Genomic DNA, 114,443 nt, shown 5'->3' on the forward strand with positions numbered 1-114,443 from the left:
TGTATCGACTTTTTTTCGAGTGGAGTCCGCCGTGTCACTTTCGCTTTGGCAGCAATGTCTTGCCCGATTGCAGGATGAGTTACCAGCCACAGAATTCAGCATGTGGATCCGCCCGTTGCAGGCGGAACTGAGCGATAACACGCTGGCTTTGTATGCGCCAAACCGGTTTGTGCTTGATTGGGTGAGAGATAAATACCTCAATAACATCAACGGCCTGTTGAATGATTTCTGCGGCGCAGACGCCCCGCAGCTGCGTTTTGAGGTGGGAACTAAACCGGTCACTCATACCTTAAGAGAAACGGCGAGCGTTAGCGCCCCGGCGCAAATGACGCAGGTGCACACGCCACGAGCAGTACCAGCGCCGCGCGCCGGTTGGGATAACGTCCCAGCCCCTGCGGAACCGTCTTACCGTTCCAACGTCAATGTTAAGCATACCTTTGATAACTTCGTTGAAGGTAAATCGAACCAACTGGCTCGCGCTGCGGCACGCCAGGTGGCGGATAACCCAGGCGGTGCGTATAACCCGCTGTTCCTGTATGGCGGTACAGGTTTGGGTAAAACGCACCTGTTGCATGCGGTGGGTAATGGAATTATTGCCCGTAAACCGAACGCGAAAGTGGTGTATATGCACTCCGAGCGCTTTGTGCAGGACATGGTTAAAGCCTTGCAAAACAATGCGATCGAAGAGTTTAAACGCTACTACCGCTCCGTTGATGCGCTGCTTATCGATGACATTCAATTCTTTGCTAATAAAGAGCGATCTCAGGAAGAGTTCTTCCACACCTTTAACGCCCTGCTGGAAGGTAATCAGCAAATTATTCTCACCTCGGATCGTTATCCGAAAGAGATTAACGGCGTAGAAGATCGCCTTAAGTCCCGCTTTGGCTGGGGCCTGACGGTGGCGATTGAACCACCAGAGCTTGAGACTCGCGTCGCTATCCTGATGAAAAAAGCGGACGAAAATGACATTCGTCTGCCTGGCGAGGTGGCGTTCTTCATCGCTAAGCGTCTACGCTCTAACGTGCGTGAACTTGAAGGGGCGCTGAACCGCGTTATCGCCAATGCCAACTTTACTGGCCGGGCTATCACCATCGATTTCGTACGCGAAGCGCTGCGCGACCTTTTGGCGTTGCAGGAAAAGCTGGTTACCATCGACAACATCCAGAAGACGGTGGCGGAGTATTACAAAATTAAAGTGGCGGACTTACTCTCCAAGCGACGTTCTCGCTCGGTAGCGCGTCCGCGCCAGATGGCGATGGCGTTGGCGAAAGAACTCACCAACCATAGTCTGCCGGAAATTGGCGACGCATTCGGTGGCCGTGACCATACCACCGTGCTTCACGCCTGCCGTAAGATTGAGCAACTGCGTGAAGAAAGCCACGATATCAAAGAAGACTTTTCCAATTTAATCAGAACATTGTCGTCGTGATCCTATGAAATTTACCGTAGAACGTGAACATTTATTAAAACCGTTACAACAGGTGAGTGGCCCGTTAGGCGGGCGTCCGACATTGCCGATTCTGGGTAACCTGTTGTTGCAGGTGGCAGACGGCACACTGTCGCTGACCGGTACCGATTTGGAAATGGAAATGGTAGCGCGCGTGGCGCTGCTACAGGCACATGAGCCGGGTGCGACTACCGTTCCGGCACGTAAATTCTTCGACATTTGTCGTGGGCTGCCGGAAGGCGCGGAAATCGCCGTTCAACTGGAAGGCGACCGGATGCTGGTGCGCTCTGGTCGTAGCCGCTTCTCGCTGTCTACGCTGCCTGCCGCTGACTTCCCGAACCTCGACGACTGGCAGAGTGACGTGGAATTCACGTTGCCACAGGCGACGATGAAACGCCTGATTGAAGCCACCCAATTCTCGATGGCGCATCAGGACGTACGTTATTATTTAAACGGCATGTTGTTTGAAACCGAAGGTGAAGAACTGCGTACCGTTGCCACCGATGGTCACCGCCTGGCGGTATGTTCCATGCCGGTAGGCCAATCTCTGCCGAGCCACTCGGTTATCGTCCCGCGTAAAGGGGTGATTGAGCTGATGCGTATGCTCGACGGGGGGGATACGCCACTGCGCGTGCAGATTGGCAGCAACAACATTCGCGCTCACGTGGGTGATTTTATCTTCACTTCCAAGCTGGTTGATGGCCGTTTCCCGGATTATCGCCGCGTATTGCCGAAGAACCCGGATAAACACCTCGAAGCGGGCTGCGATATTCTCAAGCAGGCGTTTGCCCGTGCGGCGATTCTCTCGAACGAGAAATTCCGTGGTGTGCGTCTGTTTGTGCATGAAAATCAGCTGAAAATCACTGCGAACAACCCAGAGCAGGAAGAAGCGGAAGAGATTCTTGATGTCACCTACGGTGGCACCGAGATGGAAATCGGCTTTAACGTCAGTTACGTGCTGGATGTGTTGAACGCGCTGAAGTGCGAAACCGTGCGTATTCTGCTGACCGACTCGGTTTCCAGCGTACAAATTGAAGATGCGGCGAGCCAAAGTGCGGCGTATGTTGTCATGCCAATGCGTCTGTAGAAAAATATCGGGCTATCTTACTTGTTATTCTGGCTCCGGGCAGTGCTCGTACAAAATACGAAGTATTCTGGACGTACACCAGTACGCTCCGGTTGCTGTGCGCTGGCCGTAACCAGACTAATTGCGACGATAACGCCCTGGATATGAGCTGATCATGTCGCTATCCCGACTGCTTATTAAAGATTTCCGCAACATTGAAAGCGCGGATCTTGCCTTATCTCCCGGCTTTAACTTCCTGGTTGGCGCAAACGGCAGCGGCAAAACCAGCGTGCTGGAAGCCATCTATACGCTCGGTCATGGCCGGGCGTTTCGCAGTTTGCAGATTGGTCGCGTTATTCGTCACGAGCAGGAGTCGTTTGTTCTGCACGGGCGTTTGCAGGGCGAAGAGCGGGAAACCGCAATTGGCCTGACTAAGGATAAGCTGGGTGACAGCAAGGTGCGCATTGACGGCACTGACGGCCACAAGGTCGCTGAACTGGCGCTCCTGATGCCGATGCAGTTGATTACGCCGGAAGGCTTTACTTTACTCAACGGCGGCCCCAAATACAGGAGAGCGTTCCTTGATTGGGGATGCTTTCACAATGAAGCCGGGTTTTTTACCGCCTGGAGCAACCTCAAGCGTTTGCTGAAACAACGCAACGCCGCGCTACGTCAGGTAAGCCGCTATGAACAGCTACGCCCGTGGGATAAAGAACTGATCCCGCTCGCCGAGCAAATTAGCCGCTGGCGAGCCGAATATAGCACCGGTATCGCTGAAGATATGGCGGATACCTGCAAACAATTTCTTCCAGAGTTCTCTCTCACCTTCTCTTTCCAGCGCGGCTGGGAAAAAGAGACTGATTATGCCGAGGTGCTAGAGCGGAACTTCGAACGCGACCGTATGTTGACCTACACCGCACATGGCCCGCACAAGGCAGATTTCCGCATTCGCGCCGACGGTGCGCCGGTGGAAGATACTTTGTCGCGCGGGCAGCTTAAGCTGCTGATGTGCGCGCTACGCCTGGCACAGGGTGAGTTTCTAACCCGCGAAAGTGGGCGACGCTGCCTGTACCTGATAGATGATTTTGCCTCGGAACTTGATGACGCGCGGCGCGGCCTGTTGGCCAGTCGTTTAAAAGCCACGCAATCACAGGTTTTCGTCAGCGCCATTAGCGCTGAACACGTTCTAGACATGTCGGACGAAAATTCGAAGATGTTTACCGTGGAAAAGGGTAAAATAACCGATTAACCCAAGTTTAAATGAGCGAGAAACGTTGATGTCGAATTCTTATGACTCCTCCAGTATCAAAGTCCTGAAAGGACTGGATGCGGTGCGTAAGCGCCCGGGTATGTATATCGGCGACACGGATGACGGCACCGGTCTGCACCACATGGTATTCGAGGTTGTGGATAACGCTATCGACGAAGCGCTCGCAGGTTACTGTAAAGACATCGTTGTCACCATCCATAGCGATAACTCCGTCTCCGTACAGGATGACGGCCGTGGTATCCCAACCGGTATTCACCCGGAAGAGGGCGTCTCTGCGGCGGAAGTTATCATGACCGTTCTGCACGCAGGCGGTAAATTTGATGATAACTCGTATAAAGTGTCCGGTGGTCTGCACGGCGTAGGCGTTTCCGTAGTTAACGCCCTGTCGCAGAAGCTGGAGCTGGTTATCCAGCGTGATAACAAAGTACACCGTCAGATTTATGCGCACGGCGTACCGCAGGCTCCTCTGGCGGTGACGGGCGACACTGAAAAAACCGGTACGATGGTACGTTTCTGGCCAAGCCATGAAACCTTCACCAACGTCACTGAGTTTGAATACGATATTCTGGCAAAACGCCTGCGTGAGCTGTCATTCCTGAACTCCGGCGTTTCCATTCGTCTGCGCGACAAGCGTGACGGCAAAGAAGACCATTTCCATTACGAAGGCGGCATCAAAGCGTTTGTTGAGTACCTCAACAAAAACAAAACGCCAATCCACCCGAATATCTTCTATTTCTCTACCGAAAAAGACGGTATCGGCGTTGAAGTTGCGCTGCAATGGAACGATGGCTTCCAGGAAAATATCTACTGCTTCACCAACAATATTCCACAGCGTGATGGCGGTACTCACCTTGCAGGCTTCCGTGCGGCGATGACCCGTACCCTGAACGCCTACATGGACAAAGAAGGCTACAGCAAAAAAGCGAAAGTCAGCGCTACCGGTGACGATGCGCGTGAAGGCCTGATTGCTGTTGTCTCTGTTAAAGTGCCAGACCCGAAATTCTCCTCACAGACCAAAGACAAACTGGTTTCTTCCGAGGTGAAAACGGCGGTAGAACAGCAGATGAACGAACTGCTGAGCGAATACCTGCTGGAAAACCCGTCTGACGCCAAAATCGTTGTGGGCAAAATTATCGATGCCGCACGTGCGCGTGAAGCTGCACGTCGCGCCCGCGAAATGACCCGTCGTAAAGGCGCGCTGGACTTAGCTGGCCTGCCGGGCAAACTGGCTGACTGCCAGGAGCGCGATCCGGCTCACTCCGAACTTTACCTCGTGGAAGGGGACTCTGCGGGCGGCTCTGCAAAACAGGGGCGTAACCGTAAGAACCAGGCGATTCTACCGCTGAAAGGTAAAATCCTTAACGTTGAGAAGGCGCGCTTCGACAAGATGCTCTCCTCTCAGGAAGTGGCAACGCTGATTACCGCGCTGGGCTGTGGTATCGGCCGCGATGAGTACAACCCGGACAAACTGCGCTATCACAGCATCATCATCATGACCGATGCGGACGTCGATGGTTCACACATCCGTACGCTGCTGTTGACCTTCTTCTACCGTCAAATGCCGGAAATCGTTGAGCGTGGCCACGTCTACATTGCACAGCCACCGCTGTACAAAGTGAAGAAAGGCAAGCAGGAACAGTACATCAAAGATGATGAAGCGATGGATCAGTATCAAATCTCCATCGCCCTTGATGGCGCAACGCTGCACACCAACGCTCATGCACCAGCGCTGGCTGGCGAACCGTTAGAAAAACTGGTCGCCGAATTTAACGCAACGCAGAAAATGATTGGCCGCATGGAGCGTCGCTTCCCGAAAGCGCTGCTGAAAGAGCTTATCTACCAACCGACGCTGGTGGAAGAAGACCTGTCCGATGAGCAGAAAGTAACTCGCTGGGTTAATGCGCTGGTGACAGAGCTGAACGAGAACGAACAGCACGGTAGCCTGTGGAAGTTTGATGTTCGCGAAAACAGCGAACTGAACATTTTCGAGCCGATTATCCGTGTGCGTACGCACGGTGTGGATACCGACTACCCGCTGGATCAAGAGTTTGTTGTCGGTGGCGAATATCGCCGTATCTGCACGCTGGGCGAGAAACTGCGCGGCCTGATGGAAGAAGACGCGTTCATTGAACGTGGCGAACGCCGTCAACCGGTGGCGAGCTTCGAGCAAGCGCTGGACTGGCTGGTGAAAGAGTCCCGTCGTGGCCTCTCCATTCAGCGTTATAAAGGTCTGGGCGAAATGAACCCAGAGCAGTTGTGGGAAACCACCATGGATCCAAACAGCCGTCGTATGCTGCGCGTTACCGTGAAAGACGCGATTGCCGCAGACCAGTTGTTCACCACGCTGATGGGCGACGCCGTTGAACCTCGTCGTGCCTTTATCGAAGAAAACGCCCTGAAAGCGGCGAACATCGATATCTAACCCTGTAGGCCGGATAAGGCGTTTACGCCTCTATCCGGCCATCTGCCTGATGGCGCTACGCTTATCAGGCCTACGGTTTCGCAATATCTGTAGGCCGGATAAGGCATCGCCGCCATCCGGCAACTCTGCACTGCGCCGCTTGATGGCGCTGTGCTTATCTGGTCTACAGATTAAAAACGCCTGATTTTTTTCAGGTGTTTTTTTATGCCTGTCACCCACGAACTATACTTCTCTACATCTTCTGTTAACCGTCATTCCGAGGTGGAAAAATGGGACTTTTTGATGATGTAGTGGGCTCGCTGCTTAGCGGCGATGCGGGAAAATATCAGGCTATCTTGAGCTGGGTAAACGAACAGGGCGGTATTCAGGCGTTGCTGGAGAAACTGCAAAGCGGCGGGCTGGGTGATATCGTGTCATCCTGGATTAGCAACCAACAAAGTAATCAATCAATTAGCAGCGAGCAGGTCGTCTCGGCGCTCGGCACACCGGCCGTTGCGGATCTGGGTGAAAGACTTGGAACCGATGCCAGCTCTGCTTCTACCATGCTGGCGGAATACCTGCCGAAAATCATCGATGCGCTGTCACCAAAGGGTGAAGTAGACTCACAGGCACACAACGATTTGCTGTCTGCGGGCATGGATCTTCTGAAGAACGGTAAGCTGTTCGGCTAACCGCGGACTAAAAGGGGAGCGCGCAATGTGCGTTGCATCCCCGTTTTAAGCCTTTATCGCTGCTGTTTTTTGAGCGGAATCGCGTTAGCATGAGTCAGGGCTCATTTAACCTGGGGATCTCATGGCTATTAAACTGATTGCAATCGACATGGACGGAACATTGCTGTTGCCGGACCACACTATTTCTCCTGCGGTAAAAAGCGCGCTTGCCGCCGCGCGTGCAAAAGGAGTTAACGTGGTTTTGACCACTGGCCGTCCTTACGCGGGGGTGCATAGCTACCTGAAAGAGCTGGGCATGAATCAGCCTGGAGATTACTGCATTACCTATAACGGTGCGCTGGTGCAGAAAGCGGGCGACGGCAGTACGGTTGCACAAACTGCCTTGAGCTACGATGACTACCGCTTCCTGGAGCAACTCTCCCGCGAAGTTGGCTCCCACTTCCACGCGCTCGACCGCCATACGCTGTACACCGCCAACCGAGATATCAGCTATTACACAGTGCATGAGTCCTTTATTGCGACCATCCCGCTGGTGTTCTGCGAAGCAGAGAAAATGGACCCGTCCATTGAGTTTCTGAAAGTGATGATGATCGACGACCCGGAAGTTCTCGATAAAGCGATCGAGCGTATTCCTGACGAAGTGAGAGAGAAATACACCTTACTGAAAAGCTCACCATACTTCCTGGAGATTCTCGACAAGCGCGTCAACAAAGGCACGGGCGTGAAATCGCTGGCCGATGTGCTGGGTATCAAACAAGAAGAAATTATGGCGATTGGTGACCAGGAAAACGACATCGCGATGATTGAGTTCGCGGGCGTTGGCGTGGCAATGGATAACGCCATTCCAAAGGTCAAAGAAGCCGCTAACTTTGTCACTAAGTCTAATCTCGAAGATGGCGTTGCCTATGCCATCGAGAAATTTGTGCTGAACTAAGCGCCGTCGTTTCCAGGCCAAACGCACAAAAACCCGCACCTGTTGCGGGTTTTTTTATCCAACACATAAAGCCTGAAACCCCCGTTTTTGTGCAGTATGATGGCGGGTATCTCAGCGCTCAGAGTCCCTTTATGAAACAGCTCACTTTCGCCCCTCGAAATCATCAACTGACCAACACCAATACCTGGACGGCAGACAGCCAGTGGCTGGCGTTTGACGTGCGTCCTTCCGGCGCGTCGTTTACCGGCGAGACAATCGAACGTGTGAACGTGCAAACCGGTGAGGTTGAGGTTATTTATCGTGCGCCTGAAGGGGCGCATGTCGGCGTGGTTACGGTGCATCCGACGCAAGACCAGTACGTTTTTATTCATGGCCCGGAAAAGCCAGATGCGCAGTGGCAGTATGACTTCCATCATCGCCGTGGCGTCGTCGTCGCGCAAGGCGAAGCACATAATCTTGATGCGATGGATATCACGGCGCCTTATACGGCTGGCGCACTGCGTGGCGGTAGCCATGTTCACGTCTACAGCCCGTGCGGGCAGTTTGTCAGCTTTACCTACAACGACCATGTGATGCATGAATATGACCCCGCGCGGGATCAACGTAACGTGGGTGTTGCCGTGCCATATGGCCCCGTTGCTCCACGCGGGCAGCATCCGCGTGCCTACGGCGGCAGCCACTGGTGTGTGCTGGTGAGCCACACGACAGTGCAGCCACAGCCTGGCAGCGATGAAATTAATCGAGCTTATGAAGAGGGGTGGGTTGGCTCGCAGGCGCTGGCCTTTATTGGCGATACCGTTTCGCTTGCCGGTGAGAAAGTGCCGGAGCTGTTTTTGGTCGAACTACCGCATGACGCGCAGGGCTGGAAGCAGCCAGGCGATGCACCGCTACAAGGCACGGAAACCACACTCCCCGCACCGCCCGCAGGCGTGCGCCAGCGGCGGTTAACCTTTACGCATCAGCGCGCGTATCCAGGGTTGGTAAACGTGCCGCGCCATTGGGCGCGCTGTAACCCACAAGGCACTCAGATTGCCGTATTGATGCGCGACGATAACGGGGTTGTGCAGCTCTGGCTGGTGTCGCCACAGGGCGGCGAGCCACGGCAACTCACCCATAATGCCTCGGATATTCAATCGGCGTTTAACTGGCATCCGTCAGGAAACTGGCTAGGTTTTGTGCTGGAAGGGCGCATTGCGCTGTGTGATGCGTTGACGGGGGCGGTGATATTTTTGACCACCGATCACGGAAATCCACCGTCGGCAGATGCGGTGGTCTTTTCACCCGATGGCCATTCTATTGCCTGGATGGAAGACGTTGCTGGCTTCCGCCAGCTATGGATAACCGAAACCGAGCGTTAATTTAAGGCGCAGGCATCGGCGCTGGCGGGATAACGGAATTAGTCGCCAGCGTCTCTTGCTCGCTTTTTTCAACGCGAGAGCGCACGGAGCTGTCCTTGCGGAAGAAATCCCACGGCAACAGCACTGTATCCATCACGGCGGTAAACGGCATATCGAGGGCGACAAATGATTTTGTCGCCCAGCCGTTGTCATCATCACCCAGCATGGCAGCGCTGGCGCGCGTACCTGGGTAAGTTCCCTCTTTGCCACCGGTGTGCGACATGACACTGGAACATCCTCCCGATAAGAATATTCCCCCAACCAGTGCCGCTTTAAGCAGAACATTTTTCATAATGAGTTCTTCATCGTCATGGGACCAAAAAGCCCGTCCTTTGGGTTATAGCTAGGCGCAGCCAAAATAGAAAGCTCCGGCTTACCGCTCTGTGGCGATGGTCGCACTTTGACCTTTTGTGCTCTTACCCAGTTTAAGCTTTCTCAGAGAAAGTGCAAAAAAAGTCGATTCAGGGACTTGAAATATACACTTTTCACCTCATTTTTTAGGTGTAGCCAAGAAGAGCACGCCTGCGGGGTGTTCGGGGTTATTTAGCCTGTCCATGATGGAAGGTTTTACATTTCTCGCTGATATTCAGGAGCCAGTAACTATGCGTAATTTTGATTTATCTCCGTTATACCGTTCTGCCATTGGTTTTGACCGTCTGTTCAACCTGTTAGAAAACAATCAAACGCAAAGCAACGGTGGCTATCCTCCGTACAACGTTGAACTGGTTGACGAAAACCACTATCGCATCGCGATCGCTGTGGCTGGCTTTGCCGAAAGCGAGCTGGAAATTACCGCCCAGGACAACATGCTGGTAGTGAAAGGCGCTCATGCCGCTGAGCAAAAAGAACGTACCTATCTCTATCAAGGTATTGCCGAGCGCAACTTTGAACGCAAATTCCAGTTAGCGGAAAACATCCACGTGCGTGGTGCTAACCTGGTGAACGGCCTGTTGTATATCGAACTGGAACGCGTGATTCCAGAAGCGAATAAACCGCGCCGTATCGAAATTAATTAATTTTGCTGGGCCGTTCGCGGCCCTGTAAATCAACGGGCTTGCCGTCAGGGAGCCTATGCGGATAACCGTCCGCAGGACATCACTCGCTTCTTAGAAGGAGAAACACAATGCGTAACTACGATTTATCCCCACTGCTGCGTCAATGGATCGGTTTCGACAAACTGGCAAACGCGCTGCAAAGCACCAGCGAAGGCCAAACCTTCCCACCGTATAACATCGAAAAAAGCGACGATAACCACTACCGCATTACGCTGGCGTTAGCGGGGTTCCGTCAGGAAGATTTGGACATTCAGCTTGAAGGCACACGCCTGACTGTGAAAGGCACGCCTCAGCCGCAGGAAAAAGAGACAAAATGGCTGCATCAGGGGCTGGTGACTCAGGCTTTTAGCCTCAGCTTTACACTGGCTGAGAATATGGAAGTCTCCGGTGCAACCTTCACTAACGGGTTGTTGCATATCGATTTAACCCGCAACGAACCGGAAGCCATCGCCCCGCAGCGTATCGCCATTAGCGAACGCCCAGCGTTAGATAGCTAATCGATTTTTCTTCACTAAGCCCCGCGAGTCGGGGCTTTTTTGTGCCCGTTGATTAATGTGCGGCGCGCGACATACAGCCGTCAGTGGTTCGGTCATAATCCGCAGTGTTCATAATGTTATTCACAGGGAAAAAAAGATGAGTGAGATAGCATTGACGGTAAGCGTACTGGCGCTGGTTGCGGTTGTCGGGCTGTGGATTGGTAATATTAAAATCCGTGGTATTGGCTTTGGCATTGGCGGTGTTCTGTTTGGCGGCATTATTGTGGGCCACTTTGTCGAACAGGCCGGTATTACGCTAAGCAGCCCGATGCTGCACTTTATTCAGGAATTTGGCCTGATTCTGTTCGTGTACACCATCGGCATCCAGGTTGGGCCGGGGTTTTTTGCCTCGCTGCGGGTATCTGGCCTGCGGCTAAATTTATTCGCCATTCTGATTGTTATCCTCGGTGGCCTGGTCACCACGCTGTTGCATAAAATCTTTGCGATTCCACTTCCCGTAGTGCTGGGGATTTTTTCTGGTGCGGTGACCAATACCCCGGCGCTGGGGGCTGGGCAGCAGATACTGCGCGATCTCGGAGAACCGTTCAGCGTGGTGGATCAAATGGGGATGAGCTACGCGATGGCTTATCCTTTTGGTATCTGCGGTATTTTGCTCACCATGTGGCTGATTCGCCTGTTCTTTCGCGTGAATGTGGACAAGGAGGCGCAGCAGTTTGATGAGCAGACGGGGAGCAACCACTCGCACCTCAAGACTATCAACATTCGGGTTGAAAACCCGAACCTGAACCGGATGGCGATTCAGGACATACCGGTTATCAATAGCGACAAAATCATCTGTTCGCGCCTGAAACGGGGCGAAACGCTGATGGTTCCGTCTCCGACAACCCTTATTGAAACCGGTGACCTGTTGCATTTAGTGGGCGAGGCGGCGGATTTACACAACGCCCAGTTGGTGATTGGTAAAGAGGTGGAAACCTCGCTATCAACGCGAGGCACGGATCTGAAAGTCGAAAGGGTGGTGGTAACGAACGAGAAGGTATTAGGCAAGAAAATCCGCGATCTGCACTATAAACAGCGCTATGACGTGGTTATCTCTCGCTTAAATCGCGCGGGTGTTGAGTTGGTTGCCAGCAGCAATGCCAGCCTCCAGTTTGGCGATATTCTCAATCTTGTTGGTCGTCCGGCTGCCATTGAGGCCGTGGCTTCTGATCTGGGGAACGCCCAGCAAAAGCTACAGCAGGTACAGATGCTACCGGTGTTTATTGGTATTGGGCTTGGCGTCTTACTGGGATCTATCCCGCTGTTTATCCCCGGTTTCCCCGTGGCGTTAAAGCTGGGGCTGGCCGGAGGGCCGCTGATTATGGCGCTGATTCTGGGGCGTATCGGCAGCATCGGTAAGCTGTACTGGTTTATGCCACCCAGCGCCAACCTGGCGCTGCGTGAGCTGGGAATCGTGCTGTTTTTGTCGGTGGTTGGGCTGAAATCTGGTGGTGATTTTGTCGATACATTGCTGCATGGTGAAGGGCTAAGCTGGATTGGCTACGGTATTTTTATCACCGGTATTCCACTGCTCACGGTCGGTATTCTGGCGCGTATTTTTGCCAAAATGAATTACCTGACCCTGTGCGGGATGCTCGCCGGTTCCATGACTGACCCGCCAGCGCTGGCGTTTGCCAATAACCTTCACGCAACCAGCGGCGCCGCTGCGCTCTCATATGCCACCGTCTACCCGCTGGTGATGTTCCTGCGCATTATCACTCCCCAGCTTCTGGCGGTGCTGTTCTGGGGGATTGGATAACATCTGTTTTGATGATCTCATCAAAGCGAATAAAGACTACTGGCCTGAACTGCACTAACCCCCCCCAGACCGGCATCATCAAGGTGCCGGTCATCTGGAATCCGTTTGCTTTAAGCCCTGTTTTCGCGCAATGCGCCTCACAGAACAATGCCGCAAAACCGTCCATGATGTGGCATCATAACGCGCAGATAACGCAGAAATCAGGGTGATAAATGTGAAACCGGTAACGCTATACGATGTCGCAGACTATGCAGGTGTCTCTTACCAGACCGTCTCCCGCGTTGTGAATCAGGCGAACCACGTTTCCGAGAAGACCCGTCAAAAAGTTGAGGCCGCCATGGCGGAGCTCAATTACATTCCCAACCGCGTTGCCCAGCAGCTAGCCGGTAAGCAAACGCCGCTTATCGGCGTGGTGACCGCTAACCTTGCCCTACATGCCCCCTCGCAAATTGTTGCCGCGATTAAATCTCGCGCCGATCAGTCCGGAGCCAGCGTGGTCATTGCGATGGTTGAGCGCAGCGGTGTGCAGGCGTGTAAAGCGGCGGTACATAACCTGCTTTCACAGCGTGTGACTGGGCTTATCATCAACTATCCGCTTGATGAAGAAGAAGCGATTGCCGTTGCCGACGCCTGCGGCGCCGTGCCGGTGCTGTTTCTGGATGTTTGTGATAAGACGCCGGTGAACAGCGTGATTTTCTCCCATGACGATGGCGCGCGCCTGGGCGTAGAACACCTGGTTCAGCATGGGCATCAACATATCGCCCTGTTAGCGGGGCCGCACACTTCGGTTTCTGCAAGACTTCGACGCGCGGGTTGGCATAAATATCTGGCGCACTACCAGCTACAACCCACGGCGGAAATGGAAGGCGACTGGAGCGCGATGTCCGGCTTCAACCAAACGATGCAGATGCTGAACGACGGTAATATCCCAGGCGCGATACTGGTCGCCAACGATCAGATGGCGCTGGGCGCGATGCGGGCTATCACCGAATTTGGCCTGCGGGTTGCGGCCGACATCTCGGTCATTGGTTATGATGACACCGAAGACAGCGCCTGTTTTATCCCGCCGCTGACGACAATAAAGCAGAATTTCCCGCTGCTGGGGCAAACCAGCGTCGATAAGCTATTACAGCTTTCTCAGGGCGAGGCCTCCCTCGGCAATCTGCTTTTACCAGTTACGCTGGTCGAGCGAAAAACGGTTCTCCCGCCGAACACCCAGCCGGCCACTGCTCAGGCGCTGGCCGAGTCGCTGATGCAGTTGGCGCGCCAGGTTTCTCGCCTTTAGAGCCTGGTGGAATAGGCTCCTGGTCAAAGGGCTACCTAAAAATGCGTACGCCTGAATTTCTGTGAGTCGGTTCACTGATTATCCATCCTCGCCTTTACAAGAGAATCGCCTCCCCCGTATGTTTATTTGAATTGTGAGCGGATAACAAATTCAAATAGGATACAGCCATGACCCTGAACACGGATTCACTCGCCGCCGTACTGAAACGCCGCGACTGGGAAAATCCCGGCGTAACGCAGCTCAATCGTCTGGAGGCTCACCCGCCATTTTATAGCTGGCGCTCAGCGGATGATGCCCGTAAAAACTGCCGCTCAGCGCAATTACGCTCGCTGAACGGTGAGTGGAAGTTTGCCTGGTTTTCCTCGCCGGAAGCCGTACCTGAAAGCTGGCTTGTGAGTGATTTAGCGCAGGCTGATACCCTCTCTGTGCCGTCTAACTGGCAATTAAGCGGTTATGATGCGCCAATCTACTCGAATATCACCTACCCGTTCCCGGTTAACCCTCCGAGTGTTCCGGCTGAGAATCCCACTGGATGTTACTCGCTCACATTTAATGTGGATAACGACTGGCTACAAGAGGGGCAGACGCGCATTATTTTTGATGGCGTAAATTCTGCCTTTCATCTGTGGTGCAATGGACGCTGGGTCGGCTACGGCCAGGACAGCCGCCTGCCTTCGGAGTTTGACCTCAGCGATTTTCTGACCAGCGGTGAAAACCGGCTGGCGGTAATGGTACTGCGCTGGAGCGACGGCAGCTATCTGGAAGATCAGGACATGTGGCGCATGAGCGGTATTTTCCGCGACGTTTCACTGCTGCATAAACCCGTGACGCAAATCCGCGATCTGCGCATCAACACCCGTTTTAATGACGATTTCAGCCGTGCCGTGCTGGAGGCCGAAGTCAGAATTGCAGGCGAACCGCGCGATGATTTACGCGTCAGCCTGCAATTGTGGCAGGGCGAAACGCTGACCGGCGACGCAACTGCCCCGTTAGGCAGCGAGATTATTGATGAGCGCGGCAAATACGCTGATCGCACCACGCTGCGTTTGCATGTTGAGAATCCGGCGCTGTGGAGCGCCGAAACGCCGAATCTGTACCGTGCCGTCGTGCAGTTACATACCGCCGATGGTACGTTGATTGAAGCCGAAGCCTGCGACGTGGGTTTCCGCCAGGTCAGCATTGAAAATGGCCTGCTGTTACTCAATGGCAAACCGTTGCTGATACGCGGCACTAACCGCCATGAACATCACCCGGAAAAAGGGCAGGTGATGGATGAAAAGACGATGGTGCAGGACATTCTGCTGATGAAGCAGAATAACTTTAACGCCGTGCGCTGCTCGCATTATCCAAACCATCCGCTGTGGTACACCCTGTGCGATCGCTATGGCTTGTATGTTGTGGATGAGGCCAATATCGAAACCCACGGCATGGTGCCGATGAATCGCCTGACCGATGACCCTGACTGGCTGCCCGCCATGAGCCAGCGCGTAACACGCATGGTGCAACGCGATCGTAATCATCCGAGCATTATCATCTGGTCACTGGGTAATGAATCCGGTCACGGTGCGAACCACGACACGCTGTATCAGTGGTTGAAATCTGAAGATCCCTCTCGTCCGGTGCAGTACGAAGGCGGCGGCGCGGATACGGCGGCCACTGACATTATTTGCCCGATGTATGCGCGTGTTGACCAGGATCAGCCGTTCCCGGCCGTACCCAAATGGTCAATTAAGAAGTGGCTTTCTTTACCGGGCGAGCAGCGCCCGCTCATTCTTTGTGAATACGCCCATGCGATGGGCAACAGCCTCGGCGGCTTCGCCAAATACTGGCAAGCGTTCCGTCAATATCCCCGCTTGCAGGGCGGTTTCGTCTGGGATTGGGTCGATCAATCGCTGACAAAATATGATGAGCATGGCAATCCGTGGTCTGCCTACGGCGGTGACTTTGGCGACACACCGAACGATCGCCAGTTCTGCATGAATGGGCTGGTATTTGCCGATCGCACGCCCCATCCGTCGCTGTATGAAGCGAAACACGCGCAGCAGTTTTTCCAGTTTACGCTGCTGCCGGGCAGCGAGCGCAGGATTGAAATCACCAGTGAATATCTGTTCCGCCGCAGTGATAACGAAATTCTGCACTGGTCTATCGCCCTGGAGGGCAACTTGCTGGCGAGCGGAGAGGTGGCGTTGGATATTGCCCCGCAGGGTCGCCAGATAATCACGCTGCCGGAATGCCCAATGCCGGAAACCGCCGGTCAGCTCTGGCTGACGGTACGCGTCGAGCAACCTCAGGCCACCGAGTGGTCAGAAGCCGGACATATCAGCGCCTGGCAGCAGTGGAAGCTGGAGGAGAAACTCAGCCTGACGCCCGCACCTCGCGCCAGCGCAACGCCACAGCTCGCCGTTAGCGAGAGCGCATTCACGGCGATAGTGAACGATAAACGTTGGGAGTTCAGCCGTCAGTCAGGCCTGCTCACCCAATACTGGATTCATGATAAAGCACAGTTGCTAACCCCGTTAACCGATCGGTTCACCCGCGCGCCGCTGGATAACGATATTGGCGTCAGTGAAGTCACACGTATTGATCCTAACGCCTGGGTTGAACGCTGGAAAGCCGCTGGCCACTACCGCGCCGAGCCACAACGGCTGGTTTGTGAAGCTGAAGCGCTGTCCGATGGGGTGCTGATTACTACCGCACACGCCTGGCAGTACGAAGGGCAAACGCTGTTTATCAGCCGTAAAACCTACCGCATCGATGGGCGCGGTGAAATGCGGATAACGGTGGATGTCGATATTGCCCACGGAACGCCACATCCCGCGCGTATTGGCCTGAGCTGCCAGTTGGCGCAGATAGCCGAGCGGGTGAACTGGTTAGGGCTTGGCCCGCATGAGAACTACCCGGATCGCCTGAGCGCGGCCTGCTTTGCCAGATGGGATCTTCCGCTTGATGAGATGTACACCCCCTACGTCTTCCCGAGTGAAAACGGCCTGCGCTGTGGAACACGCGAGCTACGCTACGGTGCGCATCAGTGGCGTGGTGACTTCCAGTTCAATATCAGCCGCTACAGCCAGGAACAGTTGATGGAAACCAGCCATCGCCATCTGCTGCAACCAGAGGCGGGAACCTGGCTTAATCTTGATGGTTTCCACATGGGCGTGGGCGGGGATGACTCGTGGAGCCCTTCCGTTTCGCCGGAATATCTGTTGAGCGCCGGACAATATCACTACCAGATCATCTGGGGTTAAAAATAATCGGGCAGGCTGTGTCCTGCCCTTATTTTTCGTAAGGAAGTCGATTATGTATTATTTAAAAAACACTAACTTTTGGATGTTCGGCTTTTTCTTCTTCTTTTACTTTTTTATTATGGGGGCGTATTTTCCCTTCTTCCCTATCTGGTTACACGATATAAACCATATCAGTAAAGGGGATACTGGCGTTATCTTTGCCTGCATCTCTTTCTTCTCGCTGCTTTTCCAGCCCGTCTTTGGCCTGCTTTCCGATAAACTTGGCCTGCGTAAACATCTGCTATGGGTGATTACGGGGATGCTGGTTATGTTTGCCCCGTTCTTTATTTACGTTTTTGGCCCGTTGTTACAGTTCAATATTTTACTCGGCTCTATTGTCGGCGGTGTTTATCTGGGCTTTATTTACAACGCCGGGGCGCCCGCCATTGAAGCCTATATTGAAAAAGCCAGCCGCCGAAGCCATTTTGAATTTGGTCGCGCGCGTATGTTCGGCTGCGTTGGTTGGGCGCTGTGCGCCTCCATTGCCGGAATTATGTTCACCATCAACAACCAATTTGTTTTCTGGCTGGGATCGGGCTGTGCGGTCATTCTGGCTATGCTGCTGTTCTTTTCTAAAGCTGAAGCCCCGTCTTCTGCAAAGGTAGCGGATGCCGTCGGAGCCAATCATTCCGCCTTCAGCCTGAAACTGGCGCTGGAGTTATTTAAACAGCCTAAACTCTGGTTCCTCTCGCTGTATGTTGTCGGTGTTTCCTGTACTTACGATGTATTTGACCAACAGTTTGCCAACTTTTTTACCTCATTTTTTGCCTCAGGTGAGCAAGGCACGCGAGTATTTGGCTACGTCACCACGATGGGGGAATTACTTAACGCTTGCATCATGTTCTTTGCACCGTTGATTGTGAACCGCATCGGCGGCAAAAACGCTCTGCTACTGGCGGGCGCTATTATGTCAGTGAGAATTATCGGCTCCTCTTTTGCCACTTCTGCGCTGGAAGTGGTGATCCTCAAAACGTTACATATGTTTGAAATACCTTTCCTGATTGTGGGCTGTTTCAAATACATTACTAGCCAGTTTGAGGTGCGTTTCTCTGCCACAATTTATCTGGTGTGCTTCTGTTTCTTCAAACAGTTAGCCATGATGTTCATGTCCGTTCTGGCCGGTAATATGTACGAAAGTATCGGTTTTCAGGGCGCTTATCTGGTGCTGGGGATTATTGCTCTGAGCTTTACGCTAATTTCTGTCTTTACCCTTAGCGGTGCGAAACCCTTTTCTCGTCATTCCGCACAAATCGGTGAGCAAGCCTGAATTTAAAAAATAGATAACGCGCTCGGTATTTCCGCCGTTAGTCGGCGGATTTCGGGAAATAATGCGAGTGTAAACGGAGGTTTTCACCCCTACCGCGCTAAATTATTGGGAGAACGCGAGTGGTCAGGTAGAATCAGCGGGGTTTTGAACTAAGGAGCAAAGATGAAGATTTCCCGCCTTGGGGAAGCACCTGACTACCGTTTCTCGCTGGCCAACGAGCGTACATTCTTAGCCTGGATTCGCACCTCGCTGGGTTTTCTGGCGGCAGGCGTAGGGCTTGACCAGTTAGCACCAGACTTCGCGACACCGGTTATTCGCGAAGCGTTAGCGCTGATGCTGTGCCTGTTTGCAGGCGGCCTGGCGATTTACGGTTATCTGCGCTGGCTGCGAAATGAAAAGGCGATGCGCCTGAAAGAGGATTTGCCTTACACCCGCAGTTTGCTGGTGATAAGCGTGGTGTTGACCTTTGTTGCCGCGATTGTGATGGCGCTGGTTTTGTATGCTGGATAGTCGCAAAGCCCGGCGTCAGGCTGACCCTGGGCTTCAGCCAGAGCGCACATCGCTGGCCTGGTTTCGTACCTTGCTTGGCTATGGCGCGCTGATGGCGCTGGCGCTCAAACACAACTGGCATCAGGCCGGAATGCTGTTCTGGATCTCTATCGGCGTGCTGGCTATCGTGGCGTTTATCCTCTGGCAATATACCCGCAATCGTAATCTGATGGACGTCACGCAAAGCGATTTTGCCCAACCGAGCGTGGTGCGCGATAAATTTCTTATCGCTCTTGCGGTGCTATCTCTCGCCATACTGTTTGCCGTCACTCATATTCGCCAACTGATGCTCTTTTTCTGGAATATGACGTAGGCCGGATAAGCGTAGCGCCATCCGGCACTGTCACCGCAACGCCTGATGGCGGCTGGCGCCTTATCAGGCCGACAACCCGTCCGTAGGCCGGATAAGCGCAGCGCCATCCGGCACTGTCACCGCAACGCCTGATGGCGGCTTACGCCTTATCAGGCCTACAACCCGCCCGTAGGCTGGATAAGCGAAGCGCCATCCGGCACTGTCACCGCAACGCCTGATGGCGGCTTACGCCTTATCAGGCCGACAACCCGCCCGTAGGCTGGATAAGCGAAGCGCCATCCGGCAATTTTAACGTCCTTTTGCCAGGTACTGCGCCATCTCATCTTCTGGCACCATACCGCCGCCGGTCGCCCACACCAGATGCGTGGCGTTGTTGCGCTGCGCCTCGCTGAAATGATGCATTTGCTGATACGCCTCTGAACCGCAAACGCGCGGTGCGCCCGCCATTCCGGCTAATGCCGATGGTTCCAGGCGAATGCCTTCTTCCTGCGCCAGCCAGCCCAGCATGTCGTACATTGTCTGGTCATCCAGCGTATACAGACCGTCGAGCAGGCGTTCCATTGCGCGCCCCACAAAACCAGATGCCCGCCCAACCGCCAGTCCATCTGCCGCCGTCAGGTTATCGATACCGAGATCCTGCACCGAAATGGCGTCGTGCAGGCCGGTGTAAACGCCCAGCAACATGCACGGAGAGTGGGTTGGCTCGGCGAAGAAACAGTGAACGTTATCACCGAACGCCAGCTTCAGGCCAAAGGCCACGCCGCCAGGACCGCCGCCGACGCCGCACGGCAGATAAACAAACAGCGGGTGTTCGGCATCAACCACTCGGCCTTGCTCGGCAAACTGTGCCTTCAGGCGCTGCCCGGCGACGGCATAGCCGAGGAATAACGTGCGGGAATTTTCATCATCGATAAAGAAGCAGTTCGGGTCGGACTCGGCGGCTTTACGGCCTTGCTCAACCGCGACGCCGTAATCTTCTTCATATTCCACCACCGTTACGCCGTGGCTGCGTAGCTTGGCTTTTTTCCATGCGCGAGCGTCGGCAGACATATGCACCGTCACTTTAAAGCCGATACAGGCACTCATGATACCAATCGACAGCCCCAGGTTACCGGTAGAACCCACCGCGATACTGTACTGGCTGAAAAACTGTTTAAATTCCGGCGAGAGCAGCACGCTGTAGTCATCTTCGGTAGTGAGCAGTCCGGCGTTCAGCGCCAGTTTTTCGGCATGGGTGAGCACTTCATAAATGCCGCCACGGGCTTTAATAGAGCCGGAAATGGGCAGATGGCTGTCTTTTTTCAGCAGGATCTCACCGTCGATTTTCTGCTTAAATTCTTGCTCCAGGCGTTTTTGCATTGCCGGAATCGCCACCACGTCGGACTCAATAATTCCGCCGGTGGCTGCCGTTTCCGGGAAGGCTTTCGCCAGATACGGCGCAAAGCGCGCCAGGCGGTCGTGTGCTGCGCTAACGTCTTGTTCCGTCAGGCCAACATACGGTAAACCTTCCGCAAGAGAAGTGGTGGCAGGGTTAAACCAGGTGGTTTCTTTAAGAGCAACCAGACCCTCAACTAAAGGATACTGAGCGATGAGTTTTTGAATGTTTTCCATAGTACGTCTCTTTGCGCTTAGATGATAAAGGAAAGCAAGAATGTAGCCGCGAGTGCAACGACAGATGCGATAAATGTTGCCGTTGTATAGTATTTGAACGTTTCATTCAGCGTAGCGCCGCAGTACTGCTTCACTAACCAGAACAGGGAATCGGTAACAATCGTGCAGCCAATTGCGCCGGAACCGATAGCAATAGCGATGATCTCCGGGCTTACGTTGGGATAAAGCGGCAGCATCGGGGCGACAATCGCCGTTGCGCCCATCATCGCGACCGTAGCAGAACCCACCGCCGCATGAAGAATAAGTGCAACCAGCCAGGCCAACAGAATCGGGTGCATATGCATATTGGAGAGAATCAGCGCCAGCGTGTCGGCCAGACCGCTGCTCTTGAGAATGGCGTTGAATGCACTGCCTGCACCGATAATCAGCAAAATATTCGCAATAGAGCCAAACCCGTTTTCAGTGTGCGTGAGCATTTCGCCCATGCTCAAATGCTGGCGCACCCCAAGCACGTAATAGGCCACGAAAACGGCGATAAACATGGCGGTTATCGGGTTGCCGATAAACTCCAGCAGGGTATACAGCGTGCCGCCTTTCGCCATGTTCAGTTCGGCCACGGTTTTGACCAGCATCAGCGCGATAGGCAGCAGCACGGTAAACAGCGTGGCGGCGAGCGAAGGCAGCGTTTTTTCATCACGAACTTCAAGGTCAGAAAACTCTGCGGGTACGGCCTTAAAAGGCAGGCGTTTGCCAATAAATTTCAGGTACAGCGGCCCGCCGATTAACGACGCCGTTAACCCAACCAGCAACCCGTAGACGATAACCGTACCAATATCCGCCCCCAGTTTATTCGCCACGAACAGCGCTGCCGGATGGGGCGGCACGACGCAATGCACCGCCATCAGTGCGGTACACAGAGGGATCGCCAGCTTTAACAATGAGGTGTGGGTTTTCTTGGCAATCGAAAATGCCAGCGGGATAAGTAGTACTACACCTACTTCCACAAACAGGGTGATGCCGCAAATCAGGCCGACCAGCACCATAATGACGTCGGCAGAAAGCCAGCGGCAGCGCTGAAGCGTCAGCCCGATACGCTCCGCCGCGCCCGACACTTCCATCATTTTGCCCAGAATCGTCCCCAGACCGATAACGGCAGCGAGGAAGCCTAACGTGCCGCCGATGCCACTCTCAACGGCGTTGACCATTTCCAGCGGCCCCATACCCATCATGGCGCCCACAAAGAAGCTGGCTAACAGCAGCGCCAGAAATGGGTGGAATTTAAACTTTACGATGGTCAGAACGATTAACACGATGCTGATTAGCAGCGTGCTCACTACCCAAATTTGAGCGTGCATATCTCACCTGGCTCTGTGGTTAACATGGGCTTTATTGGACAAAAAAACGGCGTCGGCTGACAAACGATATAATTACGCGCTCACATGAGCCAGATTGAATCAACAAGGTGATTTGAATCGAAAAATGGCGCAAAATTGCGATGTGGTTCACTCTGGTTCATCTTTTTGCTGGTTTTTGCGGCCTGTTTTTTTACACTTCAGGCTGCTGATTAAAGTCAATGAGGCCGTTATGGATACCCCTCGTGAGGTCAGAAACCGTTTACTCAACGGCTGGCAACTCTCAAAACTGCACACCTTTGAAGTCGCGGCAAGACACCAGTCATTTGCGCTGGCAGCGGAAGAACTCTCGCTCAGCCCAAGTGCGGTGAGCCATCGAATGAACCAGCTTGAAGACGAATTGGGGATTCAGCTTTTCGTGCGCTCGCATCGCAAAGTGGAGCTAACGCATGAGGGAAAGCGCGTGTTCTGGGCGCTGAAATCGTCGCTGGATACCCTGAACCAGGAAATTCTCGATATTAAAAATCAGGAGCTATCTGGCACGCTAACCGTGTACTCGCGGCCTTCCATCGCCCAGTGTTGGCTGGTTCCCGCACTGGGGGATTTCACCCGCCGTTATCCGTCTATCTCGCTGACGATTCTCACCGGCAACGACAATGTGAATTTGCAACGCGCGGGGATTGATTTAGCGCTCTATTTTGACGACGCGCCGTCGGCGCAACTGACGCACCATTTTCTGATGGATGAGGCGATTCTTCCCGTATGCAGCCCTGAATATGCCCGCCGCTTTGGCTTAACGGCGGCTCGCATCAATTTATCTCACTGCACTTTGCTGCACGACAGGCAGGCGTGGAGTAATGATTCCGGCACGGATGAATGGCACAGTTGGTCGCAACATTTTGGGGTTAATTTGCCGACATCGTCTGGGATTGGCTTCGATCGTTCGGATTTAGCGGTGATTGCCGCCATGAACCATATTGGTGTTGCGATGGGGCGTAAACGGCTGGTGCAAAAACGCCTCGATAGCGGGGAGCTGGTTGCTCCCTTTGGTGAGATGGCACTGAAATGCCATCAGCACTATTACATAACGACCCTGCCAGGGCGGCAGTGGCCGAAAATCGAGGCGTTTATTGGCTGGCTGCACACACTGGCGCAGCCTCAAAACGATGATTAGACGACCTGCTGGTGGTGAGCGAAGCGCGAGGCCAGCGGCAGCCAGCAGAGGAAAATCAGCAGCCCCATCAGCGTCATCAACAGGCCAATACTGCTTTGCCCGGTTTGCGGCATCATCGCCGACAGCCACGCCAGCGCGCCAGAGCCGGTATTTTGCAGGCCGCCGATCAACGCCCCAGCCGTACCTGCGAGGAACGGGAACGGCTCCATCGCGCCGCTGGTCGCCAGCGGGAACAGCATCCCCGCGCCGAAGAAGAACAGCGCGGCGGGCACTAACAGCGTCCAGATATTCATAATGCCCAACAGGCCTGGGATCCACATCAGCAGCCCCGCCAACAGGCAGCAAATGACCGCCTGCCACATCATGGTCGGGAAGCGTTTATTTGGCCGTCCGGCAAACCATGCGCCAAAAAACGCCGCCGGAATCGGCAGAATAAACAGGACGCTGACCATCATACTGCTCAGCCCCAGCACGCCGCCCATCAACACGCCTGAACAGGCCTCAAACACCGCAATACCGGCTAAACCGCCGATCAACATCAGCAAATAGCAGGTAAAACCGCTGTTACCGAACAGCGTTTTATAGTTGGTGATTAGCCGCGTTTTCGGTGCTCCGGTTGGGCGTGTTTCCGGCATCCAGCGTGCCATGCTAAAGGTGACGCCAGCGCACAGCACCAGCAGGAAACCATAGCAAGCGCGCCAGTTCCAGGTGGTTTCCAGCACGCCGCCAATCAGCGGAGCGAGCAGGGGGCTAACCAGAATACCCATATTTAACAAACTGTTGGCGTGGCGAAGTTGGCTGCCTTCATACAGGTCGCGCGGTAGCGTTCGCGCCATCACCCCGCCGACGCCCGTCCCCATGCCCTGTAAGGCGCTGGCGATAATCAGCACCGTCAGGCTGTGGGTGGTGATCGCCACCACCGTGGCCAGCATAAAAATCGACATCCCGGTAAGGATCACCGGGCGACGGCCTACACGGTCAGACAATGGGCCGTAAAATAGCTGCGAAACGCCGTAGGTCAGCAGGTAGGCCGCCATCACGCTTTGCACTGCCCCTTCACGGACGTTGAGATCGCTCGCCATCTTCGCAATAGCGGGAATATAAATGGTTTGTGCCATCTGTCCGACAGCCACAAGCAACACCAGCATCAATAAAATATTGACGTTTCTCTGCCTTTTCATCTCGCCGATAACTTTATAAAAAATGGGTTTATAAGAATAAATGTCTAGGTAATGCGCTAAATGCGAGAGGAATCTACCACACCGAAGCGGTTATTTAACTATCAAACATGTAAATGAAATGTAGTTAGCAGGCAGGATTTATACACGTCTAACGGCAACAATTGTTGCCACTGACGTAGAACAGGCGTAGGAAAATGGCCGCCGTTGCCCTGGGCTGCAATTCTCATCCCGACGTGACCGCAAAAGCGTTTTCTGCCGACATGCAAATGTGACCGGTGACGCATTTTTGCGCAGATGAAAATATTTCCATTGTCAGCCTAAAAAAGCTGTGTTTGTATGAATTCACTTAACGAATTGAGAGACAGACCCTGAATGACTCCTTCCATGCTGACTTCGACCCTACTAAAAACCGCGCTACCCGCCGCGGTGGTCGTCGTGCGTGTGGTGGTGGTCGTCGGCAATGCGCCGTAGGGTCAGGAACACACACGATTCCAAACCCCGCCGGCGCAAACCGAGCGGGGTTTTTAGTTTCTAGCCCCCTCGGATACGCGAGTGCTTCAAGTTGCAGCTCACGCATCTGCAACTTGCAGTACGACACGTAAAGCTGGCCCAGAATAAAAGGACTGGAGCATGGCAAGTTCGGGCACAACATCAAACACGACACGCTTTACCGGCGCGCAATTAATCGTTCATTTACTGGAACGTCAGGGGATCACTATGGTGACCGGCATCCCCGGCGGCACGGTACTTCCGCTGTACGACGCCTTAAGCCAAAGCACGCAAATTCGCCATATTCTGGCGCGACACGAGCAGGGCGCTGGGTTTATTGCACAAGGCATGGCGCGTACCCACGGCAAACCAGCGGTCTGTATGGCCTGTAGCGGCCCTGGCGCAACCAACCTGGTCACCGCGATTGCCGATGCGCGCCTCGATTCCATCCCACTGGTATGTATCACCGGTCAGGTGGCCTCCTCGTTAATCGGCACCGACGCATTCCAGGAAGTTGACACCTACGGCATCTCTATCCCCATCACTAAACACAACTACTTAGTCCGCAATATCAATGAATTACCTCAGGTTATCGCCGATGCCTTCCGCATTGCGCAGTCGGGCCGCCCTGGGCCGGTGTGGATAGACATTCCGAAGGATGTACAAACGGCGGAAATTGACATCAGCGAACTGCCTGAACCAGGAGGCCGCGCCGCCACACCGGAATTTAGCGCTGAGCGCGTGAGTGAAGCCGCCGCGATGATCAACGCCGCCCAGCGCCCGGTGCTCTATCTGGGGGGCGGGGTGATTAACACCCCGCAGCGCGTGCGCGAACTGGCTGAGAAAGCCAACCTGCCAACCACCATGACGCTGATGGCGCTGGGGATGCTGCCTAAAGCGCACCCGTTGTCGTTAGGAATGCTCGGTATGCACGGTGCGCGCAGTACCAACTTTATTCTGCAACAGTCTGATTTATTAATTGTTTTAGGCGCTCGTTTTGATGACCGGGCGACAGGTAAAGTCGCCGAGTTTTGCCCGAACGCGAAAATTATCCACGTTGATATCGACCGCGCTGAGCTGGGTAAAATCAAACAGGCACATGTGGCAATTCAGGCCGATGTTGATGACGTGCTGGCGCAACTGTTGCCGCAAATCGACGCGCAGCCACGCAATGAATGGCGCGGTAAAGTGGCGGAATTGCAGCAAGAATTCCCCTGCGCGATCCCGCCGGCGAGCGACCCGCTCAGCCATTATGGGCTGATTAACGCCGTTGCCGCGTGCGTTGACGATAACGCCATCATCACCACCGATGTGGGCCAGCATCAGATGTGGACGGCACAAGCCTACCCACTGAACCGCCCGCGTCAGTGGCTGACTTCCGGCGGCCTGGGCACGATGGGCTTCGGTCTGCCTGCGGCTATCGGCGCGGCGCTGGCAAACCCGGATAAAAAAGTGCTGTGCTTCTCCGGCGACGGCAGCCTGATGATGAACATTCAAGAGATGGCGACAGCCGCAGAAAACCAACTGGACGTTAAAATTATCCTGCTGAACAACCAGGCGCTGGGGTTGGTGCATCAACAACAAAGCCTGTTCTACCAGCAAGGGGTGTTTGCCGCCACCTATCCGGGCATGATTAACTTCATGCAAATTGCCGCCGGTTTCGGTCTGGAAACCTGTGATTTAAATAGTGAAACTGACCCACAGGCAGCATTACAGGCGATGATTAATCGCCCTGGCCCTGCGCTTATCCACGTGCGTATCGACGCCGACGAAAAAGTGTATCCGATGGTTCCGCCGGGTGCGGCAAATACAGAAATGGTGGGGGAATAAGCCATGCAACAGCAGACTCATGACAACGTAATTCTCGAACTCACCGTGCGCAACCATCCCGGCGTGATGACCCACGTTTGCGGCCTGTTTGCCCGCCGAGCCTTTAACGTCGAAGGCATTCTGTGCCTACCGATTCAGGGCAGCGACCACAGCCGCATTTGGCTATTGGTCAACGACGACCAGCGTCTGGAGCAGATGATGAGCCAAATCGACAAGCTGGAAGATGTCGTGAAAGTGGCGCGCAACCAGTCCGACCCGTCAATGTTTAACAAGATCACCGTCTTTTTTGAGTAACCCGCTCAAGGCTTGAACAGCAGGGCGCTTATCGTTAAGGTAAGCGCTTTTGCCGGATGGCGGCATAAATGCCTTATCCGGCCTACAACAGCACCCGCCCGTAGGCCTGATAAGCGCAGCGCCATCAGGCCTACCTTAGCGCCAGGATGAACTCATGATCACCGTTGCCCTTATCGACGACCACACTATCGTCCGCTCCGGCTTTGCCCAGTTGCTGGGGCTGGAACCTGATTTGCAGGTTGTGGCTGAGTTCGGCTCAGGCAGTGAGGCGCTGGCGGGATTACCGGGACGTGGTGTGCAGGTGTGTATCTGCGATATCTCGATGCCGGATATCTCAGGGCTGGAGCTACTGCACCAACTGCCGAAAGGCATGGCGACGATTATGTTATCCGTCCACGACAGCCCCGCGCTGGTGGAGCAGGCGCTCAACGCTGGCGCGCGTGGTTTCCTTTCTAAACGCTGTAGCCCTGATGAGCTGATCGCGGCGGTGCATACCGTGGCGACCGGCGGCTGTTATTTAACGCCAGATATTGCCGTGAAGCTGGCGGCTGGGCGTCAGGATCCGCTAACCAAACGCGAACGCCAGGTCGCGGAGAAGCTGGCGCAGGGCATGGCGGTGAAAGAGATTGCCGCCGAGTTAGGGTTGTCGCCAAAAACCGTGCACGTACACCGCGCTAACCTGATGGAAAAACTGGGCGTCAACAATGACGTCGAGCTGGCTCGACGGATGTTTGACGGCTGGCAATGAAAACCCTTTTCTCACGGCTAATCACCGTTCTCGCCTGCTTTTTTATCTTCTCCGCCGCATGGTTTTGCCTGTGGAGCATTAGCCTGCATCTGGTCGAGCGCCCGGATCTGGCGGTGCTGCTGTTCCCGTTTGGCCTGCGTCTGGGGCTAATGCTGCAATGCCCGCGCGGTTACTGGCCAGTACTGCTGGGCGCGGAATGGCTGCTGGTTTACTGGCTGGCGCAGGAAGTAGCGCTGGCGCATCTGCCACTTTTGATGATCGGCAGTTTTCTGACGCTGCTTCCGGTGACGCTGATTTCTCGCTATCGTCACCAGCGCGACTGGCGCACGCTGCTGTTGCAGGGCGCGGCGTTGACGGCGGCGGCGCTGCTGCAATCACTGCCGTGGCTGGGGCAAGGCGAAGAGGGATGGAATGCGCTGCTGCTTACCTTAACCGGCGGCTTGACGCTTGCGCCTGTTTGCCTGGTGTTCTGGCATTACCTCACCAGCACCACCTGGCTGCCGCTCGGCCCGGCGCTGGTTTCCCAACCGGTCAACTGGCGCGGTCGGCATCTGATTTGGTATCTGCTGCTGTTCTCCGTGAGCCTGTGGCTGCAACTGGGCTTGCCGGATGAACTCTCGCGCTTCACGCCATTTTGCCTGGCGCTGCCGATTATCGCCCTCGCCTGGCATTACGGCTGGCAGGGGGCGCTGATTGCCACCCTGATGAACGCCATCGCACTGATTGCCAGCCAAACCTGGCACGATCACCCCGTTGATTTACTGCTCTCATTGTTAGCGCAAAGCCTCACCGGGTTGCTACTGGGCGCGGGGATCCAACGCCTGCGCGAGCTTAACCAGTCGCTGCAAAGCGAGCTGGCGCGCAACCATCGCCTGGCAGAACGTTTGTTAGAAACCGAAGAGAGCGTGCGCCGCGATGTGGCGCGCGAGTTGCACGATGACATCGGTCAAACCATCACCGCCATTCGTACTCAGGCCGGAATTGTGCAGCGTCTGGCGGCTGATAACGGCGGCGTGAAGCAAAGCGGGCAGCTTATTGAACACCTGTCACTGGGCGTTTATGACTCCGTGCGCCGTCTGTTGGGCCGTTTACGTCCGCGCCAGTTAGACGACCTTTCGCTGGAGCAAGCCATTCGCTCGCTGATGCGCGAAATGGAGCTGGAAAGCCGTGGCATTATTAGCCATCTCGACTGGCAGATAGAGGAATCTGCGCTGAGCGAAAGTCAGCGTGTGACCCTGTTCCGCGTCTGCCAGGAAGGGCTGAACAACATTGTGAAACACGCCAATGCCAGCGCGGTCACCCTTCAGGGCTGGCAGCAGGATGAACGGCTGATGCTGGTGATGGAAGATGACGGCAGCGGCCTGCCGCCTGGGTCGAATCAACAAGGGTTTGGCCTCACCGGTATGCGTGAGCGCGTGACGGCGCTGGGCGGTTCGCTCACGATTTCCTGTATGCGTGGTACGCGCGTCAGTGTCTCTTTGCCTCTGCGTTACGCGTAAGGAACGGCGATGTTTGCATTTTTAAAAGCCCCGGCCAACGCGCCGCTTATCACTGATAAAAACGAGGTGGACGCCCGCTATCGCTACTGGCGGCGGCATATCCTGCTCACCATCTGGCTTGGCTATGCGCTGTTTTATTTCACCCGCAAAAGTTTCAACGCCGCCGTACCGGAAATCCTCGCCAGCGGCGTATTGAGCCTCAACGATATTGGCCTGCTGGCAACGCTGTTTTACATCACTTACGGCCTGTCGAAATTTGTCTCTGGCATCGTCAGCGACCGTTCCAACGCCCGCTATTTCATGGGTTTTGGCCTGATTGCCACAGGGCTTGTGAACATTTTGTTCGGCTTTTCAAATTCGCTCTGGGCGTTTGCGGTGCTGTGGGCGTTGAACGCTTTCTTCCAGGGCTGGGGCGCGCCGGTGTGCGCCCGCCTGCTCACCGCCTGGTATTCGCGTAATGAGCGCGGCGGCTGGTGGGCTATCTGGAATACCGCGCACAACGTCGGCGGGGCGCTTATCCCGATAGTGATGGCGGCGGCAGCGCTGCATTACGGCTGGCGCGCGGGGATGATGATCGCTGGTCTGCTGGCTATCGTGGTCGGGCTTTTCCTCTGCTGGCGGCTGCGCGACCGCCCGCAGGCCGTGGGATTACCGCCGGTAGGCGACTGGCAGCACGACGCGCTGGAAATCGCCCAACAGCAGGAAGGCGCGGGGCTAACGCGCCAAGAAATCCTCACCAAATACGTGCTGCTAAACCCGTATATCTGGCTGCTGTCGCTGTGTTATGTGCTGGTCTACGTAGTGCGCGCGGCCATTAACGATTGGGGCAATCTGTATATGTCCGAGACGCTCGGTGTGGATTTGGTGACTGCCAACACCGCCGTCACCATGTTCGAGCTGGGCGGGTTTATCGGCGCGCTGGTGGCGGGCTGGGGTTCCGACAAACTGTTCAACGGCAACCGTGGGCCGATGAACCTGATTTTTGCCGCCGGAATTTTGCTCTCCGTCGGCTCGCTGTGGCTGATGCCGTTCGCCAGCTACGTGATGCAGGCGGCGTGCTTCTTCACCACCGGTTTCTTCGTCTTTGGCCCACAAATGCTGATAGGCATGGCGGCGGCAGAGTGTTCGCACAAAGAGGCGGCGGGCGCGGCAACCGGCTTTGTCGGGCTGTTTGCTTATCTGGGGGCATCGCTTTCCGGATGGCCGCTGGCGAAGGTGATGGAAGTGTGGCACTGGACGGGGTTCTTTGTGGTGATCGCCATTGCCGCTGGGGTTTCCGCGCTACTGCTATTGCCGTTTTTAAACGCCCAGGCGCCGCGCGAAGCGTGACCCGCTTCACCTTTCTAAGCCGAATGGGCGAAAACTAGGAAATTTTCCCGGTTTCACCTGGACACTGTCTCAGGCCAGGCGGGCTGCTGATTTTTACAATACCGGCTATCACGCAGGTATAACAAATCAGGAGATACCCATGCTGGCCTTTCTAAACCAGGTGCGCAAGCCGACCCTGGACTTGCCGCTCGAAGAACGGCGCAAAATGTGGTTCAAACCGTTCATGCAGTCTTATCTGGTGGTCTTTATTGGCTACCTGACCATGTACTTGATCCGCAAGAACTTTAACATCGCGCAGAACGACATGATCTCCACCTACGGGTTGAGCATGACGCAGCTCGGGATGATTGGCCTGGGCTTCTCCATCACCTACGGTGTGGGTAAAACGCTGGTTTCCTACTACGCCGACGGCAAAAATACCAAGCAGTTCCTGCCGTTTATGCTGATCCTCTCCGCGATTTGTATGCTCGGCTTTAGCGCCAGCATGGGCGCGGGTTCAACCAGCCTGTTCCTGATGATTGCTTTCTACGCGCTGAGCGGTTTCTTCCAGAGTACCGGCGGCTCGTGCAGCTACTCCACCATCACCAAATGGACGCCGCGCCGTAAGCGTGGCTCGTACCTCGGCATGTGGAATATCTCCCACAACCTCGGCGGTGCGGGTGCGGCAGGCGTGGCGCTGTTTGGCGCAAACGTCCTGTTCGACGGTCACGTGATTGGCATGTTTATCTTCCCGTCGATTATCGCCCTGATTGTCGGTTTTATCGGCCTGCGTTTCGGCAGCGACTCCCCGGAATCCTACGGCCTGGGTAAAGCGGAAGAGCTGTTCGGCGAGGAGATCAGCGAAGAAGATAAAGAAACCGAAGAAAACGAGATGACCAAATGGCAAATCTTTGTTGAGTACGTACTGAAAAACAAAGTGATTTGGCTGCTGTGCTTCTCCAACATCTTCCTGTACGTGGTGCGCATTGGTATCGACCAGTGGTCTACCGTGTACGCTTTCCAGGAGCTGAAACTCTCTAAAGAGGTGGCGATTCAAGGGTTTACCCTATTTGAAGTGGGCGCGCTGGTGGGCACTCTGCTATGGGGCTGGCTCTCTGACCTCGCCAATGGCCGTCGTGCGCTGGTGGCGTGTGTCGCTTTGGCACTGATTATTGCTACGCTCGGTGTTTATCAACACGCCAGCAACCAGTACGTTTATCTGGCCTCGCTGTTCGCGCTTGGCTTCCTGGTGTTTGGCCCGCAGTTGTTAATCGGCGTGGCGGCAGTCGGTTTTGTTCCGAAAAAAGCGATCGGTGCAGCCGATGGTATCAAAGGCACGTTTGCTTATCTGATTGGCGACAGCTTCGCTAAGCTGGGTCTGGGGATGATTGCCGACGGTACGCCAATCTTCGGCCTCACCGGCTGGGCGGGAACCTTCGCCGCGCTGGACACCGCTGCTATCGGCTGTATCTGCCTGATGGCTATCGTGGCGGTATTTGAAGAACGTAAAATTCGCCGTGAGAAGAAACTGCAACAGTTAAAAATGGTGTAGGTGGGTTTGGTAACTTTGCCCGGCTCATGCCGGGCTTTTTTATGTCCGGCGAAAGCGTAGGTATCTGGAAGAATGCTCTACGTTTGAGTCACTTAACGGCAATTTGTGGATTTCATTAATCCCCGTGATGGAGCTAACGCACAGAATAGTGTCTCCGGTTATCGACAGCGCGTAAATTCCCATTATGATGTCGGGGTTTAGCAAAGATGAGAGCGTGCATGATCTGGTTGATTCTGGCCACCCTGGCGGTGGTATTTGTTGTCGGATTTCGGATCCTCACCTCGGGTTCTCGTCGGGCCATTCGTCGCCTGAGCGAGCGGCTGGCGATTACGCCAGAGCCGGTGGAGTCGATGATTGACCAGTTGGGAAAATCACAGGGCGAAGAGTATTTACGCTACCTGGAGCGCCCCAACGAAGCGCATTTGCAAAACGCGGCGCAAATCCTGCTTATCTGGCAGGTCTGCATTGTGGATGGCAGTGAAGCGAACATGCAACGCTGGCATCGGCTGTTGCAAAAAGCGCGCCTCGCCGCACCGATAACAGATGCGCAAATCCGCCTGGCGCTCAGTTTCCTGCGCGAACTGGAGCCGGATCCCAACGAGCTGAATGCCTTCCAGTATCGCTATAACGCCCTGTTTCATGACGAAAACGGCGTCCACTGGCTGCACTGAGTACTCTGTTTTACGGTGGAGATAGTTGCCAAAACGTTAAATACGTCACAATTAAAGTGCTACACTGCGCGACCTTTCCGCAAAACATCACGCAGGTAGCTAAATGAGTGAACATATCGAAGAAAAAACCCGCGCTGAGCCTGTTGCACGGCCTAACTGGTCGGCGGTTTTTGCCGTCGCATTCTGCGTCGCTTGCCTGATCACCGTCGAGTTTTTACCGGTCAGCCTACTGACACCGATGGCACAAGAGTTGGGCATTTCAGAAGGCGTTGCCGGACAATCGGTGACAGTCACCGCATTTGTTGCCATGTTCTCCAGCCTGTTTATTACCCAGGTTATCCGCGCCACCGATCGCCGCTATGTGGTGATTTTGTTTGCCGTGCTGCTGACGCTCTCCTGTCTGTTGGTTTCGTTTGCCCATTCGTTTGCTCTGCTGCTGGTGGGGCGCGCCTGTCTGGGGCTGGCGCTGGGCGGCTTCTGGGCAATGTCGGCGTCGTTAACAATGCGACTCGTCCCGGCGCGCACCGTGCCGAAAGCGCTGTCGGTGATTTTTGGTGCCGTGTCGATAGCCCTGGTGATAGCCGCACCGTTGGGCAGTTTTTTAGGCGGGATTATTGGCTGGCGTAACGTCTTTAATGCCGCTGCGGTGATGGGCGTGCTGTGTATCCTGTGGGTGATTAAGGCGCTGCCTTCGCTGCCCGGTGAACCCGCGCACCAGAAGCAAAACATGTTTAGCCTGTTGCAACGCCCTGGCGTTATGGCGGGGATGACGGCCATTTTTATGTCCTTTGCCGGGCAATTTGCGTTCTTCACTTACATTCGCCCAGTGTATATGAACCTCGCCGGTTTTGATGTCGATGGCCTAACGCTGGTTCTGCTGAGCTTTGGTATTGCCAGCTTTGTCGGCACGTCACTTTCTTCGGTTATCCTCAAACGCTCGGTCAAACTGGCGCTGGCCGGTGCGCCGTTGGTGCTGGCGTTAAGCGCGCTGGTGCTGGTGCTGTGGGGGAGCGACAAAATCGTGGCGTCAGGTATTGCGATTATCTGGGGGCTGGCGTTTGCGCTAGTGCCGGTGGGTTGGTCAACGTGGATAACTCGTTCACTGGCCGATCAGGCTGAAAAAGCCGGGTCGATTCAGGTCGCTGTTATTCAGCTTGCCAATACCTGCGGCGCAGCGATAGGCGGCCTGGCGTTAGACCGTTTAGGGCTGACCTCGCCGGTAATGCTGTCGGGAACGCTGATGTTACTGACGGCGTTGCTGGTGGCAACGAAAGTGAAAATAAGCCGCTAAACACCTTCTCCGGCCTATAAGGAACCTCCTGTAGGCCGGATAAGCGGGCAGATTTACGGGCGCTCGCCCTTCGCCAGACGCTGATTAATCTCAGCAATCACCTTCGGCAAGTCTGCCAGTGAATCCACTACATAATGCGCTCCGGCGGCATACAGCTTGCGGCTGGCATGTTCGCGACGAGTGGCTATTTCTTCTGCCGACATCGCCAGGTACTCGTCCCACGTCGCGCCAAATTCATTGCCAGACACCGCCAGCCCCACGCTCCACATACCGGCGTTAATGCCTTCCTCAATGCCTGGCGCGGAATCATCCACTTTCACGCAATGCGCGACGGAATCGATACCCAGCGCGATAACGTTTTGCAGCGCCATCCACGGCCCCGGACGCCCGCCTGCGGCAAGAAAATCGGTGGCAACCCAATTATCCGGCGCGTAGCCGTGGTCAGCGGCGGCGGGCGCAAGCCGTTCCATCACCGCGCGTGGGTAGCCAGAGCAAGAACCAATTTTGATGTTATCAGCGCGAAGTGCGGCGATTGTGTCGATAACACCGGCAATCGGTGCGGAAAAATCGACAACTTTGGCAATTTGCAGAGGCATAAACGCGGCGTAAATCGCGTCGATATCTGCGCTATTCATCGCCCGGCCAAATCGGGCCTGCCAGCGGGCGTCCACCGAGGGTAATTTCCCTAATGCTTCAATGTGTTGCCACTTGCCAAGCCCCATTGGGACGCGCGCTTCCGCTAGGGTGATTTCGACGTCAAATGCCTGGCGAAATGCTTCGACGAAAATCTGCGTCGGTGCGAAGGAACCAAAATCGACGGTTGTTCCGGCCCAGTCGAGGATGACAGCGTTAATACGGTTCATGGTGGCTCCTTATTTTGTCCAGTACATAGCATGGTTGATGGCGGTGAGCAGGGCGGTAATGTCGGCGTCGTACACCTCGCCAATGTTGCCAATGCGGAAGCAATCGCTCTGCGACACTTTGCCCGGATAGATAACAAACCCTTGTTCTTTCAGCAGGCTATAAAACTCTTTGAAGCGGTACTGCGGGTTTTTCGGTGAGTAGAATGCGGTAATGATCGGTGAATGCAGCGTATCGTCCAGCAGGGTGTCAAAGCCCAGCGCCCGCATACCGGCGACCAGTTTGCGCTGGTTTTGCTGGTAGCGCTGATGACGCGCCGCCACGCCGCCTTCTTCGGCGAGTTCTTTCAGCGCCTGCGCAAACGCCAGCACAGTGTGGGTTGGCGAAGTAAAGCGCCATTTGCCGTGGCTATCTTCCATGCAACGCCATTGAGCGTAGAGATCCAGCGACAGCGAGCGGGAGCGGCCCGCGCAGGCTGCCAGCTTTTCTTCACGGGCAATCACAAAGGCAAAGCCCGGTACGCCCTGAATGCATTTGTTGGCGGAGCTTATCAGGTAATCTATTCCCAGTTCGTTGATATCCATAGGGATACCGCCAAAACTGCTCATCGCATCGACAATGTACGTTTTACCGTAACGACGTGCCAGCGCGCCCACTTCGTCAATCGGGTTGAGCATTCCGGTGGTGGTTTCGCTGTGCACCATGGCAATATGGCTGATCGCCGCGTCGGCTTTGAGGATCGCTTCGATCTCATCGGCATCGGGGCGCGAGACTTCGCCGCAATCGTAGGCGTGATGGGCGATGCTCATCATCTGCGCCATCTCGACCATCCGCGCGCCGTAAGCGCCGTTGCTGATAATCAGCACTTTGTCCTGTGGGCCAATGACGCTGCCCAGCACCGCCTCAACGGCGTAGCTGCCGCTGCCTTGCAGCAGCACGGAGGTGTAGCCGCCAGCGGCAGTGGCCAGCGCGGTAAGCTGGCGGCGAATCTCCTCGACCACGCCAAGGTTGTAGTCATCATCCCAGGTACAGCTATCGAAAAGCATCGCTTCTTTCACGGTGCGTGAGGTGGTTAGTGGGCCTGGAGTCAGCAGCAGATAGTTACGCGAAGTCATGTTGTTTACCTTTGGTCTATACCAGATTTGTAATTATCATGACGATCTTTCCTGCAATGGGTCAAAGGGAAAATGAGGCTGCAACAAAAAATTCATCTGGATCTGTATAATGGCGACAGGAAAAACGGAAGCGAATGAGAATGAAATCTACCCCAGGCGATATCCCGCAATATTTGTTGATCAAGGCGCAACTTCAGGCGCGTATTCACAGCGGCGCATTGAAAAGCGGCGATAAGCTACCGTCTGAACGGGAACTGTGCGCTATTTTCAACACCACGCGTATCACCATTCGTGAAAGCCTGGCGCAGCTTGAGGCCAGCGGGCTTATCTGGCGCGCCGATCGTCGCGGCTGGTTTGTCACGCCCGAACGCCTGTGGCTCGATCCCACTCAAAACACCAACTTCCACAAGCTGTGCCGTGAACAAGGCCGCGAGCCAAAAACCACGCTGCTGAAAGGCGCGCTGACCACCGTACCGGTGGAGGTGATGGAGCCGCTGCAATTGCAGCCGTTTGATCAAATCTATCTGCTGACTCGCCTGCGCTACGCCGATGGTCGTGCGGTGTGTTACTGCGAAAACCACTGCCTGCCTGCACGAGTGCCGGAACTGCTGCAATACGATCTCAACGGCAGCCTGACCGAGGTTTATGAATCGCATTACAACCTTGTCTATACCAGTATGCATTTGTCGTTTTATCCTACTGCGATGCCCGCGCAAGCCGCACAGGCATTGGGGGTGATGGAAGGGCGTCCGGCGCTACTGCTACGCCGTCTTAACTACGATCAGCATGGGCGAGTGTTAGATTTGGATATTGAATACTGGCGTCACGACAGCCTGCGGATCGAGGTCGATACGCACTGAATCATGCTGTGCCGATCCGGCAATTATTCACCAGCGTCATTGTTTTGTCATAAAAGCCGTTTAGCGTAAAAAGCAAATCTGGTATAGGCCAGAAAACGCAACCTTCGCTATGAGGCAAATACGATGAAACTCTCCCGACTTGCTCTGCTGTCTGTTTTCGCTCTCGCCAGCGCCCCATCATGGGCGGAATCGGTGGTGACGGTTTACTCCATCGACGGCTTACACGACGGCGATAACAGTTGGTATCAGACGCAGTTTGATGCCTTCACCAAAGCAACGGGGATAACCGTGCGCTATGTGGAAGGCGGTGGCGGCGTAGTGGTCGAGCGTTTGGCAAAAGAGCGTACCAACCCGCAGGCCGATGTCTTAGTAACCGCGCCACCGTTCATTCAACGTGCCGCCGCCGAGAAACTGCTGGCGAACTTTACAAGCGATGCCGCCGCACAAATTCCAGACGCCAACGACGCTTATTCACCGCTGGTGAAGAACTATCTGAGCTTTATCTATAACGGCAAACTGCTGAAAACCGCCCCCGCAAGCTGGCAGGATTTGCTCGACGCGAAATTCAAAAACAAGCTGCAATACTCCACCCCAGGCCAGGCCGCTGACGGCACGGCGGTAATGCTGCAAGCCTTTCATAGTTTCGGTGACAAAGAGGCTGGTTTTGCTTATCTCGGCAAGCTACAGGCCAATAACGTCGGGCCTTCCGCCTCAACCGGCAAGCTGACCGCCCTGGTCAATAAAGGCGAACTGTACGTGGCTAACGGCGACCTGCAAATGAACCTCGCGCAAATGGAACGCAACCCGAACGTCAAAATCTTCTGGCCAGCGAACGCCCAGGGCGAACGCAGCGCGCTGGCGATCCCGTACGTGATTGGCTTAGTCCAGGGCGCACCGGAAAGCGAAAACGGCAAAAAACTGATTAACTTCCTGCTGAGTAAAGAGGCGCAAACCCGCGTCAGTGAACTCTCCTGGGGGATGCCAGTACGTAGTGACGTGACGCCGACGGATGCCCACTATCAGGCGGCGAAAACCGCGCTGGAAGGGGTAAAAAGCTGGCAGCCGAACTGGGATGACGTCGCCGTTTCTCTGTCGGCAGATATCGCCCGCTGGCACAACGTGACCGACAGCGAGTAAGCGCGATGCTGATGAAAACAACCCCCGTTCACGCCCCGGCTGCGCTTGGCGCATCGGGGATTGTCCTCGACTCGCTGCGCGTGGCCTATCACGGCAACGTGGTGCTTAAACCGCTGTCGTTAACCATTGAACCTGGCGAAGTGTTGGCGTTAATTGGCCCGTCTGGTTCCGGGAAAACGACGGTGCTGCGCGCGGTTGCTGGCTTTGTACAGCCTGCGGGCGGGCGCATTTTGATGGGCGATACCGACGTTACCCATCTGCCACCTTACAAACGCGGGCTGGCGATGGTCGTGCAGAACTACGCGCTGTTCCCGCATATGAAAGTGGAAGATAACGTCGCCTTTGGCCTGCGCGCGCAAAAACAGCCAAAAGCGTTAATCAAAGAACGGGTTACACAAGCGCTGAAAACGGTTGGTATGAGCGATTACGCCACCCGTTACCCGCATCAGCTTTCCGGTGGTCAGCAGCAGCGCGTGGCGATTGCCCGCGCGATTGCGGTGCGCCCACGCGTGCTGTTGCTCGACGAACCGCTCTCCGCGCTGGACGCGCAAATCCGCCATAACATGGTGGAGGAAATTGCCCGCCTGCACCGCGAAATGCCGGAATTAACCATTCTGTACGTCACGCATGATCAAACCGAAGCGCTCACGCTTGCCGACAAAATCGGCATTATGAAAGACGGCTCGATGATTGCCCACGGCGAAACCCGGGAGCTGTATCAGCACCCGCCAAATCGTTTTGCGGCGGAGTTTTTAGGGCGCGCCAATATCCTCTCAGCCACCGCGCTGGGCACGGCGAAAGCGCCGGGCTTTGTCGATGTAAGCTGCGGCGGTTCGGTTATCTGCGCGTTCAGCCAGGGCGGCCATCATAGCCATAATGCCCTGCTGTGCATTCGCCCGCAGCACCTGAGCCTGACGCCGCGCACCGCAGGCAGCAACCGCTTCAACGCCACGCTGCAATCGCTGCACTGGCAGGGGGATTTAACCCATCTGGTGTGTGATGTTGCGGGGGAGTCGGTGCGTATCGTGCTGACCCATCTCAACCCGCTGCCACGGCCTGGCGACAAACTGGCGCTGTGGTTTGAGCCTGATGACGCCGTTTTAATCGAGGTATAACGATGCCGCGCTCTCTGACGCTGGAAACTCCCGCGCCCTCTCTGCGCCCGCTGCTATGGCTGGCGCTACCGCTGTTGGTATTGGCGACGCTGTTTTTCTGGCCGCTATCGCTGATTATCGAACAAGCGCTGCGCAACGCGAGCGGCGAGATGGGGCTTGATACCTTTTGGCAGGTTATTGAGTCAAAACGCTTTGTTGGCGCACTGCTGAATACGTTGCACATCGCGCTGCTGGCAACGGCAGGCTGCCTGCTGTTGGGCAGCGTGCTGTCGCTGATTTTGGTGTTTATTCCCTTTCCGGGCAGTGGCTTGATTAGCCGCGTGGTGGATACCTTTATCGCCCTGCCTACCTTCCTGATTACCCTGGCATTTACCTTTATTTATGGCTCTGCGGGGTTGCTCAACGGCACGCTGATGAGCCTGTTCGCCTTTGACCTGCCGCCGGTGGATTTTCTCTACTCCATTAATGGCGTGATTCTGGCGGAAATTACCGTATTCACACCGCTGGTGATGCGCCCACTGATGGCGGCGCTGCGGCAAATCGACAAAAGCCAGCTTGAAGCGGCCAGCATTCTTGGCGCGCACCCCCTGCGGGTGATTGCTCAAGTCATTTTCCCGGCGGCGCTCCCGGCGCTGCTGGCGGGCGGCAGCCTCTGTTTACTGCTGACCACTAACGAGTTTGGCATTGTGCTGTTTATCGGGGCGAAAGGGGTAAACACGCTGCCGATGATGGTATACAGCAAGGCGATTTTGGAATCTGACTACAGCGTCGCCTGCATGATTGCGTTAATAAACATTGTGTTGTCGCTGGCGCTGTTCTCGCTGTATCGGCTGGCGGCGTCGCGCACAGGCGTAAGGAGATAACCATGCTGATTTGGTCACGCAAAGGGCGTATCGCCGCAGGCGCGGTTGCCACCACGCTATTTACGCTGTTCTTCCTCCTGCCGCTGGTGGTGATTTTGATGTCCAGCCTCAGCCAGCAGTGGAACGGTATTTTGCCGAGCGGCTTCACGCTGATGCACTTTGTGAATGCGCTGCGCGGAGCAGCATGGGACGCGCTCTTTTCAAGCCTGGTGATTGGTTTCTGTGCCAGCCTGTTTGCCCTGCTGTGCGGCGTATGGGCGGCGCTGGCGCTGCGCCAGTACAGCGCAAAGGCGCAAAAATGGCTGAGTATGGTGTTTTATCTGCCCAGCGCGATCCCGTCGGTGTCCGTGGGGTTGGGCATTTTAGTGGCGTTCAGCCAGGGGCCATTGCAAATGAACGGCACGCTGTGGATTGTGCTCACGGCGCACTTTGTGTTGATTTCGGCGTTCACCTTCAGCAACGTTTCAACCGGGCTGGCGCGGGTTTCTGCCGATATCGAAAATGTCGCCTCAAGCCTTGGCGCATCGCCGTGGTATCGCCTGCGTCACGTCACCTTACCGCTGCTAATGCCGTGGATGATGTCGGCGCTGGCGCTGAGTTTATCGCTGTCGATGGGCGAGCTGGGCGCGACGATGATGATTTACCCGCCGGGCTGGACGACGCTGCCGGTGGCTATCTTTAGCCTGACCGATCGCGGGAATATTGCCGACGGCGCGGCGCTTACCATCGTGCTGGTGGCGATTACGCTACTGCTGATGATGAAGCTGGAACGGCTGGCAAAAAGACTGGGGCAACACGCCTGATAGCCGATGCGCTACCAGGCCCGATCCAGCGCTACGGCTTTGGGCACTGAATGCGGCTAATCGCCTGCCGATAAGCCGCCGTATCGTTTTTATCCAGCGCCCGAGTGGCGCTGTGCACCGCCGTTTTATTCTCTGCTGACTCCAGCACACGGTTGGCAAACGTGGTATCGCTCATCCCATTGCTTGCCGGGCAGTTTTGCTTCACATCCTTTACCACCTGCTGTTTTTGCTGCGCAAACTTAAGCCCTTCTAACGGTGCAGCAGACGCCGCGACAGGCAGCGCCAGACAGGCAACGAGTAAAGCGGTAGCGTGTCTATTTTTCATCACCAATAGCCTTCTGTTAATTCATTACGTTAACTATAGACGCATTCTCCGGCTCGGCATTTTGCGCAGTGCTTCCCATAAAAATGCAGGCGTTACTGCCGCAGAACGATATCTTCGAGCGTTGATCGCAGCGCGGATAAACGACAGATGCTCCCGGATTCGCCGTGCGATACCGTCACTACCTCAACTTTTCGGGTGACGGATAACCATGACGATACGCGCCAGTTCCACGCCGCATGATGCGGTTTTTAAACAGTTTTTATGTCACCCTGACACGGCGAGAGATTTTTTATCTATCCATCTTCCCGCGTCGTTACGCACGTTGTGTGACCTGCAAACGCTTGAACTGGCATCCGGTAGCTTTATCGAACCGAATCTTCGCGCCCGCTATTCTGATGTGCTGTGGTCACTGAAAACGGCGCAGGGTGACGGCTATATTTACGTAGTCATTGAACACCAAAGCTCGCCGGATGTGCATATGGCGTTTCGGCTAATGCGTTATGCGCTGGCGGCGATGCAACGCCATCTGGATGCTGGGCATAACATGCTGCCGTTGGTGATACCGATGCTGTTTTATCACGGTATACAAAGCCCTTATCCCTACTCGCTGTGCTGGCTGGATGAATTTGCTGAACCACTGGCCGCGCGGCAACTGTATGCAGGGGAGCTTCCGTTGGTCGATATTACGGTCGTCTCTGATGACGAGATTATGCAGCACCGCCGTGTGGCGCTGCTGGAGCTGATTCAAAAACATATTCGCCAGCGCGACTTGCTGGCCGTCGTTGAGCGCATAGCCGCGCTTCTGGTTAATGGATCGGCTAATGACAGCCAGCTAACCGCACTGTTTAATTACCTGCTGCGCTCTGGCGATGCTCCCCGCTTTCATGAGTTTCTCCAGGCAGCGGCAGAACGTTCCCCTCAACACAAGGAGAAATTGATGACGATTGCGGAAAGGTTACGCCAGGAAGGGCAACAAGAAGGTAAGCGGCAAGAAGCGTTACGCATTGCGCGCACCATGCTGGAGCAAGGTATGGAACCTGATTGGGTGCGGGTGATTACCGGTCTTTCAATGGATGAGCTGCACGCGCTGTGCGATTAATACGTCGTTATTTAGCCCGATAAACGGCGATTTATCGGGCTTCTCCCGCGTTATACCGTTTTTGTGCGGCGGCGTGAGTCCAGCGAAATCAGGATCACCGACGACAGAATCAGCAGTGTGCCCAGCCAGTCAGGCAGGGTGAAGCTGATGCCCAGTAATAGCAGCGATAAAAACGCACTGCTGAGCGGCTCGGCGCAGCTGAGAATGCTGGCTTTTGGCCCCCCGATCATCTGTGCGCCTTTCAGATACAGGCTAAAGGTCACCGACGTGCCAATCACCACCAGATAGAAAAAAGCCAACAACAGGTTGCCGGTCATTACCACATGCGTGCCTTGACCCGCGTAGAACGGCAGCAGCATGGCTCCGCCCAACAGCATACTCCAGCCGACGACGGGCAGTGTGCCGTAACGGGCAATCAGCGTGGAAGGATAGGTGGTATAGAACGCGGCGGCGAAGGCCGAGGCAATCCCCCAGAACAGCGCAGCACCGGAGATAGACAGTGAGGTTGGGTCGCCGTGAGTTACCAGTAAAAACGTGCCAATCAATGAAGTAGCGATAGCTGCGCACACCAGGCCGCCGGGGCGCGCCTTACGCACGATGGCAAACCAGGCGACGATAATCGTCGGCGACAGAAATTGCAGAATGGTGGCCGTCGCTGCGTTTGATTTTTCAATCGCCAGCAGGAAGGTGAGCTGTACGGTCATGGCCCCGAGCAAAGAGAACAGCAGCAGGCTGGCGGCATCTTTGCGGTTGCGCATTACGCGGAAAATACGGTCGCCGTGCAGAAAAGAAAAAGTCAGCAGGATAAAACCGCCGGATAACAGACGAATCATGGTCAGAAACGGCGACGGCATCTGGCTTTGTTCCATGATGTACTGCGCGCAAACCCCGGAGCTGCCCCACAAAATTGCCGCAATGAGTACGTTTAGCATCCCTTTTCTGGTGGTGCCCATTTTCCTCTACCTGGTTATCGTATTTTTTTCAGGCAGTCATCATAGCATGGCAAGGCGCTTGCCCCCAGCGGAGTGCCGGGGGCGAGAGGTTAGCTGAGGTCGATGTTTTTGCTGCCAAAAAGCCAGGTCAGCAGGAAGCCGAAGATATAGGCCACCGCCAGCCCTGCGGCGTAAATGGCCATCCCTGCGTAAATACCGCTGTGGGAAGTCATCAGCGGTAATGCCACCAGACCAGACGGGCCGAACACGGTGTTCAGGCCGACCGGCAGGCCAAGCCAGGCCACCAGGCCGATAAAGAAGCCGCCGCACGCGCCGCCGAGACAGGCGGTGATAAATGGCTTCATGCGCGGCAGCGTTACACCGTAAATCAGCGGTTCACCCACGCCCAACAGGCCAGGGATAATCGCCCCTTTAATCTGCGTACGCAGCAGCGCCCCGTGTTTTGCGCGGTAGTAGAGCGCCAGCGCCGCACCCACCTGGCCTGCGCCCGCCATCGACAGAATGGTGAACAGGGAGTTGAAACCCTGAGCTTCCATCAGGGCGAAATAGACCGGCACAAAACCCTGGTGTACGCCAAACATTACCGCCAACAAGAACAACCCTGCCAACACCGCTGAGCCGAACGGGTTGCCGTTAAGGTGTAGGAACAGCCACGACATACCGGTAAACAGGTAGCCGCCAATCGGCATGATAATGGTGAACGTGATCGCGCCCATAATCAGCAGCGTTACCGCCGAGGTGAGGATCATGTCGAGGTTGGCGGGCATGATTTTCCGCACCTGCTTTTCCACCCACGCGCCCAGAATCGCCGCAATCAGTACGCCGATAATATTGCCGCGCGGGTCGATACCGTGACCGAAGAAATCGGTGATGCCGGAGTAAAAACCTACTGTGGCCTGCGGGTTATAGCCGAGGATAAACAGCGACGCGATAATCGCCCCGTTGACCCCAGATCCACCGAACGCCTTTTGGGTGTTATAGCCAATCAGAATGCTCAGGAAGGTAAACATCCCCTTACTGAACACTTTCATATAGCTGATGATATCGACCAATGTGGCGTTAGGATGCGCGTTTTCCAGCACGAACAGTTGTTCCGCCAGCGTGGCGAAACCGAGCAACAGACCTACGGCGATAAAACCGGGGATCAGCGGCGTAAAGATAGTGGCGAACTTGGCTAAAAATTTCTGCACCCGCCCGGTCTGCTTGCCTTTTAGCTCCTGCTTTTTGGCGCTGGCGATATCTGCCAACGATTCCGACGCCGGGGCAGTGTCGCTTACCGGGTCTTCTTCTGGCATCAGCGCAGCTTCTTCCAGCAGCAGGTTCATTATCTCTGCAGCGCTTTGCGCCCGGCCTGGGCCGAGGATTATTTGAAACTGCTCGTCGCTGACCACCACGCCCAGCACGCCTTCAATCTGGCGAATGGCTGGGACATCCGTTGGCCCCTCACTGCGCAAGGTTAAGCGCAGGCGAGTCATGCAGTTGCCTGCCTGCACCACGTTTTTTGCCCCACCGACCAGAGCGAGGATGCGGGCTATCATCTCTTTATTTATTTTTGCCATTCCACTCTACCTGTTCGTCGGATTATTTTTGCAATGCCTTGCGGATGAAGCCGTTGTTTTGTGCCAGTAGCTGCTGGGCTTCTTCCGCGCTGAGGTTTGCCAGCACCATGACGATGGCGGTTTTACAGTGCCGTCCACAGGCGTCCAGCGCAGTTTGCGCGGTGGTGCGGTCGCATTCTGTGGCTTCCATGACGATGGAAATCTGGCGCTCAATCAGTTTGGCGTTAGTGGCTTCGACATCGACCATCAGGTTGCTGTATACCTTGCCGCTGCGGATCATTGCGCCGGTGGTTATCATGTTCAGCACCAGCTTCTGCGCCGTCCCCGCTTTCAGGCGAGTGGAGCCGGTAACCACTTCCGCGCCCACCACTGGGGTGATGGCGATATCCGCGCGCTGCGCCATTTCGCCGTGCGGGTTGCAGCTCACGATAGCGACCAGCGCGTTTTGCTGGTGGGCATATTCCATTGCGCCGAGGACGTAAGGAGTACGACCGCTGGCGGCGATACCCACCAACACATCGCGCTCGTTAAAGCCCAATGCTTTGAGGTCTTCTGCGCCTTGCGCAGCGTTATCTTCGACGTTTTCGACCGCTTTCAGAATCGCGGTGTGACCGCCAGCAATCAGGCCAACGACCTGCTCCGGGCGAGTGCCGAAGGTGGGCGGACATTCGCTGGCGTCGAGAATACCCAAACGGCCAGAAGTCCCTGCACCGATGTAAATCAGACGCCCGCCGTGGCGGAATGCGTCGGCGACGCTGTTGACCAGTTGTGCAATCTGCGGAATATACGGAGTGATTGCATGGGCAACCTGCTGATCTTCCTTGTTAATTACTGTCAGCATCTCTTCGGTAGAGAGGGTGTCGATGTTGGTGCTGTTGGCGTTGCGTCGTTCAGTCAGCAATTTGCTCAGGTCGATAGTCATAAGAAACCTCATCATTCACAGTGGCGAGCAGTATAAGGAATTAATTATTCCATTCATGTGAAGAGTATCACGATTAGTCTTTTGTGAAGAATACGAAGTTATGGGTATTGCTGGGGTGTCGCGGAAATGTTGTTGGAATATTTTATTACTATGGTGAATTTTACGCGGGCTTTTTCAGACCGCGAGATAGTCAGTTGCCGGATGCGCGGTGGGGTTGTGTGGTAGGCCGGATAAGCGAAGCGCCATCCGGCAGGGGTTATTCGTGCCGAGTCTTCAGCGGCGCTTCTTTTAACAGCCACGACAGCACAAACGCCAGCACCATAATTGCCGCCGCCATCATAAACGCCGCATGGATAGCGGCCCCGAACGCGGTGAGATAATCGGTGCGAATCACCTCGGGAAGCTGGTGAATCGCCACCGGATTCATCCCTCGTGGCAACGTTCCTCCTACCGGCAACAGCCTGGTCAGACGGGATTGCAGCACCGACGTAAACACCGCGCCAAACAGCGCCACGCCGATAGAACCGCCAATGGAGCGGAACAGCGTAACCCCTGACGTCGCCACACCGTACAGCTTCGCGTCCACGCTGTTTTGCACCGCCAGCACCAGCACCTGCATCACCATCCCTAGCCCCATCCCCAACACGCCGGTAAACAAATATAGCTGCCAGGTAGGTGACGTCAGGGTAATGCGAGTGAGCAACACCATCCCGATAAACCCCATCAGCGTGCCAACAATAGGGTAGATGCGATATTTACCGCTACGGCTAATGGCCCGACCGCTCAAAATCGACGTCAGCAACAGCCCGCCCATCAGAGGAATCAACTGAAGCCCCGCCTGCGTCGGCGTGGCGCTTTTCACCACTTGCAGATACAACGGCAGAAACGTCACCGAACCGAACAGCGACATCCCGATGATAAAACCAATCAGGCTGCACAACAGGAAACTGCGATTACGGAACAGCGACAGCGGAATAATCGGCTCCCGAGCCCGCCGCTCCTCATAGATAAATCCGGCGATACCCACCAGGCCAAACGCCAGAATGCACCATAGCTGCGGGTCGCTCCACTCGCGCACCGTACCGCCTTCGGTGGTGAACAAAATGATGCACACCAGCGCCATCGTCAGGTATATCGCCCCCAGCCAGTCAATTTCATGCTGGCTGCGTTTGTTGCTGGAGCGGAATACTGCGCCAATAACAAACAGCGCAAACAGCCCCAGTGGCAGGTTGATATAGAAAATCCATCGCCATGAAGCGTGCTGCACAATAAAACCGCCGATCAACGGGCCAATGACGGTCGCGAGGCCAAATACCGCGCCGAACAGCCCCTGATAGCGCCCACGCTCGGCGGGAGGAATGACATCGGCAACTGCCGCCATGCTGATCACCATCAGCCCGCCGCCGCCCAGCCCTTGCAGCGCGCGCATTAGCACCAGTTGCGTCATGTTTTGCGCCAGCCCGCACAGCGCGGAGCCAAGTAAAAACAGCACAATGGCGATTTGCAAAACGCGTTTACGACCAAACAAATCGCCGAACTTGCCGTACAAAGGCACCACGATAGTGGAGGTGAGAATATAGGCCGTGACGACCCACGACAGTTTGTCGAGGCCGCCCAGTTCACCGACGATAGTCGGCAGCGCGGTAGAGACAATGGTCTGGTCAAGCGCGGAGAGCAGCATCACCAACAGCAGTGCGCTGAACAGCAGGCGTAAGGAGGTTGCGCCGGGCTGCGGGTTTGTCGTCGTAGACGCCATCATATTCTCACTTGAAATTAATTAAATGCATAATTAATATTTATGAAAGATCGCCCTTAGGTCAAGAGATCCCCCTCCTATGCCAGCACGAAAAGATCATTGTATACCGCGTAAACCAGGCCGCCCGCGCGGCAGCAAGCCCAATGCCGCCAGCCGCGAATTGCTGATGGATATTGCGCTGCGGCTGTTCTCCCAGCAGGGTATTGCCCGTACTTCATTGAATGCTATCGCGAAAGAGGCTGGCGTCACGCCCGCGATGCTGCACTACTACTTCAATTCACGTGAGCAATTGCTCGACGTGATGATTGAGGAGCGTTTTTTACCGCTACGCACAAAAATTGGCGGTGTGTTTAGCGAGTACCCGGATGATCCGGTGATGGCGCTGCGCGAAATGGTTAAGGCGTTGGCGAACGTTGCCGCTCAACACGCGTGGTTTGCGCCGTTATGGATGCAGGAAGTGATTGGTGAAATGCCCGTGTTGCGCCAGCATATGCACATCCGTTTTGGTGATGACCGTTATCAAGCCATGCTGGAAAGGGTGGCGCATTGGCAGGCCGAGGGCAAAATTAACCCGTACCTGACGCCGGAACTGTTGATCACCACGCTGTTAAGCCTGGTGCTGGTTCCTTTTTCTCGGATGCGCAACGATGAACGGTTGGCGATGCTGACGTCGGAACGCATTGTCGATCATGCGCTGGCGGTGTTATTGCAGGGAATTGGGCCAATATCCGCCTGAGGATAATTCGCAAATATGAATTTTATCAATATGCGGTGAGCGGAAGTATTCTCACCGCGTTGGTTACAGCAGGTTATAAAAATAAAGCCAATTTAGTGACGAGTCGGTTAAATATCAGATCTCCATCTCCTGATTTACATCATATTCAATTAACGCCCATGATGCGGGTTTGCCTTGATAATAAGGCATAACGTCACCCCTGCGTACGCTGATGACGGCGGAAACGGTGTTACCAGAGAGCTGCCAGCTACCGCCCTGAGGGCTGTACTGGCCACTGGTGCGAATAATCCCAAGCGGTTTACGTTCGGTATTTTCTTTGGAGGAGAACGAAGAAAGTACCGAAAGCGTGTAATTGCTACTATCTATCTTCATAACGTGATAATCCAAAAATGAACACACATCATGAACAAGCGGCAATATTCCGCTACAACTTAAACGCCGATTAATTATTTGATTGGTGAATAAATTAAAGCGATTTTATTGCAATAAAAATTCGTTTTAGCCAGAATGAGGCCACTTTACTGGTCAAAAAGCACCCTGAATGATTAAGCGTCTTATTAATTCATTGATAATTATTATGGCATTTGCGTCAGCCAGCGCCTTCGCGGTGGATTGTCAGCGCGCTGCCACGCCGCTCGAAAATACCATTTGCAGCAATGACAACCTGAACTGGCTGGATGACACCATGTCGAGCGTCTATCGCGCGATGCTGGTACGCCGCGACTCAGGGCAAGTGCATAAAGAATACGAAACGTGGGAAAAATCGCTGGAAGGCTGTTCGTCAGCCGAATGTATTGAACGCGCTTATTATTCGGGGATCAGCAAAATTGCTGAAGCCCAGCCGGGGTTTGACTGGGAAGGCCGCTGGTGGAATACCAGCGCCGCCAATATGAGCGGCGGCGTGGTGCAGTTCAGCCATAGCGCAGATTGGTCAATTACTGCCGATATCCGCATTTGGGCGGGGCTGAATAAAGATGAATTTACCGCCGAGGCACGCAAGCTCAACGGCATGGTGCTGATTGATAATATGGTCGATAGCAAATACTGCAAAGTGTTGTTTATTCCGCGTAAAAGTGGGGCGATTCAGGTATACAGCAACGCCGATTTTGGCTGCCGTTTGTCGATGCCGAACGGGGCATTTATTGATGGCCGTTATTTGAAATCTGATGTCGATCCACGACCAAAAGCCACGCTACAGTCGCTGGCTATTTTTGCTAATCAGGCGATGGATGACCGCTTCCGCACGTTGGTGGGAGAGGATTATCAAAAGTTTGTCGATACCGCGAATATTTATATCTATCAAGATGATATCGATAATGTTGGTGCGACCGTGGTGTCGATGTGGGTACGTGGCGCGGCGAATAGCCGCACGGCTATTATTATGTATACCGCCAATAATATCTGGGCGGCGCGCGTTGAACCGGACGCGTCCGGTAAACTTCGGTTCTCGTATTTCAGCACTCAGGGTAATGATGTGACCAAAATGCCACGCACCCTGGCGGGCTGGAAATTGCGTTATCTCGACCAATAAAAAACGCCCGGAATCGGGCGGTTAGGCTGGTGAAGAAGGGTTGCCGGATGGTGCTTCGCTTATCCGGCCTACCCGCCACGCGCTATTGTAGGCCGGATAAGCATCGCGCCATCCGGCATTATCCCTTACGCCAGTGTTCCCACCACGTTCAGGTCGGCATCGTCCGGCACTTCATTGTACGAAAGCACATGCAGCCCGCTGGCAAACAGGCGGCCATAACGCGAGATAACCGGGCGTAGCTGTGGCGTCACCAGCAGCAGCGGCGGCAGGCTCTTGGCCTTCATTTGCTCGTAAATCATCGGCATGGTGTTTTGCAGTTGCGTCAGAATGTTCGGGTCAACCGGGAAGCTGTCGAGCGCCACTTTACCCGCCTGTTGCGCTTGGCTCAGCGCGCCCAGCAGCATGTTTTCAAGCTGGTTATCAATGGTGTACGCCGCAAGCTGTGGCCTGTCGCCGTTGATGTTATGCACAATTGCGCGGCGCAGCGCATAGCGCACGTCAGAGGTCAGCAGCACCGGATCTTTAGTGACCGCCGAGCTTTCCAGCAGTGTGGAGGCAATCGTGACAATATCTTTTAGCGACACTTGCTCCAGCAGCAGTTGGCGGTACACGCGCAGTAACTGAGTGAAGTTGAGCGCGGCATTTAAATCTTCCGCCAGCTTCGGCGCCTGAAGCGCCAGGCGGGCGTGCAGGTGCGTAATATCATCGTAGTTGAACAAATCCGGCAGGTGCTCGCGCGCCACTTTGTTGACGTGAGTTGCCACTACGCTGGCGCAGTCCACCACCTGATAGCCAAGATTGAGCGCTTTGGCCTTCTGTTCTGGGTCAATCCACACGATAGCCATGCCGTAGGCCGGATCGGTGTCCAGCACGCCGTCAATTTCGCCGTACAGTTCAGTACCCGGAATCGCCATCAGCTTTTCCGCATTTACCTCCCCCAGCGCGGTACGAATACCGTTGATGTGTATCGCATACTGCGCGGGCTTGAGGCGGAAGTTCTCGCGAATGCGAATCTCCGGCAGCAGCACGCCGCAAAGCTCTGAGATAACCTGTCGCACCCCGCGTACGCGCAGCGACAACGGGCTACCTTTGGCTTCATCAACCATCGTCACCAGTTTATAACCGAGGTTCAGGCCAATCGGCTCAACCAGCGGAATGCTGTCCCAGGTAATCGCGGGGTTGGTTTCTGGCGCCAACGCGTCGTTGATGGCCTCCATGTCCGTTTCTTGCGGCGCAGGCTGTACCGCTTTGCTTTGTCGCCAGGCGGCAAACAGCAGCAGGGCGGTAAAGCTCAGGAAGGCGATGTGCGGCATCCCTGGAACAATCGCAAGGATGAACATCACGAACGCAGCGGTATACAAAACCTTTGGCTTAGAGAGCAACTGCGTTTTGATTTCATCACTAACGTCGTTGCCCTCGCTGACGCGGGTCACGATGATAGCGGCGGCGGTTGCCAGCAGCAGGGATGGGATCTGTGCGACCAGACCATCACCGATGGTCAGCAGAACGTACTGACGGAACGCGTGGCTGGCATCCAGATCGTATTTGAAAATACCGATACAGATACCGCCTATCACGTTGATGATAAGCACCATGATCCCGGCGACGGCATCACCACGCACAAACTTCGACGCACCATCCATCGCACCGTAGAAGTCAGCCTCTTTTGCCACTTCCTGACGACGGGTTCGCGCCTGTTGCTGGTTGATAAGCCCGGCGTTCAGGTCGGCATCGATAGCCATCTGTTTGCCTGGCAATGCATCCAACGTAAAGCGCGCGGAAACTTCGGAAATACGCTCCGCACCTTTGGTGACCACCACAAAGTTGATGATCATCAGGATGATAAACACCACGAAGCCGACGACGAAGTCGCCGCCAATCACCACCTGACCAAAGGCTTCGATGACCTTACCAGCCGCGCCTTCCCCTTCGTGGCCTTTCAGCAATACCACACGCGTTGAGGCGACGTTCAACGTCAAACGCATCAGGGTGGTTATCAGCAACAGGGTCGGGAAGACAGCAAAGTCCAGTGGACGCTGCATATTCACCGCGACCAGCAGTACGATCACCGCCAGCACGATGTTGAACGTAAACAGGATATCCAGCATCAGCGGCGACAACGGTAGAATAACCATTGCCAGCACGCAGAGAAGCAGGATAGGCACGGCGATTTGCCCCTTGCGGAGTACGCTCAGTGCGTTTTGCATCTTACTGTTCGCCATTCGCTTTTAATACCTCTTTAGGAATGTCTATTTGCCTGTTCAGGCGGGGTTTTTGCTCAGCCCGGCCTTCACGCCAGGATTTCAACTGCATGACATACGTCAGCACGTGAGCGATAGCGCGAAACAGCTGCGCCGGAATTTGTTGATTCACCCGAGTGGTGTAGTAAACCGCACGCGCCAGCGGCGGGAACTCGACCACTTCGACGTTGTGATTCGCACCGACTTCACGGATCCACAGCGCCACGTCATCGATCCCTTTGGCGACGATATACGGCGCTTCTGCTTTTTGCGGGTCGTACTTCAACGCCACGGCGTAGTGCGTCGGGTTGGTGATAATGACGTCTGCTTCTGGCACGGTGCGGGAGATTTGTCCCATTGCCATCTGGCGTTGTAGCTGGCGAATACGGCCTTTGATTTGCGGGTTACCGTCGTTGTTTTTGTGCTCTTCTTTCACCTCTTGCTTGGTCATGCGCATTTTTTTGGTGAACATAAATTTGCTCAGCGGCACATCCAGCAGGGCGAAAATGACGATAACAGCAACGAAATAGCTGACAACGTGATGAAAAATGCCAAACCCGTGCATAATCGCCTGCCCCAGATACAGCCGTTGCAGGTACAGCAGGTTGTCCATTTCGTCGTGCACCATGTTGTACAGCACCACGAGGATGGTGGCGCACTTCAGCAACATCTTGCCCACTTCGGTGTAGTGGCTGGCAGAAAACATACGCTTTACGCCACTGATTGGGCTGAGCTTTTTAAAGTCTGGCTTCAGCTTGTTGGGCGTAAAAATCCAGCCACCGGGCACCAGGCTTGCAACAATACAGGCGATCGGAATCGGCACCAGGGTGGCGATAAAACGCAGCAGCACCCACAGGTTGAGCATCAAAAACTGGTTGAGGATGTTGGGGTTATCCAAATCCTTTGCCATCTCGCCTACCGCCGCGAAGGATTCACCAATCAACTGGCGGTAATAGGGCAAAAAGGTCGCCATCGTGAAAAAAGAGGCGACCAGACCCACGGCCATAGTTAAATCTTTTGATCGGGGGATATCCCCCTTTTCCCGCGCTTTGCGCAGTTTCCCGGATGTGGGTTTTTCGCTTTTATCTCCGCCGGAGGACATTACTGCACCCTTATGGCGTCGAGTTTCGCCAGAATTTCATTGGTCAGATTGATGTAATGGTCAGGAATGTTGGTGACCAGCATCGAAATACACAGCAGGCCAAACAGCATGCTGATAGGAAAACCGAGCGAAAACAGGTTCAGCGTGGGGGAAACGCGGTTAAGCAGGCCAAAGCCACCCTGCACAATCAGCATCACGAACGTTGTCGGCAGCGCAATCAGCGTGGCGGAAGCCATAATCCAGCCCAGCCCCTGACCAATCAGCTCCAGCGTCGGTTGGTTAATCGCCTGGCCAATCGGCCAGTAGGTGAAGCCCTTAAACAGAATGGTCACCAGCAGCAAATGCCCGTCCATAATGAAAAACAGCAGGGCGCAAAAAACGTAGATAATCTGTGAGATAACCGTGGTCGAGCTACCGTTGACCGGGTCGTTCATCATTGCCATCCCCAGACCCATGTTCATCGATAAGATATGGCCTGCGGTTTGCAGCGCGACAAACACCAGTTGCAGCGCCGTGGCGAAGAGAAATCCCCACAGGATCTGTTCGCCAATCAGCATAATCGTGCGAAAAGATATCAGCTCGTTGAGCACCACATTATTAGGCAGCATCGGCGTGATGATGATAGCCAGCGCCATCGCCGTACCGATTTTGATGCGTCGTGAAAAGACGCGGTTATCCAGCACCGGCACAAACTGTAAGAAGGCGAGAATGCGGAAGAAGGGCAGCACCACGGCCATCATTGGCGTCAACAGCGCCTGGATATCGATTCCCATTGTGGCTTAACCGACCAGCGCCGCCGCCTGCTGAAAGAGATGGATGGTAAAATCCACCAACTGCGTCAGCATCCACTTTCCGGCGAAAATCAACACGCCAAGCGTGACCACCAGACGCGGCAAAAAGCTCAGCGTCTGTTCGTTAATCTGCGTGGTGGCCTGGAAAATACTGACGCACAGGCCGACCAACAGGCTGGGGATAATCGCCACGGCGGAAATCAACAGCACCAGGTGAATCCCGGATGCCATGATGTCGCCAGCGGTGTCCATATTCATCATCGCTATAATCCTTGCACGCTGGCGGTGAGCGTACCGACAATCAGCGTCCAGCCATCGCACAGCACAAACAGCATGAGCTTAAACGGCAGCGAGACAATCAGCGGCGACAGCATCATCATCCCCATTGCCATCAGGATACTGGCGACAATCAGGTCGATAACCAGGAACGGGATGTAAATCATAAAGCCAATCTGGAACGCGGTTTTCAGCTCGCTCAGCAGGTAGGCTGGGGTCACGATGGTTAAGTCCTGATCGCGGGCGTCACCTTCGATACCGGCGATAGTCATAATCTGCGACATCGCTTTGTTATTGGTTTGCGCCAGCATGTACTTCTTCAGCGGCGCTTCGGCGTTAACCAGCGCTTGTTTCAGAGTAATTTGGTCGTTCTGGAATGGCTCTACGGCATCGGCGTAAATCGTCGTCCATACCGGGCGCATCACCAACAGCGTCAGCGCCAGCGCAATCCCGGTCAGGATTTTATTGGGCGGACTTTGTTGCAAACCCAATGCCTGGCGTAAAATTGCCAGCACGATGATAAAGCGGGTGAAGCAGGTCATCATCAGCATCATGATTGGCAACAGGCCAAGCAGCGTCATCAGAATCAGGATTTCAATTTTGACGTTGTAATCCTGACCTGCGCCGTTAGCCGTTGCGCTAAAGATAGTGATGTCGCCGTTCGCCGCCAGTACAGGCTGGGCGAACAGCAGGCCGATGAAGAGCAGCAGCGTGACGCCGCTGCGGCAGAGCGAGCGGTTCATCGGGTTAACTCGCCCAGTTCTTTGGCGTTAAATTCGATGATGCGCAGACCGTATTTGTCGTTCAGTACCACCACTTCTGCTTTCCCGAATGCAATGCCGTTCACTTTAATATCCAGCGGTTCACCGGCCATTTTATCCAGCTCAATCACCGAGTCGCTGTTCACCGCCATCAGCTCAGCCAGTGAGATATTCACCGAGGAAACTTCCAGCGTTAGCGTCACAGGAATACGGCTAAACAGCGCCATACGACGCACGTCGGTCAGCGGTGCGTTACGCGTCTCTGGCTGTAAATCGAGGCGGATATTGCCTTCAACGGTTTCGTCCTGTGTCATATCGCTGAGGTTCAGGTCGTCCAGATCCAGGGACTGGCTCAGCTCATGTTGCAAATCACTCATATTGCTTCTCGGTTGTCTTGTCATGGATATCGCACAAGAAAAGCTTGCTGCGATCTTCGGCGATAGCGGCTTCAAAAATCTGTTCTTTACCGATAAATACCGGCAAAGGCTCGTTAATCGCGATAGGGATAATGTCCCCTGGTTTAATGTCGGCAACCTGCGCGACGGTTAAATTCAGGCTAGCGAGGCGGCCATTGAGCTTCAGCGGCAGGCTATCGAACAGGCGTTCAATTTGCCCAGGGCTTAAGGTCACGCTTTTTTCAACGGCGCGCTCATTGGCATCCGGCGTACGCAACGCTGCCAACATTTGGTCAACGTGGCGGTTATCGAGTAATACGCTAAAGCTGCCGTGGCTATACCCTTCAAGAGTAAAAGTAATACACCACGCCCACTGGTTAATAACGGTGGAGTGATCCACTTTAATATCCAGTTCTTCACCAAACGTTTCTTTGCAAATGACCAGGGAAGTTAATTCCTGACCTAATTTACTTTTCAGACGTTCTTCGGTTTTGGTGATCGGCATCGACTCATCAGGTTCAATATGATTACTGTCTTTGCTCAGGCCATAATAGTCATGAAGAATATTCAGCAATAAAATTCGGTCGATAACAAAAGCAATATTCCCATAAGGCGTTGAGAATATCTGCGTATTCTTATAATGCTGGTCGATAGCAAAAGTCATAGATTCTAACGCGGCGTTAACACGGAGCTTCTTTAAGAAATAGATGCTCAGGCGCGCGTCAAGAATGTCAAAGCTATCGTTCATAAGTTTTGGCAACTTATGCCACGGACGTCCTAGTTTGCTGACGTCAAGTTTCACCAGCTCCGGAAGATTATCCTGCTGATGGATTCTGATTCGATGTGAAGCAGGGTACATAATGATTCCAGTTCGATAGTAATGGCTAGTGGAACAATAACGTGGTCGTTTCAATAGTGATAACGCTCACGAAAAAAATTTTCTGAAAGTATTTGAGTTTTGGAAAGGTTGTGACGCTTTACATCAACATCGAAGAATCTTCGACAAACAAAAATTCAAACACCCTTTTATTCAGACTGTGGATTAGACCTTTCCGGCCATTTTATTGCAAGTGGTAGAGAGTTATTAATCCATTATTTTTCCGCCTGCCTGCAGATTAATAACTTCGCTAAGTGCGTGATTTATATGAATTAATGTTTTAATATCCATTAAAAATGAGACAATTATTGCCCGCTGGGTATACTAGGCAACATATTTTCAGGGAAGCGAAACTTCCTGTGACAATATCGTAGCTTTTAATTTTTATTAACATTATAAAAACACCTTTAATCCTCCATGTAGAAGGTGCTTTTTATCGGGTGTCTAATAAAGACGTAACACATTTTCCTTTTAGTCCTTTTTTTACTGGTACTCCAAAATGAACATTATCATTGAACGTGAAGACCGTAATGGCGATGGCTTTGTAGCTGTTTCCCCTGCCAGCGTGGGCGTGATTTCATTGGCCCGCCGCGTTGCTAAATATAATGTTTCAGTATTGGTTACTGGTGAAACTGGAACCGGTAAGGAATGTGTCGCCAAATATATTCACGAACATGCCTGTGGCAGCGATGCTCCTTATGTAGGGGTGAACTGTGCGGCTATTCCAGAAAGTATGCTGGAAGCGGTTTTATTTGGTTACGAGAAAGGCGCATTTACCGGCGCAGTAGCAAGCGTGGCAGGTAAATTTGAGCAGGCAAATGGCGGAACGCTGTTACTCGATGAAATTGGCGATATGCCTTTATCATTGCAGGCGAAATTATTACGCGTATTACAAGAACAAGAAGTTGAACGTCTGGGAAGCCATAAACGTATTCCGCTGGATATTCGACTGATCGCTTCTACTAATAAAGATTTGCAGCAAGAAATTGCGGAAGGACGTTTCCGTCAGGATCTGTTCTACCGTATTTCCGTGGTGCCGATTCACATCACGCCGCTGCGTGAGCGTAAGCAAGATATTTTGCCGTTGGTACAGCGTTTCATCGCCAAATACCGCTCATTCCATAAAGGTGATGTTCGCCTGAGCGATGATGCCCGCACCGCGCTGCTTGGCTATGACTGGCCGGGCAACGTGCGTGAGCTGGAGAACGTTATCCAGCGGGGCATGATCCTCGGAAACGGTGACGAAATTAAAGCCGCTGACTTTGGCTTGGTGGCCCGCGTGCCGCTGCCAGAAAGCCCAGCCGTTGGCATGATGCCAGCCTACCGCGAACAAGATGCGGGCAACCTGGCGATTCGCGACGTGAAGCTGCATGGTCGCCTGGCGGAATACCAGTACATCATCGACCTGTTAAAACGCCATAAAGGCAACAAATCTAAGACGGCGGAATTTTTAGGGATTACGCCGCGAGCACTGCGTTACCGCCTTGCGTCAATGCGCGACGAAGGCATTGATATTGAATGTTATTCCTGAGGCCAGGAAGGAAGAATTGATGGACAAAATAACTGCCGCAGGTATGAACACCGCGCAACAGGCGATGCTCAATCGTATGCAGCAGACGGCCTCGTTGGCCTCTGCCGGTTCGGTTAACGCTTCACAGACTATCGCGCCAGCAAACAGCGCATTTAATGAAACGGGTTCAGTCTCTTTCTCCCGCGTGCTTAACAACGCTATCGACAATGTTGATGCGTTGCAGCATAGCGCCGGTGCAAAGCAGACCGCCATTGAGATGGGTCAGAGCGACGATTTAGCCGGCGCAATGATTGAGAGCCAGAAAGCCAGCGTGGCCTTTTCGGCCATGATGCAGGTGCGCAATAAGCTCAACAGCGCGCTGGACGAAGTGATGAATATTTCGCTGTAAGGTCTGTACCGTGTTAAACAAAATCAAAGATCGTCTCCCTGCTCTCTCGTTACCCGCCGGCGTCAATAATCCCAAAATACTGGCGATTGTGGGCGGCGGCATACTCGCACTCGCTATCGTAGCCTCGTTGTGGAACCGCAACCAAGGCTACGTTGCGCTATATGGCGCACAGGAACAAGTCCCCGTCGGCCAGGTAGTTGAAGTGCTGGGCGCAGAAAATATCGCCTACCGCATCAACCCGGACAACGGTCAGGTGCTGGTTAATGAAGACAAACTGTCGCGGGCGCGTATGGCGCTGGCGGCAAAAGGCATCAGCGCTGCCACGCCAGACGGCTACGAGCTGATGGATAAAGAAGAGATGCTGGGCAGCAGCCAGTTCATCCAGAACGTGCGCTACAAGCGCAGCCTGGAAGGTGAGCTGGCGAAAAGCATTATGGCGTTAGACCCGGTTGAAAGCGCGCGCGTTCACCTGGGGCTGAGCGAGTCCAGCTCTTTCGTCCTGACCAACAAACCGAACAGCAGCGCATCGGTGGTAGTGCAACTGCGCTACGGCAAACAGCTTGATGAACAGCAAGTGGCGTCTATCGTGCAGTTGGTTTCCGGTTCTATCCCAGGAATGACCGCGAACAGCGTTCGCGTGGTCGATCAGGCGGGCAACCTGCTCTCTGATGGCATCGCTGGGGCGGACGGCAGCATGTCGGGTAAACGTCTGGGCGATGACGCGATGCAGCGCATCCGCGAAGACACCAACAAAAACATCTCCACGCTGCTGACCTCTCTGGTCGGCGCCGGTAACTATCGCATCAGCGTTGCGCCTACCGTGGATTTAAGCCGCGTTGAAGAGACGCAGGAGCGGCTGGGTAAAGATCCGTTGGTCAGCGATGAACAGCTCAGCCAGGAAAATACCACCAATGAAATGGCGTTTGGTATTCCTGGCTCACTGAGCAACCGACCGGTAAATCAGAACCCACAGGGCGCGGCAGCGCAGGCCGCCGGAACCCCTGCGGCGGCGAATGCACCAGCCACTGCTGCGAACAACAACACCAGCGACCCACGCGCGCTCACCACGCGTAGCCAGTCGCAGCGTAAATACGCCTTTGACCGTGACATCCGCCATATCCGCCATCCGGGCTACAAACTGGAGAAGCTGAACGTGGCGGTGGCACTGAACCAGAGCGCCCCGGCGCTGGAGAAAATCACCCCAGAACAACTGGCGTCGATTACCCGTCTGGTGGAAAGCGCCGCCGGTATTGATAAGCAGCGCGGTGATGCGCTGACGCTGGATGTGCTGGCCTTTAGCGTACCGACAACGAATGACGGCATTCTGCCGCAACAATGGTGGAAAGACCCGGACATGCAGTACTGGGGACAGAATGGCGGCATTGGCCTGCTGGCACTGTTGACGCTGCTGTTTGGTGTACGCCCGCTGGCTCAACGCTTTGGCCGTCGTGAACGTGTGGTGAATGAGGCTGAGCCGGAAGAACAAGATCTGCTGACCGCTGAAACGACCGAGAAGGAAGATACGCTGTCTGCGCTGCCGAACATCGGCTTTAACACTAATGATGACATGCTGCCGCCGCAGAGTTCCGGTCTGGAAACGAAAGTGGAGTACCTCCAGGTTCTGGCCCAGAACGAGACTGAGCGCGTAGCGGAAGTTCTGAAACAATGGATTAACAGCAATGACCGAAGCAACCGCAAGCAGGACTAATAATTCTGACAGCCGTACCCGCCTGGAGCAGGCGGCCATTCTGCTGCTGAGCGTGGGCGATGAAGCTGCCGCGCAGGTGATGCAGAAGCTCAACCGTGAAGAGGTGGTGCTGCTGAGTGAAACGATGGCGCGTTTGCATGATGTAAAAGTCAACCAGGCGCGTCAGGCGATGAATAACTTCTTCTCCGACTACAGAGAGCAGAGTGGGATTAACGGCGCATCGCGCTCTTATCTGCGCAGCATCCTGGAAAAAGCGCTGGGCGGCGAAATCGCGCGTAGCGTTATCAACGGCATTTATGGCGATGAAATTCGCTATCGCATGGCGCGCCTGCAATGGGTGGATACCCCGCAACTGGCGGCGTTGATTGACCAGGAACACTTGCAGCTACAGGCGGTGTTCCTCGCGTTCCTGCCGCCGGACATCGCCGCCAGCGTGCTGAGCGTGCTGCCGGGTGAACGCCAGGATGAAATTATCTACCGCATTGCGCGTCTGGATGACATCAACCGCGACGTGATCGACGAGCTGGACCGACTGATTGACCGTGGTATCGCGGTGCTGTCTGAGCACGGTTCCAAAGTGGTGGGGATTAAACACGCCGCCAACATCGTCAACCGTATTCCGAGCAACCAGCAGGAATTGCTGGATCAGCTTCGCGAACGCGATGAAGGCGTGGTTGATGAGTTGCAGGACGAAATGTACGAATTCTTCATCCTCAGCCGTCAGTCGCAGGTCACCTTGCAGCGCCTTATGGACGAAATCCCTATCGACGAATGGGCGATTGCACTGAAAGGCACTGAGCCGGTACTGCGTCAGGCTATTTTCGACGTCATGCCGAAGCGCCAGGTGACGCTGCTGCAAAGCACCACTACGCGCTTGGGGCCGCTGCCGGTGAGCCGTATCGAACAGGTACGTAAAGAGATCATGCAGACGTTGCGCCAGTTGGTAGACGAAGGCGAGATTCAGGTGCAGCTGTTCGCTGAGCAGACGGTGGAATAAGTATGTTTAAGAAACGGAGTATACCGCTGGAGTCGCTGACCTCCCGCCGACAGGGCGTTGTAAAACCGCGGCTGCATAAATTTCCTCCGTTACGTAAACGCTGGGCGACTCCCCATTCTCCGGCTGAAGATGACGCGATTGCCGCGCCAGATCCGGCGGAGTATCAGCAACAGCTACAAGAAGGTTTCCGCGAAGGCGTAAACCAGGGCTTTGCGCAGGGGATGGAAGAAGGTAAAGAAGAGGGCTACCAGGAAGGGGCGCGCCTCGGCTTTGATGAAGGGATGCGTAAAGGGCTACAGGAAGGTAAACAGCAGGCTCGCCAGCAGTTTCTCGACGCGGCGGCGCCGTTTGAGAAAGTGACAGCCGATGTGCAACGTTTCCTGGAAAGCTACGAACAGCGCCGCCGCGAAGAGCTGATGCAACTGGTGGAGAAAGTGACTCGCCAGGTGATCCGCTGTGAGTTGGCGCTGCATCCTACGCAGTTGCTGGCCCTGGTGGAAGAAGCGCTGACCAGCTTGCCGCAGCCGCCGGAGCAGATTCGCGTATTGCTGAACAGCGAAGAGTTCCGTCGCATCAGCGAAGCCGAGCCGGAAAAAGCCCGCGAATGGGGGCTTGCCGCCGACCCTGCGCTGGAGCTGGGCGAATGCCGCGTGGTGACCGACACCACCGAAATGGACGTTGGCTGTCAGCATCGCCTCGACCAGTGCGTGGCGGTACTGAAAGACAACCTGCTGGCGGAAAACGCGCATGAGCAACCTTGATTTCGAACAGGCGCTGCGCTCCATCGAACAGATTGACCTGGCGCGCGTTGCCGGGCGTCTGGTGCGCGTCAACGGCATTTTGCTGGAGTGCGTGGGCTGCCGCCTGGCGGTAGGCCAACTGTGCCATGTCGAAAGCGTTGAGCAAGAGATGATGGAAGCGCAGGTGGTTGGCTTCGACCGTGAAGTGACCTATCTGATGCCCTTCAAACAGCCGTCGGGGCTGATTGCTGGCGCGCGCGTTTTTCCTGCCGGAAAAAGCGAAGGCGTGATGATTGGCGACCAGTGGCTGGGGCGCGTGGTGAACGGCCTCGGTGAACCGCTGGACGACAAAGGCAAGCTGGGCGGCGACACGCTGCTGCCGCAGCAGTTACCGCAGGTTCACCCGCTGAAACGTCAGCCGGTTGAAGCGCCGCTGGACGTTGGCGTGCGTGCCATCAACGGCCTGCTGACCATCGGCAAAGGCCAACGTGTCGGCCTGATGGCGGGCAGTGGCGTCGGTAAAAGCGTGCTGCTGGGGATGATCACCCGCTACACCCAGGCCGAAGTGGTGGTGGTAGGGCTGATTGGTGAACGTGGCCGTGAAGTGAAAGAGTTTATCGAAAACTCATTACAGTCTGCCGGATTGGCGAAATCGGTGATTGTTGCCGCTCCGGCGGATGAATCACCGCTGATGCGTATCAAGGCCACCGAACTGTGCCACACCATCGCCAGCTACTACCGCGACAAAGGCAAAGATGTCCTGCTGTTGGTGGATTCATTAACCCGTTATGCGATGGCGCAACGTGAAATTGCCCTCTCGCTGGGTGAACCACCGGCAACCAAAGGCTATCCGCCGTCGGCATTCAGCATGATCCCACGGCTGGTTGAGAGTGCGGGCAACAGCGAAAGCAAAGGCTCGATGACGGCGATTTACACCGTGCTGGCAGAAGGCGATGACCAGCAAGACCCGATCGTTGACTGTGCGCGTGCGGTGCTGGATGGTCACATCGTACTGTCTCGCCATCTGGCGGAGGCCGGGCACTATCCGGCGATTGATATCGGCCAGTCAATCAGCCGTTGTATGAGCCAGGTGACCGCGCGTGAGCACCAGCTTGCCGCGCGTACCCTCAAACAGTTGTATGCCGAATACCAGAGTATTAAACCGCTTATCCCATTGGGTGGATATGTCGCCGGAGCCGATCCGCTGGCCGATAGAGCCGTGCGCCTTTCTCCGGCAATCACCCAGTTCTTACAACAGGAAGTACAGGACGCGGCGTTGATTGATGACACCATTAACGATCTGCGCACGCTGGCGCAAGCAGGGTAATGCACGATGAGCAAACTCATTTCGACACTTGAACAACTTCACCTTATGCGCACCCGCGCCGTGGACGACCTCAGCATGAAGCTGGCCTCGCAAAAGCAGGTCTGCCAGCGCTTTGAGAAGAATATTGATGCACTGACCTCGCTGGCCTCTGGCCTGGCGACGCAGCGCGTTAATAGCGCGGTGATGATGATCAACCAGTCTAAATATAAGCACAATATTCAACGTGTTATCGACTGGCAGAAGCAAGAGCAGGCCTTAGCCAGCCTTGAAGCGAAAAAAATCCAGGGCAACCTGCTGGCGGAAGCCAAACGTGAGAAAAGCCTGGAGCTGGTGCTGGATGCCAAGCGTAGCGACCGCCGGATGGAAATGAACCGCCGGGAGCAAAAAATGACGGATTCGATCTCTGCCCAGTGCTGGCTACGCCAGCAGCAGGCCACCGCTCGCCAACGATAAATGTTATGACGACCAGCAAAAAGAAAGCCCAGCCCTCTTTGATGTCCGCGCTTTTGCAACGCCAGAAGCGCGCGCAGCCATTAGCGACCCCGTTTGTCAGCGTCATTTGCCCGACGTATAACCGTCGTGAGTTTCTGCCGTACCTGCTGTACATCTGGCAGTACCAGGATTATCCGGCAGATAAACGCGAGCTGATAATCCTCGACGACTCGCCAAACAGCAACGCTGACCTTATCGAGATGATGGTTGACCCTGCACAGCCGAACGTGCGCTATATCCATAGCCCGGAGCGGCTGGTGCTGGGGCAAAAACGCAATAGGCTCAATGAGCTGGCGACCGGGGAATACATCATCTGTTTTGATGACGATGACTATTACGCCCCGAACAAAATCTCGCATCAGGTGGCAGAGATGCAGGTCAACAACGCCCTGTTCTCCGGCAGCGACCAGATTTACATCTGGTACAGCCATCTGGACAAAATCTATCTGACCCACCCATTCGGCGAGCGCCATGCGCTGAACGGCACTTTTGGTTATCACCGTAACCTGCTGAAAAAACATCGTTATGACGATGATGCGACGAAAGCGGAAGAAGAAGGGTTTCTGAAGGGATACACCACGCCAGTCCAGCAGATTGACCCGAAGCAGACCATTTTGTGCATTTCGCACAGCAGCAACACCTACGACAAGGACTTTATCCTCGACAGCTCCACGCCGGTGGACTTGACGCTGGAAGACTTTGTGAGCGATGCCAACCTGCTGGCGCACTACCGCCGCCTGAGCCATGCGCCGCTCAGCGTGCAGGTGAACTGGTCGGTGTTTGAAAAAATCGCCGTCATCTACGACCCGCGAAACGAAGCCACGCTGGCCTCACGCTGTGAAGCGCTGTTGGCGCTGGGCGTGCAGGCCGGACAACTGTGGCCGGTGGCGAAACTTGAGGATGATTCGGTGTTCGCCAGCGAACTGCGCACCCATTCTTTAGTTGTTGAGCAGGCGAAACAACAGGGCTGGCAGAACGTATTGCTGCTGGACTCCGAGCTGTGCTTTGTCAAAAAAGAGAACGTCGTCAACAACATCAACAAGCTGCTTAACGGCCTCGACCAGGTGGGCTGGCAGATGCTGTTGTTAGGTGGACGCTACGAAAAATTTACGCCAACCCAGGCATTACAAGGGGTGGCTCGCATTCATAACGCCGGTTGTGGGTGTGCTTACGCCGTGAACGCCAACTATTACGACGTGCTGCTGGATGCTTATCGCCAGGCCATCGAACAGGATGCCAGCCTCGACCGTTGCTGGACGGCACTGATGCGTATGAACGCGCTGTGGCTGGGTTTTAGCCCCAGTTTCGCCTTCTTACAAACCTACCCGAACCCGAAAAACGGCGAGCTTATCGACTGCACGCACTGGTTTTTCCGAAAAAATCGCTAATCGCAGGCCTGCGACAGGCTAAAGAGAACAGACATGGAATTGATTGAACATTACCGACCTGAATTTGTTGCGCGTTTTGATGCGCGAGACACCGCATGTGCCTGCCCCGCGTGCCAAAGCGCAGAACAGACATGGCCGCGCATCAGCCTGAAGCTGAAAAACCAACAGCGCGAGAGCCTGGATATCGGCTGTGAAACGGCAGCGAAAGAGATGCTGTTTAACCCTGAAGCCTTTATTTTGCATATCGAACAGGCCGCGCCGCAGAGCAAAGAGATGCTGCCTGCGTGGAGCGAAGTGCTGAACCAACAGTGCATCAACCTGGCGGTACATCCGGCGCTGCCGCTGGAAGTGAGCATTTATGCCATTGGCGTACTGCTGAGCAAAGCGCAACAGCACCTGGATAACGGCGAAACCGATCCGGCGTTACTGGTGGCCATGAGCGAACAACTGTCGGCGCTGGCTGAACAGGGCGTGCTGGAACAGCAGTTTGCCATGCTGCCGCCGATCGTGGAAAACCGCCTGGCGGCCTTAAAAGAGATGGGCGCGATGCGTCTTAATCTGAACCTGCCGATGGTCGAAAAAATGGGGATGGCGCTGAAGCTGAGCGAGCTGTCAATTATGCAACCTGCTCGCCTGGCCGAGCGTTTACACGCGCTGGAGTCGACGTGGGCTGGGGTGACGTTCTTTAATGAAGAACAGCCGTATACGCTGCGCAATATGCTGATTTATAAGCTGTATAGCGATATTTTCCCTGGTGTAAATTGCGAAAACTACGGTGAAGCACTGCTGAAACTGGCGCGTCAGTTCTTCCACATCAAAATGCTGTGCGCTATTCGCGCCGAGCAGGGCGCGCTGACTCAGGACGACGTGGCGCTACTGATTAGCGCGCTGTGTGGCTGGGAGCTACAGCACCCGTTTGCCGCAGAGGCAGGCCGCGCTGCGGATTACAGCCTGCTGTGCGGGTTGTCATTACTGTAATTATTTTTTGTTCTGGAAAATACCGCTGTTACTGGCGGTATTTTTTCTCCTGCGATCCGCATTGGCGATCCAGAAATAGGGTCAGTTATTTGCTGACTATAAAAATACAAGAGGAATTAATCGCATGGGAAACATCGTTCGCTTTCCGGTGAATATTTTAGTCTCCAATTATGGGGTAACACATTTTATTGAAACCGGTTATGGTAAAGGTGTGTCGTGCAAAGCGGCAGCAGCCTACGGTTTTACTAAAGCACTCTCCTGCGAGATCTATCCGCCGTTGCATAAAGACGCGGTCCAGAATGATCAAATTTCTGTGGCGCTAGCCAATAGCATCGATTTTATAAAATCTGATGTAGTCACCTCTGCATTAGCAGAGCAGCGTTGCTTAATTTTCCTCGACGCCCATTATCCAGGGGCTGATTTTGGATTTGAAGAATATAAAAGCACCAAGTGGGAAAACAATACCAAGCTGCCACTGTTGGATGAATTAGCCTTGTTACAAGGTCAATGTGATAACAGTGTGATAATCATTGATGATTGCCGAATATATCTTGATGAGTTACAGGTTTATGCCGGGGCGATGGGTGATGTCGCTGAAAATGCTTTTGCCAGTAAGCAACAGTTTATTGATTTATTAAATGGCTTCAGTGCCACGCATGATATTTATTTGCTGCCGCATGATACAGGCTATGCTGTTTTGTGGCCAAAAGCGTGGGGGCAAAATACTCTGGTCCCTTATATTTTCCCTGGCGACCCGACGGCACAATTCTCCTTAACAACCGGAGTCCCTGGCACGACCTCAATGTCACTTAACCGCCGTTTGCAGGATGCGCGTTTCTCTAACCGCTGGCTGGTCGGCTATGGGTTGGATATCGGTGGCGGTAATGACAGCATTGGTGTTTACCAGTCGCTGTTCCCGCTGATTAAAGCGGTGACACTTTATGATATGCCACAGGGAGATGCACAGTTCCTGCATAATGTCCCCGATAACGCGTTTGATTTTGTGTACTCTGCCCATTGTCTCGAACATATGGTTAACCCAGAAATCGCGCTAAATAACTGGCTTAGGGTTTTGAAGCCGAATGGTTTTATGGTGCTCACGATTCCAGATGAAGATATGTATGAGCAAGGCGTATGGCCATCGACGTTCAATTATGATCATAAGCATACGTTTACTATCAGCAAGAAAGAAAGTTGGTCGCCTGTCTCTATCAATGTTCTGGAACTACTGGGCAAAATAACCGGTGATGTTGAAATTCAGAAAATTGAATTATTAAATGCCAGTTATTTACCGAATCTGCCGCGCACGGACCAGACCAGAACGCCGTTTGCCGAAAGTGGCATTGAAATTATCTTAAGAAAACGGGCGTGATGATAGGTTTTTGACAGTGATATTTTTCAAAGCCATTGCCATGATGGCTTTGAACATAACAAGTTAAGGTCAGTTGGGTTAGTATTTCTTTGTTATAAAGAGGATGTGTTTTTTGACGATTTTAAATATATATATTCAGGGTGATAGCTCTTATCTTTTGTACCCGATTGTAGATTATGTGAAAAATACACAAGAGAATGATGTCTCACTTTTTTTTATCAAAAGAAAATACCCTAACCCACCGACGAATAAAAATGTCATGGTGTTTGATTTCCCCGAGGCGATAACCGCCGAGTGGATCAATGCGATTGCTAATTTTGCCACTAAAATTAACGCTACGGCAATCCGATTACACTCAGCCATTAGCTATTCTGCGGCGATAAACTTCCCGCTACTGAAAGCATTTCAGTCGCGAATTCATGCGGGGCTAACCTTTTCGCTGTTTCTTTATGAAACCTCGTTTGAGGATGTTATTTGTCGTCAGGAGTTTAATAAGTTATTGGCGGAGGGGCTTGACTGGCAGCGATATGCTACGCGACTTAAAAACAAACTCACGACAGAATCAGATGACTGGAATATTGTTTATAATTACTTGTTAAACAATCTTGTTAGTACACAATATTTTTGCTGTGATTTTTACAAAAACAAGAATAACCGGTTTTTCTCTGTGCCGCATTTCCATTATTTGAGTGAGATTCTGGATAATCACGACGAGGATAAGGTCAATGTAGCCCTGTCTATTCAGGGGGCGGATATGGGTATTATCAACACCATCCGTGAGATTAACGATACTCAAAAAACACTGTTTTTTGTTGATGATGGGCTAGAACACCCGCTAGGCCCAGCAGCAAAGGACGCTTGTCTTCTGGATGATATCCAGCAGGCAGGCTACGAGTTCGTGTTCTTGATGAATTATCGCGGTACGCTGGCAAGCAGCGGTAGCCACCATGCGAATATTATTTGCTTACCTGAGACGATCACGCTTGAAGTGTTGCGTTACGCGGGTATCGCTGCGGCGAATGTTTATGGTTTCTGCTCACTGAATCTGTTCTCCAGTCAGCAGGAAAACATCAAGAAGATATATTTCCATGAGCATGAGAATACCCCTGAAAATAGTCAATTAATAAAGTATGTTAATGTTGATAATGCCAACAAAATGGCCTTTTCATTTATTAATGAGGCACAGCAGCGCGCCGCGTGCTCATCGGTGACGAAACATATTTTTCTGCTTGCCGAATCGATGGGTGACGTACTTTTTGCTGCTGGCGCATTAAATGCTTTGAGAGACAAACTCTCTGGCCCGTTTATCTGTATTGTGCCGAAGGCGTATCATCCCTTGTTATCATTATGCCCGTGGGTTGATGAACTGTGGGATCAGCACTCACTGAGCGCTGCGCAGAGCGAAGATATTTATATGGCTCGCGTTTTGGGGCATTTCCATCTGCCAAGCCATGTTCAGCATATTCTTGATAAAAGACACCAGATTGACTCATTTTTGCTGTCTTTAGGGCATAAAGAGGTCAGCAATTATCGTAAAGAGATCGTTCTCTCTTTGGATAATCTGGATAAAACAAAGGTTGATAACTTCCTGCAACAAAACGGCCTGACGAATAAGATTGTACTGATTCATCCCAATGTTGGCGTCCCTAACCGCACCTGGCCTCAGGCGTCATGGGCGGAACTTGTCGAGAAATTCATAGCAGATGGCTGGTCGGTTGTTCTTATTGGCAGCAATAGCAATTTCTACTCGCACAAGAAAGCGGTGGAGATTGAAAACAGCCGAGTTTTCAATGCGATTGATAAGTTCACGATGGCCGAGACAGTCTATTTAATGACGCAAGCCTCTCTCCTTGTTGCCTGTGATTCAGGCCCTGTCGCGTTAGCCGCCGCCACCAATATTGCGATTTGCGCGTTGTATTCTGTCGTGCCTGGGACGTATCGTTTGCCATATCGACACGGTATCCAGGGCTGGAATGCACTGGCTATCGATCGCTCATGTAAATACAAGCATTGCGCCAGTTCGTACACTCTCCAGTCTGGCGAAACATTTGATGCATGGTGCCCAAATAACAAACGCTATTCTTGTATGAACGGGTATGCCGCTGATGATTTTTATCGTGAGGTGACACAATTTTTAGCGTCAGAACACTTTATTGAGCGACACGCAGGTTCGTGAAAGAAGGCTGGCCCTGGCATTGTGGCAGGGCCGATTCTCAGAGAGGGGTTACATGCGACTCAAGGAACGATTTTTTCCAATGAATCATTGATGTCTCTTGTCGTGCCCCATAGCTGGTGTGCGAAGGTATGGCCGCGACCGACATATTTTTGTCCGGTGAAATGCTCGGGGATGAAGTAATGGCTTGGCCAATAGGTCATATTGGCGTATCCCAACGCTCTCACGGTGTTGGTCAGATATTGCGGGCCGGTGACAATCCACGGCAGGTCGTCGGTGACGGTCTGCTTTTCTGTCAGTTTCATTATCAGTTCAGCCATCAGCGCCGATCGCGGTTCTGATGCCAGATATCCGTTGGCTATCAGTCCTGGGCGCACCATCTCGTTTTCCATGCTGGCGCAGACCTGGCTATCGAAAAGCCAGTCTTCGAGTGGGCGAGTGCACACGCTGTCAGCATCTACCGCAAAGCCGCCGTGGTGAAAGAGGATCTCGTAGCGCATGATATCAGCCGCGCCGCACATCCGACCGGCACCGATCATTGCATTAATGTGTTTCTGGTTGATCCATTTAGTTTTCTTTAGCGCAGCGTTGTTCCAGACGACGACCTTCCAGGACGGGTTTTGCTTCTTCCAGGTATCAATCATCCGACGCGGGGTCTTGGTTTCGTCACCAATCCAAACGATATGGATTATCTTGGGTATTCTCATTGTGCAATCGCCGCCAACTCTTTATAGAAATGCTCTGTATAATCCACCACATCCCCTTTGATATCGGATCTCCCTGGCGTCTGATGCCCCGCGACGGGATACATACCAATCCAGCTGTGATTTTGCATTAAAGGCAACCAGGCGATATCGATAGCGTGTTGGTCTTCTTCCCCCCCTTTGCGCAACCTTTCCACCGCAGCGGCAAAACACTCGCGAAGCATGGCGCGGTAATCAGCATGCACGGCATACGCACAGGTGGATAATGCGTCTAGCGGTTTTACAATGCGGTTAGTGCTTTTGAGCGTGATGACTTTGCGATACCTGGCGCTTAACAGCGCGCAATGCCAGTTGACGCTCTTGAGCGTTTTCAGGAAGCCATTCAGGCGTTCTAGCGAGTCAGCATCTTTTTGGAATGCCATGTCATCTTCCAGAATCAGGACGTGGCCCCAGTTCTCGATAATGGCGGTTTCCATCGCCTGTAGGTGCGATTGCGCACGACCGATTTCACCGAGAAGATGGCGTCTGGCGTCAAGACGGTAAATTTTTTGGCCAGGAACCCCGAGAGAATGAAGCTCTTTTTCGATACTCTGTTTACGGTCGTGACGTTCTTTGAGGTTGATGTAGATGATCTTATCGAACACCTCCCAGTCAATACTCATTCGCAGCGCCCCCCACAGTCGGAATGCATAAGCGATAACACATTGGGATTATTCATTTTTATTCGTCGCCTGCTTGTGCGTAGTGGGCGGTACAACCGGGATAAGATGGCTCTAGCCTCTGACGGGCTTATTTTGTCAGGGGTTGTATCATCCCTGCTGATACAACCAATTCTCTGGCTGGCTGGTATTCAACACATTATTCAGGATTTCTTGCTGCATACTCAGCAGTGCGCCGTTGTATTCGTTGGCGGTTTGGCAGTCTGACGCCTGTTGCTGAAGCGCTTGCCACAGGGCGGAGACAGTAGGCTGGTGAGCTTCCGGCAGGCGAGCGATGAGAGTTTTCATGCCTTCGGAATTGGCGTCGATACCCAACTGGTTGAGAAGCTGGTAGCGCTGTTGGCTGCTCTGCGACAACTGCTGATACAGTGCCATAACCTGCACGTTCAGCGTGTCCAGCGCCGCCGCATCGCGGGCAACGATGTGGTGACGCTGCTTTTCAAGGAGTGTCGCCAGGGTATGGTAGTGTTTACGATCTTCAGCCATATCCTGAATCAGGGTTTTAACGCGCTGGGCGGCGTTACTCATATATTACCTCTGGAAATACTTCTGCATCGCATCAGTGAGCGAGTCTAGGTTGACGGCAATTTTGCCGCTGCTGATAGCGTCTTTCATTTCGGCGACGCGCGCCATATCGACTTCCGGCAGGGCGCTCAGTTGCGTTTGCGCATCGCCCAGAACTGGGTCGATTGCTGCACTGCGCGCTACGGTGTTGCCTTCTTGTGCGACAGTTCGGGTTTGCTCCGCGCTGCTGGCTTTATTAATCGCGGTAGTCAAATTGTACTGTGTTGCTGTTACTTTCATCGCTTCGCCCTCGTTCTCATATTTAGTTGTGGTTGCGTATGAACCTTGCCATGCGGAAGACCGACTTCCTATGCCCTTGTGAGTAAAGAGCGACCCGAGATGAGGGCAACTTAAACGACGACGAAAGATTTTTACTTGCCACTGGCATACACCATATTCACCACGCCGATATCTGCGACGACGGCGCTGACGATGCGACCACTGCTCTCATTTTTCACTTTGATGATTTCCCCTTTCCGGCCTTTTTTCATCGCCTCACCCATAGTGCGGGCTTCGACGCCATTTTGCTCGGCGACCATCAGCACGCGTTGCCCCCGTTCTACCAACGTCGGTGACTCTAGCTGATTTAAGGTGATGGGCTGCCGGTCGCGGATACGGCGTTTGACCGTCATTCCCATGACATCGTCCGGCTGTGTCAGGTAATCGCCACGCGTGCTGCTGACGTTGAGTTTTTTCAGCGTGAGGTTGTCGGCGGAAATAACCTGGCCGCGTTCCAGCGTGCTGCTGGCGACCACTACCGGCAGATAAATATCCGGTTTAACGGTGACGGCCACATCCCAGCCGTTCGCGCCATCGCAGCGAACATCAAAACGCAGGCGATTGATATCCAGACGATCGCCGCTGGAAAGCGATACCGCCGGTTCCTGGTGGCAGGCCGCGTATTGCGACGCTTCTGCTGGCACAAACAGGTTCATCTTCGCCTGATATTCAGGCCAATGGCGACGCTTGGCTTCCTGGCGAATGATATCTGCCGCATGAAGCTGCACGGCGACATAGATTTGTTTGCGGGCGGTTGCGGGGCCTGCGGCATACGCAGACAGCAGTGGCGTACTGCACAGCGTGAGCAGGAAAAACCCACAGAGGAAGCGGAAATACCCTTTCACCCTGGCGCTAAAGAATTGGACAAAAACATTATAAATCATGGAGTTAAAATCCTGGCATGAATATTGCTATATAAATTCGCAGATCATGCAGGTTTAGCATCACGAGGGTGTGAATTGTGAGTATTACTTTTGACAAAGCATTGGGCGTTCATCCACAGGCTGTAGCACTTCGACTTTCCCGAGCAGAGTTGCTGTCAGCGAACCTGGCAAACGTAGATACCCCCAACTTCCAGGCTAAAGATATTGATTTTGCCTCCGAGATGCAACGTTCGCGATCGAGTTTTTCTCTGCGAACGACGCCGGAGGAGATGTATCGCGTGCCTTATCAACCCTCCTCGGACGGTAACACCGTGTCGTTGAACGTTGAGCAGGCCGAGTTTGCGAAAAACACCCAGGACTATCAGATGAGCCTGGCATTTTTAAACATGAAGTTCACTGGCCTGAAGCAGGCCATTGACGGCAAGTAATTGACGTAGGTAACCACGGAATATGGCTTTTTCAGATATCTACCGCGTTTCGGGGTCAGCGATGACGGCACAAACCGTCCGTCTTAACACCATCGCCAGTAACCTCGCCAACGCGGAAACCGCCTCCGCCACGGAAACGGGCACTTATAAAGCCCGCCGCCCGGTGTTCGCCGCCGTTTATGCGAATGACGAGCTGATGAACGACCGCGCGCTGACCGGTGCTCGTGTGCAGGTCATGGACGTTGTGGAAACCGGCAATGCGGTACAGCGCTATGAGCCAAACAACCCGATGGCGAGCGCCGACGGTTACGTTTACTACCCAGACGTCAACGTGGTGGAAGAGATGGCGGACATGATGTCGGCTTCACGCGGTTTCGAAACCAACGTGGAAGTTCTTAACAGTATTAAAAGTATGCAGCAAAGCCTGCTGCGACTCGGAGAAGCGTAAGCATGAACGTAGACACGTCGTACAACGACAGCCGTAACGGCAGTACTCCCGGTGGCGTGGCGAGCAACAATACCGCCTCTGGCATGAACACCATGTTTATGCAGCTGTTGGTGGCACAGATTCAGAACCAGGACCCGCTCAACCCGACCGACGGTACGGAATACGTGAGCCAACTGGCGCAGCTGACGCAGGTGCAGTCGATGGAAACCATGTCGCAGTTGATGGCGAACAGCTCCGTGCTGATGGACAACCTGCAAACGCTGACCACCGGCAATCTGGTGGGGCAGCACGTTATGGTGCAGACCAACTCTATTGAAAGCGACGGTGAAACTTCACTGGATGGCCGCCTGACGCTGGAGCATCCCGCCAATGTGGTGACGGTTATCGTGAAAGATTCGGCGGGCGTTGAACACAAAATTGAGCTGGGCAAACAGGAAGCGGGCCAGATTGATTTCAACATTGACCCGAAAGAGCTGGGCCTGAGCGAAGGCAAATACACCCTGAGCGTTGTGACGGATACCGGTGAAGAGAATGTGCCGCTTGAAATTGGCGGCGTGGTCAACAACGTGCGTATCCCGCTCGATGGCAGCCCAACCGTTCTGAACATCGACGGTATTGGCGAAATTGCCTACAACAACATTACCCAGTTTGGCTCTGCCGCAAAGAATAAAGCCTGAAGCGAATCAGGCAGTTAATTTAACAGGAATGATTTTATGAGTTTTAGTATTGCCACTTCCGGCCTGAACGCCGTTACCGAACAGCTGAATGCGATTTCTAACAATATTGCCAACTCCGGCACTGTGGGCTTTAAATCAGGCCGCGCTGAGTTCTCCGCGCTGTACGCAGAAAGCCAGCCGCTGGGCGTGGGCGTTTCCGCGATTACCCAGAGCATCACCAAAGGGGGAAGCATCTCTTCTACCGGTACTGCGCTGGACTTAGCTATCAACGGTAACGGCTTCTTTATGGTGCGTGATAGCGCCGGTACGACGGCGTACACCCGCGCGGGCTACTTTGGCACGGACAGCGGCGGCAATCTGGTGAACAACCTGGGCATGTATTTGCAGGGTTATCCGGTTGATGCCAACGGCACATTGCAGGTCGGGACTATCAGCAATCTGACTATCAGCAGCGGTTCTATCCCGGCGAAAGCGACCGAAAGCATCGACTTTACCGCCAACCTCGATGCGCGTGCGGAAGTTCCGGCAACCACGCCGTTCGACCCGAAAGATAACACCACTTATAACAACTCCTACACCACGCAGGTTTACGATTCACTGGGTCGTGAACACACCATGAACCAGTACTTCGTGAAAACCGGCGATAACACCTGGGAAGTGCATTACTACATGGATGACAAGCCGGTGACTGACGCCAGCGGTAACGCGCAGGTGCAGAATATGACCTTTAATAGCCAGGGTATTCTGACTCAGCCAAGCGGCGCGGTTCCGGTAACGGCGACCATTCCAGGCGCAGACCCTATCACTATCGATCTGACCTACAACAACACCAGCCAGTACGGTTCTGACTTCTCGGTCAGCAAAAACAAAGGCGACGGCTATGCCTCCGGCGAACGTACCGGCCAGGCCATTGATGAAGACGGCAGCGTATACGCCACTTTCTCTAACGGCGAGCGCCTGCTGCAAGGCCAACTGGTCCTGGCAAACTTCACCAACCCGAACGGCCTGTCTTCTCAGGACGGTACGACCTGGGCACAGACCGCAAGCTCCGGCGCACCGCTGACCGGCGCGCCAGGTTCCGGCCTGCTGGGTTCTATTGTCTCTGGCGCGCTGGAATCTTCCAACGTTGACCTGACCTCTGAACTGGTTGGCCTGATGACCGCACAGCGTAACTACCAGGCGAACACCAAAGTTATCAGCACCAACGACAGCATGATGAACGCGCTGTTCCAGGCGGTGTAATGGATCGTTTACTTTTCACTGCCGTCAGTGGCGCAGCGCGGAGCCTGTCACAGCAGGAAATCCACGCCAACAACCTGGCGAACGTCAATACCCAGGGGTTCCGTAGCGATCTCGACAACGCGCTCACGCAACAGGTTAACGGTGAGGGTTATGCCTCCCGTTACCTGGCGCAGCCGACTCAGGGCGGCGTTGATATGGCTCCAGGCGCGGTACGTGAAACCGGTCGCGACCTGGATATCGCCGTGAAGGGTGATGGGCTGATTACGCTGCGTAGCGGCAACCGCGAAGTGTATACCCGTAATGGTCAGATTGATGTTAACGCCGACGGTGAGCTGTCGGTAAACGGCCTGCCGCTGGAAGGCGACAATGGTCCGATCATTCTGCCGCCGTTCTCGTCAGTCTCTATTGGCGAAGATGGGGTTATCACCATCGTACCTGACGACGGCGATATTGCCGCACCGATGGACGTTGACCGCGTCAAGCTGGTGAACATTCCTGCCAGCGAGCTGAGCAAAAACGACGCAGGTTTCCTGGTGACCAACGCGACGGTCAACCCCCGTGATGAAGACGTGACGGTTGCCTCCGGGCACCTGGAAGCCGCCAACGTGTCGGCCATCAATGAGATGGTCTCCAGCATTGCGCTTAACCGTCAGTTTGAAGCGCAGATCAAAATGATGAAGGCCGCAGAAGATCTTGCGACCGCTGGTAACCGCCTGATTCGCGGTAGCTGATAACAAAATTTAGGAGCACAGATGAATCCCGCTTTATGGATCAGTAAGACTGGCTTAGCGGCGCAAGACGCCAAAATGACCGCCATTTCCAACAACCTGGCGAACGTTAACACCACCAGTTTTAAACGCGACCGCACGATGTTTGCCGATCTGTTCTATCAGAATCAGCGCACGCCGGGCGGCCAGCTTGACCAGAACAACGTCTCCCCGACGGGTATCCAGTACGGTACGGGCGTGAAGATTGTCGGTACGCAGAAAGAGTTCACCGTCGGCAGCATCCAGAACACCGGGCAGAGCCTTGATGTGGCTATCTCTGGTCAGGGTTTCTTCCAGGTTGAAACCGCGACGGGCGATATCGCGTATACCCGCGCCGGTAATCTGCAAAAAACGCCGGAAGGCGTGCTGACCAATGCGCAGGGTCTGCCGCTGATCCCACAGATTGAGCTGCCGGACAACGTTAAAGATGTCCAGATTGGCAAAGACGGCACGGTGACTGCCACGGTGGCGGGTGAAGCCGAACCGGTTGAACTGGGCCAGATTACGCTGGTGAACTTTGTCAATCCCGCCGGTCTGGAAGCCATCGGCGGCAACCTGTATCGCGAAACCGGTGCGAGCGGTGAAGCGGTGGAAGGTGTGCCGGGCGAGGAGGCGTTTGGTCAACTGGAGCAGGGTTCTCTCGAAGGTTCCAACGTGCAGGTCGTTGAAGAGATGGTCGATATGATCACCGTTCAGCGCGCCTATGAAATGAACGCCAAAATGGTTTCTGCTGCCGATGACATGCTGAAGTTTGTCACGCAGTCGATGTAATAAAGTGAAAGAGATGAAAAAGCAGGTAGCAGTAGGTTTGCTGGTGCTGGCGCTGGCGGGCTGTGAAAGCCCGGCCATGCTGGTGCAAAAAGACGATGCGGCGTATGCGCCGCCGGAAGATTTCGCCATGCCGGAAACGAAAGTGCGCGGCGGCGGCGTGTACAACAGCGGGTATAACTGGTCGTTGATTCAAGACCGTCGTGCGTACCGTATCGGCGATATCTTGACCGTCAAACTGGATGAATCCACCCAGGCGAGCAAGCAGGCGCGTACCAACTTCGGCAAGAAGAACGACGTGTCGCTTGGCGTACCGGAAGCGTTTGGTCATTCCATCGATAAACTGTCGGGTTCGATAGACGGCAGCCGTAACTTTAACGGTAGCGCGACATCGCAACAGCAAAACAGCCTGCGCGGAGCTATCACCGTGGCGGTCTACAAAGTGTTGCCTAACGGCGTGCTGGCGATTCGCGGTGAAAAATGGCTCACCCTCAACCAGGGGGACGAGTACATGCGCGTGACCGGATTAGTACGTGCGGATGACATCGAACGCGACAACTCTATTTCGTCACAGCGTATTGCCAACGCGCGTATTTCCTACGCCGGACGCGGTGCGTTGAGCGACTCGAATGCGGCAGGTTGGTTGGTGCGCTTCTTTAACCACCCACTGTTCCCAATGTAATGGAGGCCATGATGCTTAAACGGGTTCTGTTTCTGCTGTGCCTCTGGAGCGTTGGCGCGGTGGCGCAACCACTGCGTGATGTCGTGGATATCCAGGGTGTACGTGGTAACCAGCTAATTGGTTACAGCCTGGTCGTCGGTCTGGACGGCACGGGCGATAAAAACCAGGTGAAATTCACCAGCCAGTCGGTCACCAATATGCTGCGCCAGTTCGGCGTACAGCTACCGACCAAAATCGACCCGAAAGTGAAGAACGTCGCGGCCGTTGCCATCAGCGCAACGCTGCCGCCGGGCTACTCCATGGGGCAAAGTATTGATGTCACCGTATCGTCTATCGGTGATGCGAAAAGCCTGCGCGGCGGTACGCTGCTGCTGACCCAACTGCGCGGGGCTGACGGTGAAGTGTATGCGCTGGCGCAGGGCAACGTGGTCGTAGGCGGCATGAAAGCGGAAGGCAACAGCGGTTCCAGCGTGACGGTAAACACCCCAACCGTGGGCCGTGTGCCGAACGGTGGCTCGGTAGAGCGTGAAATCTCCAGCGATTTCCAGCAAGAGCCAATGGTCATGCTGAACCTGAAACGCCCAAGCTTTAAAACCGCCAATACCGTGGCGGTGGCGCTGAACAATGCCTTCGGCGCAGGCACAGCCACGGCGCAAAGCGCGACCAACGTCGCGGTGCGTGCACCGATGGGCGCAGGCGCGCGCGTGGCGTTTATGTCGGCGCTGGAAGACGTGCAGATTAATGCCGGCAAACAACCGCCGCGCGTAGTGTTTAACGCCCGTACCGGTACGGTAGTGATTGGCGATGGCGTAATAGTCCGCGCGGCAGCCGTCTCCCACGGCAACCTGACGGTCACTATTCGCGAGTCGTCTAACGTCAGCCAGCCGAACGCATTCGGCCAGGGGCAAACCGTTGTAACGCCGCAGAGCGATGTGAGCGTGAACCGTGGGCACGGACAAATGGTGACCATCGCCGCAGGCACGAACCTGCGTAGCATCGTCAATACCCTGAACAGCCTGGGCGCTTCCCCGGACGATACGATGGCCATCCTGCAAGCGCTGCATGAAGCGGGTGCGATGGATGCTGAACTGGTGGTGATGTAATGGTCAACGCAATTAACCGACAAACTCCCATTCTGCCCGGTGATTTCACCGGGCAGGTGAAAGCACAAAACCTTGAGCAGGCCGCCGAGCAGTTTGAAGCCCTGATGCTGCGCTCGATGCTGTCGCAGATGCGTAAAGCGTCTGATGTGCTGGGCCAGGACAACCCGTTCAACAGCAAGCAGCAGCGGATGATGCGTGATTTCTACGACGACAAAATGGCGTCTGAGCTGGCTTCCCAGCGCAGCACCGGCATTGCGCAGATGATAATCAGCCAGCTTTCACCTCAGGTGCAGGCTCCGCTTAAGAATGAGGCGCAAACGGCCGCTTTACATGGACAACCGCTAGAACTTAAAACGCCCGTCGTTCCCGTGACCCGTAGGGCAGGAGTAAGCCATGAGTATGATTAATAACGCCTTTAGTGGACTACAGGCGGCCCAGTTGGGCATGAACGTGACGTCGATGAATACCGCCAACTACCTGACGTCCGGTTATAGCCGCCAGGGGATTATTCAGAGTGCGATAGGCCCGATGGGGGAGTCCGGCATTTCGGCAGGCAACGGCGTGCGCGTGGACAGTATTCGCCGGATCTCCAGCCAGTATCTGGTAAACCAGGTTTGGCAGACCAACAGCAAGGCGAATTACTATAGTATGGGCAACCAATATATCGGCGCCCTGGAGAAGGTCATCGGAACCGATTCAACCAGCCTGGGGACCGGCCTTGACGATTTCGTGGGTGCGCTGAGCGCCCTGACTCAGCAGCCTGAATCTCAGGCGCTGCGTCAGCAGTTGCTGAACCAGGCGAATACACTGGCGACGCGCTTTAACAGCATGAACGATTTCATCACCAGCCAGAAAGACTCCATCACCACGCAACGTGGGGCGATGGTAGACCAGATTAATACCCTGAGCAGCGGGATTGCCGACTACAACAAGAAAATTGTTGAGATGGACTCGACCGGCGGCAACAGCAGCGTGCTGCGCGACCAGCGCGATGAACTGGTAAAGCAGCTTAGCTCGATGACCGACGTCAAAGTGACCGACGATAGCGGCGGTTACACGGTGGCATTAAGCAACGGTCAGCCGCTGGTGAGCGGGAAAATCGCCGGGCAGTTGAATGCCAGTAAAGACAGCAACGGTAACACCACGTTGACGCTGAAGTTTTCAACCAGTGAGTTCTCGCTTAACCCGTCAATGGGCGGTCAGTTGGGCGCGCTGTACGATTACGAAGAAGGCACGCTAAAGCAGATGACCGAGTCTGTACAGGGGATGGCGCAAGCCGTCGCTGACTTGTTCAACGATCAGTTGGGCAAAGGCTACGACCTGAACGGCAATCTGGGCAAACCGCTGTTCAACTTTGACCCATCGAATCCGGCGGGAATGCTTCAGGTGAACGACCTTTCGCCAGACGAAATCGCGCTGTCTGGTGATCCAAACGAACCGGGCAACGGCGATAACCTGAACGCCCTGATTGAACTGAAAAATCAGAAAACCAATATCCCTGGCCTCGGCAATATGAGCCTGAGCGAAGGCGCGGCGGCGATTATCTCGACCATCGGTATCGCCAGTAAGCAGAGCCAGACGGAAATGGAAGCGGCGGTATCGGTTAGCTCGCAGGCTCAGAACCAGCGCGACAACCTGAGTGCGGTAAACCAGGACGAAGAGGCGATTAACCTGCAAGTTTATATGCAGGCGTATCAGTCAAACATGAAGGTTATCGCCGCCGGTAATCAGATTTTCAGCGATCTGCTGGGTATTTTTTAAGCGCCATCAGGATATCTAACGTATGCGTATTAGTAGCCTTTACAACTCAAACGCCATGCTGGCGCAATTAGGGATTAACGGATCTCGTGTCGGGAAGCTGATGGAGCAACTCTCGACGCAAAAACGCGTTAACGTCCCGTCTGATGATCCGGTCGCCGCGAGCCGTCTGGTGCAGTTGGGCCGCGAACAGTCGGCCATCAAGCAGTATCAGAGCAACATCACCAGCCTGACTGGCGCACTGTCGGTGCAGGAGTCGCACATTAATGCGCTCAGCAACCAGGTACTGTCGGTGAGCGATAAGCTTAAGCTTGCGAACAACAGCACTCTGAGCCAGAAAGATCAGGCCGGTTACGGCGAAGAACTGGAGTCCATGCTGGACTCGCTGGTCGCCACCCTGAACAGCAAAAACGAGAACGGGAGCTACCTGTTTTCCGGCACGCAGACCAACAACAAAACGGTGACGCTGGACGCTAACGGCCAGTATGTGTTTGGCGGCAACAATAATACCCGTGAAACCCAGGTCGCCAACGGCGTGGCTATCAAGGAAAACACCAACGTGACGGGGGCATTCTCCGGCTCCGGCAACGACCTTGAAATGCTGAATAAGCTGAAAGCGTTGAGTGAAAAGATGCAAGACCCAAACGCCAACTACGAAGACTATAAAGACGAGTTGACGGACTTGATTGGTACGACGCAGACGACCAGCGATAACCTGGGCGCGCTGTTTACCGACCTCGGTGGCCGCCAGAACCGCCTGACGCTTATCAATGATGCGCATACTGATGTGAGTTTATCGAACTCGCAGGTTGAAACCGATTTGAACGCGGCAGACTCGGCAACCACCACGATTAATCTGCAACTGTATATGACGTCAATGCAGATTACGAACAAGGCCTACAGTATGGTAAGCCAGCTTAACCTCTTTAGTTTGTTGTAATCCTTATGCAAGTTGGTTTAAAAACAGCATCGTTGACCACTTCCGCCCCAGCGACCACTGGGCGCGGCAGTATTGATGCACCCCAGAGCGTCGGGCGCGTTAATGCGCCCGAGGTCACTTCGACCCGCAACGCCTTCCCGGAAGCGGCACTGCTTTCACGTCGCCCGATGCGCTACAACGTGCAGCTTAATCAGCAACTTACTGCTGTTCAGCAGGCCGATAACTATTTGGCGACGGCGGAAACAAAGCTGTTACAGCTCCGTCAGTCGGCATCGCGCGGCGGGGATGCCAGCGCCCAGGCCAACGCACTGCATAAGCACCTGGCGCGCCGGACACAGCTTTCCGGTGGCACGGTTGACCGCCATTTAACCGTATCGCTGGAGCAGAAAAGTACGGTCAATTTCACCCTGCCGGGCAGCGAGAAATTGCTGAGCCAGCCGGGCGGCGAAACCCTGGTGTTCTCGCTGGGCGGTCGCCAGCGTCAAATGGTTGCCGTGGCGCTGCCGCAAGAAGCTACCCCACGCCAAACGCTGACTCGCCTGAATGTCGGGCTGGGGCGTTTAGGGATCCACGCCAACCAAACGGGCAGTGGACAACTGGTGTTTAGTGTCGATGAAAGCCGTTGGGAGCGCGTTAGCCAGCAGCTTACCGTGCGCGGCGAAGGCAAAAATTTCCCGGCGGATGCTTTTACGCTGTTAGCGCCGCAGGCGGAAAACGCCAGCAGTGACGACATGCTCTCACTGCCCCCGCGCCGTGAGCGCGAAGGGATGATGAAGCTGCAAAATACGCTGGAGCACATCACCACCCAGCGCAGCAAACTGCGCCAGAAACAAGATCGCGTGACGTCGCGTATCAATGATATGGCGACGGTGTATAACCCGAAACAGGCGCTGGAAACCTCGCGCGGTTTGGGCGAAGCGCTGGCTCGCAGCGGCAGTAGCTACAGTTCGCTGTCACAGGCGTTAGGCGCGCAGGCGAATGTGCGCCTGGCGACGGTGAAAAACCTGTTGGGATAAGCGGCTAAACCGGAGCGGGGAACGGCTCCGGTTGGCAGTCAGTTGTGCAGCGGGTAGAGGAAAATCGCCCCGTTTTGCCCGACAACCAGCGACTGTTTGTTGAATGAAATAGGTTCCATCCAGTAGTTGGAGTACATCAGCTGATCGACAAGCCCATCAATAATCAGCCCTTTTTGCTCGGCACTGTAGTAGATAGGCGTGAGGTTAAAGTAAATCCGCCCCTGTTTTTTCTGCGTGGGGGTGAATTTCCCCTTCAGCATAAAACGGTTGTCGTTGGGGTTGGTGATGGTGGTCATCATCACCCCGCGTGTGGATTGCAAACGGACGTCGTAAATCTCTTTTTGCTGCGACATCAGGTCGTAGAAGCCCATCTGAAATCCTCCTTCAACATTGCCGTGCGGCGCGTTGGCGGATGCCGGGTAGAGCTTAAATGCCAACGCACTGAGCGCAACCAACACCATTATCACCACGATCAACAGATTAACTCTCTTTGCAGGTTGCCATTTCATTGAGCTTCCTCCGAGTCTCACGAAGAATAAGGTTGTTCAACTGCACCGTATCGGTACGCCAATGATCAATTGCCATCGCTAGCTGTTTTTCATCGCACTGGCTGGTCAGCATAAAGCTGTAGTTCAGCGATGAATTACTGCTGTGAAAATAGACGTGCATGGAGACTGACTTCATTTTGATCTGCTGGTTAATCGCGTACAGCGAGTCTTTCAGTTTGCTGTAGAGATTGGCCGACATATACTCCGGGTCGCCTGACGTTTCTACCGAATAAAGCTGAATGTTGCTGTAGATGCCTGGCTGAATTTCACGTACGACCTGCCGTTCGCTCTGGCCGCTAAACAGATACCAACTGGTAGCAAAAGTAGCAGCAACGGCGACCAGCAAAATAAGCAAAAAACGGGTGATCCCGCGCGGTGGCGGTGTCGCTATGGCTGGTGGCGTGGTGTGAGTGACCTGCACTATGCGGTGATTTTCAGCGATAACCGACTGTTCTTCGGTTTCGTCCAGCGGCGGCGCGTCATTGAACTCGTCTTCTAAAGCCGCTTCCCCTTCCGGGTCGCTCACTTCATCTTCGTCTTTTTCCACCACGCAGCAGTACTCAGCTTCCAGCAGATAGCCTTTTCGCGGGATGGTTTTAATGATGCGTTGGGTTTTGCCGTCATCTTCCAGCGCAGTACGCAGCGCATGAATGGCGTTGGGCAAGCTGTTGTTACCGATGACCCGGCGTTCCCAGACCAGATTGGTCAGTTCTTCACGCGTGAAGATTTTACCGGCGTCCTGCACCAGGATATCAAGCAGCTTAAGTTGATACTCACCGAGTCGTTTTCGTTCGCCGGTCGTTAAATGGAGAATCGAACCTGACGCAACGTCAACCAGCCAGTTGTTTACAGAACAGTAGCGTTTATTCATCTATATGTTATGGATTCAACCACCCCAGAAATATGGCGACAATCAAACGGGTACTCAACGTCCTCAGAGATTGTCTGATGACATTGTCAACTCCATTTAGAATTCTTAATGAATGCCGCGTGCCTGCGGGAGAGTACGATGGATGTTATTGACTTCCAGGCGAGGTGTTATTTTGCTGTCATAACGGAAGGACTTTCGTTTGCATCTCGCCTCAACAGGAAGGAATAATTTTTTCCTGTGCTCTTTTTACGCGATAAAACTGTGACGTGCAACAGCCTTTTTAACTGTGACGTTGATAAAACGGGCATGATATTTGAATTAAGTTACGAGTATTAGTTAAAAAAAACTGATGTTAATTTGGTGATCGTGTGGTGAATTCGCCGTGTTATTACTGTGATCTAATTGCTTAACGGTATTATTTATAAACAGAGTTAATAAAAACTAAAAAAAAGATTTAATTTTCAGTTTTTTCTGGTCGCTTTATAAAAGGTTTTGCTTCAAGGCCGCAATCTACGAAATATGAATGAGATGTAATTCGGTCAAATTAAGAGGATTTATGGAATAAAGGCAATGAGAATAATAATTGGGATGAAAAATAGAATAAAAAAATTTTTGCCTGCCAGGGGGCATAGCGCGGGCCAGAGATAAAGAAGAAACCGCGTTTCTGCTAAGAAATCGGCTTAACACATCGCAATAACCGCGTTGTTAAGCGTGAAAGAGAGAAAAAATTGTGATTTTTAAATCGTTTCATATCAGATAATTATGATTTTTTTTGGCAAAAAATCCGGCATTTGATACCTGGCGATTTAATCTTTGTTCCTGCCGTGTCGTCTTTACTTATTACAACAACTGAATCACCAGGACAAAATAAGGAATCATTTATGTCTCTCTCTATCTTTACTAACGCATCTTCCATGGCATCCACCAATGCGATGAACAAATCCAACAACCTGCTGTCCACTGCGATGGAACGTCTGGGCACTGGTAAGCGTATCAACTCTGCTGCTGACGATGCGGCTGGTCTGCAAATCGCGACCCGTCTTCAGGGCCAGACCAACGGCATGTCCGTTGCACAGCGTAACATCTCCGACGCGACTGCACTGCTGCAGACCTCTGAAGGTGCGTTCGATGAAGTCAGCAACATCATGTACCGCATGAAAGACCTGGCAACTCAGGCAGCGAACGACACGAACACCGACAAAGACCGCCAGGCGATTGACTCCGAGCTGAATGACCTGAACTCCGAGCTGACCAACATCATGAACAACACCTCTTACGCAGGTGACAAACTGTTCGGTGCTAACGGTAAATTCAAAGGCGAGCTGAACTTCCAGATTGGTTCTTCTACTGACGAAACCATGAAAGTTGACCTGTCTAAAGAGCTGAACGGCGCAAGCGGCAGCCTGATCAACGCCAGCGGCTCGTTTGACAAACTCTCTGCTTCCGGTTCCTTCATTAACGCCAGCGGCTCTATCAGCCTGAAGGATGCTGATTCTGCAAAAGATCTGATGACTGCGCTGGAAGGCACTCTGGATGACGTGGGTGCGGTACGTTCTAAACTGGGTGCGAGCATCAACCGTCTGGGTCACACCGCGGCTAACCTGGCAAACATGAAAGACAACACCGACCTGGCGCTGAGCAACATTCAGGATGCGGATTACGCGACCGAAGCGTCTACCATGTCCCGTAACCAGCTGCTGGCGCAGACCAGCATGTCCATGCTGAAGCAGTCCAACAGCATGTCTGGCATGGTAATGTCCCTGCTGGGCTAATCCATCCCGGATTATGCAGGAAAATAAAACACCGCTGTATGGCGGTGTTTTTGTATCCGGCGTCTCCCTTCCCCTGCCGGAAAAAGCGGAAATATCTATTCCTGCCTTTATTTAAATTCTTAATATTCAATAACTTAAAAGTTGGCACGATAGTTGCTATATCCATTGCATACCGATCATGGCTTGCGTGCCTGGAGAATCTATTATGTCTGATTTTGACCCATCTACACTGGCCAGCCAGCTCGCAGGCTATGACATTATTGCGCTGCAAACCTCGATCGCGAAACAGACTAAAAACCTGGATGCGCAGACCAAGGCGCTTACGTCACTGCGTACCGCACTGACGACATTCCGTAGCTCTATTACTGCACTGAACTCGACCAGCGCCAGCGTGCTGAAAAACTCCGCGACCATGAACCAGGAAGGTATCGCGACAATTACCGCCAGCGCGAGCGCTAAGAAGGGCACTTACAGCCTTAACATCACCCAGTTGGCGACGGCTCAGCAGAAAGGGTTTGAAGATCTCGACGATGACGCGATTAAAAACGCCACCGGCACGCTGAAAATCAACCTTAATGGCGAAAGCATTGAAGTGGACATGGATGGCCTGAACAGCTTGTCCGATTTTGCCGATGCGATTAACAAAACTGACTTCCCAAGCGCGTCGAACTCCACCACGGCAACCACTGGTCAGAACGGCATTACCGCCTCGCTGATGCGTATCGACGGCAAAGTGTCGCTGGTAATGAACAGCGACCAGAGCGGCGCGAAATACGATATCCAGATGGATACCAGCGGCATGACCAGCGGGCAGAACATCTTCGATAAAGAAGAGATCATTACCACGGGTAAAGATGCGCTGTTCACCATCGGCGACTCCACCAAGGTTTACTCCAGCAGCTCTAACACTCTGGATAACCTGGTTGACGGTGTTTCCATCAAACTGACCGGCACTACCGACGCCAACAAGCCGTTGGTTATCTCGGTTGATACCGACACCACCGAAACCAAAGCCCAGATGCAGGCGTTTATCGATGCCTATAACACGTTGCGTGACACCGTTTCTGGGCTGACTGCGACCGGCGGCAGCTCTGATGACCGTGGTGCGTTTGCGGGCGATGCGGGTATCTCTTCACTGACTAGCGAGCTGAGCAACCTGCTGCGCGGCACTTTCGGTGATCAGAACATGAGTAAGTTCGGTATTTCCGCAGATAAAGACGGCAAGCTCAGCATCGACTCCGACGTGCTGGAAGAGCAGCTCAAAAACGACCCGCAGACCGTAGCCCAGTTCTTTAACGGCAACGATGGTCTGATCAAGTCGATGGATAAATCGCTGGATAAATACCTCAGCTCCAGCAGCGGCCTGCTGAAAGGGCGTCAGGAAACGCTCGATCGCCAGCAGACGGAAATCGACAGCAAAACCGAAAAAATGAACGCGCGTTATGAGTCCTCGTTTAACCGCTATCTCAAGCAGTTTACGCAGCTCCAGTCACTGATGACGCAGATGAACAACACCATGAGTATGTTTAGTTAATTCAAAGGGAAATTCCTTCAATGTACGGTAACGACCAGGAAGACTTCGGCCTGTATCAACAATCCGATCTGGCGATTCAGGCCGCAGCAGCCAACCCGCACCAACTGGTGCTGATGCTGTTTAACGGCCTGATGGATGAGCTTGTTCGCGCGAAAAGCCATATCGCCGCGCAGCGCTTTGAGCGCAAAGCACAGAGCATCAATAAGTGCATCGACATCCTTAATGCACTGACCAGCGCGCTGGACTTTGACAAAGGCGGTGAGCTGGCGCTGAGCCTGGCGAATTTGTACGACTACTGTGTCTATCGTCTGTACGACGCGAGCCACAACCTGTCGGTGGAAAATATCGAACAGGTAGAAGTGATTCTCGGCAATATCCAGGAAGGCTGGGAAAAAATGGGTCAGGCGGCATGAGTACGTTACATGCCATCCAGACGCTGACTCAGGCTCTACGCCAGGCGACGGAAGACCATAACTGGCCAGCCGTGGTCAACGTGGATGCCAAAATCGCTGAGCTACTGACCGCCCTCCAGGGGAAATCTCTGGAGGCGTCAGAGCAACAGGCGCTGGATGCCTTGAAAGAAACGCACCGACAGGCTCGCGAATACTGCCAGGGGCAGAGCGACATGTTGGCTGCCAAGATGAGCCTTGCGGCACGCAACCGAGAAGGGGCGTCAGCCTATGCGCTATTTACGGATGATGAGGGGATGCGCTGATGGATATTCTTAACCTTTCTCAAGGCTCACTGAACGGTTCCGGCCTGCCGATGCAGGCTGAATCGATTGTCGGGCAGACGGGCGAACAAAACCCAACGGGGTTTAGCGATGCGTTGCTTAACGTGATTGACGCGCTGATGGTCGGTCAGGGAATGCAGCCAACGCGTGATATCACCGTCAGCGCACAGCCGCTGTCGCTGGATGACGACGACGATAGCAACGCTGATCTGCACTCGTTGGGCGATACGCTGCTAAAAGACAACTCACAGCAACAACTGCTGGAAACGCTGCTGATGACCAGCCAGATGCCGACGCAAAGCCCGCACGACTTTGGTATAGCGCAGCAGCCGGACGACATGCTGATGGCGAATAGCCAGCCGCTGATGGCTTCGCAGACGCTGTCGATGGGCCTTGCGCCATCGCTGTTGCAACAGAATCTGGCGGCGCCAACCGGGGCTAATCCCATCGGGGTTAACGTGGCAGATTCTGCGGTGAACTCGCTGCCAACCAGCCAGCCGGTGGCCCCGACTCTGATGACCGCAATGACGCCGGTAACGCCGATGGCTACGCAAACGACAGACGCTATTCAGCCGTCTGGCGTGGTCACGTCGTCACCGTCAGTACCGACCAGCACACTCAAGATGGACCCAGAGCCATCGCGCTGGAGCGAGCAGTTACAAACCGCGCTCGGTGAGCGTTTACAGGTGCAGGTGAAGAACCAAATCCAGCACGCCACCATCCGTCTTGACCCGCCGGATATGGGCAAAATCGATATCTCGATGCAGGTCGATAACGGGCGTGTGCAGGTGCAAATCAACGCCAGCCATGCCGACGTTTATCGCGCACTACAGCAGACCAGTAACGACCTTCGCCAAAGCTTAACCGAGCAGAACTTTGTTCAGGTTAACGTGCAGGTGTCTTCCCAATCCGGGGGGCAGCAGCAGGGCAAAGGACAACAATTTGCCGAACAGCATAACGCCATTCAGACGGGCGCAGAGATAGCGGCCAACGCATCGGCCTCACAGGATCGCCAGGCTGACGATTCGGTATTAATGACGGTTTAAGACAACACACATATGAATGCAAAAACACTCTCTTTTGGTCTCATTATCGCGCTTGTCACCGCCATGCTGGCGGCTGGCATGACGGTGGTGGGAACCCATTTACTGCGCATGGACGAAGCGACCGGCAGTAGCTTTTTATCTGGCATGTTCTCCAGCTCTTCCAAAGAGTCAGTGGAGTTCGTGGAAATTAAAAACGTGGTTATCACGTTAAAAGGCAAAACACAGAAAGAACGTTATTTGCTGTTGGAGCTGAACCTGGCGACCAACGGCCCGGAAGACTCGCGTCGCGCACAGGACATGATCCCCGCAGTGCGTGGGGCGACGGTGAGCCTGCTTTCTGACCTCGACTACGACGATGTGCGTGCGATGAGCGTCAATGAACTGCACGACAAGCTAATGGCCGCCTATGCCGCGCGCTTTAGCAGCCTGAAGATGAGCGTCCCGTTTGAAGACGTCATCATCAGCAAAATGGTTTTCCAGTGATAGATAAGCCGCAATGGAAATGATGGACTTTATTGCGAGTGACTCCTTAACCCCGGCAGACGAGGCGCGCTATATCAGCGCGTATCTGCCGTTGGTTAACAAGATAGTCAAACAACTCGCGTACCAGACCAGTAGCGTTATCGACCGGGAAGATATGGAGCAGATTGCCCTGATGGGGCTGCTGACTTCGCTGCGCCGCTATGGACACCCGGACGAACAGTTCGCCGCCTATGCCGTACAGCGTATTCGTGGTGCGGTACTGGATGAACTGCGTCTGCTGGATTGGCGTCCGCGCCGACTGCGGCAGAAGACTCACAAACTGAACGACGGTATCCGCGAAATTGCGCGTCAACTCGGGCGGACGCCTGGTTTCGAAGATATCAACCGCCATCTGTCGATTACCGCAGAAGAGTACCAGGAATATCTATTGCTGGACTGCGCCAAAACGATAGAGAGCCTGGATGAGCTGTTAGGCAATGACGTTCACGCAGGTGCGCTGGACAGCCGTCCTCTGGAAGACGAAGTGGTCGTCAGCCGGACGCTGCGCAGCGCATTAGCCGCGCTTGATGAGCGTGAACAGCTGATCCTGACACTTTATTACCAGCATGAGATGAGCCTAAAAGAGATTGCGCTGGTACTCGATTTAACCGAGGCCAGAGTGTGTCAGCTCAATAAAAAAATCGCCCAAAAAATTCAGTCTTTTTTCGAGAAGTGAAAGGTTTATGCAGAAACTCTTAGGTATTGTCATCATCATGGGATGTGTGGTCGGCGGCTTTTTAATGTCCGGCGGCCAACTCTCTTCTTTCTGGCAGCCGGGTGAAATTATCATCATCCTGGGGGCTGGCTTTGGGGCGATGGTTCTCGCCAACCCGCGTGCCGTTCTGGGGGAAATGTACCGCCAGTTCCGTGGCATCATGCGCAAAAATGAATACACCAACGAATACCAGCGCCAACTGCTGATGCTGCTGTATGAACTGTTGGAACTGGTGCAGGACGGCGGCCTGAAGGTGCTGGACGAGCACATCGAAGCGCCAGAAAACAGCCCGCTGTTCCAGAAATACCCGTTAATGCTTGATGACAAAGCGTTAGTGACGTTTATCTCCGATAACTTCCGCCTGATGGCGATGGGCAAGATTAACGAACACGAACTGGAAGGGATTCTGGAGCAAGAACTGGGGGCGATGGAAGAGAACCTTCTGCAACCATCCCGTTCTTTGCAGCGTACCGCAGAAGCGATGCCTGGCTTTGGTATTTGTGCGGCGGTACTGGGGATCATCATCACCATGCAGTCCATCGACGGTTCTATCGCGGTTATCGGCGTGAAAGTGGCGGCGGCGCTGGTTGGTACATTCCTCGGCGTATTCTTCTGTTACTGCCTGATGGACCCCGTAGCGAACGCCATGGAGCAGCGCACCAAAAAACAGATCTCGGTACTGGAGTGTGTACGTACGGTGCTGGTGAACCACGTTGCGGGTAAACCGACCCTGCTGGCGGTGGATGCGGGGCGTAAAATGCTGCCGATGGACACCAAGCCGACATTTGCCACGCTGGATGGTTGGGTAAACCAGATGATTGGTGAATCCTGATGCGGGGCCGCAATAAAGAACATACCACTATCATTAAACGCTCCGCGCGCAAAAGCCATGATGCGATGCACGGCGGCGCGTGGAAGGTGGCCTTCGCCGACTTTACGTTGGCGATGATGGCGCTGTTTATGGTGCTGTGGATTATGGGCGCGGTCACGGAAGAAGAGCGTAAAGAGATAGTCTCGCAGCTACACGGCGAGTCTATTTTTGAAGGCAACACCATTAACCCTATCACCCAAAAAGACGGCAGCGGCGGTCAAATTACGGTGATGGGCGGGCGTAATGGGCAAAACGACGAGCAGAACACCACCACACCGGCTCAGGCGCAGGCACAGGCTCAGGCACAGGCAAAAACGCGTGCTGAGCTAGCGCAGCAGTTGGGTAACACGGAAGGCGTCGATGCAGTCAACGCCCGTTCCAAAAACGAAATTGAAGACCTGGCGCGGATGATCATGAAGATTACTTCCGCCTACGATGCGCAGGCCAACCTGAAAATGGAAATTGTGCCGCAGGGGCTGCGTATTCTGGTGACTGATGACCAGAAGCGCGAAATGTTCCAGCGTAGTAGCGCGATTCTGACCCCATTCTTCAAACGTCTGCTGACCGAGTTCGCGCCTGAGCTGAACAAGATAGACAACAAGATAATTATCACCGGTCACACCGACTCAACCCGTTTCCGCGACCAGGATCTGTACAACAACTGGAACTTGTCCGGTGAGCGTGCGATGCAGGCGCGTAAAGTGCTGACGCGCAGCGGTCTGGACCCGAACAAGATCTTGCAGGTGAGTGGGATGGCAGACCAGATGCTGCTCGACCCGAATAACCCGCTTAGCTCCGCGAACCGTCGTATTGAAATCATGGTACTGACGCGCTCAGCCAGCGACACGCTATATCAGTTCTTTGGCCAGCACGGTGAGAAAGTCATCAAGCCGCTGACCGAAAAGCTGTCGAACACCCGTTAATCCGATAATTACAGCTGTGAAACGTTTCATCCTTCCTCTCTTTTCTGTACCTGTCCGGGCTTCCGTTGCCCGGCGGGTACAGCTTTTTTTTCTCTTTTTGCTGCTGACGCCAGGGAGCTATGTCAGCGCAAAACCTCAGCCTGCGAAAGCGCCTGAGGTACAAACCGACAGCGAAGCGAAAAAGCGCAAGCTGAACCGCGAACGGCTGATGGCGAAAGCCAAAAAGCGGGCAGTCGTCGTGCCGTTGACGCCGGAACAAAAGCGCCGCGATATTGCGCAAAAACGCGCCGAGCGGGCGAAAAACCGCGAAATGCTGGCGATGCACTCTCGCTGGAAGCCCGGCAATCTGGGCGGCTCTGAAACGCTGTGGAAAGACGTACAAGAAGACATGCAAGAGGAGATGGCGACTGCCAAACGCCTCTCGCCGAAAACGACCGCCAAGCTGCGCACGGTGCTGCACCGACTGGAAAGCCAGCTCGGCAAGCCCTACCTGTGGGGCGGCGTTAGCCCACGCGATGGTTTCGACTGTAGCGGGCTGGTGTTTTATGCCTTTAACCACGTGCTGGAGCGCAAACTGCCTCGCACGGCGAACGGCATGTATCAGGACAACAACCTGAAATCGATTCACCAGAGCCGCCTGAAACAAGGCGACCTGATCTTTTTCAACATTAACCAACGCCCTGGCGCTGACCATGTTGGGGTGTATCTGGGCGATGGCCGATTTATCGAAGCGCCGCGCACCGGTCTGAATATTCGTATCAGCCAGCTATCCGATAAATTCTGGCAATCACATTATCTTGGCGCACGCCGTGTCCTGACGGACGACGCAGCGCTGTAAAAAAACCTTTTAGATTGAGAACGTAACCATGACTGCAACCCGTATGAAATTTGCCATTGATGATGGCTCTACTAACGTAAAAATTAGCTGGATTGAGAACGGTACTCTGAAGACCGTGGTATCGCCGAACTCATTCCGCAAAGACTGGAAAAGCGCCGCGCTGCTGCGTGGGCAGTCGGTGTACAACTACACCATCGGCACGACCAAATACACCTACGATGCGACCTCCGATAAAGCGTTATCCACCACGCATATCGACTACCAGTACGACGACCTGAACCTGCTGGCAGTGCACCACGCGCTGCTGCTGACGGGCATGACGCCGTGCGACGTTGAAGTTATCGTCACGCTGCCTATTACCCAGTTCTACAACCCGGACGACTGCCAGCGCAACGAAAGCCGCATTGAAGCCAAGCGCCGCAACCTGATGCGTGATATTTCGCTGAACAAAGGTGAACTGTTCCGCATTGTTGATGTCCAGGTAATGCCAGAAAGCCTGCCTGCGGCGCTGTCTCACCTGCTGAACTCCAACGTCACGGAATTTACCAAATCGCTGGTGATCGACTGCGGCGGTACGACCCTGGATATGGGCGTGATCGTGGGTGAGTTTGACGATGTTTCCGCTATCTACGGCAACAACGAAATTGGCGTGGCGATGGTGACTGACGCCACTCGCAAACTGCTGGCGGCTGCCGACAGCGACTCCAGCTATCTGGTGGCGAACGAGCTGATTAAGCGCCGTCATGACATGGAATTCGTGAAAAGCGTGATTAACGATGAATCGCGCATTGACGAAATTCTTGAGCGCGTGGAGATCAAAATTCAGGAACTGGGCGACCAGGTGGCCTATGAAGCGAAGAAATTCGCGAAAAACCCGAACCGCGTATACCTTGTGGGCGGCGGCGCGCACCTGATTGAATCCGCTGTTCGCCAGACTTACACCACGCTGGGCGACCGCGTAGTGACCATTGAAAACCCGCAGAGCGCACTGTCCCGTGAAATTTGCCTGTACCATGCAGATTCCGGCGTGGAGACAGTCGCCGCTCCGCACATGGCAGAGGTGGGTGACGATGAGTAACAGGCACATTCGCCGTGTTAGTCTCTCCCTGCATTTGTCGCCGGAACACTCGCGCGCAGATTTGCGCGCGATGCTGCAACTGAAGAAATGGCATCAGGAACTTAACCAGGCGGGCACGAATCCTGGCGATGCTAATATGGAAATGCGTCGCTTCCATCGCAACGTCTACCTTGCGGGGCTTCAGCTACAACTGCTGAACCCGCAGCTTTGTAGCCACGTTGCCGAGGCGATGGGCCGCGAGAAGTTAACGCTCGATGAATTGTGCCGTGAACTGGTCAATGCCGAGCTGTTGCCCGGCACGACCGCCGCTGCGCCCGTTGTTGAAGCGCCAGCGCCCGTGGCTGAGCAACTGGCTCCGAGCGCAGATTTCAGCAAACAGCAGTTGCGCCAGATGCGGGCGCTGATGTCGGAAGCGCTGCAACGCCAACCGGCTCCGGCCTCCGCGCCTGTGGCGGTCGAGCCAGATGAAGCGATGGTCAAAGAGCTGACGCAGCTCAGAAGTGAGATTGGCCAGCTTAAGACCTTGCTCAACCAGCAAAACCTGTTGTTACAACAGTTGCGTATGTCGGGCCGCACCGCTGCGCCTGCCGTGGAGAGCAGCAAAAACGGGCAAATGGAAGAACTGGAGTTAAGTTCCCTCGGTGCTCCGGCGCAGAAGATGAAGCAAATCCGTCAGAAAGGGATTTTTTAAGGCACGATTAGGCTACGTTTTTTGCGGCGTTAAATGGGGGGGCTGAGACAAATTTATCATCGCCAAAAGTTTGATAGCGCCCTGGACTGGCTCATTCATCGATACGCGAAGATATTGGGCTAACAGCCTATTTAATTCCCTCCGGGTGCTTAAGTTTTCAGCTGCCTGGTCGCTTTTGGGGGGAAAGTTTTGATATGCGAGACCGGTATGGAAAAGAGTACGCATTACGTTATTCGCTGTGTTGAAGATGCTAAATTCGATGTCGGTATCGATTTTGTGATTCAGCCTATTTTTGATTTATCCCACTTCGTTTGCATTGGCGGCGAAGTGCTGGTGCGCGGTACGCATCGCCGCAATGTGGTTCCGCCTGCTGAGTTTATCCAACAGCTTGAAGAAAACGGCGGCATTGTGGAGATGGGCTATTATGTCATGGAGAAAGCGCTGTCGTTTATCGCCAAAAAGTCGGTTGATATGCATGAAGAGTACATGTACACGCTGAATATTTCGGCGGTACAGCTTAACGACGCTGACTTTGCCTCTCATGCGCTGAGTATCGTCACCCGTCAGAACCTGAGCGCGGGTCAATTGGTGTTTGAAATTACCCATAGCGCAGTGCCGCTTACCGACGTGGCGCGGCAGAATCTACAGCAACTGCAAGACGGCGGCGTCAACATTGCCTGGGATGGGATTGGCACGCTGGACGCACTGCAAGAGCGGTTGGCGTTCTGGGAGCCAGACTACATCAAGCTGGACAGAAGCTGCCTGGCGCGTGGCAAAGAAGCCGCGACAGAGCAGATTCTGCAAGCGATTGCCGAATACGATGCCGATGTGGTGATTGAAGGCGTCGAGAACTACAAGCAGATTTCGAATATGCTTAAACAGGGCGTTAAGTACGGCCAGGGTTATCTCTTTTCTCGCCCGCTAAGTAAGGACACTTTTCAGCGTGAGTATATGCAGCATCAGCAGACGCAGTCTCGAGCGTCTCATGCGCACCGTTAAGTGAATCGCTGGGTACGGTTGTCCAGCGAGATGGAATCAATAAAGAATGTACAAAAAATACGCGGGTAAAACGAATCTCAAAAACTATGTTCTTGTGAGCCTGGTTTTTGTCGCCTCTGCCGTGTTGGCGGTATGGCTGACGTTTTACACGGTAAAACAGCAGTTGAATGCGCAAATCACACAGCAGACCGTGCCTATTCGTACGTCCATTGAAAACCTGCTGGATGAGACGCGCAAAGCGGCAAGGTTGGCGGAAAGCTGGACGGGCAAAGAGTGTAGCCGCCAACTGGAAAGCCAGCTTAATGCTGTGATAACCCGTGAACTGCGGATGTTGGTCGTCAACTTGCTTAAAGGTGACCAGATTTACTGCTCCTCGTTGCTGGATAACAAGGGCGACCAGGTCAATCTCCATTCTTACAATGCGCTCGGCGTGAAAATTGATGATTCCAACCGTTCGGCGGGCGTCCCGGCGTTTTCGTTGTACCAACGATTTGCGCACGGCGGCATCGTGGTGTCGGCGGATTTACGCTACCTGTGGGGGATTATTGGTAGCAGCAGCAACAACGACGCGCGCTTTGCGCTGTTGGTGAACAATAATCTGTTGACGCAGAAAGGCATTGTTCACGGTGCGGAAGCACAGCAGCAGTTGGCCGGATACGACGCGCGTTTTTCAACCGATCTGTATACGCTGGTGTGGCGCTCGGCGGGGGTTAATGATATCTGGCGGGCGCTGTTCGGCTCGTGGTTTTATCTGCTGATTATTATCACCCTTCCGCTGGTGCTCACCGCGTTGACCTGGCTGCTGCTGACCCGCCGCCGCTCGCTGTATCAGTACCTTATCAATGCCGTACATGATGACGATATCGTGCCGTACTATCAGCCTATCGTCTGTGCCAGCAGTAATCGGGTGGTAGGGGCAGAGATCCTTGCCCGCTGGGATCACCCGGAAATTGGTTTTATTCCGCCGGATATTTTTATCTCGGTGGCGGAAAAAACGCAGACTATTGGCCTGATGACTGAAAACCTGCTCAAGCGGGTGATTGCCGATTGCCAGCATCCTGACAATGCGCTGCCGAAAGGGTTTATTTTTAACGTCAATATCAGCAACACCCATCTGACTTCCAGTGACTTTTGCGCCTTCGCCAGTGAGTTTGGCGCGCGCTTTAAAACGCTGGGGCAACGGCTGACGTTTGAGTTTACCGAGAACGAACAAATTGAGCTTAACGATGACCTGATGCACAAGATCAAAGTGATCCGCGACAGCGGCATCGCTATCTCGCTGGATGATTTTGGTACGGGTTTCTCGAACCTTTCGTGGATATCGAGCCTTAGCCCGGACAGCATCAAAATTGACCGCATGTTTATTAACCAGATTTCGCCGGATGCCTCTACGCCGCTGATTAACTGTGTTATCGATATGGCGAAACAGATGGGGATTAAAACGGTGGCGGAAGGGGTTGAGCATGACTATCAGGCCGCGTGGTTGCAGGAAAATAACATCGATTACTTCCAGGGCTACTACTACTCCAGGCCATTGCCATTCAGCGATTTTATGGCCTATTACCGCCATGATGCGCTGAAACAGTATCTGCGGAAAACGCCTTCTCAGGGCTAATGCTGGTCCGTTAAGCGTGACATTTGCTGGCTAGTTAAGCGCTACATTCCGTTCACCTGATGTTTTGTGGAACATGAAGCACCTGTTCCTGTGAACGGGTCAAGGGGGACTGCCGAGTCCCCCTTAACAATCCCCTCGGCCCCGCAGGGAAATCGGTGCTTCGCACTGCGCTCGCCTGCGAAATCCAGCCTGTGGCACGGCGAAACTCGACTTCCTGTCTCGGTTCGCCTCAGCCCGCCATCCCTGGCGGTCTGACCTTGTCTTCCTTTCTCCGGCTCGCCGATTTCAAGCGGGGACTCATCGGTTTCAGCAACACAGGTTGTCAATTCAAAGAGCGCAACGAGCGGCGAGACTAAAAGTAGAACTTCCCTTGACTGATAACCATGACATCTCAGAGCGACACTTCTTTACAGCACTAAAATGATTCCGCTCGTAAGATAATCCTCATGAATTTATGAGGTGATGATGATCAAACGACTGCGAGAATTTGGCGTGCTGTTGCTGCTGGCGATAGTGCTGATAGCGGGCATCGACTACGTTCGCAAACCGACCTTGCCGGAGAACTTCGCCGGTACTTCCCTTCAAACGCTGGATGGCAAAACGGTTGATTTCGCCGCGCTGAGCGAAACGCGCCCGCTGCTGGTATACGTCTGGGCCACCTGGTGCGCCGTGTGCCGCTACACCACGCCGTCGGTGGAGAAACTGGCCGCGCAGGATGGCAACGTTGTCAGCATCGCGTTGCGCTCCGGCGATGACCGCCGTCTGGCGCAGTGGATGCAGAAAAAACAGCTCACGATGCCAGTGGCTAACGACGCCAGCGGCGCTTTGGCGAGCCACTGGCAGGTCAGCGTTACGCCCACGCTGGTGGTGGTTTATAAAGGCCAACCGGTTGTCGCAACGACCGGCTGGACGAGTTATTGGGGCATGAAACTGCGCCTGTGGTGGGCTGGCCTGTGGTGATCTAGCCGCTTAATAGGTGACGTTGATAGTCACCGTGTCGGCATAAGAATCTGGCTTGTAGTTGGCGCTGGGGGCAACGGCATAGACCGTTCTGTTGACCGCAAGCCCCGTGCCGTTGCCTGAGACTAAATTAGTTGTGCCATTGCCCCACGCAAGGCCGTTAACGCCCGCCGTTGAATTCAACTGATACGCGACCTGGTCGGTGTTGGTGATGGGGGCGGTGGTGCTTTTCATCACGCCGCTGCCAGTCGTACTGTTATTGGAGGGCGAAAGGCCAATGGTGTAGGCGGTGGTGTTCGTGCAAGCCATCGTGAAGGTGTTGCTGGCGGTGATATTGGTTTGTGAGGCGCTGACGTTTGAGCCGAGATTGATATTGTTAGCCGCGCTGACGTTGCACTGCTTGTTGACGGTGGCGGTAACGACAATGGGCAACGCGACGGCGGAGGTGGCGCTACAGGTGGTGGGGGCGGCTATCACGGATCCATTCACGGAAACATAGGCGACCGCTGAGGAGTAAGTATCGGTATATGTCCCGGGAATCGCGCTGCTTTGCCCTGCGGGAAGCGTCGCGTAGACCGTCAGGCTGCCTGATACCGACGTCAGATTTAACAGGTTCATGTAGTCTTTTGGCGACGTGCCGCTGCCACCCCCTTCATTGCCCCAGATAATTCTTGTGCCGCCGGAATCCTGATAATAGAGCTGATAATTAAGCGTTGCGCCGCTGGGGCCGGTCATTTTTCGGCTATTAATCGTGTTGCTGCCCGTCGCGCCAATATTGAAGCAAATGGTATACCCTGCCAGCAGATCCACCAGTGGGGTTTTGGTGCAGGTGTAGTTAAAGGTTATTGAAGTGGTGGAATCCGCCGTGGCGAACGGGTTAACCACGCTAAAGTTGACGTTGGGAACCGCGCTCAACGTGCAGCTTACTGCGAAGCTTTTCATGGGGAAAAAGCACAGCCCAGCCAGTAAAATCAGCACTCTTAACCACATCATCTTGCTCCTGTTATTGGCACGTTAATGGGCCTATCTGCGGAATATCACGCGCGTTGCGGGGATAGTCGAACTGCGCTGTGCAATGGCCTGTTTGGCTGGTTACGTCCAGCGTGTTATGCATTTTCAGCGTGTCGAAATAGACCATGCCATCAAAGCCCACTATTGCGTTTTGCCCGCGAAGACCATTCAGCGTGGCGGTCGCCCCTTCGGGAATCACCTTGCCCTGCGTGTCTTTCAGCACAATCAGCGCGGCGCGCACCGGCCTGACGGTAAAGTTCACCAGCGTGCCGGAACGATCGGCGGGGATCGCCACCGCATTGACCGGATCAATACGCATATTGGCCGGGAGGTTTAACGGGTTGATGCTTATCTCGTTTTTCTGATAGCTGTTCAGCGGCGTAACCAGCAGCAGGCCGCTACTGTTGCTAGTGCCGATAGGGTTATTTTGTAGCTCGATAGGCACATCGGGGATGCCATCTGTCGATACCACGGCAAAGCCGTTGTTGATAGATTGCGCGGCAAACAGGCCGCCGCCCATCATCACCAGCGCGCCGTCTGCCCCAGCGTAGGCCGACTGGTTACCCGGCAAACGGCTGTAGCCGCCGTACACTTTGCCGTAACGCCCTAGATAGCCCAGCTCGCCCTGGCCGTTTTGCTGTGAATCCTGTTGATTGAGCGCCAGGTTCCAGCCCCAGCCGCCATCGGATGGCTGCGTTTTGCTGGCGTTGAGCTGATAGCTCATTTGGTCATTGCTGCGCTGCACGCTGGTGCTGGCGCTGATGTTGTTCTCAAACGACACGCTGAGCATCAAAAACAGGCTGCGATCGTGGCTGTCATCAATGTTCTGGTTTAGCCCTGCGTTGAGGTACACCCTGTCTGTTAATGCCTTATACCAGTTGGCATTGGTATAGCGCGCCGCCTTTTCGCCCGGATAGCGTAGCTGAATATAACCGACGCTAAAGCCGCCAAAGCTGTCGGTGCTGTAGCCAACAATACTGCTGTGGTTTAGCCTCGGCGGAGCCTGGCCGTAACGGGTGGCGACGTCGTGGTAATCATTGGCGGTAGCAATGGTCGAGGTGTTGAAGCTAAAGCGGTTATTGCTCCAGCGATAGCCCAGGCTGTAGAGCAGGCCGTTTTTTCCGGCGTCGGTGCTCATGGCAAGCGCTGTGGAAATCGTCCCGCTGCTGCTTCCCGGTATCCAATCGCTGCCGAAACCGGCGTTAACCAGCCGGTCAGACGCCTCGGCGTGCCCGCTGGCGGTAAAGCTATTGCTAAAACCGTGCCGCCAGGTGGCGCTAAATGCGGGCGTGCTGGCGTAATCAAACGACGCATAACCGTAGTTATTGCGCACCACGCCGACCTCGGCAGACCAGGAGGTTAGCCCTTTGCGTAATAGCGTTTGGTCGTTATAAAACGAAAAGTTCTGCACCGTGGTTTTGCCCAGCGCATCGGTCATGGCCACTTGTGCATTGCCCGCGCCGTTAATATTCGGCAACGTATTGATTTCAAAGTTGCCCGCCGGGACTTCACCGTTGTAATACTTCACGCCGTTCATATACAGCTCCACGCTTGAGGGCAACGTGGCGGAACCAAAAAACGACGGCAGCGGCGTTGTCGGGGTGTAGGGCTGTAGGCTGTAGTCAGTGCCCATTTGCAGGCCAGCAATACGGGTTGAGCGTGACCAGTTCAGGGCGCTGGTGAGCGTATCGCCTAGCGTCACGCTGAGCACCTGGTCAGGGAAAGAGGAGCGCCAACTGGTGTCGAGGCGGGTCATACCGTTTCCCTGGCTGAAGTCCTCGCTGTTGCTGGCGTAGCGGGCTATCTGGGTTGAGCTGAGCACGCCAACGGCGCTGAAAGCGCGCAATTCGGAGTAGGCGTTGGCGAAGTTGCTTGAGCTTTGTTCCTGCGAGGCGTAGAAGTCATAATTCAGCAATAGCCCCCGTGATGTGGTCGCCTCCGGGCTGCTGAGATCTTGTTGATTAACCTGGGTTGTCCCCATATCCAGCAGCGACAGCGGAGCCATTAACGTCAGCGTTTGCTCGTTAGCGTCGTAATCGACCTTCAATTGGGGGATATCGTTCAGGCTGACCGGATCGGGCGTCTGCGGAGGGATACGCAGGCCGATTTTGCGCAGGCTATTGGCGCTGGCATACAGCTTATTGTTGTCGAAACCGAAGTGCGCCAGCCCAACTGGTGTCTGGTTTAAGGTGACGTCAAGATACAGGTCTATTCCGACCAATGGTTGGCTATCTGAAATTATCCCATCCTGCGGCGAAGGCGTGTTTTTCATATCCGCAGACGCGCTCCCCGCTATAAATAACACGTTGAATAATAATGAAATTAAAAGACGGTTGCGGCCGCTATAACGCTTGTAGCGTTTTTTTACCATTGACCGTTACTTCAAGCTTTCCTCCCTCGCCCCCATTAGCCGCGCTGGTGGGCAAATCCCAACGCATTGTCGAGCCGGGCAGCACATAGCCTAAAAGCCCGGGAGTGATATTTTTTCGGCTGCCTGCCGCTGTGATTATGCTGACTTCGGACAGTTGAGCGTGCCCGTCGCCCTGATTATTGACCTCCAGATAAGCGCGCCCGCCGCTACGCTGAATCTGCCAGCGTAATTTCGCGAAGGTATCCGTTGCGCCCGGAGGCTGAATAAAAACAGGGACGGAATAATGCAGGACAAACTGGAGCGTATTTTTCTTGAGATTTGAGGGCGGTAATTCGTTAATCGACAGGCGATAAGCATCTTCCACGGTGGTGGGCGGCCCGGTGCGAATCACGCGGATGAGCTGTCGGCCACCCGGAGGCAGCGTCAGCATCGGCGGGCTAATCACCAGCCCCTGCGAAGCGGCGAGTTGGTCGCTGTAGCCGCTTTGATTCCAGCTAAATACGCGCACCTGGGCGTTAATGGGGCTATCGCTAGAGTTGCTCAGCCAAATCCCTTCTGCGCGCTGGCTGGTTTGTAAATTCAGGCTCACCGGAGTGACCTGCAAACCACCGGCGACGGCTGCGCTGCTCATCAGCGCAATACCGCACAGGCAGGCAAGCGCACGCTTTTTCCCGTTCATATCGCATCCCTGAGTCAATAGTTAACGTTGATTGTGACGGTATCGCTGTAGTTATCTGGCGTGAAGTTGGCGCTGGCGACGACGGCGTGAACCGTGACGCTTTGGGGAAGGCCGTTCCCGACGCCCGCCACCCCGTTACCCACTACGGATGCGGTAGCGGTATTGCCCCACGGTTTAGTGCCTGCCGCGTCCTGGTTCAACTGATAAGGCACTTTGTCGGTATTGCCGGTAGTTCCGGCCATAGCACCAGAGCCGGTGGTGGTTCCGCCATTACCTGACGAAGGCGCCAGGCCAATATTGTAGGGCGTTGTTTTTGAACACGTGACGTTCAGCGTGGTCGTGCCTTGCACATTGGTGGCGCTGGCAAGCGAAGAGGGAAAAATCAGCGGCGAAGGCTGCGCAACCGAACAGGCGCTTTGAATAGTAATTTGTACCTGGAATGTATTTGTCGCCAGCGCAGCATACGCCGCAGGCGTTATTGCGAGCGCCAGACTGAGAAAAATGAACTTTGTAGATGTGTTCATAGTTTTAACCTCTACAAGGATATTATTTTCCTTAATAAAACAATAACGTATGAAAAAATCGTCCCTAGTATAACTGTAGGATAGGTAGCAAAATTCCGCCAATTTGCCTTAAGGCATTTTTATTAAAAGTAGTACCTGCATCACCTTATTTATAGCGGTTAAACTGCCGTTGCGATAAAAAATTATCGGAAATGAGTAAACCGCAATACTTTATAGGTGTAATTATTAGTCTTTAATTTATTCGTGTATTTAAGCGCTGCTGATTAATATTGTTAGAGTGGCTAAAATAATCAGAAAATATATTCTTTATAAATTTGCGGGTATTCATGGTCTATTTTTTTTTCGATATCTTATGAGCCTGCATAAAAACAAAAAACCTGACCTTTGGCTTCCACCAAAAAGTCAGGTTTTGTTGCTCGTGCCAACGGGCTTAGAACATGCGGAAGCGGTACTCGATGATCACTTCTGATGACAGCGTATGGGTGCGCGTGTAGCGTCCATCCGTCAGTACCGGGGTTTTACCGCTCATTTTGTACGACCAGCCAGGGCCAAACATCGCCCACACCGTCAGGTTATTGAGCATCGGATCGGTCGGCGTCCAGCGGCTGAAGGCGTTGATTTCGCCGGTGCGCACGTGGTTACCTTTGTAATTAAACTGCGCAATGTTGCCAACCAGACCAATGGCTAAGTCTGGCGTCAGTTTGTAGTCGGCCATATTCGCCAGCACTAATTCGCCATCGCGCAGGTAATCGTCGCCTGCATAAGCCATCGAGATAAATGTCCCGCGTGAGTTTTTACTCATATGACGCGGATAGAAGCCCACTTCGTTCGCTTTTTTAGCATCGGTGTAGCCGATACCGAATTTGTTGCTCCAGCGATCGGTCTTCCAGGTGGCATCGAGGGCGAAGTGCCAGGCGTTGTTGTCAAAATCGCGCTTGCTGGCGGGCATTGCGGTGTATTCATCCAGCGCATGAGTGGCGTAAACCTGCGTACCAATATTCAGCCGGTCAATAGGCCTGAGGTTGGTGAACAGCAAATGACGGCGTAAATAGTTGTCGCTCTCGCCGTAGCCGTACTGCACGTCCAGGTGCTGGCTTTTCCACAGCAGATCGCCGCTGGCAAGGTGGTTAATTTTGCGACCGGTGTTGGTCTGGAACTGTTTTTTATCCGGCGAGTTACGATCCATCGAGTTTTCGATGTATGCCCCGCGCAGGGTTAGATTTCCGTTGTTCACCCCGCCGCTGATACCAGAGTAAGTGGTCGGTGACAGACGCGTTGAGGTGGAGATAACCCCGTAATTTTTCAGCACCTGCCAGCCCCAACGGGCGTTGAGATGGGTGTCGGCGATGTCATATTTCAGCTTGATATTGCGTTGGCCGAATTTAGAAAAACCTTCAGCATTGCTTTTTTTATTGCCAGTGCCGTTGTTATACAGCACACCACGCGAGTTAAAATAGTCGCTGGCTCCTAATTTTACTGCGCCATAATACACCGCATCGACACCAATAATGTCGGCAAAATAACCAGATTGATATTCAAGCGCGACGCCCTGGCCCCATGCGTTATGCACGTGTTTCGGGTTGGCGTTTTCTTCCTTGAGATATTTCCAGTAGTTTTTTAGCGACAGCGTCATGTGCGAGTCACTAAAAAAAGGATCGGCGGCCAGTGTGGCAAGCGCACTATTTTGCTGTTGTGGCTGATTGTTTTCCGCTGCCGATACGGTTACGGAGATGCCGAGCGTAATTAACGCCGCAGCGATACGCGTCAGATTCATGTGTTACCCCAGAATAGGGCTGTAGTCGTGCCTTACCGGCGAAGGTAATAACGAGCTACAGCCAAAAATGATGAATGAAAATCGTTAATTATTGGTCGTTGAGCGCTTTTTTCCCGGCTTCAACGTATTTCAGTGTGCCGATTTCCGGTACGGAGTAGTGACCCTGTTTGTAGACTATTTTCACGACGGCGGCGTTAGCCAGGGGTTTATTTTTAGCCGGATCGTCAGTGAGGTCGGAAATCATAATTTGCATGGACGTACCGGAAGAAATCGCCAGGACGTTTTTATCGCCATTAGCTTTGGCATTTTCAACGATGGTGTTCAGTGCGGCCTGAGTGCGCGCTTTTACCTGCTCGTAGTTTTCCGCCAGCCCTTTTGGATCCGCCTTTGCCAGCGCGTTTTGGTTATCGCTGACCGGCAGTTTACCGGCTTTCATCGCGCTAAATAGCGCCGCGCCGTCGGCCAGGCCGAGCTGGTGTGCTCCGGCATCGGCCATATCTTTGTTCATGCCGCCTTCAAACCCGCCGAAGAAGGCTTCACGCAGGCCAACCAGTTCATTCAGTTGATAATCTTTAACGCCCGCTTGTTTTAAAATAACGGCCATAGTTTCACGCTGACGCCCGGCATCGCTGGAATAAAAACGATCAAATGGAATACCTTTCAGGCCTTCACCCAAATAACGGGCAACGCGAATACCGTCTTCTGTCAGTGGAGAATCTGCCCAGCCCTGAACACGATCGAACGTATTAAATAACGTTTTGCCATGACGTGCAAAATAGATATTAACCGTGTCGTCAGAGGTTGCTTTAACATTATTCTCCGCCATTGCGGTTGGCACGGTAGCCGTACTCGCCACCACCATTAATGCCATTATCCATTTTTTCATTTTATATTCCGCCTTTTGCCGTTTATCAGAAAACAAAAAAACCCACGCCATATTCGTGGGCGATAATATCGCTCGCGAGGTCTGTCGTAGGTTTTGCCTGTGAAATACAGTAACAATCCAATGGCGGCGAAGATAGCATTAACCTTGTGGAATAACATCCCATTTTTAATCGTGAAATGAATAACTGTGATCATCTTCATATCTCATGCTGAATATAAAATAATGCGCAGGGCGGGGTGGTGGTCATTTTATTTATTGAGCCGGGTCACAGAAAATAACCATTCCCTCTGGACGTGAGTCGTCGTAAAGCGTATTTTCGTTGTCATCCTGGGATTGTTACTGAACGCAGGCAAAACCTAAGATACTTGTTGCAGCAAAGCTGTAGCCGGTGTCTTAGGTTTTTTTTTGCGCCGAATTCAGGCCCAGCTACCACACAAGGAGCAACGATGAAAACCACGACCCTCGCAGCCGCACTGCTTTCCGCCTTTGCGTTTACCGCCCAGGCGGCTCCTGCGCCGCTGAAGATTCTGATTGTCAACGATGACGGCTGTGAGTCGCCGGGCAGTATCTCCCTGCAAGAGAAGCTGGCGAGCAAAGGCTATGACGTTTGGATGGTTGCGCCATCGACCAACCAGAGCGGCGTTGGCTCGGCGATTACCTTTAAAACCGGCAAGCTGTTTGATGTCAAAAAAGTGGCCGACAAACGTTATTGCTTCCCGGGGACGCCAGCCGATGCGGTGGATTTTGGCCTGTGGGGCGTGCTGAAAGACACTCCGCCGGATTTAGTCATTTCTGGCGTGAATGATGGCCCGAACACCGGCATGGCGCAGGTGAACTCCGGCACAGTCAGCGCTGCGGTTCGCGCGGTACGTTACGGCGTGCCATCCATCGCCGCCAGCATTGGCTACATCTTTACCGAAGATGAGATGAAGAATAAGTGGCCGAGCACGCATAAATACTGGCCGGATTCCGTGGATTATGTCGTGGGTGTTGTCGATACGCTGAACGGCAAACGCACTGCGGGTGCGCCGCTGCTGCCAAAAGGATCTGGCCTGAGTATTAACTATCCGGCGCTGGCGAAAACAGAGATTAAAGGCGTGCACTACATCGGCAATGAAGCCTTCCCAACCCCACAAATCGGCTACGAGCTGATGGCCGACGGCAAAGCGAAGCAGACCATGAACCCGGCGTCGTTGACGCCTGCGCTGGATGACACCGATTCCGGCTGGCTGAACAAAGGCTATATCACCTACACCGTGTTTGACGGCCAGTGGAATGCCCCACAGCTTCAGGCGCAGTACGAAGCGCTATTAGGGAAATAACAGGGGCGGGTTCGCCCGCTGCACCGGATAAGGATTGTCACTGCATTGGCAGGCAAAACCTGACGCGCCGTATACCGGCCGCGCCCGGCGCTCAGGTTTTTACAGATAACGGGAATGAATATGAAATACGAACAATTGGCCAGCGATATTCTGAGCCACGTTGGTGGCCGGGAGAACATCAACAGCCTGGTGCATTGCGCCACTCGGCTGCGTTTTAAACTGAATGACAACAGCAAGGCCGATGCCGAAGGGCTAAAAGCTAACCCAGGCGTGATTATGGTGGTAGAGAGCGGCGGCCAGTTTCAGGTGGTGGTCGGCAACCACGTTCATGACGTCTGGCAAGCGGTGTGCCAGGCCGCAGGCTTGAGCGACGACACTCCGGCAACGGCAGAAAAGAGCGCGGATAAAAGCGGGCTGCTGGCAAAATTTATCGATATGGTGTCCGGCATTTTCACGCCGTTTCTTGGTGTACTGGCGGCAAGCGGGATTTTAAAAGGCTTTCTGGCGCTCAGCCTGGTGGGCGGTTGGCTGACCGAAAGCAGCGGCACATGGCGCATTTTATTCGCCGCCAGCGACGCATTGTTCTACTTCTTGCCGATTGTCCTCGGCTATACCGCCGGTAAAAAGTTTGGCGGCAGCCCTTTCCTGACGATGGTTATTGGCGGTGCGCTGGTGCACCCGATGATGCTGGAAGCCTTCCAGGCCAGCGCCAGTGGCGCGACGGAGTCCTTCTTCGGCATTCCGGTGGTCTTTATCAATTATACCTCGTCGGTTATCCCGATTATCTGTGCTTCCTGGTTCTGCTGCTGGCTGGAGCGTCAGTGCAACAAGTTCATGCCGTCGGCGGTGAAAAACTTCTTTACCCCTCTGGTGTGCATCGCGGTGACCGTGCCGTTGACGTTCCTCGCCATTGGGCCGCTGGCGACTGGGCTGGGCGAACTGCTGGCGGCGGGTTTCCAGGTGGTTTATCAGTTTGCGCCGTGGCTGGCGGGCGGTATTCTCGGCGCGGTGTGGCAGGTCTGTGTGATTTTTGGCCTGCACTGGGGGCTTATCCCACTGATGATGAACAATATGGCGATACTCGGCCACGACCCGATGCTGGCGATTCTGCTGCCTGCGGTGTTTGGTCAGGTGGGGGCGGCGCTCGGTGTGTTCCTTAAAACGCGCGATGTGCGCCTGAAATCGCTGGCTGGATCGGGCGCTATCGCCGGGGTCTTTGGTATCACCGAACCGCTGGTCTATGGTGTTACATTGCCGAACCGTCGTCCGTTTATTTTTGGCTGCGTCGGCGGCGCGCTGGGCGGGGCGATTATTGGCCTGAGCCAGAGCCAGGTGTACTCCTTTGGGCTGGCGAGCATCTTTACGCTGGCGCAGATTATTCCATCGAGCGGTATGGATGCCACGGTATGGGGCGCGGTTATCGGCGTGGCGGTGTCATTTATTTTCGGCTGTGTTATGACGCTGATTGCCGGTTTACCCGCGGTGGCAGCACCGCAAAAACAGGCTGCGCCTGCGGCAACGTCGGTGGCTGCGGTGGCCGGTGATGATGACATCGTGGCCCCGCTGAGCGGTGTGACGCTGCCGCTGGATGAAGTGCCTGACCCGACCTTTTCTAGCGGTGTGATGGGCGCTGGCGCGGCGATTATCCCTGCCGAAGGGCGCGTTGTCGCGCCTTTCCACGGCGAGGTTGCCTCGCTGTTTGTCACCCGACACGCCATCGGCCTGCTGAGCGATAGCGGTATCGAGGTGTTGATTCACGTCGGTATCGACACCGTCAAACTCAACGGCGAGCACTTCACCGCCTATGTGAAAGAGGGCGATAAAGTGAAACCCGGCGATCTGCTGATTGCGTTCGATCGCGACGCCATTCTTAACGCGGGCTACGACCTGAGTACGCCAATCATTATTAGCAATAGCGACGACTACGCCGGGCTTGAGCCGATGCACTCGTCCCCTTACGTCCATGCGGGTGAACCTTTCCTGCATGTTAAACGCTGAAATTTACGGAGAAAGCCATGAGTAAGAAGTTTCCAGACGGGTTTTTATGGGGCGGCGCGCTGGCGGCCAACCAGGTTGAAGGCGCGTGGCAGGAGGACGGCAAAGGAGTATCAACGTCTGACATGCTGCCAAACGGTATTTTCGGCGATGTGGTAGAGCGTGTGCCGGGCGAACGTAGGATCAAAGATGTCGCTATCGACTTCTATCATCGCTACCCGGAAGACATCGCCCTGTTCGCAGAAATGGGCTTCACCTGCCTGCGCGTGTCCATTGCCTGGACACGTATTTTCCCGCAGGGCGATGAGCTGGAGCCGAACGAAGCGGGGTTGGCCTGGTACGACGCGCTGTTTGATGAGCTGGCGCGCCACAATATTCAGCCGATGGTGACGCTTTCGCACTACGAGATGCCGTGGGGGCTGGTGGAGAACTACGGCGGCTGGGGCAACCGTAAGCTGATTACGTTCTTCGAACGCTATGCGCGCACGGTGTTCACCCGCTACCGCGACAAGGTGAAACTGTGGCTGACCTTTAATGAAATCAATATGTCGCTTCATGCGCCGCTGACCGGTGTGGGCCTGAAAGCGGGCTGCACCGAGGCTGAAATCTACCAGGCGATTCACCATCAACTGGTTGCCAGTGGGCTGGCGGTGAAAGCCTGTCACGAGATTATTGCGGATGCCAAAATTGGCAATATGCTGCTTGGCGGCCTGACCTATCCGCTCTCCTGTAAGCCAGCCGATGTGTTCTCCACCTTGCAGGAGAACCGTACCTGGCAGTTCTTCGGCGATGTGCAGTGCCGTGGCGCGTATCCTGGCTATATGCAGCGCTATTTCCGCGATAAAGGCATCACCCTGGATATCACCGAGGAAGACCACGACGCCCTGCGCCACACTATCGATTTTATCTCTTTCAGCTACTACATGACCGGTTGTGTTACCGCTGACTCTGATCTGGTGGAGAAACTGCGCGGTAATATTCTCGATATGGTTCCAAACCCGCATCTGGAAAGCTCCGAATGGGGCTGGCAGATTGACCCTCTGGGCCTGCGCACCCTGCTGAACGTGCTGTGGGATCGCTATCAGAAGCCGTTGTTTATCGTCGAAAATGGGCTTGGCGCACAGGATAAACCGGATGCCGATGGCCGCATTCGCGACGACTACCGCATCAGCTACCTCAACGACCATCTGGTGCAGGCGCGGGAAGCGATTGAAGACGGCGTGGAGCTGATGGGTTACACCTCGTGGGGGCCAATCGACCTTATCAGCGCGTCGAAAGCAGAAGTGGGCAAACGCTACGGTTTTATCTACGTAGACCTGCAACAGGACGGCAGCGGCACGTTAAACCGTAGCCGTAAAGAGAGTTTCTACTGGTATCAAGGCGTTATCGCGAGTCATGGTGAAACGCTGAAAGCGTAAAGGTTGGTGTATCGCGCGGTTTCGAAGAGGGGCCGCGCGGTTTTTCCCTCTAATGAACATGAGCCATTTACTCTTCTGTCTGTGGATATTTCCTCTCTGCCGCCGTTGTATTCACGTTTATTACCCTTTCAATTTGATGTCTGTCACAGCGCACTGAATCTTTGCTCCATATCGATGAAAAATTTTAAGTTTTAGCAATAAGTCGTCGATATTGAGTCATCAATGTATGAGATTCGCTTTCGCGATTTTATGCCATTACGCAATGACATAACGTGTCAGTATGAGGACGTAAAGTGTCGTTATTTTCAAGGGATGGTGAGGATAACAACGTGAGTAAAGCGGCAGGAGCTTATGACAAACTAGCGCAGCGTCTGGCAGAAACGCTCATCTTATTTCATCAGCAGGATCGAGTAACCCGCAGCCAGTTGGCCGATAAATTTTCGGTTTCTGAACGCACTATCTTTCGCGATCTTAGCCGCCTTAGCCCGATTGTTGAGCATATGGGAGAGGGGTGCTATCAGTTAACGCCACAATACCATCAGTCACTCAGAACCAGAGATATCCAGCAACTACTGGATATTTCTGGTGGGGCATCGGCCTTTGCCGGGCAGAACGCGTTGTTCTGGACGACGCTACTGCGATCCGATGGCATTCCACAATTTACGGTGAAGCCACTGGCTGCTGAGCATGAGATAGAAAATGCCACCTTATACAGTTTTGGTTTGCTGCAACAAGCTATCGCGGGACAGCACTGTTGCTCGTTTGTCTATAAAGGTAAGCCCCGTAAGGTTGAGCCTTACCGCTTAGTCAATGTGAAAAATATCTGGTATCTGGCCGCAATGGAGCAGGAAAATCTCAAGGGATTTTTACTGAGTGGCATCAAATGGCTGGCGGTCAGTAAAGAGACATTTACCCCTCAGACGCACATTCATCAGTGCATTGATGAAGAGGATGATGTCTGGTTTAGCCTGCATAAATTCCCCGTTCTTCTGCGTGTTTCTGCGACAGTAGCCGCCTATTTTCTACGTCGTAATGTCTTGCCGGGGCAAGTCATTGAAGCCCGGAATAGTGATGGCAGTTTGGATGTGACCTGCCGTATTGCTGATGAACGCCAGATTTTACCGATTGTGCGTTATTGGCTCCCCCATCTTCGCGTTCTTTCCCCTGGTTCACTTCAGCAAACGTTGAATACTCAGTTGCAGAACGCGCTAACTCAATTTTCCACCCCACTAGCAGAATCTGATAAGGAATAAAACGTGACTGAACAGGATACAGCGACCGCTTCCGTAGTAGGTGTCACTCCGCCAGCTCAGGACTATCTCGACCAGGAGAAACTGGCTGATGATATTCACACCGCATGGCTTGAAGAAGGGGGCGATCCAACGGCTACGGCTGCGCTCGTCAGACAGTTTGTAGAGGATGCTAGTCAACACCGTGATGCTGAACCGCTGGATTGGTTACAAACGCAATTCCGTCAACATGCTGAGCTGTGGCCGGATGACGCTGCGCTGGTACAAGATGCCAGAGAAATTGTGGAAACCGTACAACAGCAAGAGCGGCTGAATGCCTCTCTTGCTGGCTTTAAGCAACAAGGGAAAAGCCGGAATAACTGGCTTGGGAAAGAGCTACAGCAATCGGCGCATCGTCATGGTGCATTGAGCGTCGGAGACTACGGGCGAACGATAGATCAGGCTCTGATTAAGGCTAATGTCCTGATGCGCACCACGATTATGCGCAATGATGGGCAAATCAGTCAGGCGCTGAATCTGGATGGTTTTATTGCCGAAACACACCACGTGAATACGTTTAACGTCAATGCGGTGGCATCAGGTTCTGGCGCTCGGGCGGAGCTAGTGATTAGGCCAGGAAAGGCATTTGGTAAAAACTCGGTAGATATCCAGATAAAAGATGCCAGCGGTAGAGTTGTTCGCCGTTACCAGGCGAAATATGGCGCGGATGCCAATAGCACTGAAAAGCTTTTCGAAAAAGGTGATTACCGTGGGCAGGGCTCGCTTGTTCCAGAGGGCCATTCCTCGGAGATGCAGCGCAATGCGATAGAGACTATTGATTATGACGGCGTACATTCAGCGCCCTTGTCAAAAGAGGAAGCTAAACGCCTACGTGATGCTGCCCAAAAAGAACAGCTCATCGAGGAGCTTGATTGGCGGCAAGCCGATGCTCTGACGGTTGGGAAACGAATTGGTCAGACGGCGGTGATAGCGGCTGGGATGGGGGTTTGTTTCCAGGGCGGGCGTATTTTGGCTCGCCGTATATGGAACAACCTGACGGGGAAAGATAATGCCAGCGTGGCTGACGATGTTCAGGAGTTTGTTGAAGATTCGCTATCTACCGTGGGCAGCACATTGCTGACCGTGTCTACATCGGGCGCATTAATGGTGGCGGCTAAGCGTGGTCTTTTAGGGGGCGTGATGAAAAACACGCCAGCAGGCCGCATTGCGATGCTGGGAACGGTTATCGCCGGAAACATGAAGACGCTTTATGAACTGGCTCGTGGGCGTATTTCCAAAGAAGAGGCGTTAGATAAAGTCGCTGATACCAGTATCACTACGCTTGCCGGTCTGGCTGGCGGTAGCGGTGGGGCATCGCTGGGCGCATCTATCGGAACCGTGTTCGGCCCGATAGGCACGCTAGTGGGGGGATTGGCTGGTGGGATTGTGGGCGGCATGTTGGGGAGCACTATTGGAAGCCAGGTCTATCAGGCAAGTAAAACCTTAGCAAAATCCGCATGGTCAACGGTTAAGAGCACCACTTCAGCCATAGGCCGTGGTATTGCTAATACAGCGCGTTCTGTATGCGGTTTACTCAGTAGCTGGTTGTAATTAAAAAGGACTTATGATGGACAGTATATTAGCGACGCGTCTGGTGAAATGGCTGCGTGCCGGGCATCCTGGTTTTTATCTGAATAGCGCTGAAGATGAGCGCACGGATTCCCTGCTGGCGGCTGTGGCGGAGCAGACTCACTGCCACCTGCGGGAGTGGAATCTGGCCTGGGGATGGGTGAATTTTCAGACTCGCGCACCTCTGGCGGCTGCAAGCAATATCACTCCACAGGCTGACAATATGTTGGCCGACTTATTAGATGATGACCTGGAAAATACCATTCTGGTCTTCCGTAACATTCGCACGATTCTCGACTCATCTCCTTTAGTGGCTGCCCGTTTGCAGCATCTACTGTTACGAATTCAGCGTCACCATCGGGGAGAGTGCTGCGTTGTTTGTGTGGATGATCAAGTCGCCATTCCGTCATTGATAGAGCCGCTTATTACTCGGGTTGAATTACCGCTGCCCCGCCGTGATGCCATTCGCCAACTGGCGGAAAAGTTTTCCCAACAGCGCGGGCTGGACGTTCCAGAGGCGCGGCTTAACCGTATTGGCACAATGCTGACCGGCCTGACATCCGGGCAGGTTAGCCTGTCCTTGTCGGTCGCACTAGAAGAGCACGGCTCACTGGATGAAGCCGCGCTGGCAACGTTACTCAAGGAAAAAGAGCAGATTATTGGTAAAAGTGGCGTGCTGGAGATGGTAAAAGTCAGGGAAAACCTGGCGGATATCGGCGGGCTGGAAAACCTAAAGAAATGGCTGGAGCGTAAGGCGGCAATACTTCATCGCCTGACGGAGGCTGAGCAAGCCGGTTTGCAAGCGCCAAAAGGGGTACTCGTTGCCGGAATGCCGGGTTGTGGTAAGTCGCTGACCGCCAAAGCGGTGGCTAATCTCTTCCAGCTACCTCTGTTGCGCCTCGATATCGGCTCTCTATTAGGGAAATATGTCGGGGAAAGCGAGCACAATATGCGCCGGGCCCTGGCGATGGCCGAAACGATCAGCCCTTGTGTTTTGTGGGTGGATGAGCTGGAAAAAGCCTTCGTTGGCATTGGTGGTAGTAATACTTCGGAGGTCACTTCACGTCTGTTGGGATATTTCCTGACCTGGATGCAGGAGAAAACCGAAGCCGTATTTGTTGTTGCTACCGCCAATAACGTCACTGCGTTGCCGCCGGAATTGCTGCGTAAAGGCCGTTTTGATGATGTGTTTTACGTGGGCTTCCCGTACCTGGCAGAGCGCAAAGCCATTCTTGCTATCCACTTGAAAACGGTGTGGAACACCTTTTCTGCGGAACAGCAGCAGCAGTTGGCTGTGCGCTGCCGTAACTTTGCCGGTGCTGATATTCAGAATGCGATTAACGAGGCACGAGAAAAAGCGTTTCTTGATGGCGTTAGCGTTGATTATTCGCGTGTTTGGCAGGCGCTGGAAAACACCGTACCGCTGCGGGAGACGCTGCGTGATCAGGTTAGTCAGTACGAAACGTTATTTGAGAAAATGAAGC

The 114,443-nt window shown here is 54.0% G+C and carries 111 protein-coding genes, 1 pseudogene and 1 other annotated feature (1 of these 113 running past the window's edge); of the genes and pseudogenes, 78 read left to right on the top strand and 34 right to left on the bottom strand.

Annotation, left to right across the window (positions count from 1 at the left end; genetic code table 11):
• Positions 1-31 precede the first annotated feature (31 nt).
• From dnaA to AC6I4B_RS00040, 8 genes are all read left to right on the top strand, one after another.
• A complete protein-coding gene (gene dnaA, locus AC6I4B_RS00005; RefSeq protein WP_497768550.1) occupies positions 32-1,429 on the top strand; it encodes a chromosomal replication initiator protein DnaA in 1,398 nt (465 codons plus the stop codon).
• 4 nt (positions 1,430-1,433) lie between these two features.
• A complete protein-coding gene (gene dnaN, locus AC6I4B_RS00010) occupies positions 1,434-2,534 on the top strand; it encodes a DNA polymerase III subunit beta (protein ID WP_497768551.1) in 1,101 nt (366 codons plus the stop codon).
• 154 nt (positions 2,535-2,688) lie between these two features.
• Positions 2,689-3,762, top strand: a complete 1,074-nt coding sequence (recF, locus tag AC6I4B_RS00015; protein WP_497768553.1) for a DNA replication/repair protein RecF — start codon at positions 2,689-2,691, stop codon at positions 3,760-3,762.
• A gap of 28 nt (positions 3,763-3,790) precedes the next feature.
• A complete protein-coding gene (gene gyrB / locus AC6I4B_RS00020; protein WP_497768554.1) occupies positions 3,791-6,205 on the top strand; it encodes a DNA topoisomerase (ATP-hydrolyzing) subunit B in 2,415 nt (804 codons plus the stop codon).
• 49 nt (positions 6,206-6,254) lie between these two features.
• Positions 6,255-6,389 (top strand): hypothetical protein, encoded by a 135-nt coding sequence (locus AC6I4B_RS00025; RefSeq protein WP_497768556.1) that lies wholly within the window; start codon positions 6,255-6,257, stop codon positions 6,387-6,389.
• 85 nt (positions 6,390-6,474) lie between these two features.
• Positions 6,475-6,876, top strand: coding sequence for a YidB family protein (locus AC6I4B_RS00030; RefSeq protein WP_497768557.1), 402 nt, complete (start codon positions 6,475-6,477; stop codon positions 6,874-6,876).
• Positions 6,877-6,997: 121 nt separating this feature from the next.
• A complete protein-coding gene (gene yidA / locus AC6I4B_RS00035) occupies positions 6,998-7,810 on the top strand; it encodes a sugar-phosphatase (RefSeq protein WP_497768559.1) in 813 nt (270 codons plus the stop codon).
• A gap of 131 nt (positions 7,811-7,941) precedes the next feature.
• Positions 7,942-9,168: a YidR family protein gene (locus AC6I4B_RS00040; protein WP_497768560.1), complete on the top strand. Its 1,227-nt coding sequence runs from the start codon at positions 7,942-7,944 to the stop codon at positions 9,166-9,168.
• A gap of 1 nt (position 9,169) precedes the next feature.
• Here the strand turns inward: AC6I4B_RS00040 and AC6I4B_RS00045 are convergent, their stop codons facing one another.
• The gene (locus AC6I4B_RS00045) at positions 9,170-9,499 is read right to left on the bottom strand and encodes a YceK/YidQ family lipoprotein (protein ID WP_497768562.1); all 330 of its coding nucleotides are present in this window, start codon (positions 9,497-9,499) and stop codon (positions 9,170-9,172) included.
• A 242-nt stretch (positions 9,500-9,741) separates the two neighbouring features.
• Positions 9,742-9,816: a sequence feature (ROSE (Repression Of Heat Shock gene Expression) occurs in the 5'-region of heat shock genes and acts as an RNA thermometer to modulate expression.), on the top strand.
• Here AC6I4B_RS00045 and ibpA point away from each other — a divergent pair.
• The 8 genes from ibpA (at position 9,810) to AC6I4B_RS00085 (ending at position 19,255) form a co-directional block, all read left to right on the top strand.
• Positions 9,810-10,223, top strand: a complete 414-nt coding sequence (gene ibpA, locus AC6I4B_RS00050; RefSeq protein WP_015343937.1) for a small heat shock chaperone IbpA — start codon at positions 9,810-9,812, stop codon at positions 10,221-10,223. (Overlaps the previous feature by 7 nt.)
• Before the next feature lie 107 nt (positions 10,224-10,330).
• Positions 10,331-10,759 carry a small heat shock chaperone IbpB gene (gene ibpB / locus AC6I4B_RS00055; RefSeq protein WP_497768563.1) on the top strand — a complete coding sequence of 143 codons (429 nt, stop codon included), beginning with the start codon at positions 10,331-10,333 and terminating at the stop codon, positions 10,757-10,759.
• A 136-nt stretch (positions 10,760-10,895) separates the two neighbouring features.
• Positions 10,896-12,557 (top strand): putative transporter, encoded by a 1,662-nt coding sequence (locus AC6I4B_RS00060; protein ID WP_497768565.1) that lies wholly within the window; start codon positions 10,896-10,898, stop codon positions 12,555-12,557.
• Between the two features lie 214 nt (positions 12,558-12,771).
• Positions 12,772-13,842, top strand: coding sequence for a LacI family DNA-binding transcriptional regulator (locus AC6I4B_RS00065; protein WP_497768567.1), 1,071 nt, complete (start codon positions 12,772-12,774; stop codon positions 13,840-13,842).
• A gap of 167 nt (positions 13,843-14,009) precedes the next feature.
• Positions 14,010-17,087 carry a beta-galactosidase gene (locus AC6I4B_RS00070; RefSeq protein ID WP_497768568.1) on the top strand — a complete coding sequence of 1,026 codons (3,078 nt, stop codon included), beginning with the start codon at positions 14,010-14,012 and terminating at the stop codon, positions 17,085-17,087.
• Between the two features lie 52 nt (positions 17,088-17,139).
• Entirely contained in the window at positions 17,140-18,393 is a 1,254-nt protein-coding gene (locus AC6I4B_RS00075; protein ID WP_497768570.1) for an MFS transporter, read from the top strand.
• A gap of 162 nt (positions 18,394-18,555) precedes the next feature.
• On the top strand, positions 18,556-18,903 hold the full coding sequence (locus AC6I4B_RS00080) for a YidH family protein (protein WP_497768572.1): 348 nt from the start codon (positions 18,556-18,558) through the stop codon (positions 18,901-18,903).
• Positions 18,893-19,255, top strand: coding sequence for a DUF202 domain-containing protein (locus AC6I4B_RS00085; RefSeq protein ID WP_497768573.1), 363 nt, complete (start codon positions 18,893-18,895; stop codon positions 19,253-19,255). The genes AC6I4B_RS00080 and AC6I4B_RS00085 overlap by 11 nt, the downstream gene beginning before the upstream one ends.
• A 155-nt stretch (positions 19,256-19,410) precedes the next feature.
• On the opposite strand, the gene AC6I4B_RS00090 is transcribed toward AC6I4B_RS00085, so the two are convergent.
• The 3 genes from AC6I4B_RS00090 to dsdX are packed head-to-tail and all read right to left on the bottom strand — an operon-like array spanning position 19,411 to position 22,221.
• Complete coding sequence (locus AC6I4B_RS00090; protein WP_497768575.1) at positions 19,411-19,578, bottom strand: hypothetical protein; 168 nt, start codon at positions 19,576-19,578, stop codon at positions 19,411-19,413.
• Positions 19,544-20,866, bottom strand: coding sequence for a D-serine ammonia-lyase (dsdA, locus tag AC6I4B_RS00095; protein ID WP_497768576.1), 1,323 nt, complete (start codon positions 20,864-20,866; stop codon positions 19,544-19,546). Before dsdA ends, AC6I4B_RS00090 begins: the two co-directional genes overlap by 35 nt.
• A gap of 17 nt (positions 20,867-20,883) precedes the next feature.
• Entirely contained in the window at positions 20,884-22,221 is a 1,338-nt protein-coding gene (gene dsdX / locus AC6I4B_RS00100; RefSeq protein ID WP_497768578.1) for a D-serine transporter DsdX, read from the bottom strand.
• Between the two features lie 229 nt (positions 22,222-22,450).
• Here dsdX and dsdC point away from each other — a divergent pair, with 229 nt between their 5' ends.
• On the top strand, positions 22,451-23,392 hold the full coding sequence (dsdC, locus tag AC6I4B_RS00105; protein ID WP_497768579.1) for a DNA-binding transcriptional regulator DsdC: 942 nt from the start codon (positions 22,451-22,453) through the stop codon (positions 23,390-23,392).
• On the opposite strand, the gene emrD is transcribed toward dsdC, so the two are convergent.
• Positions 23,389-24,573, bottom strand: coding sequence for a multidrug efflux MFS transporter EmrD (gene emrD, locus AC6I4B_RS00110; protein WP_497768581.1), 1,185 nt, complete (start codon positions 24,571-24,573; stop codon positions 23,389-23,391). The two genes, dsdC and emrD, sit on opposite strands and share 4 nt — an antisense overlap.
• Before the next feature lie 372 nt (positions 24,574-24,945).
• Here emrD and ivbL point away from each other — a divergent pair, with 372 nt between their 5' ends.
• The 3 genes from ivbL to ilvN all read left to right on the top strand — a co-directional run bounded on the left by ivbL (position 24,946) and on the right by ilvN (position 27,186).
• Positions 24,946-25,044, top strand: coding sequence for an ilvB operon leader peptide IvbL (gene ivbL, locus AC6I4B_RS00115; protein WP_072011409.1), 99 nt, complete (start codon positions 24,946-24,948; stop codon positions 25,042-25,044).
• A 159-nt stretch (positions 25,045-25,203) separates the two neighbouring features.
• Positions 25,204-26,892, top strand: a complete 1,689-nt coding sequence (ilvB, locus tag AC6I4B_RS00120) for an acetolactate synthase large subunit (protein ID WP_497768582.1) — start codon at positions 25,204-25,206, stop codon at positions 26,890-26,892.
• 3 nt (positions 26,893-26,895) lie between these two features.
• Positions 26,896-27,186 (top strand): acetolactate synthase small subunit, encoded by a 291-nt coding sequence (ilvN, locus tag AC6I4B_RS00125; RefSeq protein ID WP_497768584.1) that lies wholly within the window; start codon positions 26,896-26,898, stop codon positions 27,184-27,186.
• Here ilvN and AC6I4B_RS00130 read toward each other — a convergent pair.
• Positions 27,151-27,315, bottom strand: a pseudogene (locus AC6I4B_RS00130) (hypothetical protein); the annotation flags it as partial. The gene ilvN and the pseudogene AC6I4B_RS00130 sit on opposite strands and share 36 nt — an antisense overlap.
• Before the next feature lie 25 nt (positions 27,316-27,340).
• Here AC6I4B_RS00130 and uhpA point away from each other — a divergent pair.
• The 6 genes from uhpA (at position 27,341) to nepI (ending at position 34,255) form a co-directional block, all read left to right on the top strand.
• Positions 27,341-27,934 carry a response regulator transcription factor UhpA gene (gene uhpA, locus AC6I4B_RS00135; RefSeq protein ID WP_497768585.1) on the top strand — a complete coding sequence of 198 codons (594 nt, stop codon included), beginning with the start codon at positions 27,341-27,343 and terminating at the stop codon, positions 27,932-27,934.
• Positions 27,931-29,433: a signal transduction histidine-protein kinase/phosphatase UhpB gene (gene uhpB, locus AC6I4B_RS00140; protein ID WP_497768587.1), complete on the top strand. Its 1,503-nt coding sequence runs from the start codon at positions 27,931-27,933 to the stop codon at positions 29,431-29,433. Before uhpA ends, uhpB begins: the two co-directional genes overlap by 4 nt.
• Positions 29,434-29,442: 9 nt before the next feature.
• Positions 29,443-30,762 (top strand): MFS transporter, encoded by a 1,320-nt coding sequence (locus tag AC6I4B_RS00145; protein ID WP_497768588.1) that lies wholly within the window; start codon positions 29,443-29,445, stop codon positions 30,760-30,762.
• 139 nt (positions 30,763-30,901) lie between these two features.
• Positions 30,902-32,293, top strand: a complete 1,392-nt coding sequence (gene uhpT / locus AC6I4B_RS00150; RefSeq protein ID WP_497768590.1) for a hexose-6-phosphate:phosphate antiporter UhpT — start codon at positions 30,902-30,904, stop codon at positions 32,291-32,293.
• A gap of 218 nt (positions 32,294-32,511) precedes the next feature.
• Positions 32,512-32,964 carry a DUF1198 domain-containing protein gene (locus AC6I4B_RS00155; RefSeq protein ID WP_497768591.1) on the top strand — a complete coding sequence of 151 codons (453 nt, stop codon included), beginning with the start codon at positions 32,512-32,514 and terminating at the stop codon, positions 32,962-32,964.
• Between the two features lie 103 nt (positions 32,965-33,067).
• Entirely contained in the window at positions 33,068-34,255 is a 1,188-nt protein-coding gene (nepI, locus tag AC6I4B_RS00160) for a purine ribonucleoside efflux pump NepI (protein WP_497768593.1), read from the top strand.
• A gap of 53 nt (positions 34,256-34,308) precedes the next feature.
• Here the strand turns inward: nepI and phnX are convergent, their stop codons facing one another.
• Together phnX and phnW are read right to left on the bottom strand one after the other, a co-directional pair.
• Positions 34,309-35,118: a phosphonoacetaldehyde hydrolase gene (phnX, locus tag AC6I4B_RS00165; RefSeq protein WP_497768594.1), complete on the bottom strand. Its 810-nt coding sequence runs from the start codon at positions 35,116-35,118 to the stop codon at positions 34,309-34,311.
• A 9-nt stretch (positions 35,119-35,127) separates the two neighbouring features.
• Positions 35,128-36,231 carry a 2-aminoethylphosphonate--pyruvate transaminase gene (gene phnW / locus AC6I4B_RS00170; RefSeq protein ID WP_497768596.1) on the bottom strand — a complete coding sequence of 368 codons (1,104 nt, stop codon included), beginning with the start codon at positions 36,229-36,231 and terminating at the stop codon, positions 35,128-35,130.
• Positions 36,232-36,371: 140 nt separating this feature from the next.
• Here phnW and phnR point away from each other — a divergent pair, with 140 nt between their 5' ends.
• From phnR to phnV, 5 genes are all read left to right on the top strand, one after another.
• Positions 36,372-37,091 carry a phosphonate utilization transcriptional regulator PhnR gene (gene phnR / locus AC6I4B_RS00175; RefSeq protein ID WP_497768597.1) on the top strand — a complete coding sequence of 240 codons (720 nt, stop codon included), beginning with the start codon at positions 36,372-36,374 and terminating at the stop codon, positions 37,089-37,091.
• 123 nt (positions 37,092-37,214) lie between these two features.
• The gene (gene phnS / locus AC6I4B_RS00180) at positions 37,215-38,228 is read left to right on the top strand and encodes a 2-aminoethylphosphonate ABC transporter substrate-binding protein (RefSeq protein WP_497768599.1); all 1,014 of its coding nucleotides are present in this window, start codon (positions 37,215-37,217) and stop codon (positions 38,226-38,228) included.
• Between the two features lie 5 nt (positions 38,229-38,233).
• Positions 38,234-39,343: a 2-aminoethylphosphonate ABC transport system ATP-binding subunit PhnT gene (gene phnT, locus AC6I4B_RS00185; RefSeq protein ID WP_497768600.1), complete on the top strand. Its 1,110-nt coding sequence runs from the start codon at positions 38,234-38,236 to the stop codon at positions 39,341-39,343.
• Positions 39,344-39,345: 2 nt separating this feature from the next.
• Positions 39,346-40,206, top strand: a complete 861-nt coding sequence (gene phnU, locus AC6I4B_RS00190; RefSeq protein WP_497768602.1) for a 2-aminoethylphosphonate ABC transporter permease subunit — start codon at positions 39,346-39,348, stop codon at positions 40,204-40,206.
• A gap of 2 nt (positions 40,207-40,208) precedes the next feature.
• Entirely contained in the window at positions 40,209-41,009 is an 801-nt protein-coding gene (gene phnV, locus AC6I4B_RS00195) for a 2-aminoethylphosphonate ABC transport system, membrane component PhnV (RefSeq protein ID WP_497768603.1), read from the top strand.
• A gap of 31 nt (positions 41,010-41,040) precedes the next feature.
• On the opposite strand, the gene AC6I4B_RS00200 is transcribed toward phnV, so the two are convergent.
• A complete protein-coding gene (locus AC6I4B_RS00200) occupies positions 41,041-41,334 on the bottom strand; it encodes a YicS family protein (RefSeq protein WP_497768605.1) in 294 nt (97 codons plus the stop codon).
• Between the two features lie 208 nt (positions 41,335-41,542).
• On the opposite strand from AC6I4B_RS00200, the gene AC6I4B_RS00205 reads away from it, so the two are divergent.
• Complete coding sequence (locus AC6I4B_RS00205; protein WP_497768606.1) at positions 41,543-42,433, top strand: Rpn family recombination-promoting nuclease/putative transposase; 891 nt, start codon at positions 41,543-41,545, stop codon at positions 42,431-42,433.
• Between the two features lie 50 nt (positions 42,434-42,483).
• Here the strand turns inward: AC6I4B_RS00205 and AC6I4B_RS00210 are convergent, their stop codons facing one another.
• From AC6I4B_RS00210 to AC6I4B_RS00225, 4 genes are all read right to left on the bottom strand, one after another.
• Positions 42,484-43,386, bottom strand: coding sequence for an EamA family transporter (locus AC6I4B_RS00210; RefSeq protein WP_497768608.1), 903 nt, complete (start codon positions 43,384-43,386; stop codon positions 42,484-42,486).
• Positions 43,387-43,475: 89 nt separating this feature from the next.
• Entirely contained in the window at positions 43,476-44,945 is a 1,470-nt protein-coding gene (murP, locus tag AC6I4B_RS00215) for a PTS N-acetylmuramic acid transporter subunit IIBC (RefSeq protein ID WP_497768609.1), read from the bottom strand.
• A 22-nt stretch (positions 44,946-44,967) separates the two neighbouring features.
• Positions 44,968-45,867: an N-acetylmuramic acid 6-phosphate etherase gene (murQ, locus tag AC6I4B_RS00220; RefSeq protein WP_497772298.1), complete on the bottom strand. Its 900-nt coding sequence runs from the start codon at positions 45,865-45,867 to the stop codon at positions 44,968-44,970.
• 256 nt (positions 45,868-46,123) lie between these two features.
• Positions 46,124-47,626, bottom strand: coding sequence for an MDR family MFS transporter (locus tag AC6I4B_RS00225; protein ID WP_497768611.1), 1,503 nt, complete (start codon positions 47,624-47,626; stop codon positions 46,124-46,126).
• 76 nt (positions 47,627-47,702) lie between these two features.
• On the opposite strand from AC6I4B_RS00225, the gene AC6I4B_RS00230 reads away from it, so the two are divergent.
• On the top strand, positions 47,703-48,359 hold the full coding sequence (locus AC6I4B_RS00230; protein WP_497768613.1) for a TetR/AcrR family transcriptional regulator: 657 nt from the start codon (positions 47,703-47,705) through the stop codon (positions 48,357-48,359).
• Between the two features lie 114 nt (positions 48,360-48,473).
• Here the strand turns inward: AC6I4B_RS00230 and AC6I4B_RS00235 are convergent, their stop codons facing one another.
• Positions 48,474-48,731: a hypothetical protein gene (locus AC6I4B_RS00235; protein WP_497768614.1), complete on the bottom strand. Its 258-nt coding sequence runs from the start codon at positions 48,729-48,731 to the stop codon at positions 48,474-48,476.
• 205 nt (positions 48,732-48,936) lie between these two features.
• On the opposite strand from AC6I4B_RS00235, the gene AC6I4B_RS00240 reads away from it, so the two are divergent.
• Positions 48,937-49,890, top strand: coding sequence for a lysozyme inhibitor LprI family protein (locus tag AC6I4B_RS00240; protein WP_497768616.1), 954 nt, complete (start codon positions 48,937-48,939; stop codon positions 49,888-49,890).
• A gap of 125 nt (positions 49,891-50,015) precedes the next feature.
• Here AC6I4B_RS00240 and AC6I4B_RS00245 read toward each other — a convergent pair whose 3' ends face one another.
• From AC6I4B_RS00245 to AC6I4B_RS00275, 7 genes are read right to left on the bottom strand one after another with little or no spacing between them, the layout of a single operon-like run.
• On the bottom strand, positions 50,016-52,112 hold the full coding sequence (locus AC6I4B_RS00245) for a flagellar biosynthesis protein FlhA (RefSeq protein ID WP_497768617.1): 2,097 nt from the start codon (positions 52,110-52,112) through the stop codon (positions 50,016-50,018).
• A complete protein-coding gene (flhB, locus tag AC6I4B_RS00250; RefSeq protein ID WP_497768618.1) occupies positions 52,099-53,232 on the bottom strand; it encodes a flagellar biosynthesis protein FlhB in 1,134 nt (377 codons plus the stop codon). Before flhB ends, AC6I4B_RS00245 begins: the two co-directional genes overlap by 14 nt.
• On the bottom strand, positions 53,232-54,005 hold the full coding sequence (gene fliR / locus AC6I4B_RS00255) for a flagellar biosynthetic protein FliR (protein ID WP_497768620.1): 774 nt from the start codon (positions 54,003-54,005) through the stop codon (positions 53,232-53,234). The genes flhB and fliR overlap by 1 nt, the downstream gene beginning before the upstream one ends.
• A gap of 6 nt (positions 54,006-54,011) precedes the next feature.
• Positions 54,012-54,284, bottom strand: coding sequence for a flagellar biosynthesis protein FliQ (gene fliQ / locus AC6I4B_RS00260; protein ID WP_497768621.1), 273 nt, complete (start codon positions 54,282-54,284; stop codon positions 54,012-54,014).
• 2 nt (positions 54,285-54,286) lie between these two features.
• Positions 54,287-55,042 carry a flagellar type III secretion system pore protein FliP gene (gene fliP, locus AC6I4B_RS00265; RefSeq protein WP_497768623.1) on the bottom strand — a complete coding sequence of 252 codons (756 nt, stop codon included), beginning with the start codon at positions 55,040-55,042 and terminating at the stop codon, positions 54,287-54,289.
• Positions 55,039-55,437: a flagellar motor switch protein FliN gene (gene fliN, locus AC6I4B_RS00270; protein WP_052285031.1), complete on the bottom strand. Its 399-nt coding sequence runs from the start codon at positions 55,435-55,437 to the stop codon at positions 55,039-55,041. Before fliN ends, fliP begins: the two co-directional genes overlap by 4 nt.
• Positions 55,430-56,314, bottom strand: a complete 885-nt coding sequence (locus AC6I4B_RS00275) for a FliM/FliN family flagellar motor C-terminal domain-containing protein (RefSeq protein WP_497768625.1) — start codon at positions 56,312-56,314, stop codon at positions 55,430-55,432. The genes fliN and AC6I4B_RS00275 overlap by 8 nt, the downstream gene beginning before the upstream one ends.
• A 517-nt stretch (positions 56,315-56,831) precedes the next feature.
• Here AC6I4B_RS00275 and AC6I4B_RS00280 point away from each other — a divergent pair.
• The 11 genes from AC6I4B_RS00280 (at position 56,832) to AC6I4B_RS00330 (ending at position 69,429) form a co-directional block, all read left to right on the top strand.
• Positions 56,832-57,863, top strand: coding sequence for a sigma-54 interaction domain-containing protein (locus AC6I4B_RS00280; RefSeq protein WP_497768626.1), 1,032 nt, complete (start codon positions 56,832-56,834; stop codon positions 57,861-57,863).
• 19 nt (positions 57,864-57,882) lie between these two features.
• Positions 57,883-58,251: a flagellar hook-basal body complex protein FliE gene (fliE, locus tag AC6I4B_RS00285; protein WP_497768628.1), complete on the top strand. Its 369-nt coding sequence runs from the start codon at positions 57,883-57,885 to the stop codon at positions 58,249-58,251.
• A 10-nt stretch (positions 58,252-58,261) separates the two neighbouring features.
• On the top strand, positions 58,262-59,959 hold the full coding sequence (fliF, locus tag AC6I4B_RS00290; protein ID WP_497768629.1) for a flagellar basal-body MS-ring/collar protein FliF: 1,698 nt from the start codon (positions 58,262-58,264) through the stop codon (positions 59,957-59,959).
• Entirely contained in the window at positions 59,931-60,956 is a 1,026-nt protein-coding gene (locus AC6I4B_RS00295) for a flagellar motor switch protein FliG (RefSeq protein ID WP_497768631.1), read from the top strand. Before fliF ends, AC6I4B_RS00295 begins: the two co-directional genes overlap by 29 nt.
• A gap of 2 nt (positions 60,957-60,958) precedes the next feature.
• On the top strand, positions 60,959-61,717 hold the full coding sequence (gene fliH, locus AC6I4B_RS00300; RefSeq protein WP_497768633.1) for a flagellar assembly protein FliH: 759 nt from the start codon (positions 60,959-60,961) through the stop codon (positions 61,715-61,717).
• Positions 61,704-63,023, top strand: coding sequence for a flagellar protein export ATPase FliI (gene fliI, locus AC6I4B_RS00305; RefSeq protein WP_497768634.1), 1,320 nt, complete (start codon positions 61,704-61,706; stop codon positions 63,021-63,023). Before fliH ends, fliI begins: the two co-directional genes overlap by 14 nt.
• 6 nt (positions 63,024-63,029) lie before the next feature.
• A complete protein-coding gene (gene fliJ, locus AC6I4B_RS00310) occupies positions 63,030-63,476 on the top strand; it encodes a flagellar export protein FliJ (RefSeq protein WP_497768636.1) in 447 nt (148 codons plus the stop codon).
• Between the two features lie 5 nt (positions 63,477-63,481).
• The gene (locus tag AC6I4B_RS00315) at positions 63,482-64,903 is read left to right on the top strand and encodes a glycosyltransferase family 2 protein (RefSeq protein ID WP_497768637.1); all 1,422 of its coding nucleotides are present in this window, start codon (positions 63,482-63,484) and stop codon (positions 64,901-64,903) included.
• 33 nt (positions 64,904-64,936) lie between these two features.
• Positions 64,937-65,881, top strand: coding sequence for a hypothetical protein (locus AC6I4B_RS00320; RefSeq protein ID WP_497768639.1), 945 nt, complete (start codon positions 64,937-64,939; stop codon positions 65,879-65,881).
• Positions 65,882-66,005: 124 nt separating this feature from the next.
• Positions 66,006-67,253: a methyltransferase domain-containing protein gene (locus AC6I4B_RS00325; RefSeq protein WP_497768641.1), complete on the top strand. Its 1,248-nt coding sequence runs from the start codon at positions 66,006-66,008 to the stop codon at positions 67,251-67,253.
• 112 nt (positions 67,254-67,365) lie between these two features.
• Positions 67,366-69,429, top strand: coding sequence for a glycosyltransferase family 9 protein (locus tag AC6I4B_RS00330; protein WP_497768643.1), 2,064 nt, complete (start codon positions 67,366-67,368; stop codon positions 69,427-69,429).
• Between the two features lie 59 nt (positions 69,430-69,488).
• Here AC6I4B_RS00330 and AC6I4B_RS00335 read toward each other — a convergent pair whose 3' ends face one another.
• The 5 genes from AC6I4B_RS00335 to flgA all read right to left on the bottom strand — a co-directional run bounded on the left by AC6I4B_RS00335 (position 69,489) and on the right by flgA (position 72,576).
• Positions 69,489-70,133 carry a glycosyltransferase family 32 protein gene (locus AC6I4B_RS00335; protein WP_497768644.1) on the bottom strand — a complete coding sequence of 215 codons (645 nt, stop codon included), beginning with the start codon at positions 70,131-70,133 and terminating at the stop codon, positions 69,489-69,491.
• Positions 70,130-70,792 (bottom strand): hypothetical protein, encoded by a 663-nt coding sequence (locus tag AC6I4B_RS00340; protein WP_497768646.1) that lies wholly within the window; start codon positions 70,790-70,792, stop codon positions 70,130-70,132. Before AC6I4B_RS00340 ends, AC6I4B_RS00335 begins: the two co-directional genes overlap by 4 nt.
• A gap of 147 nt (positions 70,793-70,939) precedes the next feature.
• Positions 70,940-71,377, bottom strand: coding sequence for a flagellar protein FlgN (locus AC6I4B_RS00345; protein WP_497768647.1), 438 nt, complete (start codon positions 71,375-71,377; stop codon positions 70,940-70,942).
• Positions 71,378-71,380: 3 nt separating this feature from the next.
• On the bottom strand, positions 71,381-71,653 hold the full coding sequence (flgM, locus tag AC6I4B_RS00350; RefSeq protein ID WP_497768649.1) for a flagellar biosynthesis anti-sigma factor FlgM: 273 nt from the start codon (positions 71,651-71,653) through the stop codon (positions 71,381-71,383).
• 131 nt (positions 71,654-71,784) lie between these two features.
• The gene (gene flgA, locus AC6I4B_RS00355; protein WP_497768651.1) at positions 71,785-72,576 is read right to left on the bottom strand and encodes a flagellar basal body P-ring formation chaperone FlgA; all 792 of its coding nucleotides are present in this window, start codon (positions 72,574-72,576) and stop codon (positions 71,785-71,787) included.
• Between the two features lie 77 nt (positions 72,577-72,653).
• Here flgA and flgB point away from each other — a divergent pair, with 77 nt between their 5' ends.
• From flgB to AC6I4B_RS00415, 12 genes are read left to right on the top strand one after another with little or no spacing between them, the layout of a single operon-like run.
• The gene (gene flgB, locus AC6I4B_RS00360; RefSeq protein WP_497768652.1) at positions 72,654-73,004 is read left to right on the top strand and encodes a flagellar basal body rod protein FlgB; all 351 of its coding nucleotides are present in this window, start codon (positions 72,654-72,656) and stop codon (positions 73,002-73,004) included.
• A gap of 22 nt (positions 73,005-73,026) precedes the next feature.
• Positions 73,027-73,452 (top strand): flagellar basal body rod protein FlgC, encoded by a 426-nt coding sequence (gene flgC, locus AC6I4B_RS00365; RefSeq protein WP_497768654.1) that lies wholly within the window; start codon positions 73,027-73,029, stop codon positions 73,450-73,452.
• 2 nt (positions 73,453-73,454) lie between these two features.
• Entirely contained in the window at positions 73,455-74,129 is a 675-nt protein-coding gene (gene flgD, locus AC6I4B_RS00370) for a flagellar hook assembly protein FlgD (RefSeq protein ID WP_497768655.1), read from the top strand.
• A 36-nt stretch (positions 74,130-74,165) separates the two neighbouring features.
• Complete coding sequence (flgE, locus tag AC6I4B_RS00375; RefSeq protein WP_497768656.1) at positions 74,166-75,371, top strand: flagellar hook protein FlgE; 1,206 nt, start codon at positions 74,166-74,168, stop codon at positions 75,369-75,371.
• The gene (locus AC6I4B_RS00380; RefSeq protein ID WP_497768658.1) at positions 75,371-76,102 is read left to right on the top strand and encodes a flagellar basal body rod protein FlgF; all 732 of its coding nucleotides are present in this window, start codon (positions 75,371-75,373) and stop codon (positions 76,100-76,102) included. Before flgE ends, AC6I4B_RS00380 begins: the two co-directional genes overlap by 1 nt.
• A gap of 21 nt (positions 76,103-76,123) precedes the next feature.
• Positions 76,124-76,909 carry a flagellar basal-body rod protein FlgG gene (flgG, locus tag AC6I4B_RS00385; RefSeq protein WP_497768659.1) on the top strand — a complete coding sequence of 262 codons (786 nt, stop codon included), beginning with the start codon at positions 76,124-76,126 and terminating at the stop codon, positions 76,907-76,909.
• 13 nt (positions 76,910-76,922) lie between these two features.
• Positions 76,923-77,588, top strand: a complete 666-nt coding sequence (gene flgH / locus AC6I4B_RS00390; protein WP_497768661.1) for a flagellar basal body L-ring protein FlgH — start codon at positions 76,923-76,925, stop codon at positions 77,586-77,588.
• Positions 77,588-78,691, top strand: coding sequence for a flagellar basal body P-ring protein FlgI (locus AC6I4B_RS00395; RefSeq protein WP_497768662.1), 1,104 nt, complete (start codon positions 77,588-77,590; stop codon positions 78,689-78,691). Before flgH ends, AC6I4B_RS00395 begins: the two co-directional genes overlap by 1 nt.
• Positions 78,691-79,098, top strand: a complete 408-nt coding sequence (locus AC6I4B_RS00400) for a rod-binding protein (protein ID WP_497768664.1) — start codon at positions 78,691-78,693, stop codon at positions 79,096-79,098. Before AC6I4B_RS00395 ends, AC6I4B_RS00400 begins: the two co-directional genes overlap by 1 nt.
• Positions 79,085-80,452, top strand: a complete 1,368-nt coding sequence (flgK, locus tag AC6I4B_RS00405; protein ID WP_497768665.1) for a flagellar hook-associated protein FlgK — start codon at positions 79,085-79,087, stop codon at positions 80,450-80,452. Before AC6I4B_RS00400 ends, flgK begins: the two co-directional genes overlap by 14 nt.
• Positions 80,453-80,474: 22 nt before the next feature.
• The gene (gene flgL / locus AC6I4B_RS00410) at positions 80,475-81,389 is read left to right on the top strand and encodes a flagellar hook-associated protein FlgL (protein WP_497768667.1); all 915 of its coding nucleotides are present in this window, start codon (positions 80,475-80,477) and stop codon (positions 81,387-81,389) included.
• Positions 81,390-81,394: 5 nt separating this feature from the next.
• Positions 81,395-82,405 (top strand): hypothetical protein, encoded by a 1,011-nt coding sequence (locus tag AC6I4B_RS00415; protein WP_497768669.1) that lies wholly within the window; start codon positions 81,395-81,397, stop codon positions 82,403-82,405.
• Between the two features lie 38 nt (positions 82,406-82,443).
• Here the strand turns inward: AC6I4B_RS00415 and AC6I4B_RS00420 are convergent, their stop codons facing one another.
• Both AC6I4B_RS00420 and AC6I4B_RS00425 read right to left on the bottom strand, forming a co-directional pair.
• A complete protein-coding gene (locus AC6I4B_RS00420) occupies positions 82,444-82,914 on the bottom strand; it encodes a hypothetical protein (RefSeq protein ID WP_497768670.1) in 471 nt (156 codons plus the stop codon).
• On the bottom strand, positions 82,886-83,824 hold the full coding sequence (locus AC6I4B_RS00425) for a winged helix-turn-helix domain-containing protein (RefSeq protein WP_497768672.1): 939 nt from the start codon (positions 83,822-83,824) through the stop codon (positions 82,886-82,888). Before AC6I4B_RS00425 ends, AC6I4B_RS00420 begins: the two co-directional genes overlap by 29 nt.
• An 881-nt stretch (positions 83,825-84,705) precedes the next feature.
• Between AC6I4B_RS00425 and AC6I4B_RS00430 the strand changes: the two genes are divergently transcribed.
• The 15 genes from AC6I4B_RS00430 (at position 84,706) to AC6I4B_RS00500 (ending at position 98,121) form a co-directional block, all read left to right on the top strand.
• Entirely contained in the window at positions 84,706-85,596 is an 891-nt protein-coding gene (locus tag AC6I4B_RS00430) for a flagellin N-terminal helical domain-containing protein (protein WP_497768673.1), read from the top strand.
• 205 nt (positions 85,597-85,801) lie between these two features.
• Entirely contained in the window at positions 85,802-87,130 is a 1,329-nt protein-coding gene (gene fliD / locus AC6I4B_RS00435) for a flagellar filament capping protein FliD (protein WP_497768675.1), read from the top strand.
• A 20-nt stretch (positions 87,131-87,150) separates the two neighbouring features.
• Positions 87,151-87,543 (top strand): flagellar export chaperone FliS, encoded by a 393-nt coding sequence (gene fliS, locus AC6I4B_RS00440; RefSeq protein ID WP_497768676.1) that lies wholly within the window; start codon positions 87,151-87,153, stop codon positions 87,541-87,543.
• Positions 87,540-87,845 (top strand): flagellar protein FliT, encoded by a 306-nt coding sequence (fliT, locus tag AC6I4B_RS00445; RefSeq protein WP_497768678.1) that lies wholly within the window; start codon positions 87,540-87,542, stop codon positions 87,843-87,845. Before fliS ends, fliT begins: the two co-directional genes overlap by 4 nt.
• Positions 87,845-88,909 carry a flagellar hook-length control protein FliK gene (locus AC6I4B_RS00450; protein WP_497768679.1) on the top strand — a complete coding sequence of 355 codons (1,065 nt, stop codon included), beginning with the start codon at positions 87,845-87,847 and terminating at the stop codon, positions 88,907-88,909. Before fliT ends, AC6I4B_RS00450 begins: the two co-directional genes overlap by 1 nt.
• Positions 88,910-88,921: 12 nt before the next feature.
• Positions 88,922-89,392 carry a flagellar basal body-associated FliL family protein gene (locus tag AC6I4B_RS00455; RefSeq protein WP_497768681.1) on the top strand — a complete coding sequence of 157 codons (471 nt, stop codon included), beginning with the start codon at positions 88,922-88,924 and terminating at the stop codon, positions 89,390-89,392.
• A gap of 19 nt (positions 89,393-89,411) precedes the next feature.
• Positions 89,412-90,107, top strand: coding sequence for a FliA/WhiG family RNA polymerase sigma factor (locus tag AC6I4B_RS00460; RefSeq protein WP_497772300.1), 696 nt, complete (start codon positions 89,412-89,414; stop codon positions 90,105-90,107).
• Between the two features lie 7 nt (positions 90,108-90,114).
• Positions 90,115-90,978, top strand: a complete 864-nt coding sequence (gene motA / locus AC6I4B_RS00465; RefSeq protein ID WP_497768682.1) for a flagellar motor stator protein MotA — start codon at positions 90,115-90,117, stop codon at positions 90,976-90,978.
• A complete protein-coding gene (gene lafU, locus AC6I4B_RS00470) occupies positions 90,978-91,940 on the top strand; it encodes a putative lateral flagellar export/assembly protein LafU (protein ID WP_497768684.1) in 963 nt (320 codons plus the stop codon). The genes motA and lafU overlap by 1 nt, the downstream gene beginning before the upstream one ends.
• 16 nt (positions 91,941-91,956) lie before the next feature.
• On the top strand, positions 91,957-92,778 hold the full coding sequence (locus AC6I4B_RS00475) for a C40 family peptidase (RefSeq protein ID WP_497768686.1): 822 nt from the start codon (positions 91,957-91,959) through the stop codon (positions 92,776-92,778).
• 28 nt (positions 92,779-92,806) lie between these two features.
• Positions 92,807-93,856 (top strand): plasmid segregation protein ParM domain-containing protein, encoded by a 1,050-nt coding sequence (gene parM / locus AC6I4B_RS00480; protein ID WP_497768687.1) that lies wholly within the window; start codon positions 92,807-92,809, stop codon positions 93,854-93,856.
• Entirely contained in the window at positions 93,849-94,547 is a 699-nt protein-coding gene (locus tag AC6I4B_RS00485) for a hypothetical protein (RefSeq protein WP_497768689.1), read from the top strand. Before parM ends, AC6I4B_RS00485 begins: the two co-directional genes overlap by 8 nt.
• Positions 94,548-94,754: 207 nt before the next feature.
• Positions 94,755-95,546, top strand: coding sequence for an EAL domain-containing protein (locus AC6I4B_RS00490; RefSeq protein ID WP_497768691.1), 792 nt, complete (start codon positions 94,755-94,757; stop codon positions 95,544-95,546).
• Positions 95,547-95,592: 46 nt separating this feature from the next.
• Positions 95,593-97,161, top strand: coding sequence for an EAL domain-containing protein (locus tag AC6I4B_RS00495; protein ID WP_497768693.1), 1,569 nt, complete (start codon positions 95,593-95,595; stop codon positions 97,159-97,161).
• 462 nt (positions 97,162-97,623) lie between these two features.
• Entirely contained in the window at positions 97,624-98,121 is a 498-nt protein-coding gene (locus tag AC6I4B_RS00500; protein WP_497768694.1) for a protein disulfide oxidoreductase, read from the top strand.
• Positions 98,122-98,130: 9 nt separating this feature from the next.
• On the opposite strand, the gene AC6I4B_RS00505 is transcribed toward AC6I4B_RS00500, so the two are convergent.
• The 6 genes from AC6I4B_RS00505 to AC6I4B_RS00530 all read right to left on the bottom strand — a co-directional run bounded on the left by AC6I4B_RS00505 (position 98,131) and on the right by AC6I4B_RS00530 (position 105,366).
• A complete protein-coding gene (locus AC6I4B_RS00505) occupies positions 98,131-99,114 on the bottom strand; it encodes a Csu type fimbrial protein (protein ID WP_497768696.1) in 984 nt (327 codons plus the stop codon).
• Positions 99,115-99,124: 10 nt separating this feature from the next.
• Positions 99,125-101,404, bottom strand: a complete 2,280-nt coding sequence (locus AC6I4B_RS00510; protein WP_497768697.1) for a fimbria/pilus outer membrane usher protein — start codon at positions 101,402-101,404, stop codon at positions 99,125-99,127.
• Between the two features lie 70 nt (positions 101,405-101,474).
• Positions 101,475-102,182, bottom strand: coding sequence for a fimbrial biogenesis chaperone (locus AC6I4B_RS00515; protein ID WP_497768699.1), 708 nt, complete (start codon positions 102,180-102,182; stop codon positions 101,475-101,477).
• 14 nt (positions 102,183-102,196) lie between these two features.
• Positions 102,197-102,706 carry a Csu type fimbrial protein gene (locus AC6I4B_RS00520; protein WP_497768700.1) on the bottom strand — a complete coding sequence of 170 codons (510 nt, stop codon included), beginning with the start codon at positions 102,704-102,706 and terminating at the stop codon, positions 102,197-102,199.
• Between the two features lie 430 nt (positions 102,707-103,136).
• Complete coding sequence (locus AC6I4B_RS00525; RefSeq protein ID WP_497768701.1) at positions 103,137-104,480, bottom strand: OprD family outer membrane porin; 1,344 nt, start codon at positions 104,478-104,480, stop codon at positions 103,137-103,139.
• An 88-nt stretch (positions 104,481-104,568) separates the two neighbouring features.
• Positions 104,569-105,366: a histidine phosphatase family protein gene (locus AC6I4B_RS00530; protein WP_497768702.1), complete on the bottom strand. Its 798-nt coding sequence runs from the start codon at positions 105,364-105,366 to the stop codon at positions 104,569-104,571.
• 446 nt (positions 105,367-105,812) lie between these two features.
• On the opposite strand from AC6I4B_RS00530, the gene surE reads away from it, so the two are divergent.
• The 6 genes from surE to AC6I4B_RS00560 all read left to right on the top strand — a co-directional run.
• A complete protein-coding gene (gene surE, locus AC6I4B_RS00535) occupies positions 105,813-106,688 on the top strand; it encodes a 5'/3'-nucleotidase SurE (RefSeq protein WP_497768703.1) in 876 nt (291 codons plus the stop codon).
• Positions 106,689-106,808: 120 nt separating this feature from the next.
• The gene (gene bglF / locus AC6I4B_RS00540) at positions 106,809-108,686 is read left to right on the top strand and encodes a PTS beta-glucoside transporter subunit IIABC (protein ID WP_497772302.1); all 1,878 of its coding nucleotides are present in this window, start codon (positions 106,809-106,811) and stop codon (positions 108,684-108,686) included.
• Between the two features lie 17 nt (positions 108,687-108,703).
• Entirely contained in the window at positions 108,704-110,101 is a 1,398-nt protein-coding gene (locus AC6I4B_RS00545; RefSeq protein WP_497768704.1) for a glycoside hydrolase family 1 protein, read from the top strand.
• Between the two features lie 329 nt (positions 110,102-110,430).
• Positions 110,431-111,354: a helix-turn-helix transcriptional regulator gene (locus tag AC6I4B_RS00550; protein ID WP_497768705.1), complete on the top strand. Its 924-nt coding sequence runs from the start codon at positions 110,431-110,433 to the stop codon at positions 111,352-111,354.
• A 3-nt stretch (positions 111,355-111,357) separates the two neighbouring features.
• Positions 111,358-112,941: a glycine zipper domain-containing protein gene (locus AC6I4B_RS00555; RefSeq protein ID WP_497768706.1), complete on the top strand. Its 1,584-nt coding sequence runs from the start codon at positions 111,358-111,360 to the stop codon at positions 112,939-112,941.
• 13 nt (positions 112,942-112,954) lie between these two features.
• Positions 112,955-114,443: the 5' end (the start) of an AAA family ATPase gene (locus AC6I4B_RS00560; RefSeq protein ID WP_497768707.1), read on the top strand. 1,961 nt of this gene lie beyond the right edge of the window; only the first 1,489 of its 3,450 coding nucleotides appear in the window; its start codon is at positions 112,955-112,957; its stop codon lies beyond the right edge, outside the window.

The organism is Kluyvera fluvialis (genome assembly GCF_059725275.1).

Excerpts from the sequence above, each read along its gene's own strand:
- AC6I4B_RS00520 (WP_497768700.1), bottom strand. The coding sequence starts at position 102,706 with ATGAACACATCTACAAAGTTCATTTTTCTCAGTCTGGCGCTCGCAATA.
- fliJ (WP_497768636.1), top strand. The coding sequence starts at position 63,030 with ATGAGCAAACTCATTTCGACACTTGAACAACTTCACCTTATGCGCACC.
- uhpA (WP_497768585.1), top strand. The coding sequence starts at position 27,341 with ATGATCACCGTTGCCCTTATCGACGACCACACTATCGTCCGCTCCGGC.
- AC6I4B_RS00040 (WP_497768560.1), top strand. The coding sequence starts at position 7,942 with ATGAAACAGCTCACTTTCGCCCCTCGAAATCATCAACTGACCAACACC.
- AC6I4B_RS00210 (WP_497768608.1), bottom strand. The coding sequence starts at position 43,386 with ATGGGCACCACCAGAAAAGGGATGCTAAACGTACTCATTGCGGCAATT.
- gyrB (WP_497768554.1), top strand. The coding sequence starts at position 3,791 with ATGTCGAATTCTTATGACTCCTCCAGTATCAAAGTCCTGAAAGGACTG.
- flgH (WP_497768661.1), top strand. The coding sequence starts at position 76,923 with ATGAAAAAGCAGGTAGCAGTAGGTTTGCTGGTGCTGGCGCTGGCGGGC.
- AC6I4B_RS00460 (WP_497772300.1), top strand. The coding sequence starts at position 89,412 with ATGATGGACTTTATTGCGAGTGACTCCTTAACCCCGGCAGACGAGGCG.
- ibpB (WP_497768563.1), top strand. The coding sequence starts at position 10,331 with ATGCGTAACTACGATTTATCCCCACTGCTGCGTCAATGGATCGGTTTC.
- AC6I4B_RS00145 (WP_497768588.1), top strand. The coding sequence starts at position 29,443 with ATGTTTGCATTTTTAAAAGCCCCGGCCAACGCGCCGCTTATCACTGAT.
- ivbL (WP_072011409.1), top strand. The coding sequence starts at position 24,946 with ATGACTCCTTCCATGCTGACTTCGACCCTACTAAAAACCGCGCTACCC.
- AC6I4B_RS00545 (WP_497768704.1), top strand. The coding sequence starts at position 108,704 with ATGAGTAAGAAGTTTCCAGACGGGTTTTTATGGGGCGGCGCGCTGGCG.
- AC6I4B_RS00500 (WP_497768694.1), top strand. The coding sequence starts at position 97,624 with ATGATGATCAAACGACTGCGAGAATTTGGCGTGCTGTTGCTGCTGGCG.
- fliP (WP_497768623.1), bottom strand. The coding sequence starts at position 55,042 with ATGAACCGCTCGCTCTGCCGCAGCGGCGTCACGCTGCTGCTCTTCATC.
- AC6I4B_RS00045 (WP_497768562.1), bottom strand. The coding sequence starts at position 9,499 with ATGAAAAATGTTCTGCTTAAAGCGGCACTGGTTGGGGGAATATTCTTA.
- bglF (WP_497772302.1), top strand. The coding sequence starts at position 106,809 with ATGAAATACGAACAATTGGCCAGCGATATTCTGAGCCACGTTGGTGGC.
- lafU (WP_497768684.1), top strand. The coding sequence starts at position 90,978 with ATGCGGGGCCGCAATAAAGAACATACCACTATCATTAAACGCTCCGCG.
- dsdC (WP_497768579.1), top strand. The coding sequence starts at position 22,451 with ATGGATACCCCTCGTGAGGTCAGAAACCGTTTACTCAACGGCTGGCAA.
- AC6I4B_RS00455 (WP_497768681.1), top strand. The coding sequence starts at position 88,922 with ATGAATGCAAAAACACTCTCTTTTGGTCTCATTATCGCGCTTGTCACC.
- fliR (WP_497768620.1), bottom strand. The coding sequence starts at position 54,005 with ATGGGAATCGATATCCAGGCGCTGTTGACGCCAATGATGGCCGTGGTG.
- fliH (WP_497768633.1), top strand. The coding sequence starts at position 60,959 with ATGTTTAAGAAACGGAGTATACCGCTGGAGTCGCTGACCTCCCGCCGA.
- fliD (WP_497768675.1), top strand. The coding sequence starts at position 85,802 with ATGTCTGATTTTGACCCATCTACACTGGCCAGCCAGCTCGCAGGCTAT.
- AC6I4B_RS00240 (WP_497768616.1), top strand. The coding sequence starts at position 48,937 with ATGGCATTTGCGTCAGCCAGCGCCTTCGCGGTGGATTGTCAGCGCGCT.
- AC6I4B_RS00525 (WP_497768701.1), bottom strand. The coding sequence starts at position 104,480 with ATGAATCTGACGCGTATCGCTGCGGCGTTAATTACGCTCGGCATCTCC.
- AC6I4B_RS00450 (WP_497768679.1), top strand. The coding sequence starts at position 87,845 with ATGGATATTCTTAACCTTTCTCAAGGCTCACTGAACGGTTCCGGCCTG.
- AC6I4B_RS00515 (WP_497768699.1), bottom strand. The coding sequence starts at position 102,182 with ATGAACGGGAAAAAGCGTGCGCTTGCCTGCCTGTGCGGTATTGCGCTG.
- AC6I4B_RS00335 (WP_497768644.1), bottom strand. The coding sequence starts at position 70,133 with ATGAGAATACCCAAGATAATCCATATCGTTTGGATTGGTGACGAAACC.
- AC6I4B_RS00395 (WP_497768662.1), top strand. The coding sequence starts at position 77,588 with ATGGAGGCCATGATGCTTAAACGGGTTCTGTTTCTGCTGTGCCTCTGG.
- AC6I4B_RS00275 (WP_497768625.1), bottom strand. The coding sequence starts at position 56,314 with ATGTACCCTGCTTCACATCGAATCAGAATCCATCAGCAGGATAATCTT.
- AC6I4B_RS00325 (WP_497768641.1), top strand. The coding sequence starts at position 66,006 with ATGGGAAACATCGTTCGCTTTCCGGTGAATATTTTAGTCTCCAATTAT.
- emrD (WP_497768581.1), bottom strand. The coding sequence starts at position 24,573 with ATGAAAAGGCAGAGAAACGTCAATATTTTATTGATGCTGGTGTTGCTT.
- dsdA (WP_497768576.1), bottom strand. The coding sequence starts at position 20,866 with ATGGAAAACATTCAAAAACTCATCGCTCAGTATCCTTTAGTTGAGGGT.
- AC6I4B_RS00400 (WP_497768664.1), top strand. The coding sequence starts at position 78,691 with ATGGTCAACGCAATTAACCGACAAACTCCCATTCTGCCCGGTGATTTC.
- AC6I4B_RS00225 (WP_497768611.1), bottom strand. The coding sequence starts at position 47,626 with ATGATGGCGTCTACGACGACAAACCCGCAGCCCGGCGCAACCTCCTTA.
- yidA (WP_497768559.1), top strand. The coding sequence starts at position 6,998 with ATGGCTATTAAACTGATTGCAATCGACATGGACGGAACATTGCTGTTG.
- AC6I4B_RS00340 (WP_497768646.1), bottom strand. The coding sequence starts at position 70,792 with ATGAGTATTGACTGGGAGGTGTTCGATAAGATCATCTACATCAACCTC.
- dnaN (WP_497768551.1), top strand. The coding sequence starts at position 1,434 with ATGAAATTTACCGTAGAACGTGAACATTTATTAAAACCGTTACAACAG.
- AC6I4B_RS00245 (WP_497768617.1), bottom strand. The coding sequence starts at position 52,112 with ATGGCGAACAGTAAGATGCAAAACGCACTGAGCGTACTCCGCAAGGGG.
- murQ (WP_497772298.1), bottom strand. The coding sequence starts at position 45,867 with ATGACTATCGACCTGAGCAAATTGCTGACTGAACGACGCAACGCCAAC.
- flgG (WP_497768659.1), top strand. The coding sequence starts at position 76,124 with ATGAATCCCGCTTTATGGATCAGTAAGACTGGCTTAGCGGCGCAAGAC.
- surE (WP_497768703.1), top strand. The coding sequence starts at position 105,813 with ATGAAAACCACGACCCTCGCAGCCGCACTGCTTTCCGCCTTTGCGTTT.
- AC6I4B_RS00345 (WP_497768647.1), bottom strand. The coding sequence starts at position 71,377 with ATGAGTAACGCCGCCCAGCGCGTTAAAACCCTGATTCAGGATATGGCT.
- AC6I4B_RS00030 (WP_497768557.1), top strand. The coding sequence starts at position 6,475 with ATGGGACTTTTTGATGATGTAGTGGGCTCGCTGCTTAGCGGCGATGCG.
- AC6I4B_RS00425 (WP_497768672.1), bottom strand. The coding sequence starts at position 83,824 with ATGAATAAACGCTACTGTTCTGTAAACAACTGGCTGGTTGACGTTGCG.
- phnU (WP_497768602.1), top strand. The coding sequence starts at position 39,346 with ATGCCGCGCTCTCTGACGCTGGAAACTCCCGCGCCCTCTCTGCGCCCG.
- phnX (WP_497768594.1), bottom strand. The coding sequence starts at position 35,118 with ATGAACCGTATTAACGCTGTCATCCTCGACTGGGCCGGAACAACCGTC.
- AC6I4B_RS00295 (WP_497768631.1), top strand. The coding sequence starts at position 59,931 with ATGACCGAAGCAACCGCAAGCAGGACTAATAATTCTGACAGCCGTACC.
- fliI (WP_497768634.1), top strand. The coding sequence starts at position 61,704 with ATGAGCAACCTTGATTTCGAACAGGCGCTGCGCTCCATCGAACAGATT.
- uhpT (WP_497768590.1), top strand. The coding sequence starts at position 30,902 with ATGCTGGCCTTTCTAAACCAGGTGCGCAAGCCGACCCTGGACTTGCCG.
- flgD (WP_497768655.1), top strand. The coding sequence starts at position 73,455 with ATGAACGTAGACACGTCGTACAACGACAGCCGTAACGGCAGTACTCCC.
- phnS (WP_497768599.1), top strand. The coding sequence starts at position 37,215 with ATGAAACTCTCCCGACTTGCTCTGCTGTCTGTTTTCGCTCTCGCCAGC.
- flgM (WP_497768649.1), bottom strand. The coding sequence starts at position 71,653 with ATGAAAGTAACAGCAACACAGTACAATTTGACTACCGCGATTAATAAA.
- AC6I4B_RS00505 (WP_497768696.1), bottom strand. The coding sequence starts at position 99,114 with ATGATGTGGTTAAGAGTGCTGATTTTACTGGCTGGGCTGTGCTTTTTC.
- AC6I4B_RS00075 (WP_497768570.1), top strand. The coding sequence starts at position 17,140 with ATGTATTATTTAAAAAACACTAACTTTTGGATGTTCGGCTTTTTCTTC.
- AC6I4B_RS00485 (WP_497768689.1), top strand. The coding sequence starts at position 93,849 with ATGAGTAACAGGCACATTCGCCGTGTTAGTCTCTCCCTGCATTTGTCG.
- dsdX (WP_497768578.1), bottom strand. The coding sequence starts at position 22,221 with ATGCACGCTCAAATTTGGGTAGTGAGCACGCTGCTAATCAGCATCGTG.
- flgA (WP_497768651.1), bottom strand. The coding sequence starts at position 72,576 with ATGATTTATAATGTTTTTGTCCAATTCTTTAGCGCCAGGGTGAAAGGG.
- AC6I4B_RS00415 (WP_497768669.1), top strand. The coding sequence starts at position 81,395 with ATGCAAGTTGGTTTAAAAACAGCATCGTTGACCACTTCCGCCCCAGCG.
- phnR (WP_497768597.1), top strand. The coding sequence starts at position 36,372 with ATGAAATCTACCCCAGGCGATATCCCGCAATATTTGTTGATCAAGGCG.
- AC6I4B_RS00205 (WP_497768606.1), top strand. The coding sequence starts at position 41,543 with ATGACGATACGCGCCAGTTCCACGCCGCATGATGCGGTTTTTAAACAG.
- AC6I4B_RS00490 (WP_497768691.1), top strand. The coding sequence starts at position 94,755 with ATGGAAAAGAGTACGCATTACGTTATTCGCTGTGTTGAAGATGCTAAA.
- ibpA (WP_015343937.1), top strand. The coding sequence starts at position 9,810 with ATGCGTAATTTTGATTTATCTCCGTTATACCGTTCTGCCATTGGTTTT.
- AC6I4B_RS00090 (WP_497768575.1), bottom strand. The coding sequence starts at position 19,578 with ATGAGATGGCGCAGTACCTGGCAAAAGGACGTTAAAATTGCCGGATGG.
- AC6I4B_RS00230 (WP_497768613.1), top strand. The coding sequence starts at position 47,703 with ATGCCAGCACGAAAAGATCATTGTATACCGCGTAAACCAGGCCGCCCG.
- flgK (WP_497768665.1), top strand. The coding sequence starts at position 79,085 with ATGAGTATGATTAATAACGCCTTTAGTGGACTACAGGCGGCCCAGTTG.
- flgL (WP_497768667.1), top strand. The coding sequence starts at position 80,475 with ATGCGTATTAGTAGCCTTTACAACTCAAACGCCATGCTGGCGCAATTA.
- AC6I4B_RS00200 (WP_497768605.1), bottom strand. The coding sequence starts at position 41,334 with ATGAAAAATAGACACGCTACCGCTTTACTCGTTGCCTGTCTGGCGCTG.
- fliQ (WP_497768621.1), bottom strand. The coding sequence starts at position 54,284 with ATGATGAATATGGACACCGCTGGCGACATCATGGCATCCGGGATTCAC.
- AC6I4B_RS00430 (WP_497768673.1), top strand. The coding sequence starts at position 84,706 with ATGTCTCTCTCTATCTTTACTAACGCATCTTCCATGGCATCCACCAAT.
- phnT (WP_497768600.1), top strand. The coding sequence starts at position 38,234 with ATGCTGATGAAAACAACCCCCGTTCACGCCCCGGCTGCGCTTGGCGCA.
- AC6I4B_RS00235 (WP_497768614.1), bottom strand. The coding sequence starts at position 48,731 with ATGAAGATAGATAGTAGCAATTACACGCTTTCGGTACTTTCTTCGTTC.
- AC6I4B_RS00085 (WP_497768573.1), top strand. The coding sequence starts at position 18,893 with ATGCTGGATAGTCGCAAAGCCCGGCGTCAGGCTGACCCTGGGCTTCAG.
- phnV (WP_497768603.1), top strand. The coding sequence starts at position 40,209 with ATGCTGATTTGGTCACGCAAAGGGCGTATCGCCGCAGGCGCGGTTGCC.
- fliN (WP_052285031.1), bottom strand. The coding sequence starts at position 55,437 with ATGAGTGATTTGCAACATGAGCTGAGCCAGTCCCTGGATCTGGACGAC.
- AC6I4B_RS00320 (WP_497768639.1), top strand. The coding sequence starts at position 64,937 with ATGGAATTGATTGAACATTACCGACCTGAATTTGTTGCGCGTTTTGAT.
- nepI (WP_497768593.1), top strand. The coding sequence starts at position 33,068 with ATGAGTGAACATATCGAAGAAAAAACCCGCGCTGAGCCTGTTGCACGG.
- AC6I4B_RS00025 (WP_497768556.1), top strand. The coding sequence starts at position 6,255 with ATGGCGCTACGCTTATCAGGCCTACGGTTTCGCAATATCTGTAGGCCG.
- AC6I4B_RS00420 (WP_497768670.1), bottom strand. The coding sequence starts at position 82,914 with ATGAAATGGCAACCTGCAAAGAGAGTTAATCTGTTGATCGTGGTGATA.
- flhB (WP_497768618.1), bottom strand. The coding sequence starts at position 53,232 with ATGTCCTCCGGCGGAGATAAAAGCGAAAAACCCACATCCGGGAAACTG.
- AC6I4B_RS00060 (WP_497768565.1), top strand. The coding sequence starts at position 10,896 with ATGAGTGAGATAGCATTGACGGTAAGCGTACTGGCGCTGGTTGCGGTT.
- AC6I4B_RS00280 (WP_497768626.1), top strand. The coding sequence starts at position 56,832 with ATGAACATTATCATTGAACGTGAAGACCGTAATGGCGATGGCTTTGTA.
- AC6I4B_RS00080 (WP_497768572.1), top strand. The coding sequence starts at position 18,556 with ATGAAGATTTCCCGCCTTGGGGAAGCACCTGACTACCGTTTCTCGCTG.
- AC6I4B_RS00530 (WP_497768702.1), bottom strand. The coding sequence starts at position 105,366 with ATGAAAAAATGGATAATGGCATTAATGGTGGTGGCGAGTACGGCTACC.
- AC6I4B_RS00495 (WP_497768693.1), top strand. The coding sequence starts at position 95,593 with ATGTACAAAAAATACGCGGGTAAAACGAATCTCAAAAACTATGTTCTT.
- AC6I4B_RS00315 (WP_497768637.1), top strand. The coding sequence starts at position 63,482 with ATGACGACCAGCAAAAAGAAAGCCCAGCCCTCTTTGATGTCCGCGCTT.
- uhpB (WP_497768587.1), top strand. The coding sequence starts at position 27,931 with ATGAAAACCCTTTTCTCACGGCTAATCACCGTTCTCGCCTGCTTTTTT.
- fliT (WP_497768678.1), top strand. The coding sequence starts at position 87,540 with ATGAGTACGTTACATGCCATCCAGACGCTGACTCAGGCTCTACGCCAG.
- murP (WP_497768609.1), bottom strand. The coding sequence starts at position 44,945 with ATGGCAAAAATAAATAAAGAGATGATAGCCCGCATCCTCGCTCTGGTC.
- AC6I4B_RS00380 (WP_497768658.1), top strand. The coding sequence starts at position 75,371 with ATGGATCGTTTACTTTTCACTGCCGTCAGTGGCGCAGCGCGGAGCCTG.
- parM (WP_497768687.1), top strand. The coding sequence starts at position 92,807 with ATGACTGCAACCCGTATGAAATTTGCCATTGATGATGGCTCTACTAAC.
- AC6I4B_RS00070 (WP_497768568.1), top strand. The coding sequence starts at position 14,010 with ATGACCCTGAACACGGATTCACTCGCCGCCGTACTGAAACGCCGCGAC.
- ilvB (WP_497768582.1), top strand. The coding sequence starts at position 25,204 with ATGGCAAGTTCGGGCACAACATCAAACACGACACGCTTTACCGGCGCG.
- flgE (WP_497768656.1), top strand. The coding sequence starts at position 74,166 with ATGAGTTTTAGTATTGCCACTTCCGGCCTGAACGCCGTTACCGAACAG.
- fliS (WP_497768676.1), top strand. The coding sequence starts at position 87,151 with ATGTACGGTAACGACCAGGAAGACTTCGGCCTGTATCAACAATCCGAT.
- flgC (WP_497768654.1), top strand. The coding sequence starts at position 73,027 with ATGGCTTTTTCAGATATCTACCGCGTTTCGGGGTCAGCGATGACGGCA.
- AC6I4B_RS00510 (WP_497768697.1), bottom strand. The coding sequence starts at position 101,404 with ATGAAAAACACGCCTTCGCCGCAGGATGGGATAATTTCAGATAGCCAA.
- motA (WP_497768682.1), top strand. The coding sequence starts at position 90,115 with ATGCAGAAACTCTTAGGTATTGTCATCATCATGGGATGTGTGGTCGGC.
- ilvN (WP_497768584.1), top strand. The coding sequence starts at position 26,896 with ATGCAACAGCAGACTCATGACAACGTAATTCTCGAACTCACCGTGCGC.
- fliE (WP_497768628.1), top strand. The coding sequence starts at position 57,883 with ATGGACAAAATAACTGCCGCAGGTATGAACACCGCGCAACAGGCGATG.
- recF (WP_497768553.1), top strand. The coding sequence starts at position 2,689 with ATGTCGCTATCCCGACTGCTTATTAAAGATTTCCGCAACATTGAAAGC.
- phnW (WP_497768596.1), bottom strand. The coding sequence starts at position 36,231 with ATGACTTCGCGTAACTATCTGCTGCTGACTCCAGGCCCACTAACCACC.
- AC6I4B_RS00155 (WP_497768591.1), top strand. The coding sequence starts at position 32,512 with ATGATCTGGTTGATTCTGGCCACCCTGGCGGTGGTATTTGTTGTCGGA.